At 64.1% G+C, this 115,343-nt stretch carries 104 protein-coding genes, 1 tRNA gene and 1 pseudogene (1 of these 106 cut by a window edge); 32 read left to right on the forward strand and 74 right to left on the reverse strand.

Going from position 1 to position 115,343, the window contains the following annotated elements; all coding sequences use genetic code 11:
• Positions 1-158: 158 nt before the first annotated feature.
• Genes F455_RS0111805 through rlmD form a run of 5 tightly spaced genes read right to left on the reverse strand, consistent with a single transcriptional unit; the run spans position 159 to position 4,279 of the window.
• Complete coding sequence (locus F455_RS0111805) at positions 159-908, reverse strand: S-methyl-5'-thioinosine phosphorylase (protein ID WP_018973499.1); 750 nt, start codon at positions 906-908, stop codon at positions 159-161.
• Positions 905-1,417, reverse strand: coding sequence for a hypoxanthine-guanine phosphoribosyltransferase (locus F455_RS0111810; RefSeq protein WP_033409967.1), 513 nt, complete (start codon positions 1,415-1,417; stop codon positions 905-907). Before F455_RS0111810 ends, F455_RS0111805 begins: the two co-directional genes overlap by 4 nt.
• 34 nt (positions 1,418-1,451) lie before the next feature.
• Positions 1,452-2,462 carry a beta-N-acetylhexosaminidase gene (gene nagZ, locus F455_RS0111815; protein ID WP_018973501.1) on the reverse strand — a complete coding sequence of 337 codons (1,011 nt, stop codon included), beginning with the start codon at positions 2,460-2,462 and terminating at the stop codon, positions 1,452-1,454.
• Between the two features lie 2 nt (positions 2,463-2,464).
• Entirely contained in the window at positions 2,465-2,977 is a 513-nt protein-coding gene (locus tag F455_RS0111820; protein ID WP_018973502.1) for a CYTH domain-containing protein, read from the reverse strand.
• 6 nt (positions 2,978-2,983) lie between these two features.
• Positions 2,984-4,279, reverse strand: a complete 1,296-nt coding sequence (gene rlmD / locus F455_RS0111825) for a 23S rRNA (uracil(1939)-C(5))-methyltransferase RlmD (RefSeq protein WP_018973503.1) — start codon at positions 4,277-4,279, stop codon at positions 2,984-2,986.
• A 78-nt stretch (positions 4,280-4,357) separates the two neighbouring features.
• On the opposite strand from rlmD, the gene F455_RS0111830 reads away from it, so the two are divergent.
• Positions 4,358-5,101, forward strand: a complete 744-nt coding sequence (locus tag F455_RS0111830; protein ID WP_169337332.1) for a response regulator — start codon at positions 4,358-4,360, stop codon at positions 5,099-5,101.
• A 16-nt stretch (positions 5,102-5,117) separates the two neighbouring features.
• Here the strand turns inward: F455_RS0111830 and recO are convergent, their stop codons facing one another.
• From recO to rpoE, 9 genes are all read right to left on the reverse strand, one after another.
• Positions 5,118-5,810: a DNA repair protein RecO gene (gene recO / locus F455_RS0111835; protein WP_018973505.1), complete on the reverse strand. Its 693-nt coding sequence runs from the start codon at positions 5,808-5,810 to the stop codon at positions 5,118-5,120.
• Between the two features lie 61 nt (positions 5,811-5,871).
• Positions 5,872-6,786, reverse strand: a complete 915-nt coding sequence (gene era / locus F455_RS0111840; RefSeq protein ID WP_018973506.1) for a GTPase Era — start codon at positions 6,784-6,786, stop codon at positions 5,872-5,874.
• On the reverse strand, positions 6,783-7,466 hold the full coding sequence (gene rnc / locus F455_RS0111845) for a ribonuclease III (protein WP_018973507.1): 684 nt from the start codon (positions 7,464-7,466) through the stop codon (positions 6,783-6,785). The genes era and rnc overlap by 4 nt, the downstream gene beginning before the upstream one ends.
• Complete coding sequence (locus tag F455_RS0111850) at positions 7,467-7,808, reverse strand: DUF4845 domain-containing protein (RefSeq protein ID WP_245539984.1); 342 nt, start codon at positions 7,806-7,808, stop codon at positions 7,467-7,469.
• Positions 7,809-7,903: 95 nt separating this feature from the next.
• On the reverse strand, positions 7,904-8,815 hold the full coding sequence (gene lepB / locus F455_RS0111855; protein ID WP_018973509.1) for a signal peptidase I: 912 nt from the start codon (positions 8,813-8,815) through the stop codon (positions 7,904-7,906).
• 86 nt (positions 8,816-8,901) lie between these two features.
• A complete protein-coding gene (gene lepA, locus F455_RS0111860; RefSeq protein ID WP_018973510.1) occupies positions 8,902-10,692 on the reverse strand; it encodes a translation elongation factor 4 in 1,791 nt (596 codons plus the stop codon).
• 210 nt (positions 10,693-10,902) lie between these two features.
• Positions 10,903-12,345 (reverse strand): DegQ family serine endoprotease, encoded by a 1,443-nt coding sequence (locus F455_RS0111865; protein WP_018973511.1) that lies wholly within the window; start codon positions 12,343-12,345, stop codon positions 10,903-10,905.
• A 152-nt stretch (positions 12,346-12,497) separates the two neighbouring features.
• On the reverse strand, positions 12,498-13,130 hold the full coding sequence (locus F455_RS0111870) for a sigma-E factor negative regulatory protein (RefSeq protein ID WP_018973512.1): 633 nt from the start codon (positions 13,128-13,130) through the stop codon (positions 12,498-12,500).
• A gap of 37 nt (positions 13,131-13,167) precedes the next feature.
• Positions 13,168-13,767 (reverse strand): RNA polymerase sigma factor RpoE, encoded by a 600-nt coding sequence (gene rpoE / locus F455_RS0111875; protein ID WP_018973513.1) that lies wholly within the window; start codon positions 13,765-13,767, stop codon positions 13,168-13,170.
• Positions 13,768-13,976: 209 nt separating this feature from the next.
• On the opposite strand from rpoE, the gene F455_RS0111880 reads away from it, so the two are divergent.
• On the forward strand, positions 13,977-16,022 hold the full coding sequence (locus F455_RS0111880; protein ID WP_018973514.1) for a 3-hydroxyacyl-CoA dehydrogenase NAD-binding domain-containing protein: 2,046 nt from the start codon (positions 13,977-13,979) through the stop codon (positions 16,020-16,022).
• A 1-nt stretch (position 16,023) separates the two neighbouring features.
• Here F455_RS0111880 and F455_RS23565 read toward each other — a convergent pair whose 3' ends face one another.
• Positions 16,024-20,250, reverse strand: coding sequence for a S8 family serine peptidase (locus F455_RS23565; protein WP_018973515.1), 4,227 nt, complete (start codon positions 20,248-20,250; stop codon positions 16,024-16,026).
• Between the two features lie 124 nt (positions 20,251-20,374).
• On the opposite strand from F455_RS23565, the gene ccmA reads away from it, so the two are divergent.
• From ccmA to ccmE, 5 genes are all read left to right on the forward strand, one after another.
• Positions 20,375-21,052 (forward strand): heme ABC exporter ATP-binding protein CcmA, encoded by a 678-nt coding sequence (gene ccmA / locus F455_RS0111890; protein ID WP_020684081.1) that lies wholly within the window; start codon positions 20,375-20,377, stop codon positions 21,050-21,052.
• Complete coding sequence (gene ccmB, locus F455_RS0111895) at positions 21,049-21,732, forward strand: heme exporter protein CcmB (protein WP_018973517.1); 684 nt, start codon at positions 21,049-21,051, stop codon at positions 21,730-21,732. Before ccmA ends, ccmB begins: the two co-directional genes overlap by 4 nt.
• Before the next feature lie 70 nt (positions 21,733-21,802).
• Entirely contained in the window at positions 21,803-22,567 is a 765-nt protein-coding gene (locus F455_RS0111900; protein WP_026293318.1) for a heme ABC transporter permease, read from the forward strand.
• Positions 22,560-22,733 carry a heme exporter protein CcmD gene (gene ccmD, locus F455_RS0111905; RefSeq protein ID WP_018973519.1) on the forward strand — a complete coding sequence of 58 codons (174 nt, stop codon included), beginning with the start codon at positions 22,560-22,562 and terminating at the stop codon, positions 22,731-22,733. The genes F455_RS0111900 and ccmD overlap by 8 nt, the downstream gene beginning before the upstream one ends.
• Positions 22,730-23,176, forward strand: a complete 447-nt coding sequence (gene ccmE, locus F455_RS0111910) for a cytochrome c maturation protein CcmE (RefSeq protein ID WP_018973520.1) — start codon at positions 22,730-22,732, stop codon at positions 23,174-23,176. The genes ccmD and ccmE overlap by 4 nt, the downstream gene beginning before the upstream one ends.
• 17 nt (positions 23,177-23,193) lie before the next feature.
• Here the strand turns inward: ccmE and pip are convergent, their stop codons facing one another.
• Both pip and F455_RS0111920 read right to left on the reverse strand, forming a co-directional pair.
• On the reverse strand, positions 23,194-24,144 hold the full coding sequence (gene pip, locus F455_RS0111915) for a prolyl aminopeptidase (RefSeq protein WP_018973521.1): 951 nt from the start codon (positions 24,142-24,144) through the stop codon (positions 23,194-23,196).
• A 10-nt stretch (positions 24,145-24,154) separates the two neighbouring features.
• Entirely contained in the window at positions 24,155-25,573 is a 1,419-nt protein-coding gene (locus F455_RS0111920; protein WP_018973522.1) for an FAD-binding oxidoreductase, read from the reverse strand.
• Positions 25,574-25,661: 88 nt separating this feature from the next.
• Here F455_RS0111920 and serA point away from each other — a divergent pair, with 88 nt between their 5' ends.
• The 3 genes from serA to F455_RS0111935 all read left to right on the forward strand — a co-directional run bounded on the left by serA (position 25,662) and on the right by F455_RS0111935 (position 30,399).
• Positions 25,662-26,933, forward strand: coding sequence for a phosphoglycerate dehydrogenase (serA, locus tag F455_RS0111925; RefSeq protein ID WP_425413741.1), 1,272 nt, complete (start codon positions 25,662-25,664; stop codon positions 26,931-26,933).
• A 90-nt stretch (positions 26,934-27,023) separates the two neighbouring features.
• Positions 27,024-28,940, forward strand: a complete 1,917-nt coding sequence (locus tag F455_RS20690; RefSeq protein WP_083918929.1) for a DUF1800 domain-containing protein — start codon at positions 27,024-27,026, stop codon at positions 28,938-28,940.
• A 10-nt stretch (positions 28,941-28,950) separates the two neighbouring features.
• On the forward strand, positions 28,951-30,399 hold the full coding sequence (locus F455_RS0111935; RefSeq protein WP_018973525.1) for a DUF1501 domain-containing protein: 1,449 nt from the start codon (positions 28,951-28,953) through the stop codon (positions 30,397-30,399).
• Positions 30,400-30,490: 91 nt separating this feature from the next.
• Here the strand turns inward: F455_RS0111935 and F455_RS0111940 are convergent, their stop codons facing one another.
• The 13 genes from F455_RS0111940 to F455_RS0112000 form a co-directional block, all read right to left on the reverse strand.
• Positions 30,491-31,894 carry a hypothetical protein gene (locus tag F455_RS0111940; protein ID WP_018973526.1) on the reverse strand — a complete coding sequence of 468 codons (1,404 nt, stop codon included), beginning with the start codon at positions 31,892-31,894 and terminating at the stop codon, positions 30,491-30,493.
• A 68-nt stretch (positions 31,895-31,962) separates the two neighbouring features.
• A tRNA-Pro gene (locus F455_RS0111945) sits at positions 31,963-32,039 on the reverse strand.
• A gap of 95 nt (positions 32,040-32,134) precedes the next feature.
• The gene (locus tag F455_RS0111950) at positions 32,135-32,491 is read right to left on the reverse strand and encodes a MerR family transcriptional regulator (protein ID WP_018973527.1); all 357 of its coding nucleotides are present in this window, start codon (positions 32,489-32,491) and stop codon (positions 32,135-32,137) included.
• Entirely contained in the window at positions 32,472-32,774 is a 303-nt protein-coding gene (locus F455_RS0111955) for an integration host factor subunit alpha (protein WP_018973528.1), read from the reverse strand. The genes F455_RS0111950 and F455_RS0111955 overlap by 20 nt, the downstream gene beginning before the upstream one ends.
• A 1-nt stretch (position 32,775) precedes the next feature.
• A complete protein-coding gene (pheT, locus tag F455_RS0111960) occupies positions 32,776-35,154 on the reverse strand; it encodes a phenylalanine--tRNA ligase subunit beta (protein WP_018973529.1) in 2,379 nt (792 codons plus the stop codon).
• Positions 35,155-35,214: 60 nt separating this feature from the next.
• Positions 35,215-36,297, reverse strand: a complete 1,083-nt coding sequence (gene pheS, locus F455_RS0111965; protein WP_018973530.1) for a phenylalanine--tRNA ligase subunit alpha — start codon at positions 36,295-36,297, stop codon at positions 35,215-35,217.
• A 189-nt stretch (positions 36,298-36,486) separates the two neighbouring features.
• Positions 36,487-36,846, reverse strand: coding sequence for a 50S ribosomal protein L20 (gene rplT / locus F455_RS0111970; protein WP_018973531.1), 360 nt, complete (start codon positions 36,844-36,846; stop codon positions 36,487-36,489).
• A gap of 12 nt (positions 36,847-36,858) precedes the next feature.
• The gene (rpmI, locus tag F455_RS0111975) at positions 36,859-37,056 is read right to left on the reverse strand and encodes a 50S ribosomal protein L35 (protein WP_018973532.1); all 198 of its coding nucleotides are present in this window, start codon (positions 37,054-37,056) and stop codon (positions 36,859-36,861) included.
• A gap of 215 nt (positions 37,057-37,271) precedes the next feature.
• On the reverse strand, positions 37,272-37,793 hold the full coding sequence (gene infC, locus F455_RS0111980; RefSeq protein WP_083918931.1) for a translation initiation factor IF-3: 522 nt from the start codon (positions 37,791-37,793) through the stop codon (positions 37,272-37,274).
• Positions 37,794-37,836: 43 nt separating this feature from the next.
• Positions 37,837-39,741, reverse strand: coding sequence for a threonine--tRNA ligase (gene thrS / locus F455_RS0111985; RefSeq protein WP_018973534.1), 1,905 nt, complete (start codon positions 39,739-39,741; stop codon positions 37,837-37,839).
• Between the two features lie 332 nt (positions 39,742-40,073).
• The gene (locus F455_RS23350; protein ID WP_211212315.1) at positions 40,074-41,609 is read right to left on the reverse strand and encodes a hypothetical protein; all 1,536 of its coding nucleotides are present in this window, start codon (positions 41,607-41,609) and stop codon (positions 40,074-40,076) included.
• Between the two features lie 235 nt (positions 41,610-41,844).
• Positions 41,845-42,846, reverse strand: a complete 1,002-nt coding sequence (gene iolG, locus F455_RS0111995) for an inositol 2-dehydrogenase (RefSeq protein WP_033409980.1) — start codon at positions 42,844-42,846, stop codon at positions 41,845-41,847.
• Positions 42,839-43,705, reverse strand: a complete 867-nt coding sequence (locus F455_RS0112000; RefSeq protein WP_026293322.1) for a MurR/RpiR family transcriptional regulator — start codon at positions 43,703-43,705, stop codon at positions 42,839-42,841. Before F455_RS0112000 ends, iolG begins: the two co-directional genes overlap by 8 nt.
• A gap of 156 nt (positions 43,706-43,861) precedes the next feature.
• Here F455_RS0112000 and F455_RS0112005 point away from each other — a divergent pair, with 156 nt between their 5' ends.
• Genes F455_RS0112005 through iolB form a run of 3 tightly spaced genes read left to right on the forward strand, consistent with a single transcriptional unit; the run spans position 43,862 to position 48,521 of the window.
• Entirely contained in the window at positions 43,862-45,850 is a 1,989-nt protein-coding gene (locus tag F455_RS0112005) for a bifunctional 5-dehydro-2-deoxygluconokinase/5-dehydro-2-deoxyphosphogluconate aldolase (RefSeq protein WP_018973538.1), read from the forward strand.
• Positions 45,847-47,724 carry a 3D-(3,5/4)-trihydroxycyclohexane-1,2-dione acylhydrolase (decyclizing) gene (gene iolD / locus F455_RS0112010; protein WP_018973539.1) on the forward strand — a complete coding sequence of 626 codons (1,878 nt, stop codon included), beginning with the start codon at positions 45,847-45,849 and terminating at the stop codon, positions 47,722-47,724. The genes F455_RS0112005 and iolD overlap by 4 nt, the downstream gene beginning before the upstream one ends.
• 2 nt (positions 47,725-47,726) lie before the next feature.
• Complete coding sequence (iolB, locus tag F455_RS0112015) at positions 47,727-48,521, forward strand: 5-deoxy-glucuronate isomerase (RefSeq protein ID WP_026293323.1); 795 nt, start codon at positions 47,727-47,729, stop codon at positions 48,519-48,521.
• Positions 48,522-48,536: 15 nt separating this feature from the next.
• Here iolB and F455_RS0112020 read toward each other — a convergent pair whose 3' ends face one another.
• The 6 genes from F455_RS0112020 to F455_RS0112045 are packed head-to-tail and all read right to left on the reverse strand — an operon-like array spanning position 48,537 to position 54,853.
• A complete protein-coding gene (locus F455_RS0112020; protein ID WP_018973541.1) occupies positions 48,537-49,613 on the reverse strand; it encodes a Gfo/Idh/MocA family protein in 1,077 nt (358 codons plus the stop codon).
• Positions 49,610-50,476, reverse strand: a complete 867-nt coding sequence (locus F455_RS0112025) for a TIM barrel protein (protein WP_018973542.1) — start codon at positions 50,474-50,476, stop codon at positions 49,610-49,612. Before F455_RS0112025 ends, F455_RS0112020 begins: the two co-directional genes overlap by 4 nt.
• 30 nt (positions 50,477-50,506) lie before the next feature.
• A complete protein-coding gene (locus F455_RS0112030; protein ID WP_018973543.1) occupies positions 50,507-51,625 on the reverse strand; it encodes an ABC transporter ATP-binding protein in 1,119 nt (372 codons plus the stop codon).
• Between the two features lie 8 nt (positions 51,626-51,633).
• Positions 51,634-52,458: a carbohydrate ABC transporter permease gene (locus tag F455_RS0112035; protein ID WP_018973544.1), complete on the reverse strand. Its 825-nt coding sequence runs from the start codon at positions 52,456-52,458 to the stop codon at positions 51,634-51,636.
• On the reverse strand, positions 52,455-53,375 hold the full coding sequence (locus F455_RS0112040; protein ID WP_018973545.1) for a carbohydrate ABC transporter permease: 921 nt from the start codon (positions 53,373-53,375) through the stop codon (positions 52,455-52,457). The genes F455_RS0112035 and F455_RS0112040 overlap by 4 nt, the downstream gene beginning before the upstream one ends.
• Positions 53,372-54,853 (reverse strand): extracellular solute-binding protein, encoded by a 1,482-nt coding sequence (locus F455_RS0112045; protein WP_211212316.1) that lies wholly within the window; start codon positions 54,851-54,853, stop codon positions 53,372-53,374. Before F455_RS0112045 ends, F455_RS0112040 begins: the two co-directional genes overlap by 4 nt.
• 72 nt (positions 54,854-54,925) lie before the next feature.
• On the opposite strand from F455_RS0112045, the gene F455_RS0112050 reads away from it, so the two are divergent.
• The 8 genes from F455_RS0112050 to F455_RS0112085 all read left to right on the forward strand — a co-directional run bounded on the left by F455_RS0112050 (position 54,926) and on the right by F455_RS0112085 (position 68,900).
• Positions 54,926-56,875 (forward strand): DUF5054 domain-containing protein, encoded by a 1,950-nt coding sequence (locus tag F455_RS0112050; RefSeq protein WP_018973547.1) that lies wholly within the window; start codon positions 54,926-54,928, stop codon positions 56,873-56,875.
• A gap of 246 nt (positions 56,876-57,121) precedes the next feature.
• A complete protein-coding gene (locus F455_RS0112055) occupies positions 57,122-59,815 on the forward strand; it encodes a TonB-dependent receptor (RefSeq protein WP_245539985.1) in 2,694 nt (897 codons plus the stop codon).
• 16 nt (positions 59,816-59,831) lie between these two features.
• Positions 59,832-61,115, forward strand: coding sequence for a phosphatidylinositol-specific phospholipase C1-like protein (locus tag F455_RS20705; RefSeq protein WP_211212317.1), 1,284 nt, complete (start codon positions 59,832-59,834; stop codon positions 61,113-61,115).
• Between the two features lie 10 nt (positions 61,116-61,125).
• Complete coding sequence (locus F455_RS0112065) at positions 61,126-62,634, forward strand: CehA/McbA family metallohydrolase (protein ID WP_211212318.1); 1,509 nt, start codon at positions 61,126-61,128, stop codon at positions 62,632-62,634.
• Positions 62,635-62,683: 49 nt separating this feature from the next.
• Positions 62,684-63,775, forward strand: a complete 1,092-nt coding sequence (locus tag F455_RS0112070; protein WP_018973551.1) for an AraC family transcriptional regulator — start codon at positions 62,684-62,686, stop codon at positions 63,773-63,775.
• Positions 63,776-63,912: 137 nt separating this feature from the next.
• Positions 63,913-65,139 carry a parallel beta-helix domain-containing protein gene (locus tag F455_RS0112075; RefSeq protein WP_018973552.1) on the forward strand — a complete coding sequence of 409 codons (1,227 nt, stop codon included), beginning with the start codon at positions 63,913-63,915 and terminating at the stop codon, positions 65,137-65,139.
• Positions 65,139-66,323 (forward strand): SO2930 family diheme c-type cytochrome, encoded by a 1,185-nt coding sequence (locus F455_RS0112080; RefSeq protein WP_018973553.1) that lies wholly within the window; start codon positions 65,139-65,141, stop codon positions 66,321-66,323. The genes F455_RS0112075 and F455_RS0112080 overlap by 1 nt, the downstream gene beginning before the upstream one ends.
• Positions 66,324-66,413: 90 nt before the next feature.
• Entirely contained in the window at positions 66,414-68,900 is a 2,487-nt protein-coding gene (locus tag F455_RS0112085; RefSeq protein WP_033409810.1) for a TonB-dependent receptor, read from the forward strand.
• A gap of 10 nt (positions 68,901-68,910) precedes the next feature.
• On the opposite strand, the gene F455_RS20710 is transcribed toward F455_RS0112085, so the two are convergent.
• The 9 genes from F455_RS20710 to F455_RS0112130 all read right to left on the reverse strand — a co-directional run bounded on the left by F455_RS20710 (position 68,911) and on the right by F455_RS0112130 (position 81,003).
• Positions 68,911-70,641, reverse strand: coding sequence for a hypothetical protein (locus F455_RS20710; RefSeq protein ID WP_018973555.1), 1,731 nt, complete (start codon positions 70,639-70,641; stop codon positions 68,911-68,913).
• Entirely contained in the window at positions 70,638-72,737 is a 2,100-nt protein-coding gene (locus F455_RS0112095) for a DUF4175 family protein (RefSeq protein ID WP_018973556.1), read from the reverse strand. Before F455_RS0112095 ends, F455_RS20710 begins: the two co-directional genes overlap by 4 nt.
• Positions 72,734-73,900, reverse strand: a complete 1,167-nt coding sequence (locus F455_RS0112100) for a BatA domain-containing protein (protein ID WP_018973557.1) — start codon at positions 73,898-73,900, stop codon at positions 72,734-72,736. The genes F455_RS0112095 and F455_RS0112100 overlap by 4 nt, the downstream gene beginning before the upstream one ends.
• On the reverse strand, positions 73,897-74,805 hold the full coding sequence (locus tag F455_RS0112105; protein WP_018973558.1) for a DUF58 domain-containing protein: 909 nt from the start codon (positions 74,803-74,805) through the stop codon (positions 73,897-73,899). Before F455_RS0112105 ends, F455_RS0112100 begins: the two co-directional genes overlap by 4 nt.
• 10 nt (positions 74,806-74,815) lie before the next feature.
• Positions 74,816-75,811 carry an AAA family ATPase gene (locus F455_RS0112110; RefSeq protein ID WP_018973559.1) on the reverse strand — a complete coding sequence of 332 codons (996 nt, stop codon included), beginning with the start codon at positions 75,809-75,811 and terminating at the stop codon, positions 74,816-74,818.
• Positions 75,812-75,829: 18 nt separating this feature from the next.
• Positions 75,830-76,564 carry a DUF4159 domain-containing protein gene (locus tag F455_RS0112115; RefSeq protein WP_026293330.1) on the reverse strand — a complete coding sequence of 245 codons (735 nt, stop codon included), beginning with the start codon at positions 76,562-76,564 and terminating at the stop codon, positions 75,830-75,832.
• Positions 76,565-76,633: 69 nt separating this feature from the next.
• Positions 76,634-77,974: a TldD/PmbA family protein gene (locus F455_RS0112120; RefSeq protein ID WP_026293331.1), complete on the reverse strand. Its 1,341-nt coding sequence runs from the start codon at positions 77,972-77,974 to the stop codon at positions 76,634-76,636.
• Positions 77,975-78,018: 44 nt separating this feature from the next.
• A complete protein-coding gene (locus tag F455_RS0112125; protein ID WP_018973562.1) occupies positions 78,019-79,353 on the reverse strand; it encodes a TldD/PmbA family protein in 1,335 nt (444 codons plus the stop codon).
• Positions 79,354-79,368: 15 nt separating this feature from the next.
• Complete coding sequence (locus F455_RS0112130; protein ID WP_018973563.1) at positions 79,369-81,003, reverse strand: TldD/PmbA family protein; 1,635 nt, start codon at positions 81,001-81,003, stop codon at positions 79,369-79,371.
• Between the two features lie 149 nt (positions 81,004-81,152).
• Here F455_RS0112130 and F455_RS23465 point away from each other — a divergent pair, with 149 nt between their 5' ends.
• Positions 81,153-84,140, forward strand: a complete 2,988-nt coding sequence (locus F455_RS23465) for a M14 family zinc carboxypeptidase (protein WP_018973564.1) — start codon at positions 81,153-81,155, stop codon at positions 84,138-84,140.
• Positions 84,141-84,185: 45 nt separating this feature from the next.
• Here F455_RS23465 and F455_RS0112140 read toward each other — a convergent pair whose 3' ends face one another.
• From F455_RS0112140 to F455_RS22070, 15 genes and pseudogenes are all read right to left on the reverse strand, one after another.
• On the reverse strand, positions 84,186-85,412 hold the full coding sequence (locus F455_RS0112140) for a DegT/DnrJ/EryC1/StrS family aminotransferase (protein WP_018973565.1): 1,227 nt from the start codon (positions 85,410-85,412) through the stop codon (positions 84,186-84,188).
• Positions 85,390-85,776 carry a DMT family transporter gene (locus F455_RS0112145; RefSeq protein ID WP_018973566.1) on the reverse strand — a complete coding sequence of 129 codons (387 nt, stop codon included), beginning with the start codon at positions 85,774-85,776 and terminating at the stop codon, positions 85,390-85,392. The genes F455_RS0112140 and F455_RS0112145 overlap by 23 nt, the downstream gene beginning before the upstream one ends.
• Positions 85,776-86,132: a DMT family transporter gene (locus F455_RS0112150; RefSeq protein ID WP_018973567.1), complete on the reverse strand. Its 357-nt coding sequence runs from the start codon at positions 86,130-86,132 to the stop codon at positions 85,776-85,778. The genes F455_RS0112145 and F455_RS0112150 overlap by 1 nt, the downstream gene beginning before the upstream one ends.
• A 57-nt stretch (positions 86,133-86,189) precedes the next feature.
• The gene (locus F455_RS0112155) at positions 86,190-87,278 is read right to left on the reverse strand and encodes a sterol desaturase family protein (RefSeq protein WP_018973568.1); all 1,089 of its coding nucleotides are present in this window, start codon (positions 87,276-87,278) and stop codon (positions 86,190-86,192) included.
• Between the two features lie 134 nt (positions 87,279-87,412).
• Positions 87,413-87,928 (reverse strand): DUF1993 domain-containing protein, encoded by a 516-nt coding sequence (locus tag F455_RS0112160; protein ID WP_018973569.1) that lies wholly within the window; start codon positions 87,926-87,928, stop codon positions 87,413-87,415.
• 135 nt (positions 87,929-88,063) lie between these two features.
• Entirely contained in the window at positions 88,064-89,491 is a 1,428-nt protein-coding gene (locus F455_RS0112165; protein ID WP_018973570.1) for a M20/M25/M40 family metallo-hydrolase, read from the reverse strand.
• A 78-nt stretch (positions 89,492-89,569) separates the two neighbouring features.
• Positions 89,570-90,031 carry an OsmC family protein gene (locus F455_RS0112170; RefSeq protein ID WP_018973571.1) on the reverse strand — a complete coding sequence of 154 codons (462 nt, stop codon included), beginning with the start codon at positions 90,029-90,031 and terminating at the stop codon, positions 89,570-89,572.
• A complete protein-coding gene (locus tag F455_RS0112175; RefSeq protein ID WP_018973572.1) occupies positions 90,028-90,306 on the reverse strand; it encodes a GNAT family N-acetyltransferase in 279 nt (92 codons plus the stop codon). The genes F455_RS0112170 and F455_RS0112175 overlap by 4 nt, the downstream gene beginning before the upstream one ends.
• A 2-nt stretch (positions 90,307-90,308) precedes the next feature.
• A complete protein-coding gene (locus F455_RS0112180; protein ID WP_018973573.1) occupies positions 90,309-90,791 on the reverse strand; it encodes a hypothetical protein in 483 nt (160 codons plus the stop codon).
• A 43-nt stretch (positions 90,792-90,834) separates the two neighbouring features.
• The gene (locus F455_RS0112185) at positions 90,835-91,299 is read right to left on the reverse strand and encodes a VOC family protein (RefSeq protein WP_018973574.1); all 465 of its coding nucleotides are present in this window, start codon (positions 91,297-91,299) and stop codon (positions 90,835-90,837) included.
• Between the two features lie 43 nt (positions 91,300-91,342).
• Positions 91,343-92,125: an N-formylglutamate amidohydrolase gene (locus tag F455_RS0112190; protein ID WP_018973575.1), complete on the reverse strand. Its 783-nt coding sequence runs from the start codon at positions 92,123-92,125 to the stop codon at positions 91,343-91,345.
• Positions 92,126-92,405: 280 nt separating this feature from the next.
• Entirely contained in the window at positions 92,406-92,981 is a 576-nt protein-coding gene (locus F455_RS0112195; protein ID WP_018973576.1) for a hypothetical protein, read from the reverse strand.
• 115 nt (positions 92,982-93,096) lie between these two features.
• The gene (locus tag F455_RS0112200; RefSeq protein WP_169337334.1) at positions 93,097-94,155 is read right to left on the reverse strand and encodes a diguanylate cyclase; all 1,059 of its coding nucleotides are present in this window, start codon (positions 94,153-94,155) and stop codon (positions 93,097-93,099) included.
• Positions 94,156-94,396: 241 nt separating this feature from the next.
• Entirely contained in the window at positions 94,397-96,097 is a 1,701-nt protein-coding gene (locus F455_RS0112205) for a M28 family metallopeptidase (protein WP_018973578.1), read from the reverse strand.
• A 234-nt stretch (positions 96,098-96,331) separates the two neighbouring features.
• A pseudogene (locus tag F455_RS22070) lies at positions 96,332-97,018 on the reverse strand (glycine zipper 2TM domain-containing protein); the annotation flags it as partial.
• Between the two features lie 230 nt (positions 97,019-97,248).
• Here F455_RS22070 and F455_RS0112215 point away from each other — a divergent pair.
• Positions 97,249-98,556: a metal-dependent hydrolase family protein gene (locus F455_RS0112215; protein WP_018973580.1), complete on the forward strand. Its 1,308-nt coding sequence runs from the start codon at positions 97,249-97,251 to the stop codon at positions 98,554-98,556.
• 112 nt (positions 98,557-98,668) lie between these two features.
• A complete protein-coding gene (locus F455_RS0112220) occupies positions 98,669-99,148 on the forward strand; it encodes a VOC family protein (protein WP_018973581.1) in 480 nt (159 codons plus the stop codon).
• A gap of 138 nt (positions 99,149-99,286) precedes the next feature.
• On the opposite strand, the gene thpR is transcribed toward F455_RS0112220, so the two are convergent.
• Positions 99,287-99,868, reverse strand: coding sequence for an RNA 2',3'-cyclic phosphodiesterase (gene thpR / locus F455_RS0112225; protein ID WP_018973582.1), 582 nt, complete (start codon positions 99,866-99,868; stop codon positions 99,287-99,289).
• Positions 99,869-100,093: 225 nt separating this feature from the next.
• Between thpR and F455_RS20720 the strand changes: the two genes are divergently transcribed.
• Genes F455_RS20720 through F455_RS0112240 form a run of 3 tightly spaced genes read left to right on the forward strand, consistent with a single transcriptional unit; the run spans position 100,094 to position 101,401 of the window.
• Positions 100,094-100,624, forward strand: coding sequence for a bactofilin family protein (locus tag F455_RS20720; protein ID WP_051084186.1), 531 nt, complete (start codon positions 100,094-100,096; stop codon positions 100,622-100,624).
• Positions 100,621-100,980, forward strand: a complete 360-nt coding sequence (locus F455_RS0112235; RefSeq protein WP_018973584.1) for a hypothetical protein — start codon at positions 100,621-100,623, stop codon at positions 100,978-100,980. Before F455_RS20720 ends, F455_RS0112235 begins: the two co-directional genes overlap by 4 nt.
• 31 nt (positions 100,981-101,011) lie before the next feature.
• Positions 101,012-101,401 (forward strand): MmcQ/YjbR family DNA-binding protein, encoded by a 390-nt coding sequence (locus F455_RS0112240; RefSeq protein WP_018973585.1) that lies wholly within the window; start codon positions 101,012-101,014, stop codon positions 101,399-101,401.
• A gap of 27 nt (positions 101,402-101,428) precedes the next feature.
• Here the strand turns inward: F455_RS0112240 and F455_RS21595 are convergent, their stop codons facing one another.
• Both F455_RS21595 and F455_RS23470 read right to left on the reverse strand, forming a co-directional pair.
• Positions 101,429-101,818 (reverse strand): C1 family peptidase, encoded by a 390-nt coding sequence (locus F455_RS21595; RefSeq protein ID WP_245539986.1) that lies wholly within the window; start codon positions 101,816-101,818, stop codon positions 101,429-101,431.
• Positions 101,815-102,123, reverse strand: a complete 309-nt coding sequence (locus F455_RS23470; protein WP_245539987.1) for a hypothetical protein — start codon at positions 102,121-102,123, stop codon at positions 101,815-101,817. Before F455_RS23470 ends, F455_RS21595 begins: the two co-directional genes overlap by 4 nt.
• A 181-nt stretch (positions 102,124-102,304) precedes the next feature.
• On the opposite strand from F455_RS23470, the gene F455_RS23475 reads away from it, so the two are divergent.
• Positions 102,305-103,000 (forward strand): energy transducer TonB, encoded by a 696-nt coding sequence (locus F455_RS23475; protein WP_083918933.1) that lies wholly within the window; start codon positions 102,305-102,307, stop codon positions 102,998-103,000.
• Positions 103,001-103,055: 55 nt separating this feature from the next.
• Here the strand turns inward: F455_RS23475 and F455_RS0112255 are convergent, their stop codons facing one another.
• The 3 genes from F455_RS0112255 to F455_RS0112265 all read right to left on the reverse strand — a co-directional run bounded on the left by F455_RS0112255 (position 103,056) and on the right by F455_RS0112265 (position 106,290).
• Positions 103,056-103,973, reverse strand: a complete 918-nt coding sequence (locus tag F455_RS0112255) for a dienelactone hydrolase family protein (protein WP_018973587.1) — start codon at positions 103,971-103,973, stop codon at positions 103,056-103,058.
• A 57-nt stretch (positions 103,974-104,030) separates the two neighbouring features.
• Positions 104,031-104,954, reverse strand: a complete 924-nt coding sequence (locus F455_RS0112260) for a M14 family metallopeptidase (protein WP_018973588.1) — start codon at positions 104,952-104,954, stop codon at positions 104,031-104,033.
• A gap of 109 nt (positions 104,955-105,063) precedes the next feature.
• Complete coding sequence (locus tag F455_RS0112265) at positions 105,064-106,290, reverse strand: MFS transporter (RefSeq protein ID WP_018973589.1); 1,227 nt, start codon at positions 106,288-106,290, stop codon at positions 105,064-105,066.
• Positions 106,291-106,465: 175 nt separating this feature from the next.
• Here F455_RS0112265 and F455_RS0112270 point away from each other — a divergent pair, with 175 nt between their 5' ends.
• Positions 106,466-107,164, forward strand: a complete 699-nt coding sequence (locus tag F455_RS0112270; RefSeq protein ID WP_018973590.1) for a hypothetical protein — start codon at positions 106,466-106,468, stop codon at positions 107,162-107,164.
• 43 nt (positions 107,165-107,207) lie between these two features.
• On the opposite strand, the gene F455_RS0112275 is transcribed toward F455_RS0112270, so the two are convergent.
• A complete protein-coding gene (locus F455_RS0112275; RefSeq protein ID WP_018973591.1) occupies positions 107,208-108,065 on the reverse strand; it encodes a PA4780 family RIO1-like protein kinase in 858 nt (285 codons plus the stop codon).
• Between the two features lie 142 nt (positions 108,066-108,207).
• On the opposite strand from F455_RS0112275, the gene F455_RS0112280 reads away from it, so the two are divergent.
• On the forward strand, positions 108,208-109,299 hold the full coding sequence (locus F455_RS0112280; RefSeq protein WP_026293334.1) for a calcium:cation antiporter: 1,092 nt from the start codon (positions 108,208-108,210) through the stop codon (positions 109,297-109,299).
• 43 nt (positions 109,300-109,342) lie between these two features.
• On the opposite strand, the gene F455_RS0112285 is transcribed toward F455_RS0112280, so the two are convergent.
• The 4 genes from F455_RS0112285 to F455_RS0112300 all read right to left on the reverse strand — a co-directional run bounded on the left by F455_RS0112285 (position 109,343) and on the right by F455_RS0112300 (position 112,510).
• Positions 109,343-110,959 carry a tryptophan halogenase family protein gene (locus F455_RS0112285; RefSeq protein ID WP_018973593.1) on the reverse strand — a complete coding sequence of 539 codons (1,617 nt, stop codon included), beginning with the start codon at positions 110,957-110,959 and terminating at the stop codon, positions 109,343-109,345.
• 126 nt (positions 110,960-111,085) lie between these two features.
• On the reverse strand, positions 111,086-111,571 hold the full coding sequence (locus F455_RS0112290; protein WP_018973594.1) for an iron chaperone: 486 nt from the start codon (positions 111,569-111,571) through the stop codon (positions 111,086-111,088).
• Positions 111,572-111,603: 32 nt separating this feature from the next.
• Positions 111,604-112,014: a VOC family protein gene (locus tag F455_RS0112295; RefSeq protein ID WP_018973595.1), complete on the reverse strand. Its 411-nt coding sequence runs from the start codon at positions 112,012-112,014 to the stop codon at positions 111,604-111,606.
• Between the two features lie 31 nt (positions 112,015-112,045).
• Positions 112,046-112,510: a helix-turn-helix transcriptional regulator gene (locus F455_RS0112300; RefSeq protein WP_018973596.1), complete on the reverse strand. Its 465-nt coding sequence runs from the start codon at positions 112,508-112,510 to the stop codon at positions 112,046-112,048.
• A 168-nt stretch (positions 112,511-112,678) separates the two neighbouring features.
• Between F455_RS0112300 and F455_RS0112305 the strand changes: the two genes are divergently transcribed.
• Positions 112,679-112,957 (forward strand): hypothetical protein, encoded by a 279-nt coding sequence (locus F455_RS0112305; RefSeq protein ID WP_018973597.1) that lies wholly within the window; start codon positions 112,679-112,681, stop codon positions 112,955-112,957.
• A gap of 6 nt (positions 112,958-112,963) precedes the next feature.
• On the opposite strand, the gene F455_RS0112310 is transcribed toward F455_RS0112305, so the two are convergent.
• A complete protein-coding gene (locus tag F455_RS0112310) occupies positions 112,964-113,614 on the reverse strand; it encodes a hypothetical protein (RefSeq protein ID WP_211212320.1) in 651 nt (216 codons plus the stop codon).
• 140 nt (positions 113,615-113,754) lie between these two features.
• Here F455_RS0112310 and F455_RS0112315 point away from each other — a divergent pair, with 140 nt between their 5' ends.
• Positions 113,755-114,078, forward strand: a complete 324-nt coding sequence (locus F455_RS0112315) for a winged helix-turn-helix transcriptional regulator (protein WP_018973599.1) — start codon at positions 113,755-113,757, stop codon at positions 114,076-114,078.
• Between the two features lie 21 nt (positions 114,079-114,099).
• Here F455_RS0112315 and F455_RS0112320 read toward each other — a convergent pair whose 3' ends face one another.
• Together F455_RS0112320 and F455_RS20735 are read right to left on the reverse strand one after the other, a co-directional pair.
• The gene (locus F455_RS0112320; protein ID WP_018973600.1) at positions 114,100-115,119 is read right to left on the reverse strand and encodes a D-alanine--D-alanine ligase family protein; all 1,020 of its coding nucleotides are present in this window, start codon (positions 115,117-115,119) and stop codon (positions 114,100-114,102) included.
• Positions 115,120-115,343: the final stretch of a zinc-binding metallopeptidase gene (locus F455_RS20735; RefSeq protein WP_018973601.1), read on the reverse strand. Its footprint extends 844 nt past the window's final position; only the last 224 of its 1,068 coding nucleotides appear in the window; the start codon falls outside the window, past its right edge — the gene reads right to left on this strand; the stop codon is at positions 115,120-115,122.

Genomic DNA, 115,343 nt, shown 5'->3' on the forward strand with positions numbered 1-115,343 from the left:
ACGAATGGACGGATGGGCCGGAACCGCTCCCCAATCCCCTTTGCGGCGCCGGCACAACGAAAGTATAACGCCGATTTTACAAAAAATTTCAAGCTTGGCAGTTTTATGGCCGTCGGGGACGCCATCGGGCTCCCCGCCCAGCCCCGGCCCCGGGTAGCTCAGCTCAGCAGCGCGGAAACAATCGGCGGAATCTTGGCGGTGGCGGCTTCGAGATGGGCAAATATCTCAGGCAAGCTGATTTCAGGCGCGGCATTGCCCTGTGGACAGCCTGCGGCCCAGTTCGCGACCACGGCGAGGCAGGCATAGCCGAGCTTCAGTTCCCGTGCCAACGCCGCCTCGGGCATGCCGGTCATGCCGACGAGGTCGCAGCCGTCGCGGCGCATGCGCGCGATTTCGGCGCGCGTTTCCAGTCGCGGCCCCTGGGTCGCGCCGTAGCAGCCGCCGTCGACGACGGCGATGCCTGCACGCTGCGCTGCAGCAAGCACTGCCGAGCGCAAGCCCGCGCTGTAGGGCTCGGTGAAGTCGATATGCTCGACCTTGACACCGTCGGCATCGCAGAAGCTCGTGAGGCGGCCATGGGTATAGTCGATGATCTGGTCCGGCACCGCGATCGCCCGCGGCCCCATGTCGGCGCGGATGCCGCCCACCGCGTTGACCCCGAGCACCCGGGTGGCCCCCAGGCTGTGCAGCGCCCAGACATTGGCGCGGTAGTTGATCCGATGCGGCGGGATCGAGTGCCCGCTGGCATGGCGTGCCAGGAAAGCGACGCGCTTGCCTCCAAGCTCGCCGAGCGTGATCGCATCCGAAGCCGGCCCGTACGGGGTCTCGACCGTACGTTTCTCCATCTTCTCCAGGCCCGGGAAGTTGTACAGACCCGTGCCGCCGATGATGGCGAGGTCCAAACTCATAGCGCGTAGATTCCCGGCAGGTTGCGGCCTTGCTCATGGAAATCCATGCCGTAGCCGAACACGTAGCGGTCGGGCACGCGCACGCCGACGAAATCGGCACGCAGGCCCGGCGTGGCGCGGTCGTGGCGCTTTTCGCACAGCACCGCGATCAGCACGCGCTTGGCACCCTCGTCGATGCAGAAATCGCGGATCGCCTTGAGCGTGTGGCCTTCGTCGAGGATGTCGTCGACGAGCAACACCGTCTTGCCGGTCAGCGTCGCGCGCGGCTGCTTGACCCAGAGCAGGTCGTGGCCGCGCGTGCCGCCGCGGTAGCGCGTCGCATGCACGTAGTCGAATTCGAGGTCAGTCGGTATAGCGAGTGCAAGCACGCCGCCGAAGATCAGGCCGCCGTTCATCACGGTCATGAAGATCGGTACGTCGCCTTCGAGGGCGTCCTCGATCTCCTTGCCCATCGTGCGGATGCGCGCGGCAAGCTCTTCACCGGAGAACAGCAACTCGGCGGTCTTCATCGCTTCGGCGAGTGCGGGTTTGTCGGTCACGGGATCAGCTCCTGGCAGAATTCAAAACGGTGAGGTGCTCGATGAAACGGTGGCGCTGCGGATTGTCGGCCATCTCGGCCCAAGTTTGGGCGACGCCGCCGACCAGCCGCGCGAGCTTTTCAGGATCGAACGGTGCCACGCCGCCGGTTGCGGCCAAGGCTTCGTCGACAATCTCGGGCTGGCAGGCCAGGATCAGATCACAGCCGGCGTCGTAATGCGCCTCGATGCGCGCGGCGATGCCGCCCTCGCCCTCGCCGCCCGCCATGCTGATGTCGTCGCTGAACACTGTGCCGCGGAAACCGAGCTCGCCGCGCAGGATATCGGTGATCCAGACGCGCGAATAGCCCGCGGGCTTGGCGTCGATCTGCGGATAGACGACGTGCGCCATCATCACCGCCTCGGCGCCGGCGACGATGGCGTCGGCGAACGGTACGAGATCTTCGGCACGGATCGTCTCAAGCGCGCGCTCATCGACGGCGCGGTCGACATGCGTGTCTTCGAGCACCGAACCGTGCCCCGGGAAATGCTTCAGCGTCGCCGCCATGCCGCCCAGGCGCATGCCGCGCTGATAAGCCAGCCCGAGTTCGGACACGACCTCCGGCCGTGCATCGAACGCGCGTGTGCCGATCGCGCGGTTGCCGCGGCCGAGATCGAGCACGGGCGCGAAGCTCAAATCGACACCGGTCGCGCGCATCTCGGTTGCCATCAGCCAGGCGTGTTCCTCGGCGCGTGCGAGCGCATGCCGCGGATCGGTGGCGTACAAGGTGCCGATCTGCGCAAGTGCTGGTAGCTCGGTGAAGCCTTCGCGGAAACGCTGCACGCGGCCACCTTCCTGATCGACACAGACGAGGAACTCGTCGCCGCGCACGGTGCGAATGCCGTCGATCAGCGTCATCACCTGCTCGCGCGAAACGAAATTGCGCTTGAACAGGATCACCCCGCTGACCTGCGGCGCGCCGAGCTGCTCGCGCTCGGCTGCGGTGAGTTCGAGTCCGGCCAGGCCGATGATCAGCACGTCTATTCTCCGGCGCGTTCGCGCTCATTCCAGCGCGAATACGGATGCTGCAGCAGATTCAGATTGTAATAACGCAGATGCTGGGTAACTTCGTGCCCGAGCCACGCGGGTCGGTCGATCGTCTGATCGGCAGACTGCAGCTCGACCTCGGCGACGATCAGCCCGGCGTTGTCGCCAAGAAACTCATCGACCTCGAAGATCAGGCCCACGTGCGGCACATAGTGGCGGACTTTTTCGACGACGCCGTTACAGAAGTCGCGCAGCATGCGTTCGGCATCGTCGACCGGAATCGGGTAATCGTATTCCTGCCGCGCCACGCCGAGCGTCGCCGACTTGATATTCAGCCAAGCCTGGTCGCCGCCCACACGCACACGCATCGAACAGCGCGTGCCGGTCTGCGACTGCACCAGGCTCGCGTCGATCAGATAGCCCTGCACCATGCGTTGTGAACGCTCGGCCTGCGCTCGCCAAGCGTCGCTCGTCACCAGAAATTTGCGTTCGATTTCGATGCCCATGATCGTTTATCTTTCGAAGAGCGCGATGGATTCAACGTGCGCGGTGTGCGGAAACATGTCCATCACGCCTGCGCTCGTCAGCTTGAACCCGTGTTTGTCGACGAGAATACCCGCATCGCGCGCAAGCGAGGCGGGATGACAAGACACGTAAACCACACGTCGCGTCGACTTGCGCGGCAGATAATCGAGCACCGCGTCGGCACCCGAGCGCGGCGGATCGAGCAGCACCAGCTCGTAGTCGGCCTTGGCCCAGGCCGTGGCACGCTGATCGGCGGCGAGATCGGCACTGTGGAAAGTCGCATTGGCAATGCCGTTCTTCGTCGCGTTGTCGCGCGCGCGCTGGACGAGGCCGGCCTCGCCTTCCACGCCGACCACCTGCGCCGCGCGCCGCGCCAGCGGCAAGGTGAAATTGCCGAGGCCGCAGAACAGGTCGAGCACGCGGTCGGACGGCTGCGGATCGAGCAGCGCTAACGCGTGGTCGATCATGCGCCGATTCATGCCGCCGTTGACCTGGATAAAGTCGAGCGGGCGGAAATCGAGCGTCACGTCATACGCCGGCAACTCGAAATTCAATTGCGCGCCCGCCGGCCACAGCGGCGCGACGCTGTCGATGCCGCCGGGCTGGAGGAAGATCGCGAGGTCATTGGCTTGCCCAAACCTGGTCAAAGCCTGCGTGTCTGCATCCGACAAGGGCTGCAGATGACGGAATACGAGCGCGACTAGATTGTCGCCCGCAGCGATTTCGATCTGTGGAATCTCGCGCTTGCCTTCGAGCGATTCGAGCATCGCCGTGATCGCGGCGATGCGCTCGCCGACCGCGGGAAGCAGCACCTCACAACGCTCGATATCGGCGACGTAACGGCCGTTGGTTTCGCGAAAACCGACGAGCATGCGCCCCTTCTTCTCGACGAATTTCGCGCTCAGGCGTGCCTTGCGCCGGTAACCCCAGGGGGAATCGGTCAGCGCAGGAAGGATCGCCGACGGCTGGACCTTGCCGATGCGCTCGAAATTCTCCAGCAGCAAACGTTGCTTGGCGGCGATCTGCGCCGCCGGATCGAGATGCTGCAACGCGCAGCCGCCGCAGACGCCGAAGTGCTTGCACCGCGGTGCGACGCGATCGGGCGATACGCGCAGCACTTCCTCGACTGCCGCCTCGTCGTAGTGCCGGTGTTTGCGCACATCGCGCAGACGCACGCGCTCACCGGCGAGTGCGCCGGCGACGAACACCGCCTTGCCGGAGATATGCGCCACGCCGCGCCCGTCGTGGGTGAGATCGGTGATGTCGGCTTCGATCAAAGTCATATGAACACGCGAAAATTGGCCGCCTATGATACCAGCCCGGCCAGGATCGCCGCCCTTGCGCGCTGCTATAGTCATGGCATGACCAAGCACCGTCCGCCGCGCATTCTGGTCGCCGACGACGACCCGGTCAGCATGCAGTTTCTCGTGACCGCGCTGGGCGAACTCGGCTGCGCCGCCACTGGAGTGGCCAGCGGCAAGGCGGCACTCGCGGCCTGCGCGCAAACGACCCTCGATTTGCTGTTGCTCGATCGGCGCATGCCGGACCTCGGCGGCGCGACGCTGCTGCGCGAACTACGCCGCAGCGGCTGCAGCGCACCGGCGATCGCCACGAGCGCCGAACTCGATGCACCCACCCGTGCGCAACTGGCCGCCGCCGGATATGTCGATGCAGCGACCAAGCCGATCGGCGTGGAGCAACTCGCCGCACTGCTGGGCTCGCATCTGCCGCAATGGTTCAAGCCGCAACGCAACTCCACAGCGGACGCGCCGACGGGCACCTTCACTAGCGCAGCCCAATCCGCATTGCTCGAAGACGATGCAGCGCTCGCCAGCGTCGGCGGCGACCGCCAGACTTTGCAGGCATTACGCGGTCTTTTTTCGCAGGAACTCGAAACCATGTCGCCGCGCATCGCTACGTTGCCCGCGGACGAACTCGGCGAATGGCTGCACCGCCTGCGCGCTTCGTGCCGCTACTGCGGCACCACGCGCCTGCTCGAAGCGGCGGAACGACTGGAGTGCGAACTGAAACGATCACGCGGTGCGGCACGCGACGAATTGCTGACAGCGGTATCCGCCACAGTTGCGGCCCTGCAGGACGGCTGATTTTCCGCGAGCAAATCTACGCGAGCATGCTCCAGGAACGGAGCTCGCCATCGATATGCGTCGCGATCACGGCGCGCATCAAGCGTCGCAGCGAGGACAGATGTTCCGCGGCAGGCATTTCGTCGCGCGCGAGTGCAAGCAGCGCCGCGCCGCGCAGGCGCACGCCGTCGCGCGCGTCGCGCCACGGCGCCGGGCCGTGTTCATGGCGATAGGCATAGTCGCGTTCGGGGTCGAGCGGCGCGCCGGCATCGCCATCGACATCGAGCACGAGCGCGTAACCGAGATGGGCGAGCAGGTCGCGCTCGAAACGACGCAGCGTCCATGCCTGCGCTTCGCCGTACGCGAGCCGCGCGAGGGTTTCGGCGTAATCGGCGAATAACTGCGGGTGCGGATCCTGGCGCGGAGTGATGCGCAGCACGAGCTCGTTGAGATAGAGCGCACAAAGCAACGCGTCACCGTCGAGATCGAAGCCGGACGCCGCTGCCTCGACCTGGGTCAACGTGGCCAGTTCGCCACGTCCGTTCCAGCCGACCCGGACTGGAATCAGCGGCTGCAGCAGCGCCCGCGGCGTGCGCGTGCGCTCACGCCGCACGCCGCGCGCGATTAGACCGACGCGGCCATGATCTCGAGTCAGGCATTCGAGCAGCAGCGAGGTCTCGCGGTAGGCGCGCGCATGCAGGACAAATGCTGGTTGTTGTTCTATGCGCATGATGCAGTCAACGTGTTTGCTTCCCCCGGCGCGACAAGGAAATCAAAAGCATGCTGCAGCGTTATTCGCCGTAGCCGAAGCGCTGCAACGCCGCCTCGTCGTCGGACCAGTTTTCGCGCACCTTGACCCAGAGCTTGAGATGCACGCGGCGGCCGAACAATCGGTTCATCGCCAGGCGCGCGGCACTGCCGATCGCCTTGAGTTGCTCGCCGCCCTTGCCGATGACGATCGCCTTTTGGCCCTCGCGTTCGACCCAGATCGCGGCGTGGATTTCGCTCATGCCGCCCTCGTTGTCGGCGAAGCTTTCGATCTCCACCGTCGCCGAATACGGCAATTCCTGACCCAGGCGCAACATCAGCTGCTCGCGGATCAACTCGGCGGCGAGAAAACGCTCGCTGCGATCGGTGAACTCGTCTTCGCCGAACTGCGCCGGCCCCACCGGCAAACGCTCGATGATCGCGCGCTCGAGTGTGTCGACACCATCGCGCCGTCGCGCCGAGATCAAGAACACGCCCGCATAGAAACCGTCGCTGCCGACCTTCTGCAGAAACGGCAGCAGTTGCTTCTTGTCTTTCTGTGCATCGACCTTGTTGAGCACGAGCAGGCGCGGGTGCGGTGAATCCGACAACACGTTGCGCACGAGCTGATCTCCTTCAGTCCAGCGCCCCGCTTCGATCAAATGCATGCAGACATCAGCCTCGGCGGCGGCGTTGCGCGCGGCACGATTGAGCTGGCGGTTGATCGCGCGCGCGCCGCCCGCGTGCAGGCCCGGCGTATCGAGTAGCAGGATCTGGCCCTGCGGCTTGGTGACGATACCGAGAATGCGGTGGCGCGTCGTCTGCGGCTTGGGGCCGACAATGGCCAGGCGCACCCCGACCAACGCGTTGACCAGCGTGGACTTGCCGACATTGGGCCGGCCGACGATCGCGGCAGTACCGCAACGGAATTCTTCCGGATGAGACGAACTGGAAGTCATGGGTTACTCAAAATCTTTGGCTCTCGCGTCCCGGGAGCCTGGAGTTGGGCCAACGCAGTCGCCGCCGCGGCCTGCTCGGCCGCGCGGCGACTGCTGCCACGACCTTCGGCGCGCAGGCTGCGCGAGTCGATGCGGCACTCGACGTCGAACACGCGCGCATGATCGGCACCGCTCGTCGCTATCAGATCGTACGCAGGCAGTGGCTCACCGCGCGATTGCAGCCATTCCTGCAGGCGCGTCTTCGCATCTTTGTCGTCCGTTGTCGCCGCGGCAGCAAGTCGCGGCGCGACGAGGGCGCGCACAAATTCACGGCAGGCAGTCCAGCCGCCGTCGAGATGAACGGCAGCGACGAGCGCTTCGAACGCGTCGGCCAAGATCGAATCGCGACGGAATCCTCCGCTCTTCAGCTCGCCGGGGCCCAGGTGCAACGCATCACCGAGGTCGAGATCGCGCGCGATCGCGGCGAGGGCCGGCTCGCTGACGAGGCGCGCACGCAGGCGCGTCAACTCGCCTTCGTCCGCCTTGGGGAATTCCTCGAAAAGAAGTTCGGCAACGATCACGTTGACCAGTGCGTCGCCGAAGAACTCCAGCCGCTCGTTGTTGCCCGCACCAGCGCTGCGGTGAGTCAGCGCGCGTTCGCGCAAGGCAGTGTCGGAAAAGTTGTAGGCGATATGGAGCAATCAATATCTCGTGTTGATCCCACCCAGGTTTTCCGAATGCTCGAAATGCACGAGTAGAGAGACGTTGTACAAGAACGGGATTTGCTTGTCGTAAACGACTTGAAGGATACGCGCACCGCCCTGCGTATTGAGCTTGATCGCATTGGGCGGCACGGTCTTGTCGCCGACATATTGCATGTGCATGGCAAAGTCGAGCTTGGCGCGGATCTGCTCGATTGGCATGTTCTCAATGCCCGCCTCCTCTGTGATTCCCTTCATCGCCTTGACCACGCCAAAATACTCGCTGTACGTCGGAATCAGCAGCATCGCCGCATAGGCAAAGAAGCCGACGACGGCGAGCAAGATCAGGAATCCGATGATGCTGAGACCTTGTTGTCGATTGCGCACTCGCATGACCCGCCCCCACGTTGAGGAAAACCGAATTCTCGCCGAAGCGGTTACTTTATCAGCGTACCGAGCCGCTTGAAATCAATGCCGCCGTCCCAGTTCATCCAGATCACGAAGGCGCGACCAACCAGATTCTGCTCCGGCACGAAACCCCAGTAGCGGCTGTCCTCACTGTTGTCGCGGTTGTCGCCCATCGCGAAATACTGGCCGTCGGGCACCACCCATTCGCCTTCGCGACCCTGCGAGAAACCGCGGTCGGCGGGCGCGTTCAGGATCTGGTGCTCCACTCCCGGCAGCATCTCCTCGCGCACCGAGGCGCCCGCCATACGCTGGCCTTCGCCGCCGGATCCGACGTACGGGCCCGTGTAGGTGTTCGGAATTTCCTTGCCGTTGACGTAAAGCGTCTTGTTGCGATACGTGATCGTGTCGCCCGGCAGCCCGATCACACGCTTGATGTAGTTCATTTTCGGTACCGGCACGAGCGATTCGCCATGGTCGCAGGGCCGCCCGCTGCGCATTTCCTTGCCGTCGCGCGTACAGCTGTACCCCGGATAGATGAACACGAACACGTCGCCGCGCTTCGGTTCGCCTGTGGCGAGAAACTTCGTGTTGAGCACCGGCACGCGCAGGCCGTAGGTGAACTTGTTGACGAGGATGAAGTCGCCCACCAGCAACGTCGGCATCATCGAGCCCGACGGAATCTTGAACGGCTCGGCGATGAATGAGCGGAATCCGAGCACGATCAGGATCACCGGGAAGAAGGAGCGCGCGTACTCCACGATCGCCGGTTCGCGCATCGCCTCGGCCATGCGTTGTTCACGCTCCTCTTTGCTGCCGCCGACCGCGCCCAGCGCCTGCGCGCGCGCGACGCGTCCCTTCTTCAGGAACAGCACGTCGAACAGCCAGACCACGCCAGTAGCGGCGGTGAGGATGACCAAGAGCAAGGCGAAATCAAAGTCCATCGGAAGTCCTTCAACTTTCAGATTTCGTCATTTCGATGCCTCTCTAACAACCCAAGGGTTGATCAAGCCGGAATGACGAGCAAAAACTACTTGTCCATCTGCAATACGGCCAAAAACGCTTCCTGCGGAATGTCCACGTTGCCGACCTGCTTCATGCGCTTCTTGCCTTCCTTCTGCTTCTCGAGCAGCTTGCGCTTGCGCGTGGCGTCACCGCCGTAGCATTTGGCGAGCACGTTCTTGCGCAGCGCTTTCACGCTCGAGCGCGCGATGATCTGCGCACCAATCGCCGCCTGGATGGCGACGTCGAACTGCTGACGCGGGATCAGTTCCTTCATCTTCTCGACCAGTTCGCGGCCACGGCGATCAGCGTTCGAGCGATGCAGAATCAGGCTCAGCGCATCGACACGGTCGCCATTGACGAGCACGTCGACGCGCACGAGCGGCGCCGCCTGGAAACGCTCGAGATGGTATTCCATCGACGCATAGCCGCGCGAGACCGACTTGAGCTTGTCGAAGAAATCGAGCACGACCTCGGCCAGCGGCAGTTCGTAGCTGATCTGCACCTGGCTGGCCATGTAATTGATCGAGCGCTGCACGCCGCGCTTTTCCTCGCACAGCTTGATGACACTGCCGATGTGTTCCGGCGGCGTAAGGATGTTGGCGACGATGATCGGCTCGCGGATCTCCTCGATGTAGTTCACCGCCGGCATCTTGGCCGGATTGTCGAGCGGCGCAACCGTGCCGTCGGTGCGCAGGATCTCGTAGACCACGGTCGGCGCGGTGGTAATCAGGTTGAGATCGTATTCGCGTTCGAGCCGTTCCTGGATGATCTCCATGTGCAGCAGCCCGAGGAAGCCGCAGCGGAAGCCGAAGCCCATCGCCTCGGACGACTCCGGCTCGAACACGAGCGCGGCATCGTTGAGCTTCAATTTCTCCAACGCCTCGCGCAGCGCCGGGTAGTCGTCGGCGGAGACCGGGAACAGGCCGGCGAACACGCGCGGCTGCATCTGCTGGAATCCCGGCAGCGGCTTTTCCGCGGGCTTGTTCGCGAGGGTGAGCGTGTCGCCGACCGGCGCGCCATGCACATCCTTGATCGACGCAGTGACCCAACCGACCTCGCCCGCTCGCAGCGCATCCTTCGCCAAGCGCTTCGGCGTGAACACGCCGACCGAATCGACCTCATGGGCACGTCCGGTCGACATCACGAGCAGTTTGTCGCGCGGCTTGATCTCGCCCTGCATTACGCGCACGAGCGAGACGACGCCGAGGTAGTTATCGAACCAGGAATCGATGATCAGCGCCTGCAGGCGATCGGTGTCGCGCGGCTTCGGCGGCGGAATGCGCGCTACGATGGCCTCGAGCACCTCGACGACGTTGAGGCCTGTCTTGGCGCTGATCGCGACCGCGTCGGTAGCGTCGATGCCGATTACGGCTTCGATCTCTTCTTTGACCTTGTCGATATCGGCGGTCGGCAGATCGATCTTGTTGAGCACCGGTACGACTTCGAGACCGAGCTCGACCGCGGTGTAGCAGTTCGCGACCGACTGCGCCTCGACGCCCTGCGCCGCATCGACGACGAGCAGAGCGCCCTCGCAAGCCGAAAGCGAGCGGCTGACTTCGTAGCTGAAATCGACGTGGCCCGGCGTGTCGATGAAGTTGAACTGATAGGTCTTACCGTCGCGCGCGGTGTACGGCAACGAGACGGACTGCGCCTTGATCGTGATGCCGCGTTCGCGCTCGATCGGGTTCGAATCGAGCACCTGCGCTTCCATCTCGCGAGCTTCGAGGCCGCCGCAAAGCTGGATGATGCGGTCGGCAAGCGTCGACTTGCCGTGGTCAACGTGGGCGATGATGGAGAAGTTGCGGATTAGTTCCATGCGATATCAATAAACGAACCGGCGCGAAGGCGCGCCGGTTAATTCATCATTATCGCACGAAGGTCGGCCAATTGCCCGGCTGCCAAACAGAAAAAGGGCCGCGAGCGGCCCTTTTTCGCGTGCCTCGCGCCGAAGTATTGCTATCGTCGCGCCGATATTGAGCTGCCACAGGCAGCTCGAACGGCGCGGCAGTTAATCCGGCGCGCCGGATTAACCTTTCTTCGGCACGGTCAACGTCACAAACTGCGCCGCCTCACCACGCTTGACCAGCAGCATGACGGAATCGCCCGGCTTGACGTCCTTGACCGCGCCCTGGAATTCTGCGGCGCTCTTGACGTAGGCACGCCCGACCTTGAGCACGACGTCGCCGCGCTGCAGGCCGCCGCGCTGGGCGACCGGGCCGGCCTGCGCGATCACCACGCCGTTCTGGTCCTTGAGACCGAGCGTCTTGCGGTCGTCCGTGGAAATGTCCTCGACCGCGATGCCGAGCGCATTGCTGTGCGGCTTGGCGCTGCTGTCGAGCGTCGCCAGCTTGGCACCCTTCTCGCCGGGCAGTTCGCCGACGACCACCGGCACATCGATCGTTTTGCCGTCGCGGAACACCTTCAGGCTGGCCGTCGCGCCGGGCTTGGTGTTGCCGACCAGCAGTGGCAGGTCGGATGACGAGCCGATGTCATGTCCGTTGTAGGCGACGATCACGTCACCGGGCTGGACGCCAGCCTTGTCCGCGCCGCTGCCCGGCGTCACCTGACCCACCAGGGCACCGCCCACCTGCGTCAGGCCCAGGCTCTTCACGTTGTCGCTCGTGACGTCTTGGATGCCCACGCCGAGCATGCCGCGCGACACCTTACCCGTGGTCTTGAGCTGCTCGACCGTGTTCATCGCCATGTTGATCGGCACGGCGAACGACACGCCCATGTAGCCGCCCGAGTTCGAGTAGATCTGCGAATTGATGCCGACGACTTGCCCATCGAGGTTGAACAGCGGTCCGCCCGAATTGCCCGGATTGATCGGCACGTCGGTCTGGATGAACGGCACGTACTGCTCGCCCGGGGCGCGGCCGCCGCGGCCGACGTAGCTGACCACGCCGTGCGTCACCGTGTGATCGAAATTGAACGGTGAGCCGATCGCGACCACCCACTGCCCGGCCTTGAGCTTGGACGAGTCGCCGATGTTGACTACCGGCAGGCCGGTGGCGTTGACCTTGAGCAGGGCGACATCGGAGGTCTTGTCCTTGCCGATCACCTTGGCCTCGAGTTCGCGGCGATCGGACAGACGCACCGTCACCTTCTCGGCGCCGTCGACCACATGGTTGTTGGTCAGGATGTAGCCGTCGGCCGAGATGATGAAACCCGAACCCGCCGACCTTGCAAAACCGTGCGGCTGGCCGCCGTTCGGACCGTTCGGGCCGAAGAAACGACGCAGGAAATCCTGCATGCCCGGCGGCATGTTCTGCTGCGGGCCGCCGTCGTCGTCCTGGTCGTCGGCATCGTCGCCCTTCTGCGCGGCGCCGTCGCCCTGGGTCGCGGTGATATTGACGACCGAAGGGCCGTTCTTTTCGACGAGTTGGGTGAAGTCCGGCAAATCGGCGTGCGCCGATGAAGTGAGGACAAACAGCGCGGCGAAAGCGCCGATTCCATATACTTTGCTCATATTTATACCTTTATACAAATTCGGACGAATGAAAACCGCAATCATTTCCACGAGCGAGGGCTTGGAACGGCAAACGCCCGTCCGGGTTCCAGCCGAACGGGCGTTGCGCGGGTGCTGGTCAGCCGATGTTAAGACGAGCCATTCCTTTGCGCTTACTGCTGTGTGCGGGCGGCTGCCTGTGCGGGGTCCTGCGGCGGCAGACGCTGGGCACGCAACAAGTAGGACATCTTGCCGATCTCTATGCGCTGCTCAGGAACCAATTCGCTGCCACTCGGCAGATAGTAGTTTGGCAACACCTTCTCGAAACTCGCCGGCTGCACCGCAGCGTAGTTGAACAGCGGCGAGCTTGAGTTCGGCAGCGTCTGCGCCAGCGGCAGATAAGGCTGCAGCGATGAACGCGACGACATCTGCTCGGCGACCGCAACCGCGGGTGTGCCGGCCTGTTCGACCGGTCGCGACACGGTGAGCGCGACTACGGCAACAACGGCAGCGATCGTGCCGCCCCCGACCCAGCGTAGCGCGCCCAGACCGATGCGCCGCGACGGGCCGACAGCCGTCAACGCGACATCCGCGTCGAGCCGTCCGATCACGCTATCGGCGAAATCCGCCGGCAGCGCGACTGCCACGTATTCGCGCTTCAGGCTCGCGCTGACGATGTGATAGTTCGACCAACGCCTGGCTAGATCGGACTGCGCCTCGACGCCGCGCAGCAGAAAGCGCACCTGATCACGCGCCAACTCGCCGTCCATCAGTGCGGACAATTGTTCGCCGAGCGAATCGGCCATGGCTTGATTGGGTTTCATTGGATGGGAAAGAAGATGTTCACTCATGTTCGGTACCTGTGCCCTGCCCCAGCAACGGTCGCAACTTTGCATCGATCGCATCGCGGGCGCGGAAGATGCGCGAACGGACTGTGCCGATCGGGCAATTCATCCTTTCCGCGATTTCCTCATAGCTCAAACCATCCACCTCGCGCAGCGTAATTGCAGTTTTCAGTTCTTCCGGTAGCTGTTCGACCGTATCGAAGACCGTTTGTTCAATTTCCTGGCGCAAAAGTTCGTGTTCGGGCGTGGCACGGTCCTTGAGCCAGGCACCGCCGTCGAGCAGCATGGCATCGTCGACCGCGATATCGTCTTTCGGCGGGCGCCGTCCCTGCGAAACCAGATGGTTCTTCGCCGTGTTGATCGCGATCTTGTAGATCCACGTGTAGAACTGGGCGTCGCCGCGAAAGTTTCCGATCGCGCGATAGGCGCGGATGAAGGCTTCCTGGGCCACGTCCTGGCATTCGCTCCAGTCAGAGACGTAACGCGAGATCACGCTGACGATCTTGTGCTGATACTTGCGGATCAGCAGATCGAAAGCGCGCTTGTCTCCTTTCTGTACACGTTCGACCAACTCGCGGTCGGTGTCCGCCTCACCCATCCGGGCCATACTCCGTTTGAATTCGACCCGGTTGAGCATGACGAAGCTAGACCGGGACAGGCAATTAAAGTTCCATCGTTCGCGGACAGGATCGACGAACCCGCCGTTCCTTCCGCCGGGTAACGGCAGCGGCAACCCTCCGCTCCGTTGACCCGGGCCATCCCCAGCGCCGATTATAGCCGCCCCACCCCGCTGCAACCGGAATCGCCATGTTCGAAGGTCTGCGCTTTGCCCACTGGAAACCCGACCTCGGCGCCGACGGCATCCTCGTACTCACCTTCGACCGCGCCGACGCGCCAGTGAACGCCTTCAACCGCGCGGCGATGGACGAACTGGCGCAGATCGCCGAACGCCTGGCCATCGAGCCGCCGAAGGGTCTGGTAATCCGCTCGGGCAAGCCCGACACCTTCATCGCGGGCGCCGACATCACCGAGTTCGAAAAGTACGAGAAGGAAGGCCGTGTCCTCGCCAGCATCGAGAATGGCCAGCGCGTATTCCAGAGCATTGCGCGGCTGCGCTGCCCGACCGTGGCGGCGATCCACGGCGCCTGCATGGGCGGTGGCTTCGAACTGTCGCTGGCCTGCCGCTACCGCGTAGCCACGCGCGATCCGAAAACCCGGCTGGCGTTTCCCGAAGTCATGCTCGGCATCATTCCCGGCTGGGGCGGGACGGCGCGCCTGCCGCGGCTGATCGGCGCGCCCGAAGCGCTGCCGTTGATGCTGACCGGCAAGTCGTTGTCGGCCGAAGCGGCGCGCGCGCTCGGCGTGGTCGACAAGCTGACCTCGCCGGAACTGCTCGTCGCCGAAGCCAAGGAATTGATCGCGCATCCGCATCCGCGGCCATTCGTGCAACGTGTGACCGCGTGGGCGACGAACCTGTGGCCGGTGCGTCAGGTGCTCGCACCGATCGTCGCCAAACAGACCGCGGCCAAGGCGAATCCTTCGCACTATCCCGCGCCGTTCGCGCTGATCGAGGTATGGCGGCGTGGCGGATCGAGCATCTCCCAGCGCCTCAAGCTCGAAGCGCGCGCGGTCGCCAAGCTCGCGGTGACGCCGACCTGCCGCAACCTCGTCCGCGTCTATTTCCTGCAGGAGCGGCTGAAGAAGCTCGGCAGCGGCGATTCGGGCATCAGCAAGGTTCATGTCGTCGGCGCCGGCGTGATGGGCGGCGACATCGCCGCGTGGTGCGCGCTGCGCGGCTTCGATGTGACGCTGCAGGATCGCGAGATGAAATACATCCAGCCCGCGCTCGATCGCGCACAGGACCTGTTCGCCAAACGCCTGAAAACACCCGAGGCGATCGCGCCGGCCGCGGCGCGACTCAAGGCCGACGTCGACGGCAACGGAATCGCGGGCGCCGATCTGGTCATCGAGGCGATTTTCGAGAATCTGCAGGTCAAAGAAGACCTGTATCGCAAGACCGAACCGGCGATGAAGGCCGATGCCCTGCTCGCGACCAATACTTCGAGCATCCCGCTCGACGAGTTGCGCCGGGCAGTCAATGCGCAAGGCCGCTTCCTCGGCCTGCACTATTTCAACCCGGTCGCGCAGATGCCGCTGGTCGAGATCGTACGCCAGGACCAGCTCGACGCGGCTAACGAAGCGCGCGCCTTCGCGTTCTGCAAGAAGATCGACAAGCTGCCCGTGCCGGTCAAGGGCACGCCAGGCTTCCTCGTCAACCGGATTCTGTTTCCGTACCTGCTCGAAGCGCTGCGTATGTTCAAGGAAGGCATTCCCGGCCCGGTGCTCGACAAGGCGGCGAAGAAGTTCGGCATGCCGATGGGGCCGATCGAACTGGCCGACACGGTCGGGCTCGATGTCTGTGTCTCGGTCGGCAAGGAAGTCGGCGACTTCCTCCACCTCGACATTCCCGACGGTCTCGGCAGCTACCTCGATGACGGCAAGAAGGGCAAGAAAACCGGCGAAGGCCTGTATAAGTGGGAGAACGGCAAACCGGTCAAGCCCGAGGTCGACCCGAACTACAAGGCGCCGGACGACATCACCGAGCGCATGATCCTGCCGCTGCTCAACGAATCGGTCGCCTGCTTGCACGACGGCGTCACCGACGACGCCGATCTGCTCGACGCCGGCGTGATCTTCGGCACCGGCTTCGCCCCGTTCCGCGGCGGCCCGATCCAGCACATCAAGAGCGAAGGCGCGGACAAGATCAAGGCGCAACTCGACGCGCTGGCCGAGAAGTACGGAGCACGCTTCGTGCCGAAGCCAGGCTGGGACAGCCCGGCTCTGCGCGGTTGAGCTAAGGCGTGCAGGCCGACGGCGAACCCGTCAGCCGAACCAGAGTTTGCTGATCCGCCGTCCACGTGCCACTGAGAGGCGATTGCAGTATGAGGTTCGTGGACAGTTTGCCGCTGCTTGCGTCGGTGTAATTGATCGACATCGTGCCCAATGGCTGCGCCGTGACCTTGAGGTAGTCGCAGACGGGACAGAACCCGTTGCTCTGGGTCAACGTCATTGCATTCGACGGCGCGAACGGCTGCGCGGTGCCGACTCCCCAACGTGCAATGCCTAGCGCGTCGTAGAAATAGAACGCGGTGAACAACTGATCCGGGAGTGCCAGCGCATCGAGGCCGTAGCCCGACTGTGTCGGCACATACCAAGCGCCGTTGAAATTCGTCGGGACGCCATTGAAGTTCGGGCAGGCGCCAGTGCCGAGCCGGGTAAAACGTTCGCTCCCGGCCTGGCCGTCGAGGCGCCAGGAAAACATCATGTCGCTATCGCTGATCCGGGTCAGGCTCACGCCGCCAACCGGCGTCGCGGAATTGACTTTGGCCCCGCTCCAGGTGACGCGCATCAATGGCGCGTTCCAGATCGCTCCCGCCGGACTCGGCAGCAGCGCCTGCGCGGAGTACCAGGTCGGCGTGCCGTCCTCGAGGTAGGTGTACCAATTCAGCAACTGCTGATCGCCGCCCTGGCTCAGAAACAGACCGTGTCCTGAGCGCTTCGGGTTGTAGTAGGCGCCGGGTGCAATCCCCACAGTCGCCGCTCCGGAATACGTCAGTTGCGGATTCAGATGGAACCCCGCCGCCGACGCGGTCTGCGCGGTGACGTACCAGCGTCCAGGCGTCACCGGAATCGTCACGGTACTCGATGCCGCCGGCGGCGCCAGGCTCCACGACGCCGCCGGGCTGCCGCTCGGAGCAGCAGCGATCTGCGCCGACGACGAAAAGTCCGGGAAGTCGGCGCGGACGAGCCCGAACGCGATCGCCCCTGTCGGATCCGGAGGCGAACTGCTGCCGTCGATCTCCAGCGTCTCCGCACCCGGCGGCACGTCGATGTACAGCGCGTGGAAGGTCTGCGCATTGGTCGCAGCGATCAGCGCATTCTGCAGCGGCAATGGCGTCGGCTGGTCGTCGTTGCCGCCGGCGTAGGTCAGCGCGAACGGAAGCACGGCAGTCGCTGCATTGACCGTGCTTGGCACGGCGCCGATAACCACGGTGCCGAAGTAGCGTTGTCCGGGCAGCATCGTCCAGTTGCTCCCCTCCTGGACCGGTGCCCACGCAATCCGCAGCGGGAAACTTGCGAGCGCCGGCACCTGACCCGGACCCGTGGCGGTAATGCTGCGTGTCGCGCTCGGTGACGGTATGACGTAGCTTCTCGACGGAAAGCCGCTGGCGAGTGAAATGGAATAGGTCGTTGCCGCGCTACCTTGCGGCACGTCGACCAAGACCCAGACATTGTTCCTGGCAACGCTGCTGCCCACGCTCGCCTGGTTCGCCGCGCGCAGATCGACGACGCAACGCGCCACGACGTTCGAGCCAGCGGTCATGCTGGCATGGCAAACCTGTTCGCTCTGTTGCGGCTGGCCATCGGCATTGCTGTCGATGCCCGCATACAACGACACCGATGGCGCGTCTGAAGCTGCGACTTCGACGATGAACACCGGCGCGTTTACACCGGCGTCGATGCCGCTGAAATTCGGGTTGTTGAAAAGTGCGAACTGTCTTCCGGTAGCATCAGGCGTCGTGTAAATCCCAGATGGATCGGGATCGACGCCGAGTTGCATCGTCATCGTGTCCGGGACGATCAACCCCATCGGCTGGTACGTAGCTTGCGGCAGCGGAACCATGCCCGACAGGTTCAGCGTCGTCGAACCGGAAGAAGCTGGCGCGTGGATGTCGGCGAACGCCGGTGCAGCACCAGGATCGGCATATACGGCCGCGGTCAACGCGAAGTCGCTGGCGTTTCGGCCGCCGGCAGTCTTGTGCAGCACGACGCGTCCACTGCCCCACGTTCCCGGCAAAGTGGGATCGCTGACGTTCACCGCGATGCCGAGAGCCTGCGACGCACCTGCTGCCAAGCTGAACTCACTCGGCGTAACGGTGATCCTCACACCCGTTGTCGCCGTCGTCGTGACCTTCCACGTGCCTCCACCCGACATGTCGGTGACGGTGCGCGTGAAACTGCATTGCTGAAAACAGTGTTCGTCCTCGATCCCCGGGCGATTGAGTTTGCGCAGATCGCCATCCGGCACCGCAAAGTCTGCGGTATTCAATGGCAGATACAAGCCGGCATTTGCCGCCAGCGCCGGTTGCACGCGGCCGCTGCCGGCGTCGGACGGCGAAGCCAGTGTCGCGCCATCCTCTTTGCGCACGCTGCCTGCGAGTGCCGAGCCGATCAACGCGGACTCGACTTGCGCCGGCGTCCAGTCGTGGTGCGCGGCAAGCACGAGTGCCGCACTGCCGGCCACGTGCGGGCTGGCCATCGAGGTGCCGGTCATCAGCGCGAGACCGTTGCCGGTGTTCGACGCCGAGAGGATGTTCGTGCCGGGCGCGGTGAGATCGGGCTTGAGCACGCCGCCGCTGAATCCGTAAGGACCGCGCGAACTTGAGGCCTCGAGTACATCGCCGAACGCCGCGTCCAGTTGCGCGGAAACGCCGGAGATCGAGCTGCGCAGCGGTGCGTACGAGTGCGCCCAGTCCTTGATGACCTGACCCTCCTGGTAGCCCAAGTGCACTGCCGGCAAGTAGTGGTCGTCCGAAACCGTGCTTTCGCCGTCGCTGGCGGCATTCGCGAGAATCATGCCGCCCGCGCCTGCGGCCATGAGGTTGAAGCCTTTCTCGACGCGTCCGTAAGTGCCGCGATCGCAGATCACGATTTCGCCGTGAAAGGTGCCCGCCGGCCAGGGGTTGCTCGATCCGTCCGGCGGTGACGGCACCGACGTTCCTTTCCCGCACAGCGCATTGCCGTGGTCGCCGGCGTAGACGACTGCGGCCGGGCCGTAGCCGGCGGTGAAGCCCTGGCCGACCAGATCGTTGAATGACGAACCGGCCCCTGTTCCCGTCGTCCCTGTAAGCGTGTTGGTCAGGCGGCGATTGTGCGAAGCGTTGGCCACGCCGATCACCCACGGCGCATTCGAAGGCTCGCTCAGCGTGTTCGCGCCGGGCCCTTCGTTGCCTGCAGCGACGGCGATCACGATGCCGGCCGCACGCGCCTGGAAAAATGCATACGCATCGCTGCTGCGATCGGCCAGCAGCGTGTACGGATCGATGGTATCGCCGCCGATCGAGTAGTTGATCACGTCGACCTTGTCCACGATCGCCTGGTCGATCGCCTTCACCAGCCACGATTCGGCGCAGGTGCCGTCGCCCTGCGAAGCATCGATCGGCTTGGCGTTGCAGGCCTTATACATGATCAGGTTCGCGTGCGGGGCGACGCCGGAGACGTTACGCGTCAAGTTCGCAGTCATGCCGTGCAGGCTGGCCGAGATCGCATTGCCCGCCGCGATCGCGGAGACATGGCTGCCATGACCCGCGACATCGATGCCATTGCTGCCTTCGTTGCTGTAGTCGTAGATGCCGATCAGCTTGCCGTTGCACGCGACCTGTCCGCTCGCGCAGAGGCCGAGATAGCCTGCACGCGGATTGGTGTGGGTGAAGCCGTCAGCGCCGGTTGCCGCGAACGAGGGATGGGTCGGGTTGATGCCCGTATCGATCACGCCGATCACCACGCCCTCGCCCTTGGTCGTCGGCCCCGCCTGTCCCGACCACAGCCCATCGGCACCGATCCATTGTGGGCCCGCGTCGGTGTGCACGTGCAGGATGCGTTCGCGGCGCACCGAGGCGACGCCAGCCAATGCTGCGATCTTGTCCGCCTCGGCGTGGGTCAACTCGAGCGCCATGCCGTTCGCTGCGTGCGTGTAGACCTGGGTCGGCACGAGCGGACGCGCAATCGCGCGACTCGCCAGATCGATTACGCGATTGCGCCCCGCATCGAGTTGCGCGAGATAAGCGGCGCTCTGCGGCGCCGTAAGCGCATCGCGCATCGCCTGTCTGCCGCCCGCCGGCACTTTGGTACCGACCGACACACGCTTCGTCGCGTTCTCGACCAACGGCGCATCGCGCAGGGCGATCAAATAGACCGCGCGGCCCTGACCCGGATCGGAAGCGGCAACGACTTGCGTGAACAGCAGCGTCACAAGGATCGCCGTGGCGAATCTCCGTTCGCGCCAAATGCGGTCAAGCATGCGTGCCTCTCCAAGCTGCGTTCTGCGCGGAGTCTAATGCGCGCCATCTGCTCGGGGAATGCCCTGCGCTGGCATCGTGCGCGCCGGGCCGCTAGCATGGCCGGCCTTGCCGTCCGCCCAGACCATGTCCGCCATCGATCCCGCCGATCCGTCTCCCCTGCTTGCCGCACGCGGGCTCGCGTATGCGCGCAACGAGGAGCCGATTTTCGGGCCGCTGGATTTTTCCCTCGGCGCGGGCGAGGTCGTGCTGATCGAGGGCGACAACGGCAGCGGCAAGACGACGCTGCTCAAGGTGCTGTCCGGCCTGCTCGAACCGACCGCGGGCGAAGTACTGCTCAACGGCGTACACCTGACCCTGGCGAAGCTCTCACATCAAGTGGCGTTGCTCGGCCATCTGCCCGGCATGAAATTCGAGTTGACCACGCTGCAGAACCTGCGTTTCGCTGTCGGCCTCGGCGGTATCCGCCCCGGAATCACTCCGACGATCGCGCTCGCGAGCGTCGGCCTCGCCGGTTACGAGGATCAGCCGCTGCGCCTGCTTTCCGCCGGACAGAAGAAACGCGTCGCGCTCGCGCGCCTGCTGCTCGTGCCAGCGGCACTATGGCTGCTCGACGAGCCCTATGCGAACCTCGATCGCGAAGGCATCGAGCTGGTCAATCGCCTGCTCCTGATGCACGCGCAGCGCGGCGGCGCGGCGTTGATAACTTCGCACGGCGCGTATGCCTACACTTCGGGCACACCACGCAGGATTGCGCTGCGACCGCAGGCGACGGCACAAATCACCGCCGAGGCGCGCGCATGAAGCCCGGAACGACTTCTGCCGCCTGTACCGCGCTGCTCAAGCGCGACCTCGCGTTGACCTGGCGCCGGCGCGGCGACGCACTCAACCCGTTGTTGTTCGCGATCATCGTCGTCGCGTTGTTTCCGTTCGCGCTCGGTCCCGAAGCGCAGATACTCGAGCGCATCGCTGCGGGCACGATCTTCGTCGCCGTGCTGCTCGCTTCGCTGCTCTCGCTCGACAGCCTGTTCCGCAGCGATCTCGATGACGGCTCGCTGGAACAACTCGTGCTCTCGCCGCACCCGCTCTCGCTGCTGCTCGCCTGCAAGATCGCGATCCACTGGCTGACCACCGCCGTGCCGCTGATCGCGGCCGCGCCGCTGCTCGCGATGCTGCTGCACCTGCCCGACAGCGTGTTGCCAGTACTGCTGGCGGCGCTCGCGCTGGCGACGCCGCTGCTTAGCCTGATCGGTGCGATCTGCGTCGCGCTGACCGTGGCCTTGCGCCGCTCTGGTATGCTTTTGACCCTGCTCGTGCTGCCGCTGATCGTGCCCGTGCTGATCTTCGGCGCCGGTGCGTGCAATGCGGCACAGGCGGGACTGCCCTACGCCGCACCGTTGCTGTGGCTGGCTGCATGGCTTGTGCTTGCGCTCGTGCTGGCGCCGCTGGCGACGGCGGCGGCGCTGAGAATATCGTTGACGTAGAATTTTCTCCTGCGCCAAGAAAGAAACAAGACAAACAAATGGAATGCCGGCTTGCACCGGCACGATGAAAATGTCCCCGCTCGTACTCTGGTTCCACAAGCTCGGCTCGCCACCCTATTTCTACCGCCTTGCCGGGCGCTTCCTGCCGTGGCTGTATGCGATCGCACTGGTCACGGGCGCGGTCGGGCTTTATGGCGGTCTCGTCGTAGCGCCGGCGGACTACCAGCAGGGCGATTCGTTCCGCATGATCTACGTACACGTGCCCTGCGCGTGGATGAGCCTGTTCGTCTATGCCTTCATGGCGGCGAACTCGTTCGTCGCGCTGGTGTGGCGGATCAAGCTGTCGGAAACGTTGGCGATGGCGAGCGCGCCGGTCGGCGCGGCCTTCACCTTCATCACGCTCGTCAGCGGCTCGCTGTGGGGCAAGCCGATGTGGGGCACGTGGTGGACCTGGGATGCGCGCCTGACCAGCGAGCTCGTGCTGCTGTTCCTCTACCTCGGCGTTATCGGCCTTTACCATGCGATCGAAGATGCGCGCCAGGCCGCGCGCGCCGCTGCGTTCCTCGCCTTGATCGGCGTGGTCAACCTGCCGATCGTGCATTACTCGGTGGTGTGGTGGAACACACTGCATCAGGGCCAGACCGTCAGCCTTATGGGCCAGTCGAAGATGTCCTCGAGCATGCTCTGGCCGCTGTTGACGATGGCCTTCGCCACCCACGTATACTTTTTCGCCAGCCTGCTCGCGCGCTCGCGCGCCGCGCTACTCGCGCTTGAATCAGGCAAGGAGTGGGTGCGCGGCATCGCGCAGACACAGGAGGCGCATGCCCATGGCTGAGTTCCTCCACATGGGCGGCTACGGCGCCTACGTCTGGGCTGCGTACACGGTGTTCGTCGTCGTGCTGTTCGCCGATGCGCTGATGCCGCTCTGGCAGCGCCGCAATACGCTGCGCGAAATCGACGCGCGCCTGCGTCGCGAATCGAACCGAAAATCGACGCCATGACCCCGACTCGCAAACGCCGCCTGATCGCGGTCGCCCTGATTCTGCTCGCTGTCGGCGTCGCCGCCGCGCTGACCGTCACCGCGCTGAGCCAGAACATGACCTATCTGTTCTCACCGACCGAAACCCTGGCCGGCAAGGCACCGCCGGGGGCGAGTTTCAAGCTCGGCGGTGTCGTGCTCGAAAGCTCGATCAAGCGCGATCCGAATTCGTTGAAAGTCGACTTCGTCGTCACCGACCGCTTCAAGCAGATTCCAGTCGAATACACCGGCATCCTGCCGGATCTGTTCCGCGAGGGCCAGAGCGTGATCGCTACCGGCAAGATGCAGGGCGATCGTTTCATCGCACGCGAGGTGCTGGCCAAGCACGACGAAAGCTACATGCCGAAGGAAGTCGCCGACGCGATCGCAAAAGCGAAAGCGGCGCACGCCGCGGAGACGAAGTAGTCTTCAGCCTTTAGCCGTCAGCGGAAACGGTCCGTCGCGCTTATCAGTTCGTGGGTGATGCCCGGCTCGAAGGCCGAATGGCCGGCGTCGCCGACGATGCGCAGATCCGCTTCCGGCCAGGCGCGATGCAGGTCCCACGCGCTGCGCATCGGGCAGACCACGTCATAACGGCCCTGCACGATCACCGCCGGTATCTTTTTCAACTTGTGCGCATTGTATAAAAGCTGGTCGTCGCGCTCGAAAAAGCCGCCGTGAACGAAGTAGTGGCATTCGATGCGCGCGAAGGCGAGCGCGAACTGGTCGGCACCGGTTGAATTGACGTAGTCGGCGCTCTGGGCGAGAAAGCTCGTCGAGCCTTCCCAGATCGACCAGGCCTTGGCCGCTTCGAGGCGGATCGTCTCGTCGCCTGAAGTCAGGCGGCGATAGTAGGCGCTCATCAAATCGTGGCGCTCGACCGGCGGAATCGGTTTGAGATAACCCTCCCACGCATCCGGATAGATCGCATCGCAGCCGTGCTGGTAGAACCATTCCAGCTCCCAGCGCCGCAGCATGAAAATGCCGCGCAACACCAACTCACTGACGCGCTGCGGATGCGTCTGCGCATAGGCGAGCGCGAGCGTCGAGCCCCAAGAACCGCCGAATACCTGCCAACGCTCGATGCCGAGATGCGCACGCAGCGCCTCGATGTCCTGCACGAGATGCCAGGTCGTGTTGTCGGTCAATTCCGCATGCGGCGTCGAGCGCCCGCAGCCGCGCTGGTCGAACAGCACGATGCGATAGTGTTGCGGGTCGAAGAAACGCCGCGACTTCGCGTTGCAACCTGCACCCGGCCCGCCGTGCAGGAACACCACCGGCTTGCCTTGCGGATTGCCGCATTGCTCGTAGTAGATCGTGTGCAGCGGTGACACCGCCAGCATGCCGCTTTCGTAGGGCTCGATTTCGCAAAATAGAGTACGCCGATCCTGCATCGGTATTCCTTCAGTCAAACAGTTTCCCAGGATTCATCAGGCCGTGCGGATCGAACACGCGGCGCACGCCGCGCATCAGTTCGATTTCCGCGGGGCTGCGTGTGCCGGCCAGATACGGCTTCTTGACCAAGCCGATGCCGTGCTCGGCGGAGATGCTGCCGCCATGGCGCGCGAGCACCTCGCTCAACAGCTTGGTCACGCGCTCGCACTGGGCGACGAAATCGGCGTCGGCAAGTTCGGCCGGCTTGAGCACGTTGATGTGCAGGTTGCCGTCGCCGATGTGGCCGAACCAGACCACATCGAATTGCGGGTACTCGCGCGTCAGCAGTGACGACATTTCGTCGAGGAAGTCCGGCACTGCGGAAATGCGCACCGAGATGTCGTTCTTGTACGGCTTGTACGGCGCGAGGCTCTCGGTGATGCCTTCGCGCAGCCGCCACAGCGCTGCGGCCTGGGCATCGCTCTGGCTGAGCACACCGTCGTTGACGAAACCGTCGTTGAGGCACTGCTCGAACACTTCGAGTGCCGCCTGCTGCTGCGCCTCGTCCGCGGCGTCGAATTCGGTGACGACGTAGTAAGGCGAGATCTCGTCGAAAGGCTTCTGTGCGCCGTGCGCGAGCACGTGGTGCAGGGCGCGGTCGGTGAAAAACTCGAACGCCGACAGGTTCAGGCGTTTGCGGCACGCCGCGAACACGCGCATCAGCGCGCTCATTTCGGGCACGGCGAACAGCATCACCTGCGATGCAGGCGGCGGATCGGTCAAGCGCAAGGTCGCCTCGACGACGAGGCCAAGCGTACCCTCGGCGCCGATGACGAGCTGGCGCAAGTCGTAGCCCGACGAGTTCTTGATCAAGCCACGATTCAATTCGAGCAGGTCGCCGTTCGCGGTGACGAGCTTCAGGCCGGCGATCCACTCGCGTGTGTTGCCGTAGCGGATCACGCGGATACCGCCCGCATTGGTGGAAATGTTGCCGCCGATCGAACACGAGCCGCGCGCGGCGAAGTCGACCGGATAGATCAGGCCGTACTCCGCCGCGGCCTTGTGCACGGCTTCGAGCGCAATGCCGGGCTGCACGGTCAGGGTGCGGTCGACGGGATTGAAGTCGAGCACGCGGTTCATGCGCTCGAAACTGACGACAAGTTCGCCGCTCGCCGCAACCGCGCCACCCGATAGGCCCGTGCGCCCGCCCGACGGCACGATTGCGATGCCTTGCACATTCGCCCAGCGCGCGATCGCTTGGACTTCGGCGATGGTCGCCGGCAACGCGATCGCGAGCGGAGCCGGCGTCCAGCGCCGGGTCCAGTCGCGGCCATAGTGTTCGAGATCGGCAGCGGCGGTGAGCAGCCGCAGATTCGGCTGCGCTCGGCGCAGTTCGTCCAATGCCCCCACCGTTGCCGACGCCTCGGCGCTGCTCGCGTTGCCCGTCATGACGTTTCCTGTGACTTTGCCGCATTCTAGCAAGGCCGGGACGTTGTGTCGCAGCGCAACACAGTGGGGAAATTTCTGGCATAGTTGGATGCTCCGCTCTCCCTTTCTCCCGTTGCCGCGATCCATGACCAAGACCTCGTTCCCCAAGCAAGACATCAAGGTGCTCCTGCTCGAAGGCGTCAGCCAGACCGCGCTCGACGCGTTCAAGGCAGCAGGTTATACGAACATCGAATTCCACAAGAAATCGCTATCGACGGACGAGTTGAAGAAATCGATCGCCGACGCGCACATCGTCGGCATCCGCTCGCGCACCAATCTCACCGCCGACGTGTTCGCCGAGGCGAAGAAGCTCATCACGGTGGGCTGCTTCTGCATCGGCACCAACCAGGTGGATACCGACATGGCCGAAACGCTCGGCATCCCGGTGTTCAACGCGCCGTACTCGAATACGCGCAGCGTGGCCGAACTGGTCATCGCCGAGGCGATCATGCTCGCACGCGGGATCCCGCAGAAAAACGCCGAATGCCATCGCGGCGGTTGGTCGAAATCGGCGCTCGGCAGCGTCGAGGTGCGCGGCAAGACGCTGGGCGTGATCGGCTACGGCCACATCGGTACGCAGATCGGCGTGCTTGCCGAGTCGCTCGGCATGCACGTGATCTATCACGACATCGAGGCCAAGCTCGCGCTCGGCAACGCGCGCGCGGCGCAGGGCCTCGACGACCTGTTCGCACGCGCCGACATCGTCACCCTGCACGTGCCGGAGACGCCGGCGACCAAATGGATGATCGGCGCGAAAGAGCTCGCGAAAATGAAGCCAGGCGCGCTGCTGATCAACGCCGCGCGCGGCACCGTCGTCGACATCGATGCGCTCGCTGCGGCACTCGATTCCGGCCACATCGCCGGCGCGGCGATCGATGTTTTCCCGGTCGAGCCCAAGGGCAACGATGACGAGTTCACATCTCCGTTGCGTGGCAGGGATAATGTCATCCTGACCCCGCACGTCGGCGGTTCGACGCTCGAGGCGCAGGACAACATCGGCATCGAGGTCGCAGCCAAACTCGTGCGCTACAGCGACAACGGCTCCACCCTCTCCGCGGTGAATTTCCCCGAGGTTTCGCTGCCCGGGCATCCGAACAGCCAGCGCCTGCTGCACATCCATCGCAACACGCCGGGCATCCTCTCGCGCATCAACGAGGTGTTCTCGCGCGAGAACATCAATATCGATGCACAGTACCTACAGACCGATCCCAAGGTCGGCTACGTCGTCATCGACGTGTCGACCACGGCCGAAAGCGCGAACAAGCTGCGCGACGCACTCGCGGCCATCCCCGGAACGCTGCGTACGCGCGTGCTGTACTGATTCTGTCCATCGGGATTGGAAAACTGCGCTGTTCGTCTCGGTGGCGGCGCGGGATTTGGGATAAATTCGGCTATAGATCGAGGATGGATCATGCGTCGAGCGCGAAGGGTCTTGTGCAAGGTTGTCTGCTGCGCGCTACTGCCGGGATTGGCCTTCGGCGGCGCGACAGTCGCCGGAAACGCATCGCCTCCTCGTCTGCCTATTTCGCCGCGTCCGCGGCCATCATCGCCGCCGCTCCCGGTTGCGCCGAGCGCGCCCGAAGCGTCTCGTTTTCTTGCACAGGCAACGTTCGGACCGACCGATGCCGACATAAGCCATCTGCAAGCTGTTGGCTATCAGGTCTGGCTCGGCGAGCAGTTCAACGCCGCGCCCACGCGCCGAATGGACTACCGCAACTGGGTCGAAAACACGTTGCACGAAGAGTTCACTACCGACGACATGCTCGAAGCGTGGTGGCTCGGTGCGCTTGGCGGACCGGACCCAGCCGACCCGAGCGTGATCCGCCGCGACCAGTTGCGCCAGCGCGTCGCCTTCGCGCTGTCGGAAATCTTCGTCGTCTCGACCCGGACCACCCTGATCGACCAGTTCCCGAACGGCCAGGCGTACTACTACGACGTGCTCGTCAACGACGCGTTCGCCAATTATCGCCAACTGCTCGAAGACGTGACCCTGAGCCCGGCGATGGGTGTTTACCTCAACATGCTGAGCAACCAGCGCGCCGACTCGACCAAGAACATCCATCCGGACGAGAACTACGCGCGCGAGGTCAACCAGTTGTTCAGCGTCGGCCTCGTCCTGCTCAATCAAGATGGCACGGCGCAGCTCGTCAACGGCCAACCGGTGCCAACCTACACGCAGGATACGGTCAAGGCTTTCGCCCACGTCTTCACGGGCTGGAACTGGTCCGACTGCGTGCCGGCCAACCACAACGACTTCAGCGACTGCGCCGTCGATTGGAGCACCGGCGCGAACATGCAGCAGCCGATGGCCGCATTCGCCGCGTACCACGACAACGGCACGCGCGCACCGGACGATCTGTCGAACAAGCAGTTGCTCAGCTATGCCGGCGCGGCCAACGGTGGCCTCCTCGTCGACGGCGGCACGCCACAGAACGACCTCAAGTTCGCCCTCGACAACATCTTCAACCATCCGAATGTCGGACCGTTCATCGGTCGACAGCTGATCCAGCGCCTGGTCACGAGCAATCCTTCGCCTGCCTACGTGCGGCGCATCGCCGCGGTGTTCAACAACAACGGCTTGGGCGTGCGCGGCGACCTCAAGTCAGTGGTCGCCGCGATCCTGCTCGACGACGAGGCGCGCAACGGTGCGGGGAAATACCCGGACACCTTCGGCAAGCTGCGCGAGCCGCTGCTGCGCCTCTCTCACATCTGGCGCGCGATGGGCGCGCAGCATCGTTGCGGCAACGACACGGTCAGGCAGTCCGGCAGCAGTTCGTACACCCAGCACTACGCCAACCGTCCGTATCGCTACGCGGGCTGGTATTCGGTCTGGGGAACCAACTATCTGTTCAACCAGCAGCCGCTCTACGCCAGCTCGGTGTTCAACTTTTTCCGGCCGGGATTCATCCCGCCCGGCGAAATGACGACGAAGCAGTTGTATGGGCCGGAATTCCAGATCACGACCGATTCGCAGATCGCCGAAGTTACCAACGATGTGCTGCCGCGCGCGATGTGGCTCGACATCCACGACACCTGCGACAGCACCGACGACTACGGCGACGTCGCGATCGACCACCAGCGTGACCTCGCGCTGGCCGGCAGCGGCCAGGGCGGCCCCGCCGATCCCGCTGACCGCCTCGTCGACGCCTACAACATCCGCTTCATGGGCGGGCAGATGTCCGCGTACATGCGCACGACGCTGATCAACTATCTCAACCGCATCGATCACTACTGGGACAACAACGGCACCCAGGACTGGCGCATCGCGCGCATCCAGCGCGCGCTGTACCTGATCTTCACCTCACCCGAATATGCGATTCAAAAGTGAGAGTGCGCGCATGAATTTCGACCGCCGCAAATTCCTCGGCCATACCGCGCGTGCGGCGCTCGGTGCCAGCATCTACTCCGCGTTCGGCAGCCTGCAACTCGTGCGCGCCGCGGCGCAGGCAAACTACAGTTTCAGCGACTACAAGGCGCTGGTCTGCGTCTTCCTTTACGGCGGCAACGACGCCTTCAACATGATCGTGCCGACCGACGCCACGCGCTACGCACAATACAAGGCGGTGCGGCCGACGATCGCGCTGGCTCAGAACGCTCTACTCGCGCTCAACGCGCCTGGTTCGGGCGCAGGCTCGCCGGGCGACGGCGGCAATTACGGATTCCATTCCGCCATGCCCGAACTGCAGGCGCTGTTCAACCAAGCGAACAGCCCGGTCGGGGTTGTCGCCAACGTCGGCACACTGGTGCGACCGGTGACCAAGGCCCAATACCAGGGAGGCAGCGTCGCCCTGCCGCCGCAATTGTTCTCGCACGCCGATCAGCAGGCCTACTGGCAATCCTCGCCGCCTTCGAACGCGCCGAGCACGGGCTGGGGTGGGCGCATCTGCGACCTGCTTGCGAGCGCCAATACCTCATCGCTGCCGATGCTCAATTCACTCGCGGGGGAAGATGCATTCATTCGCGGCAATACCGGCAATAACTACATCATGAATCCCGACAGCGCGGCGACGATCGACGCGCCCGACTCGTGGGACGATAACGCAAACAACCTGCAGGCCGCATTCGACGCACTGCGCGCGTCTGGCACACAGGCCAATACGCTCGAGCGCACCTACGCCGCGCAGATGAACCACTCGATCAACACGGCCGCACAGATCAACTCGGCAATCAACGCCACCGGCATGCCGGCATTCGAATCCTTCTTCCCGAACATCAGCGGCGGCGATCTCGACCGCCAGTTGTGCACCGTGGCCAAGCTGATCTGGGCCGCGAACAACAACATCGCCGGCTATACCGGGCAGAAACGGCAGGTGTTCTTCGTTTCGACCGGTGGCTTCGACACGCACGACAACGAGTTGTCGGTGCAATCGGGATTGTTCGCGTTGCTGTCGAAGTCGCTCGCGGGTTTCTACAAGGCGCTTAACAGTGCAGGGCTTGCATCGACCGCGACCGCGTTTACCGCCTCGGATTTCGGGCGCACGCTGTCGTGCAATGAAGACGGCACCGACCACGGCTGGGCCTCGCACCATCTCGTCGTCGGCGGCGCTGTCAAGGGCGGCAAGTTCTACGGCGACAACCTCGCTGGCAGCGGCACCGCGGCAATGCCAAGCCTGGCACTGTCCGCCGGCAATCCCAACGACGCCGGCTACGGTCAGATCATCCCGACGACATCGGTCGATCAATATTCCGCAACGCTCGCCAGCTGGTTTGGCCTGGGTGCGAGCGATCTTGCCCTGCTATTTCCCAACCTCGCTAATTTCAATGTCGGCAACCTCGGCTTTGTCTGAGGGTTAAGGAAACAGGCCGCCAGGCGCTGAAATCCTTCTGCTCGACATCGCCGGAGGAAGCGGGACTCAAGATTTCCTCGCCTTGTTGCGATCAGGAAACTTGCCTGCTCCTTTTCAACGAGGGCCACAGATACCGGCGCCAAAGCGTGCAGGCAACGACGATATAGAGCGCGCATATCGGCAACACGCGCGTCGAACGCATCCATGCGAACTCGCCGATCGTGATCTTTTCGCCGAAGAGAAAATACAACGATGGAAGCGAGATGACGGCACCGCAGACGACGAGCCAGCGCGCGTTCCCCTCGTCCATTCCATGATCGAGCAAAACGATGCCGAGCAGTAGCACGGGAATGACCGCCGTGTATTGGTATTCCCACACCGTGTTGTAGCTGAGGAAGAACGTCAGAAGCAGCAGCACGGTGGCCCACATGGCCGCTCTCATCCGAGCCGTCTCGTCGCGTACCAACGGCACGCAGAACGAGGCCAGCAATGCGGCGAGCAACGGAAGCTTGTACAGCATTGCGGGCAGCTGGACGCCGGCGAGACCGTTGAGGAAAGCCGAGAGCGAGAAAATCTGGATGTGGTCCCAGTAGAAATCCGATTGGGCAACGAGATTGAGCCAATGAATCGCGTTGTCTTTCATCTCCGCGGTCAGCACGAAATGATTGTTGTACACGTTCATGTGTCCGCGCACGTAAGCGGGATCGAAGAACAGCGCGATCTCACGCTGCAGCCCGACCGATGCGGGATTCAACCACGGCACCAGCACGCATAAGAGCGAAACGAGAACGTAGACGGCGATGACGAGCGCGGTTGTCTTGCGTGTTTGCCTGACCAGCAAAAGCATCGGCAGTGCAAACAGCAGAATCGGCTTGGAAAACAGGCTGATCAACAAGCCGGCTGCGAGCTCGCGCCGCCCGCCCCGCACTCCCCTCGACAAGTCGAACAGACCGACCACCGTGAGCGCCAGCGCCAGCACCAGCCAGCCATGCATGTTGCCGCTCGAAAGAAGATCGAGTGCGGGAAATCCGAACACCGAGAAGAAAATGCAGGCGGACTTGCCCAGTTCAGAGCTCGCACGGCGCGAAAACATCCAACCAACGCAGCCCAGGATCACAACCGTGGCAACAGACCAGAGCCAAAGGCTCAACTCCAGCCGGAAAAACGCGAACCACGGTGCGACGAGCAGCACGAAAACCGGGTGACCGAGGTACCAGGTCACGGGCGGTCCACCGAACTGGACACCGGCAAAGGTGTCGAACATGCTCTGCCCGGCGAGCAAATTCAGGAACCCGCGCGGAATGCACCAGTAGTCGATGCCGTGTGCCGAACTGCCGCCCCAGAAGAACGTTCCGAGCAGCCATTGCGGTTGCAGGAGAAGAACGGCGACCCAGAAACCGGTCAGGTAGCCAAGGAGTTTGCAAAGCGAATTCCGAGATACCGCGAAGCTGCGGCTCGTCTGCCGCGCTACGGCAACCGTCGCTTGTTCCGACATGGAGGCGCCCCCGCGCTGCATGCGTGAACGCAATGCGTTCACGTCGGCAATTGTCGTTCAATCCATATTGGTCGGGGCGGCGGGATTCGAACCCACGACCCCCTGCCCCCCAGGCAGATGCGCTACCAGGCTGCGCTACGCCCCGACCGTGATGAAAGCGAATTGTAGCAAAGGAAACTGAAAAGTGCGGCCGCGGATGGCCGCTTCTTGATCTTCGCGAGCACGCAGGATCGCGAGAATTCAGTGCTTGAGGATATACAGCACTTCTTCCAGTTCCATGCGCACCTGGCGCACGATCTGGTTGGAAATGCTGGTTTCCACTCGCGCCTGCTGGCCTTCGAGGCGCTGCCGCGCGCCGGTGATGGTGAAGCCCTGGTCGTAGAGCAGCGCGCGGATCTGACGGATCATCAGCACATCGTGGCGCTGGTAGTAGCGGCGATTGCCGCGGCGCTTGACCGGCTTGAGGTTCGAGAATTCCTGTTCCCAATAACGCAGCACATGCGGCTTGACCGCGCACAGCTCGCTCACTTCACCAATCGTGAAGTAGCGCTTGGCCGGGATGACCGGCAGCTCGTTGTTACTGCCTTGATCCAGCATAAGACTCTACCTTGAGCTTGAGCTTCTGTCCGGGCCTGAACGTTACCACGCGCCGCGCGGAAATCGGAATCTCCTCGCCGGTCTTCGGGTTGCGTCCGGGCCGCTGGTTCTTCTTGCGCAAGTCGAAGTTGCCGAAACCGGAGAGCTTGACCTGCTCCCCACGTTCGAGCGCTTCGCGCACGACATCGAAGAACGCGTCGACGAATTCCTTCGCCTCGCGCTTGTTCAGACCGACATCCGTGAACAGACGTTCGGCCATTTCCGCTTTGGTGAGTGCCGTCATCCTACCCCCTCAATCTCGCTTGGCAGTCGCGTTGCAATACGGCCACTGCCAAATCGACGCTTTCATCCGCATCGGCATCAGTAAGAGTGCGTGAATCATCCTGCAAAATCAAGCCGATGGCGACACTTTTTAGTCCTTGTGCGAGATTCGGCCCGGCGTAGCGATCAAACACGAAAATCTCATGCAAAACCGCTCCGACAGCGTGACGCACGGCCATTTCGACTGCGGCATAGCTCACATTTTCTGGCAATTCGAACGAAAGGTCGCGCCGCACCGAAGGGAATCGTGCCACCGCCGCGCCTCGCGGCACCGTGCGTGCGACGATAGGTTCGAGATCGAATTCGAAGGCATACACGTCGGCGTCGAAATCCAGCGCCTTCAGCAAACGTGGGTGCAGCGCGCCGAGGCTGCCAACGACGGCATCGCCGCGCAGGAAATCCGCGGAACGACCCGGATGCAGCCAGTTCGCCGCCGAAGCCGCGGTACGGAAGGCACGCACATCGCCGGTCAGCGCGAACAGCGACTCCGCATCGCCCTTCACGTCGTAGAAATCGACCGCACGCTTGTCCGCCGCCCATTGCAATTCGTTGGCCTGACCGCAAGCGACGCCGGCAACGCGCACGGTCTCGAGCGGACCGTCCGCACCTTGCTTGAACACGCGCCCGATCTCGAACAATCGCACGCGCTCCTGCTGGCGACGGCGATTGGCGATCAAGGCTGAGACCAGGCCCGGCAGAAGTGAGGTGCGCATCGTGCCGAGATCGGCAGCGAGCGGATTGGCCAGCGCGATCGCGCCGGCGTCAAGCTGCCAGCGTTTGAGCAGATCGGCGTCAAGGAATGCATAGGTGACAGCCTCGCGATAATCGCGTGCGGCAAGCTGGCGGCGCAGCGCGGCTTCGTCGACGCGCATCTCCGACGGCTCGGCCACGCGAATCTCGCCGGCCGGCATCGTCGTCGGAATTTTTTCGTAGCCGTGGATGCGCGCAACCTCTTCGATCAGGTCCTCTTCGATCGCGATGTCGAAGCGCCGTGTCGGCGGTATCGCACGCCAGCCATCTGCCGTCGTCTCGACCTGCATGTCGAGCGCAGTGAGGATGCGTGCGACGTCGGCATCGGCAACGTCGATGCCGAGCACGCGTTTGAGGCGCGCGCGGCGCAGCGACACGGCCGCCGGTTGCGCGAGGAATTCCGGCAACATCGCCTCCGTAATCGGGCCGGCTTTGCCACCGCCGAACTCGACGATCAGCTGTGTCGCACGTTCGAGTGCGAGCCGCGGCAGTTCGGGATCGACGCCGCGCTCGAAACGATGCGAAGCATCCGTGTGCATGCCGAGCTTGCGCGCGCGGCCGCTGATCGCGGTCGGCGCGAAATGCGCTGCCTCGAGGAACACATCGCGCGTCGCGTCGGTCACGCGCGTCTCGTAACCGCCCATGATGCCGGCGAGCGCCACCGGTTTGTCGACATCGGTGATGACCAGGAACTCGGAATCGAGTTTGACCTCCGATTCGTCGAGCAGCTTGAGGCTCTCGCCTGCGCGCGCGCGGCGTACGCCGATCGTGCCGGTCAGTGTCGTATTGTCGAACGCGTGCAGCGGTTGGCCCATTTCGAGCAGCACGTAATTGGTCACGTCGACGAGCAGGCTGATCGGGCGCAGCCCCGAACGGCGCAGGCGTTCGGCCATCCAGAATGGTGTCTGTGCGCTTGCATCGATGCCTTCGATCAGGCGGCCGCAGTAGCGCGGACAATCGGCGCCGGCATGCAATTCGACCTTGCGCTCGTGCATCGTCGTCGCGGCGATAGTCGCGATCGCGGGAACTGCCGCGGGCACGCCGAAGATCGCGGCCACGTCGCGCGCGACGCCCTGTACGGACAGGCAGTCGGGGCGGTTCGGGGTGAGTTTGATTTCGATCGCCGCATCGGGCAAATGCAAATAGTTTGCGAGCGGAGTGCCGACCGGCGCATCGCCCGGCAGTTCAAGCAGGCCGGACGCGTCCGCATCGATGCCAAGTTCCTTGGCCGAACAGAGCATGCCGAACGAATCGACGCCACGCAGCGCGGCTTTCTTGATCTGCATGCCGTTCGGCATCGTCGCACCGACCGTCGCCAGCGGCGCCTTCAGGCCCGCACGCGCGTTCGGCGCACCGCAGACGATCTGCACGGTCTCGCCCGTACCCGTCGCTACCTGACACACGCGCAGCTTGTCCGCGTTCGGATGCGCAGAGCATTCGACGATTTCCGCGACGACGATGCCGTCGAGCGGACCTCCGATCGCCTCGACGCCCTCGACCTCGAGGCCGGCCATCGTCAACTTGTGGCACAGCTCATCGCGAGTCGCGTTGAGCGGAACGAGTTCGCGCAGCCAGTTTTCTGAAAATTTCATTGCAGGGTCGCCGTGTTCTCTTGGCCGTCATTCCGACGGAAGCCGGGTGACGGCAGTGTGTTATGCAAACTGCTTGAGGAAACGCACATCGTTCTCGAAGAATGCGCGCAGGTCGCCGACGCCGTAACGCAGCATCGCGAAGCGTTCGACGCCCATGCCGAAAGCGAAGCCCGTGTAGCGCTCGGGATCGATGTTGCAGGCACGCAGCACGTTCGGATGAACCATGCCGCAGCCAAGCACCTCGAGCCAAGCGGTCGATCCATCCTCGCGGTCCCAGCGGATGTCGACTTCCGCGCCCGGTTCGACGAACGGGAAGTAGCTCGGGCGGAAACGCATCTCGAAATCGCGCTCGAAGAACGCGCGCACGAATTCGGCAAGCGTGCCCTTGAGGTCGGCGAAGGTCGAGGTCTCGTCGACGAGCAGACCCTCGAGCTGGTGGAACATGGGGCTGTGCGTCTGGTCGGAGTCGGAGCGGTAAACCTTGCCCGGCGCAATTACGCGCAGCGGCGGCGTGCGTCCGCTCATTGCACGGATCTGCACCGGCGAAGTATGCGTGCGCAGCAGACGGCCGTCGGGGAAATAGAACGTGTCGTGCATCGCGCGCGCCGGATGGTGCGGCGGGAAGTTCAGCGCCTCGAAGTTGTGCCAGTCGTCCTCGATCTCGGGGCCGTCGGCGACCTCGTAGCCGAGCCGCGCGAAGACGTCGATCATGCGCTCGAGCGCACGCGTGATCGGATGCAGGCTGCCGCGCGCGCCGTTGCGCCCAGGCAAGGTGACGTCGATCGTCTCCGAGGACAGGCGCTGCTCGAGCAGCGCGGCCTCGACCTCGGCACGACTTTCGGCGATCGTCGCCTCGACTTCTTCCTTTGCGCGGTTGACGCGATCACCGAAACTCTTGCGCTGCTCGGGTGGAAGCTTGCCGAGCGTCTTCAGCTCGCCCGTGATCAGACCGGCCTTGCCGATCAACTCGACACGCAAGTCTTCGAGCTTCGCCTGCAGCCTCTTCGGATCGAGCTTGCCCTTGATCTCGGCGACTTTCGCGACGATGCCGTCGAGCTTCTGCTGGAAGCCATCGTTGTCGCGAAAGCGCTCGCGCAGCGAGTCCATCAGGGCATCGATTTTCTTTTCCAGGCGATCGCTCATATCAGTCCATAGTTTCTCATGCCGTCACTCCGCCATGGCTTGTAGAAATGACGAGCAAAAAAAGAGGGAGCTAGGCCAAGGCCCGGCTCCCTCGCGTCTATTTCAGCCATCATCCATGATGGCGAGAATCAAAAAGCGCTCTGCCATGACCGCACGTTTCAATGCGGGCATGGACGCGATGTGATTCTCTTACGCTGCGAGCGCGCCCTTGGCCTTTTCGGCGAGGGCGCCAAACGCGGCGATGTCGTGCACGGCGATGTCGGCGAGCACCTTGCGGTCGACCGTGATGTTGGCCTTCTTCAGGCCGTTCATCAGGCGGCTGTAAGACAGGCCGAACTGGCGCGAGGCCGCGTTGATGCGCACGATCCACAGCCCGCGGAACTGGCGCTTCTTCTGCTTGCGGCCGATATAAGCGTACTGGCCGGCCTTGATGACCGCCTGCTTGGCAGCGCGGAAAACCTTGCGGCGGGCGTTGTAATAGCCCTTCGCACGGGAAATGATCTTCTTGTGTCGACGGCGGGCGACGACACCACGTTTTACTCGTGCCATGGTTTCGTCTCCTTACACGTAGGGAAGCATGCGCGCGATGCGACCGGAGTCTTCTTTGCGCACGATGTTGGGACCACGCAGGCCGCGCTTACGCTTGGTCGACTTCTTGGTCAGGATGTGGCTCTTGAAGGCATGACCGGCTTTGTATTTGCCGGATGCCGTCTTGCGGAACCGCTTCGCGGCGGCCCGATTGGTTTTGATCTTGGGCATGGCCCAACTCCTTATGTTGATTTGTATACTCGCCCGAGCGGCAGCTTCACTGCGCTTTCCGTCCTGCTCTGGCTTAGCTTGTTTAAGTCCGCACGAAGCGGACGGGTTCCTGGTTCCACCTCTCTTCCGCACAAACGGAGGAGAAGCAAACCGTCAGCGGCGAAAAGACTGTTGTCCTTTCCGCCGCCCGCATGATCCAAGCGAAATCGCCTCGATCACTGCTTCTTTTTCGGAGCCACCATCATCACCATCTGCCGACCTTCGAAGCGCGGGAAGCTTTCGACTACTGCTTCCTCGGCAACGTCCGCCTGGATGCGCCTGACCATCTGCTCGCCCAACTCCGTGTGCGCCATTTCGCGGCCCTTGAAGCGGACGACGATCTTGACCTTGTCGCCTTCTTCGAGGAAGCGCTTCATGTTGCGCAGCTTCACGTTGTAGTCGCCGTCTTCGGTCGAGGGGCGGAACTTGAGCTCCTTGATCTCGACCTGCTTGGTCTTGCGCTTGGCCGCGTGCGCCTTCTTCTGCTGCTCGAACTTGAACTTGCCGTAGTCCATGATGCGGCAAACGGGCGGATCGGCGGTCGGTTGAATTTCGACCAGATCCAGGCCCAGATCGGAGGCCATCGTCAGCGCTTCGTCGCGCGACAGTATGCCCACCTGTTCTCCTTCGGCGCCGATGACGCGCACCCGCGGAACACGAATCTCCGTGTTCTTGCGGTTAGCTTTTTCAGTGGCTATAAGTAACTCTCCAGTAATTTATTCCAGTAAATTCAAGAGATTGCTATGCATTCTTGAATTCGTTTCGCAGCTTGTCGGCGAACTCGGAAGCCTTCATCGAGCCCAGGTCTTCACCCGACCGCGCACGCACGGCGACGAGCCCGAGTTCCTTTTCGCGATCGCCGACCACGAGAAGGTACGGAATCTTCTGCAACGTGTGTTCGCGTATTTTATAGCCGATTTTCTCATTGCGCAAATCGGCCTCGACACGGAAACCTTGCCGGACAAGGGTTTGCGTCATTTCCGAGGCAAATTCGGCCTGTGCGTCGGTAATATTCATGATCATGGCCTGCACCGGTGCCAGCCACGCCGGGAATTGGCCGGCATGGTGCTCGATCAGGATGCCGATGAAGCGCTCCATCGAACCGACGATGGCCCGATGCAGCATCACCGGCTGGCGGCGCTGGCTGTGTTCGTCCACATATTCCGCACCGAGACGTCCCGGCATCATGAAGTCGACCTGCATCGTGCCGAGCTGCCAGGTACGGCCGATCGCGTCGCGCAGGTGATATTCGATCTTCGGTCCGTAGAATGCGCCCTCGCCCGGCAACTCCTGCCATTCGACGCCGCAGGCGCGCAGCGCCGAGCGCAGCGCATTCTCGGCCTTGTCCCAGGTCGCGTCGTCGCCGAGGCGCGGCTCGGGACGCAGCGCGATTTTGATCTGGATGTCGGTGAAACCGAAATCCGCGTACACCTTCAGTGCCTGGCGGTGAAACGCCGTCACCTCAGTTTCGATCTGATCTTCCGTACAGAAGATATGGCCGTCGTCCTGAGTGAAGCCGCGCACGCGCAGGATGCCGTGCAAGGCCCCGGACGGCTCGTTGCGATGACAGGCGCCGAACTCGCCGTAGCGGATCGGCAGGTCGCGGTAGCTGTGCAGGCCGTGGTTGAAGATCTGCACGTGGCCCGGACAATTCATCGGCTTCAAGGCATACGTGCGCTTCTCCGATTCGGTGAAGAACATGTTCTCCTTGTAGTTGTCCCAGTGACCGGACTTCTGCCACAGCGAAACGTCGAGCACCTGCGGGCAGCGCACTTCCTGGTAACCCGATTCGCGGTAGACGCGGCGCATGTACTGCTCGACCACCTGCCAAATCGACCAGCCCTTTGGATGCCAGAAGACCAGGCCAGGCCCCTCCTCCTGCACGTGGAACAGATCGAGTTGCTTGCCGAGCTTGCGATGGTCGCGCTTCTCGGCTTCTTCGAGCTGGGTCAGATAGCCCTTCAGGTCCTTGTCGTTGAGCCAGGCCGTGCCGTAGACGCGCTGGAGCATCTCGTTGTTCGAATCGCCGCGCCAGTACGCGCCGGCCACCTTCATCAGCTTGAACGCGCGCAGCTTGTTTGTGTTCGGCACGTGCGGACCGCGGCAGAGATCGATGAACTCGCCCTGCGAGTACAGCGACAGTTCCTCGTTGGCCGGAATCGATTCGATGATCTGCGCCTTGTATTCCTCGTTCTTGCCGCGGAAGAACTTCACCGCCTCATCGCGCGACATGACCGAGCGCGACACCTCGAGGTTTTCGCCGACGATCTTCTTCATCTCGGCCTCGATCTTGTCGAGGTCTTCCGGCGTGAACGGCGTCTTGCGCGCGAAGTCGTAGTAGAACCCGTTGTCGATCACCGGACCGATCGTGACCTGGGTGTCCGGGAACAGCCGTTGCGTCGCCTGCGCAAGCAGGTGCGCAGTCGAATGGCGCAGGATATCGAGCGCCTCGGGACTCTTCTCGGTGACGATCGCTAGATTCGCGTCATATTCGATCTTGTAGCTCGTATCGACGAGACGGCCGTCGATCTTGCCGGCCAGCGCGGCCTTGGCCAGACCGGCGCCGATCGATGCGGCGACTTCGGCCACTGACACGGGATGTTCGAACTGGCGCTGGCTACCGTCGGGGAGAGTGATGTTGATCATAATTGTTCTTCGTGAAATGCGGCCGCAGGTGGCCGTCTTTTGATTCTCACCGTCACTTACGACGGCAAAAATTACCCAACAAAAAAGGCGCCAAGCGCCTAGTTTGTAAGGTAGCTTGACGGTTGCGATTTCAGCTGCGGAAAGTACTAGTGCTCATGTCGCACACTCGGCTGCAGTTGCCCGCGCGCCACCGTTCGAGGTTCTGGAATCAAAGCGTACCGTAGAGCCCGACAGCGGACAAGAGCGCGCCGCGACAAAAAAATCCCCCGGAGATCCGGGGGATGAGTGAGGTGATGAAACTTGGGCTTAACGGTTCGAACTTGCCCTCATTACTACTGCGCACAGATGGCATATGTGGTGTAGTTGAATCCGCTGCCATTGTTATTTTGATTGGAGATGACAAAGGCCCACGTGGTGCTAGAAGCCTGATAGCTCGAAACGATGAAAGGTGCCTTTGATACGTTGTAACCTGACAAGTGAAGCGAGCCGCTGATAGCAGTGCCGCTGCTGCATGCCAGAGTGGTAATTGTGCAGCCGTTGCCGCAAGCGCCGGTGGCACCCGTGCTGCCGCTCAGGGTGACGCCTGATGAACCCGTGGCGCCGGTCGGACCGGTGACGCCAGTCGCACCTGTAGCACCGGCACCTGTCGCACCCGTAGCGCCGGTCACGCCAGTCACACCCGTGGCGCCGGTCGCACCTGTTGCGCCGGTCGGGCCGGTCGCGCCCACGCCCGGACCCGTCGCACCAGTAGCGCCTACCGGGCCCGTGGAACCCGTTGCGCCCGTACCCGTCGCGCCCGTGGCACCTGTCGCTCCGACGTCACCCGTTGCACCTGTCGCCCCCGTGGCACCCGTAGCTCCGGTAGCACCCGTCGGACCAGCCGAAGGAGCAGTCGGCGCACGGAAATAGCCGTACGCATCCACGATCAGATTGGTCGTGCGCTGCGCTTCGACGGTGAACTGACCGTTGGACTGATTGATCGTGGCAATGCCTTCGTTCGCGATGACCTCACCGCTGACGTAGTTGATCCAGCTGCTCAACGGCGAGCTTCCCTCCGGGAATACGGAAAGAAAGGCCGAGGGATAGTCCGGCATGTTGCGCGAATCAATCGTGATGTTGAACGTCATCGCGGCAGGCGTCGCGCCGGTGAAGCCCGAGCAGCTGGCATCACCGCCTTGCGACGCACCGCCTGCAGCCAGGAACGTCGTCAGCGAGTAAACGTCGGCCAGCGGGGTCCCCGGAGGAGCGCCGATCGCTCGTGTATCAACGATGCGGCAGGGCACGATCGGCGTATAAACCAAATCCTCGGTCGTGCTGACGTCTGCAGAAACTACGCTGGATGCGGTTGCGTTCGTGCTGCGCACCATCGCATTGTTGGCAGCCACCAACGCCTCTTTGAGCGAGGGGGCATTGCCCGCCTCGGCGAAACCCTGTGCATCTCCGCGCATCAGATTGTTGATCAGTTCGACGCGGCTGGCACTCGTCGCGCTGGTCGGCGACTGCGCGGTGAAGTGATTCGCGATCGATTGCGCCTGAGCGAAACGTTGCTGCGCTCTGGCCAGAGCGGCCGGATTCAGTGCAGTGGGAGCCGCACGGTTGTTCAGCACGCTGTGCACGTCGCTGAAGCTGGCGGCGGATGCGGTCAGTGCCTGCGTGATGGCAAAAGCTAAAGCACTGATCGCTACGGTCTTACGATTTACGAGTTGCATGGATGCCCCCTGTTGGCTGTGTGATATGCCGGCTTTCCCGGACCTGTTCGGCGCGCCCGCTTCGTGCGCAGAGGCGCGGCGACGCCTTATTGCACGTAAGCAAAGTTTGTCGAGCGGGAATGAAAGTTGCCGGCGGTTGGTTTCTACCCGGAGCGCCATAGACGCTCCGTGCGACGACGGCGCTTGTACGCCGTCATTGCACTTCTTGCACATTGCAAGAGATGCGAACTACCGTTTCGAATTTTCCTTTCGCATCCGATGGATGCGCCCCTGTAGCTAGTCGATATTACATTGAAAAAGAAGTTTCCAGTGTGTGAAAACTATCACATTTTCCAGTATTTGCTTCAAAAAAACGCGAACTGAATCGTACAAGCAAATTCCTGGCCACTCAGCGTCATACCGAACAATTCAACGTTCGCCGCTCGCGCCAGGAAGAAGTCGCGAGTTCGGCCAATTGCAAGGCCTTGATTCCGTCAACAAGGCCCGGAACGGGCTGGGCATTGCCGGCCAGCACCTCGGCAAAATGTGCCATCTCGATCGCATAGGCGCGACGATAGCGCTCGAGAAAGAACGGCTCGGGCACGTCGCTGCTGACTGCGCTCGCGAGCGAGGCGACGACCTCGGTGGGCCGATGGTTACCTGCCTGCAGCATGCCGCCTGCGCCGAGCACTTCGATACGCTGGTCGTAACCGTAGGCCGCATGACGCGAAGTATTGATCGTGCATAGGCGCCCACTGCGCGAACGCAACGTCACCGCCGCCGTATCGAGATCGTTGGCCTGCCCCGCATTGGCGCTCAGGCAGGCACCGGTCGCATAGATTTCGACGATCTCGTCGGCGAGCAGCCAGCGGCAGACGTCGAAATCGTGAATCAACATGTCCTTGAACACGCCGCCGGATTGCTTGAGGTATTCCAGCGGCGGCGGTGCCGGATCGCGGCTGGTCAGCACGACGACTTCGGGCGCACCGATCTCGCCCGCGTCGAGGCGGCGCTTGAGCGCGGCGAAAGTGGGATCGAAACGGCGCTGGAAACCGATCATGCACGGCACGCCGGCTTCGGCCACCACCGCAGCGCATGCGCGCGCACCGTCGAGATCGGTCGCGACAGGCTTCTCGCAGAAGATAGCCTTGCCCGCGCGCGCTGCGCGCGCGATCAGTTCCGCGTGCATCGTGGTGCTCGCAGCGATGACGACGGCCGCGACGGTCGGATCCGCGAGAGCATGCTCTGCATCGACCACGGTTGCGCCGAACGTGGCGGCCAGTTTATCCGCCGCCTCCGCGTTCACGTCGACGACATAGCGCAGGCGCAAACCCGGTTGCGCGGCGATATTGCCCGCATGGATGCGGCCGATGCGCCCTGCGCCGAACAGCGCTATCGCGAACCTGCTCTCAGGCATCATAGTCCCCGGTGTGCGCACCTTCGTTCGGTTTCACTTCAAGCCGGTAGGCAAGTGCGACGAACAGCGCCTGGCACAGGCAGATCGTGCTGGTCAACGCGCGGAACGCGAACGCGCTCGCCTCGTCGACCTTGAGCAGCACGTTCGCATGCGCGGCAAGCGGACCGAGGTCGGATTCGCTGATCGCGATCACCTTGGCCTTGCGCTGGCGCGCAAGCCGCGTGCAGAACAGCGTCTCCTTGCCGTAAGGCGGAAAGCTGATCGCGATCAGGGCATCGCCCTTGCCGATGCTGTGGATCTGCTCGCGATGCATGCCGCCGAGGCCGTCGACCAGATGCACGCGCTTGGTCGTATGGCCGAGCGCGTAGGCGATGTAGCTCGCGATCGCGAACGAACGCCGCACGGCGACGATGTAGATGTGCTCGGCCGGTTCGAGCAGATCTACCGCGGCGCGAAAACGCGCCGAGTCGAAACGTTCCACGAGCTCATCGAGCCCGACCCGGCAGGCATCGATGAAGCTGCGCGCGATCTGCGTCTCGTCGAGCTTTTCCGGACGCTCTGCGATGACGCGGCGAATGCGATGCTGGTAGCTGCCTGAAGGTTCGGCACGCTCGCGATAGGCGTCGCGGAACATGGCCTGCATCTCGCTGAACCCGGTATAGCCGAAGCGCTGCGCGAAGCGCACGACGGCCGAGGGATGCACGTTCGATCCGCTCGCCACGTCGTTGACCTTCTGCAGCATGATGCTTGAGCGATGCTGCTCGAGATAGCGCGCGATGCCCTGGAGCTGGCGCGGCAACGACTCGAATTCGTCGGCGACGCGCTGCATGAGCTGGTCCACTGCATTGCTGACTGCCAAGGGCTTGCTCCTGCGCTAATGCGGCTATCGGTGAGTTTGCGATAAATGGAATAAAAATTCCATATTTCCAATTGATGCAATGCGAATTGCAAAGATTGAAGGCAGGTCCTATTCTCTCGCATACGCCGCGCATTCTCGCAAGCCCACGCACCGCGCATGACAGAACCTGTTCACCCCGCCACCGCGCGCCCGCTCGATGCCATCTTCCTCGGCCGCGTCGCCGTCGATCTCTACGCGCAGCAGATTGGCGCGCGCCTCGAAGACGCGACCAGCTTCGCCAAATACCTCGGCGGATCCTCCGGCAACGCAGCATTCGGCTGCGCGCGCCTCGGCCTCAAGTCGTCGATGCTCAGCCGCGTCGGCGACGACCAGATGGGTCGCTTCCTCAGCGAAACCCTCGCCCGCGAAGGCTGCGATGTCTCGCACCTGCGCGTCGACCCGGATCGCCTGACCGCGTTCGTGCTGCTCGGCATCAAGGATCGCGACACCTTCCCGCTGTTGTTCCACCGTGAGAACTGCGCGGACATGGCTATAGCTGCGGACGATATCGACGAGGCTTATGTCGCCTCGGCGCGTGCGCTCGCAATCACCGGCACGCACCTGTCCACCCCGGCCACGCTCGCTGCCTGCCATAAGGCACTCGATCTCGCGCGCAGGCACGGCCTGCGCCGCGTGCTCGACATCGATTACCGCCCGGTGCTCTGGGGCCTCGCGCCGCGCAGCGACGGCGCCACGCGTTTCATCGCGAATGCGCAGGTGACCGCGCATCTGCGCGAAGTGTTGTCGTCATTCGATCTGATCGTCGGCACCGAGGAGGAATTTCGCGTCGCCGGCGGCGACGACGACTTGATCTCCGCATTACGCAATGTGCGTGCGGCGAGCCCGGCCCTGCTCGTGATCAAGCGCGGCGCGCTCGGCTGCAACGTGATCGATGGCGACATTCCCGCGCGCATCGACGATGCGCCGCTGTACCGCGCGCCGCGCGTCGAGGTGCTCAACGTGCTCGGCGCCGGCGATGCATTCATGGCCGGATTCCTTTCCGGCTGGCTGCGCGATGAAACTATCGAACGCTGCTGCGCCTCAGCGAACGCCTGCGGCGCGATCGTCGTGTCGCGCCACGGCTGCGCGCCGGCGATGCCGAGCCGCGCCGAGCTCGACCATTTCTTGGCCCAAGTCGATCGCGATCCGGCACGCGCGCAGCGCCCCGACCTCGACGCCGATCTGGCCCACCTGCATCGCGTCAGCGTAGCGCGGCCGCACTGGGATGACCTGCACGTATTCGCCTTCGACCATCGCAGCGCACTCGAGGAATTAGCCCGCCACCACGGCGCGAGTGCAGCGGCGCGTCTTTCGCTGTTCAAGAGCCTGCTGTTGCGCGCGACCGACCAGACCGAACGGGCATCCGCTCTGTCCGACCGCATCGGCGTGCTCATCGATGACCGCTACGGCCAGGATGCACTCAACGCCGCGAGCGGGCGCGGCTGGTGGATCGGCCGTCCGGTCGAACTCCCCGACACGACGCCGCTCGCGTTCGAACACGGCCGCTCGATCGGCACGCATCTGGCCACCTGGCCCCACGAACACACGATCAAATGCCTCGTCGTCTTCGACCCCGACGACGCCATACAGCGCGCCGAACAGGGGCGGCAGTTGCGCACGCTATACGACGCCGCCTGCGCGAGCGGCCACGAATTGCTGATCGAGGTCATCGCGCCGCCGCGCGCGGCACCGACGCAGCGCGGAGATCTCGTGCGCCGCGCGATCGAGCGCATCTATGCCTACGGCATCAGACCAGAGTGGTGGAAGCTCGCGCCGCTGGATGCGGCCGACTGGCCTGCCCTCGATGCGCTGATCATGCGCAACGATCCCTGGTGCCGCGGAGTGCTCCTACTCGGCGCCGACGCACCCTTTGCCGATCTCGCCGCCGGTTTTGCCGCCGCCGCGGCCAGCGCGACCTGCCGCGGCTTCGCCGTCGGCCGCAGCGTATTCGCCGAACCGGCGCGCGCCTGGTTCACCGGCGAGATCGACGATGATGCGCTGGTCGCACGCGTGCATGCCAACCAGCGCGAACTCGCTGCACTCTGGCGCGCGGCGCGCGACAATATCGCCCAAGACGATACGAAAAGACTTTCCGCAAACGCATGAGCAACCCGACCGTACGACTCACGATGGCGCAGGCACTGGTGCGCTATCTGGCGGCACAACAGGTGCGCATCGACGGTGAAACCGTGCCGCTGTTCGCCGGCATGTTCGCGATCTTCGGTCACGGCAACGTCGCCGCACTGGGTGAAGCGCTGTACGAACACCGCGACGCCCTGCCGACCTGGCGCGCACACAACGAACAAGCGATGGCACATACCGCGATCGCCTACGCCAAGGCGCAGGCGCGCCGGCGCATGATGGCCGTGACCACGTCGATCGGCCCCGGCGCAACCAACCTCGTCACCGCCGCCGCACTCGCCCACGTCAACCGCCTGCCCGTGCTGCTGCTGCCCGGCGACGTCTTCGTCTCGCGTGCGCCCGACCCGGTATTGCAACAGATGGAGGATTTCGCCGACGGCACGGTCAGCGTCAACGACTGCTTCAAGCCGGTCTCGCGCTACTTCGACCGCATCGTCGCGCCGTCGCAATTGCTGAGCGCGCTGCCGCGCGCGATTCGCGTGCTGACCGATCCGGCGTTGTGCGGCCCAGTCACGCTGGCGCTGCCGCAGGACGTGCAGGCGCAGGCCTTCGACTATCCCGCCGCGTTCTTCGAACCGCGCATCGTGTCCGCGCCCGCAACGATACCGTCCCCCGTACAAATCGCCGCCGCCGCCGCCACGCTGCGCGCCGCGCGGCGCCCGGTCATCATTGCCGGCGGCGGCGTGCTCTACGGCGACGCCACGAAAACGCTGCGCGCCTTCGCCGAGCGCCACGCGATTCCGGTCGCCGAGACGCAGGCCGGCAAGGGCAGCCTGCCCTGGGACCATCCGTTACAACTCGGCCCGGTCGGCGTCTGCGGCAGCAGCGCCGCGAATGCAGTCGCTGCGCAAGCCGACCTTGTCCTCGCGGTCGGCACGCGTCTCGCCGACTTCACCACGGGCTCGAATGCGTTGTATCCCAAAGCTCGGCTTGTGACGCTCAACGTCAATGCCTATGACGCAGAAAAGAATTCGGCGCTCGCCATCGCTGCGGATGCGAACGAAAGCCTCGATGCGCTCACTCAGACGTTGCTCGACTGGTGCGCGCCGAGGGAATGGCGAGATCGCGCCGAACAGCTTGGAAATGAGTGGCGCGCCGTTGTCGAGCGCCTCACCGCAACACGCAATTTTCGTGCGGGCGAGCTGCCCTACGAAGCCGACGTGATCGGCGCCGTGCAGCGCTCGGCTGTCGATTCGGCCGACAACGACATCGTCGTCTGCGCCGCCGGCGGCCTGCCGGGCGAGCTGATCAAGCTGTGGCGCACGCGCATGCCGGGCGGATACCACGTCGAATACGGTTACTCGTGCATGGGCTACGAGATCGCCGGCGGCCTGGGCGTGAAAATGGCCAAACCAGAGCGCGAAGTGATCGTCATGGTCGGCGACGGCAGCTACCTCATGCTCAATTCCGAAATCGCCACTTCGGTGATGCTCGGCCACAAGCTTATCGTCGTCGTGCTCGACAACCGCGGCTTCGGCTGCATCGGCCGCCTGCAGCGCGCCTGCGGTGACGCGCCTTTCAACAACCTGCTCGATGAGGACTGCGCGACCGCTACCGGCGCACCCGCGGTCGACTTCGCCGCGCACGCGCGCGCGCTCGGCGCGGCTGCCGAACATGTCGACAGCATCGGCGAGCTGGAACAAGCGATGAAACGCGCACGCGCCGCAAAGAGCAGCTACGTCATTTCGATCCGCACCGACCCGCATCGCTGCACGCGCGAAGGCGGCAGCTGGTGGGAGGTGGCCGTGCCCGCGGTCTCCACGCGCGAATCCGTGCGCGAGGCGCGTACGGACTACGAAGCGGCGCTGCGCAAACGCGACCAAGAATCCGGAGCATGAGCATGAGCCTGCTCGTCAAGGCGCGCCGCGACGCGCAGCATATGATCCGCATCACGCCGGAATCTGCCGGTTGGCGCCATGTCGGCTTCGACGCCTGGCGCCTCGACGCAGGCGACGAGCTGCGCATCGACATTCCCGACGATCGCGAAGCCTGCCTGGTCGTGCTGCGCGGATCCATCGATTTCGAAGCCGGCCCATTGCACCGGGAAAACTTCGGCGGACGCGACAGCGTGTTCACCGCGCAACCGCCGCACGCCTTGTATGCGCCCCCGCGGACAAGCGTGCGTGTACGCGCGTGCGACAGCGTCGAACTCGCTCTCGCCAGTGCGCCGGCAACGGGTCGCTATCCGGCGCGCGTGATCGAACCCGCGTCGATGCAGCAGTCGACGCGCGGCACCGGCACGAACGAACGCTATATCTGCGACGTGCTGCCGCAGACCGAGGCCGCCGAATCGCTGCTCGTCGTCGAGGTGCGTACCCCCGCCGCGCATTCGTCGAGCTATCCGCCACACAAGCACGACGTCGACGATCCGCCGCACGAAACCCAGCTCGAAGAGGTTTACTATCACCGCATCGACCCATCGCAAGGCTTCGCCCTGCAGCGCGTCTATACCGACGCACGCGACCTCGACGAAACGATGGCGGCGCACGACCACGACGTCGTCCTCGTCCCGCGCGGCTACCACCCCGTGGTGATGCCGCACGGCTACAACGGCTACTACCTCAACGTCATGGCCGGCCCACGCCGCGAGTGGCGCATGCGCAACGATCCGACGCACGAGTGGATGTTGAAGTAGGCGTCCAACCGCACGCTAGCGAGAGCGTGCTTCGTCGGCGAACAATCTGCCGATCTGCGCGAACAGCTTGAGGTCATCGAGCGAGTCCTCGAGTGTGGTCTTGACTGGAGCGCCGTTGACCACGGCCTCGTAGAAAGCATCGAGCTCGCCACGGAACGGGTCCTCGTGGAACGGTCCGACAATCTCGGTCACCGTTTCGCGCTCGCTCGAGCGCGTGATCTCCAATCGTGTCGGCAGATGGCGGACATACGGCGTATCGTAGTTGATGCGGAACATCGCGCGATCGCAGAGCACGTCGATGCCGGAATCGAAGCGCGCAATGTTATTGGTCACCGCCTCATACACCGCGGTGAAATGGCCGTAGTCGAACAGCACGGCGATCGCCTCGCCGCCGTTGCACTGGCGCGCGGCGAAGATCTTGGGCGTACCGAGCAGCTCGCGCATCGCCGAGAAGCTGTGCGAGGATAGGCCGGTCAGCACCTGGTAGCCGCGCACGACCGCGGCCGGTGCATCGGCACCGACTACGGCGCGCAGCATCGCCTGCGTGCGCGCCCTGCCCTCGTCGATCACGGCCGGCGGCACGTCGGTCGGTTTGAATACGGGCCGCGTCTGCGCAACGAAGAACGGCGCCTCGCAGATCAGATCGCGCACGCGCACGTGCTGTACTTCGCTCAGCGCCGGCAGGCGCTTCTTCAGTTCTAGGAACGGCCGCGCGAAGCGGCGCATATAACCGACGAAGATCGTCTTCGCGTAGCCGCGCCCACGCTCGATCAGCGGCAGCAACTGCTCGACGTTGAGGCAGACTGGCTTCTCGATGAAGACGTGCTTGCCTGCATCCATGGCGCGCGCTAGCAGATCGGCGTGCAAATGATCGGGCGTGAGGATGAACACCGCGTCGACGTTTTTGTCGTCGATCAGCGTTTCGGCATTGGCATGCGTGCGTGCGCCGTAACGCTGCGCGATATGCGCGGTCAGACTGGGCGATACGTCGCTGACTGCGGCGATCTTATAGCGCGCGTCGTCCGCGAGTAGCGGTAGGTGCATGAGCTGGGCAACTTCTCCCAAGCCGATCAGTCCAACGCGGATCGTCATTGCACGCTCCCGCTCAGCGACTGGAGGAACTGCAGGTTCTTGCGCGCGAGAAAAACCGGCTCCTCGATCTGCGTCGAGCTCCAGTCCTGCTCGATGATGCACGGTCCTGCGTAGTTCTTTTCGGCCAGCAACTTCATCACCGCGCGAACATCCACTGCACCGTCCGTGAGCGGCGCGAAGATGCCTGCTTCGGACGCCTGCGCCGTGTCGATCTCGCCGCGCACGAGGCGCTCGCGCACGTTCGCATCGACGCTCTTGAAATGTACATAGCCGATGCGCGACCAGACCTTGCGCATGTACGCCGCCGGGTCTTGTCCCCAGGCCGCATGGTGACCGGTGTCGAAGCAGAGATTGACCTCGGTATCCTGCAGCAGACGATCGATCTGCGCCTCACGCTCGACGCAGGTGCCGAGGTGCGGATGGAATGTCATGGCAATACCGTAGTCCTCAGCCAGACGTTGCTGCGCGTCGCGCACCATGCCGACCACGGTCTTCCAACCGGCCTCATCGACGACGCCGCGCCTGCCCGGCGGATACCAGTTGCCCTCGTCCATGATGACGACATGCTTCGAGCCCGCATCGCTGACGAGCTTGCCGAGCTGGTCGATCGTCGCAAGCAGCGCATCGCGCGTCGACGGATCGGCGAGTGTGTGCACGTGCGTCGCCCCCGTGAGCTGGAGCCCGCGCGAGTCCAACGCATGCTTGAGCTGCGCGGCGTCGGTCGGCAGAAAGCCGAGCGGACCGAGCTCGGTTGTCGCATAGCCTGCTTCGCGCACCTGGTCGAGATATTGGTCGGGCGTGTAGCGGTTGTCTTTCGGATAGTAGATGCCCCAGGAACAAGGGGCGTTGCCGATCGATAGCATGGTCGTACCTCTGCTGATGAAAATGAGGTTCTAGTTCGACGGGTCTTCCGCAGCACCCGGGATGCGTACGCCTTGTGCGTCGAATAACGTGAACCGGTCTGCATCGAACGCGAACGCGGCATCACTCTCGATGCGCAACGAGGCATCGCCGAATATGCGCGCGGTGACACGAACGCCGCCGTCGAGATCGAGCGTGACGAGACTTTCCGGCCCCATCGCTTCGTTGGCGAACAGCTTGCCATGCAGGCGGTTCGTGGCGACATCGCCTGCGGTGATGCGCAGGTGCTCGGGACGTACGCCGACGGTGACGCGATCGCTGCGTTCGAGTGCTAGGTCGAGTGCCGGCCAACTCACGATCGGCGCCATTTGCAGTCCTGCACCGCGCAGCGCGACATCATGTCCGTTGCGCGTCGCCTGCGCCGCCACCAGGTTCATCGGCGGATCGCCGACGAAACCGGCAACGAACGTCGTCGCCGGCCGCCGGTAGATTTCGAGCGGCGGCGCGTACTGCACGATGTCACCCGCGCACATCACTGCGATGCGCGTCGACAGCGCCATGGCCTCGGCCTGGTCATGAGTCACGTAGACCGCGGTCATGCCGCGGCTGCGTTGCAGGTGATGCAGGAACGCCCTCGCCTCCACGCGCATGCGCGCGTCGAGATTCGACAGTGGCTCGTCGAACAGGAACGCGGCGGCCGGATGCACGAGAGCGCGCGCGAGCGACGTGCGCTGCTGCTGGCCACCCGAGATTTGTGCGGGCAGACGGTCGAGCAGTTGGCCGATATGCAACACTTCGGCGATCTCGCGCGCCTTCTCGTGTCGCGTCGCCTCGGCGACACCGCGCACCTTGAGCGGATAGGCGATGTTGTCGGCGATCGTCATGTGCGGGTAGAGCGCGTAGTCCTGGAACACCATGCCGATGTTGCGGTCTTTCGGCTGCGCACAAGTGACATCGCGGCCACCGATGCGAATGCTGCCGCGGCTCGGCTGCTCGAGGCCGGCGATCATGCGCAGCGTCGTCGTCTTGCCACAGCCGGAAGGCCCGAGCAGGCAGACGAATTCGCCGTCGTCGATCGCGAGGTCGATCTCGCGGATCGTGTCGACCGCGCCGAAGCTCTTGCCGATCTTGTCGAGTTGGATCGATGCCATGAAAAGCCTCAGGATTTGATTCCGCCGAAGAAGCGGAACCCGTATTTGCGGTTGACGTACCAGTACAGCGCGATCACCGGCAGCGAGTACAGCACCGAGTACGCGGCGAGCAGCGGCACGATCGGCGTACCGGCCTGCGAATAGAACGAATAGATCTCGACCGACGCGGGCATGCGCTGCTCACTGCGCAGGAGCACGAACGGAATCAGAAACCCGCCCCAGACCTGAACGAAAGCCCAGACTGCGGCGATCGTCACGCCGGGCCGCAACACGGGCACGACGACGTCGACGAACGCACGCCATTGCGAAGCACCGGCGACGAGCGCCGACTCCTCGTAGCCGCGTGGAATGCTCGCGATGAAGTCGCGCAGGATAAACATGGCCGTGGGCAACAAGCCGCCGGCGAAGACGAGGATCACAGCGAGCTGGGTATCGATCAGGCCGAGCGCGTTGACGATCAGGAAGATCGGCACCATCGCCGCCGAACCCGACACGACCGAGGAGAACAACAGCAATACATATTCGATGACGCGCTTGCCGCGCAGCGTCGTGCGCGCGAGCGCATAAGCGGCCAGCGTCGCGGTCGTCGCCACGAGCAACACCGTGCCGAAGGCCTGCAGCAGCGAGTTGAGCAACGCACCGACAGCAGCGCCATTGGCGAATACGCGTGCGAAGTTCGCCAGGGTCGGCGGCTTCGGCAAGGCCAGATCGAGATCGGCCTGCGCATTGAACGGCGCGAACACGAACCAGATCAGCGGCAGCGCGAAGGCAACACCGAGCAGCGCCGCGCAGACGCTGAAGACGATGCGCGAAACCAACTTACGACGGTTCATGCGGCCTTCCCCTTCTTGCGCAGGCCGCGTTGCGCCAGGCGCAGATACGCAAGCGAAAACGCCAGGTTGATCAGCATCACGATCACACCGATCGCCGCGCCCTTGCCGAACTCGAAGCTCTTGAACGCGATGCGGTAGGTGTAGATCGGCAGGATATCGCTCTCGAACGATGGCCCACCCGCGGTCAGGAGGAACGGCGTGAACACGTTGAACGTCCACATCGTGATCAGGATCAGGTCAGTGACGATGTGCCCGCGGATCAACGGCAGAACGATGTCGCGCAGCTTCTGCCAGCTCGAGGCACCGACCACATCGGCAGTTTCAAGATAGCTCGGCGGAATCGACTGCAGCGCCGCGTCGAACAGCATCATCGAGAACGCCGCGCCGCGCCAGGCGTTGAACATGCAGATGGTCAGGAACGGATGTTCGATCAGGAAATCGGCTGCAGGAAAGTTCAATCCGCGCAGCAGCTGGTTGAGCGTGCCCGCGTCGCGATCGAGATAAGCGAACCAGGCGAAGCCGACGACGACATCCGGCAGGATCCAGGCGAGCATGACGATGCCATGCAGCAGCGACTTGGCGCGCGGCGACAGCTCGCGCGAGATCCAGGCGAGCACGAGTCCGAGCAGGACCTGCCCGCATAGAGCTGAAAACACGACGAACTGGATCGTCAGCCATAGCGACGGGCCGAAACCGCCTTGGCCCCAGAAAGTGGCCGGATCGAACAGATCGAGATAGTTTTTCAGGCCGACGAACTGCGGATGCAGCGCGTTCGCACCGAGCAGGCTGCGGTTGCTGAAGCTGACCGCGATGATCCAAAAGAACGGAAACACGACGAACAGACCGATCAGCAGTGCGGCGGGCGTCATGAACGCCACGCCGGTGCGTGAAGACACCTTGGCGCCGCGCGAACTCACGAGCCGCTCCCCTGTGGCAGATCGAGCGCGACGACGCGGTCCGCGCCGACGATCTGCTTCATCGCGGCCGCATATTCGGCCATCGCCGCGCGCGGCGAGAGCTTTCCGGCGATGACGCTCTCGGTCATGCGCTGAATCTCGGCCGAGACTTTCTCGTAGTCGGCGTCGATCGGCCGGATCGTCGTCAGCGGCAAAAGCTCGCGCCCGCTCTCGCGCAGGAACTGCGAATGCGGCGGCAGCACGTCGTCGCGCACGCAGAGATGTTCATTGAACTCCTGATAGCGACGCAGCGTCGGCGCCGAATTCATGAACGCGAGCAGCGACCAGGCCTCGCGCGGCTGCCTTGAATGCGGGTTGAGCACAAAGCTGTTGCCACCCGAGACGCTGACGAAATCCTGCCCGCGCACCGCGCTGCCCGGCGTGCGCGCCGGCATCTTCGTCCAACCGACGAGCGCGTCGCGATCGGCGATCGGGAAATCGCCCTGCGGATCGATCGCGGCGTAGTAGAACCAGTTGCTCTCGACCAGGATCGCACTTTTGCCGTGCTGGAAATCGGTGAAACTGCGGTTGCGCCCGCTGACCAGGCGTTGCGTGCGCGCCTCGCCGAGCTTCTCACCGATGTACACGACCTTGTAGAAATCGAGCGCGGCGAGCATGCCCGGACTCTGCACGATCCAGCGGCCCTGCGCATCGCGCAGTTCCTCGCCGGTACCGGCGAGCAGCATCAGCCAGCCCTGCATCGTCGTCGCCTCGCCCATCGCGACGCCGGCATTGATCTGCAACGGAAAACTTGCCGGTTCTTTCTGCTTCAGCTTGCGCGCAGCTTCCAGGATGTCGTTCCACGAACGCGGCCGCCACTGATCCGCATCGAGTCCTGCGGCGCGAAACAAATCGCGACGATAGAAAATCATGCGTACATCGGTCTGCTCTGGCACGCCGTAACGCTTGTCGCGAAAACGCACGAGCGCCTGCGCGCTGTCGGGGATATGCGTCCAGCCATCCCATGCATCCGCCTCGGGACCGGCGACTTCGTCTAGAGGCTTGAGCAGGCCCGCGTCGACGAACCCGGGAATCTGGAATCCGTCGAACTCGGCGAGATCGGCGCCTTGGCCAGTAGCGAAGTCCAGCGCGAGCTGCTGCGACATCTGCTCGGCGCTGCCGGCGAATTCGCGCAACTTGACCGCCACATCGCGACCCTGTGCCTTCGCCACGGCGACATAGCCGGGGATCACGACCTGCTTGAGCCAGCGCGCCTCGGATCCGTTCACGCCGCCCTCGACGCAGCGACAGGCGATAGACACTTCTGTCGGCGCCGCCCGCACCATCGCCCACGCGGCCACGCCAAACAGCAACGCCATGGCACGCGCGCAACCACGCACGAACGAGGCGCGACGCGTCAAGCGGATGTGCAGCATCGCCGGCATTGCTATTCTGTACTCCTGCGCAAGGCAGAATTCAGGGACGTCGAGCTTAAGCATGCCGCAACGCTATTGCAATTTGCATTGCAAAATTTAAATATTTGGAATGCAAATTCCAAATATTGGACTGCCATGACTGCGTCGACCATCCACCTCGTTTTCAAGACGCACCTCGATATCGGCTTTACCCAGCTCGCGGAGCGTGTGCGCCGGCAATACCACGACGTCTTCATTCCCGGCGCGATAGACACCGGCGAGCACTTCCTGCGCGAAGACCCGAACCAGCGCCTGTTCGTCTGGACCACCGGCGCCTGGCTGATCTGGGATCATCTGGAAACGCAGCCGCCCGAACGCGTGCGCCGGCTCGAACGTGCGATCGACCACGGTCTGATCCGCTGGCATGCGCTGCCGTTCACCACGCACACCGAACTGATGTCACCAGCACTGTTTCGCGCGGGATTGACGTATGCGCAGGAGCTCGACCGCCGCTTCGGCGTGAAGACGATCGCGGCGAAGATGACCGACGTGCCGGGCCACACGCTCGGCATCGTGCCGCTGCTCGCGCGCGCAGGGGTGAAATTCCTGCATATCGGCGTGAACACCGCATCGACCCCACCCGACGTGCCCGACCTGTTCCGCTGGCGCGCGCCCGGCGGAGAGGAAATCCTCGTCGCCTACCAGAAGAGCTACGGCTCGACCCATTTCGTCGATGGCACCGATCTCGCCCTGAGTTTTGCGCATACCAACGACAACATCGGCCCGCAAAGCGTCGGCCAGGCGGTGGACTGCCACCGCGACCTGCACGACGAATATCCCGACGCCGAGATCCGCGCCTCGACGCTTGATGCCTTTGCCGAGGCTATCTGGCCGCTGCGCGAACGCTTCCCGTTGATCGACCGCGAGATCGGCGATTCCTGGATCCACGGCATCGGCACCGACCCGGTGAAAGTCTCGCGCTTCCTCGACCTGCAGCGGCTCTATGACCGCTTCGATGAAGAAGGTCTCACACCGCAACGCGCCGCATTCGGTCGCCGCCTCTGCCTCGTGCCGGAACATACCTGGGGCGTCGACATCAAGACCTATCTGCGCGACGAGACCCATTGGGATCGCGACGACTTCGAGCGTGCGCGCCGCGACGATCCACGCTTCGCGTTCTGCGAATCGTCGTGGGACGAACAGCGCGCGTATCTCGACACGGCTGTCGACGCGCTCGACGACGAGGATCGCGCGCTGGCGAATGTCGTCACCGACGCAACCAGTCCGACCATCGGTGCAGCGGTTGCCGGCGGGTCTGCGACAACGGTGTCTGAGATCGATATCGGCGGCTGGGGCCTCGTCATCGACCCAATCTCGGGCGCGTTGCAGAGTCTGTCGTCACCGGGCGGCGCAAGCATGGCGGGCGACAACCTGATCGCCTACGTCTACGAAAGCTACGACGCCAACGATGTCGCCACGCATATGCGCACCTATCTGACCGATCGCGTGCGCTGGGCGCTGCTCGACCATGGCAAGCCCGGGCTCGAGCAGGCACGCACGGCACGGTCGGCGCGCTACACCACCGAGTTGGCCGGCGTCGAACGCGGGCCCGATCGCGTCGTGCTGCATTGGCGCACATCCGCTATCGCGCATGAGCTACTCGGCGCGCCCGAGCAGCTGTCGCTCGACATCCGGCCGCTGAGCGCGACGCAGCTCCGGCTTGAACTCGTGATGCGCGACAAGCCGGCAAACCGCATGCCGGAGGCGAGTTTTCTCGCATTCGCGCCAGCCAGTGCGCAAGAATGGCAACTGCACAAGCTCGGCATCTGGCTGCCGGCCGCCGAAGTCGTGCGCAACGGCGGCGGTGCGCTGCAGGCCGTGTCCGCACTGCGGGCGAAACTGTCTTCCGGCGCGACGCTGCAGATCACGCCGTTCGATTCGCCGCTGATCGCTCCCCTCGATGCTCCATTCATGGCGTTCACGAGCGCGCCGCCGGATTTCTCCGCGGGCGTCCGTTTCAACCTGCACAACAACAAGTGGGGCACGAACTTTCCGATGTGGTGCGCGGGCACGCTGCGCTTCCGTTTCGATCTGGAAATCTCGTAGCCGAGCGACTCGAGGACGCCGCGCGCGAGTTGCCGCGCTGACATCTTGGCAACATAAAACATCGCTAGATTCGTATCTCGTCTGCGCCTGCCGAAACGCTCCACCAAGGCAGACGCTTGTACGTAAATAGAATTTTTTTTCCAACTGACACAATGTTGCAATGCAAATTGCAATAGAGTTTGCCGGTACCTATGCTCGCTCGGCCTGACCGGCGCGCACCACACGCTGTCTCCCTCCCCGTTGCCAATGTCTTTCACTCCGGAGATTCCGTTCATGTGCCACTACCGCATTCTGACCTTGTGCAGCACACTCGCCCTGTCCTGCGTTCTCGCAACAGCCGCACGCGCAACCGACGCCACGCCCACGCCGGCGGACGCGGCTGCCGCCGCGCCGGATCCGCAGACCGCACCATCCGATGCGTCGGCGAAAACGACTCAGAACATGGAGTCGGTCGTCGTCACCGGTCGCGCCGGCGTCGATGCGCGGACCAAGGAGCAGACCAGCTATTCGATCACCCAGATCGGCGAGGAAGCGCTGCGTCTGCAGGCGCCGACGAGCGTTACCGAATCGCTGAAGTCCGTGCCCGGCTTCTGGGTCGAGGCATCGGGAGGCGAAGCGAGTGGCAATGTGCGCGCGCGAGGCATTCCGGTCGACGGCTTCGGCTCGATCACTTTGCTCGAGGACGGCGTACCGATCCAGCACGATCCGGGCCTGACTTGGTACAACGTCGACCAGGTGTTCCGCCTCGACGAAACGATCGACGGAATCGAAGTCGTGCGCGGCGGTCCGTCGTTCCTGTTCTATCCGAACGCACCCGCGGCGGCAGTCAACTACATCCCGCGCAAGGTCGGCGACGAGGCTTCGGGATTGTTCAAGTACACGTGGGGCGACTACGGCTACAACCGCGCCGACTTCTGGTACGGCGCACCGATCGGCAACACCGGCTGGAAGTATTCATTCGGCGGCTTTTATCGCCAGGCCGATGGGGTCCGCGATCCGGGCTATACCGGCGACAAAGGCGGCCAGTTGCGCGGTACGATCTCCAAGGAATGGGAGGACGGCAAGTTCAGCTTCGACTTGAAGCATATGAACGACCGCGTCGATTTCTACCTGCCGATTCCGCTGCATCGCAATTCTTCGGGCGACATCGTCGCGGTGCCCGGCTTCGACGGCAACTACGATACCGTTGCCGGCCCCGAAACCGCGCATATGACGTTCCACACCAGCGAGGGTCCGTACAACTTCAACGGCGCCAATGGCACCTACGTCAATCGCACCCAGGCGACCGCAAAATTCGAGCAGAAGTTTGGCGACGACTGGAAGTTCTCCGACAGCTTCCGTTACAGCACGACCAATACCAAGCGCAACGGCACGTTTCCGAACTCGGTGCTTTCCGGCATTTCCGAACTTGCCTCGCTAAACACGGCGGCAAACCGCGCCCTGTTCCCCGGAGCGGCGGGTTTCCAGCTGCGTTACACGGACAATCCGAACCAGGTTTTCGATCTCGGTTCGCTCGCCTCATCCGGATCGGGAGCGCTCAACGGCCAGAACGGCAACGGTCTCGTCCTCATCAACCAACTGCGCCCGCTGTGGATGCCGGAGCGCGAGTACAGCAATGACGCGCACGTGTCGACCAAGTTCGATTTCCTCGGCGCGCACGACTTCACGGCTGGCTTCTACTACTCGCATCAGAACATGGACTTCAACCGCGTATCGTCGATCGTACTGACCGATGTGCGCGGCAACGCGCGCCTGCTCGACGTGGTCGCGGTCGATGCGAATGGCAAACCGCTCGGCAGCCTTACTGCTGGTGGCATTCTGCGTAACGGTTCGGAATACGAACGCGATACCGGCAAGCAGGACAGCTACGCGTTCTATCTCGGCGACGAATGGCAGATCACCCACGACTTCCGCCTGGACTTCGGCTGGCGCTGGGACAAGAACGAGATGCACAACACCAACACGACGCGCCTGCCGGCAACGAGCAGCTTCGTCTATAACGGGGTGACCTACTATAACCAGGGCGGCAACTATCTCTGCAATCTGAACGACGGGCTGTTCGCCGACACCCAGGTCGCCTGCGCGAACCCGAACAATCCGTTCACCACGACCGACCACTCCTTCAGCAAGTCCGGCTGGACGATCGGCGCGAACTACCAGTTGACCGATCGCGCAGGCCTGTTCGCGCGCTATACCTCGACTTATCGCCTGCCGAACTTCAGTACGTTCGTCGCCAACTCGCTCGCGCTGCCGATCACGCAGACCATGGACCTCGGTGAGGTCGGCGCGAAGTGGGGCAGCGAATGGGCGACGTTGTACGCTACCTGGTTCTATACCAAATACGACAACGTCACCTTCAGCACGCAGGTTCTGGCCCCGGACAACGTGACACTGCTCGCGCAGACCGCGGTCGCCCAGACCAAGACCACTGGCTTCGAGCTCGAAGGCGATATCACCCCGACCGCCTGGTTCGACCTGCATTTTTCCGCAACGATCGAAGATCCGAAGTACCAGAATCTGCGCGCGACGATCTACAGCAGGGACTCCAGCGGCAATCTCGTGCCGACGATTTCCGACTTCAGCGGCAATCAGCTGATCCGCGTGCCGAAAGTGAGCTATCGCCTGGCGCCGCGCCTCATGCTGCTCGACAACAAGTTGCAGTTGCAATTGTCGTACGAGTACGAAGGCAAGCGCTATTCGGACACGGCCAATTTGTCGGTACTACCCGAGTACCACGTCATCAACGCGAGTGCGGAATACGACATCAACGAGCGCGTGAGCGTTTTCGGCTACGTCGACAACCTCACCAACTCCGTCGGCCTGACCGAAGGCAATCCGCGCTCCGGCGACGTGATCTCGACCGACGCGGGCAAGACCGTGTTCCTCGCGCGTCCGCTGCTCGGCCGTGCCTATCGCCTGTCGCTCATGTACAAGTTCTGATCGCACCCTGCGGTGAATGCCTCATACCAATAACATGCGCGCGCAAACACTCTCTCCCCCAGCCGACATCGGGGGAGAGATTTTCGCGACATTCTTCCGCAGCGCGCGCCATTCACGTCGCTCCGTTGCCGGATTTTCCGGCGCCTTGCTTGCCATCGGTACGCTGTCTTCTCCTTGCTTGGCTGCGGCGAAAACCGACTGCAATCTCTCCGCCACCAGCGCTGCCCAGGCCGGCGACAGCGCCTGCTCGCGCGCCTGGATCGATGCCAACCTGCGCCTCGACGACATCCAGGTGATCGGCACGCACAACAGCTACAAGCAGCGCATGCCGCCCGAGGAATTCACCGCTCACCACGCGCTGGACGCGCACGGCGCTGACACCCTCGACTACGGCCACCGCCCGCTCGACGAACAGCTCGACGCGGGCATGCGCGAGCTCGAACTCGATGTCTGGGACGATCCGCAGGGTGGCCGCTGGCTGCATCCGCCGGGCGCGCTGCGCCAAGGCTTTTCCTCGCCGCCTTGGCCGCCCGCACAGGCCGAGCAGATGACCAAGCCGGGTTTCAAGGTCATGCATCTGGCCGATATCGACTTCCGCTCGACTTGCATGACCTTCGCCGCCTGCCTTTCGATCATCCGCGACTGGTCCACCGCGCACCCGCGCCACGCACCGATCACGATTCTGATCAACGCCAAGGACGGGAAACTCGGTCCCGGCTCGGTTGCCGCGCTCAAGTTCGACGAGGCCGCGTTCGACCGGCTCGATGCCGAGATCCGCAGCGTGTTCCAGCCCGCGCAATTGATCACGCCGGGCGACATCCAGGGCAAATTCCCGACGCTGCGCGACGCCGCGCGCGCCGGCCATTGGCCCACGCTTGGCCAAGCGCGAGGGCGCATCCTGTTCGCGCTCGACGAGAGCGACGACAAGATCGCACTCTATCGCGGTGCGCGCAAATCACTCGAAGGTCGGGCGATGTTCGCCACGGTCAAGGAAGACTCGCCCGCCGCAGGCTACATTACCCTGAACGACCCGATTGCGGACCAGGGACGCATCCGCACCGCGGTAAGTGCCGGGCTGCTCGTGCGCACGCGGGCAGACGCTGATACGTTCGAGGCGCGGCGCAACGACACCGCGCGCCGCGAGGCCGCGTTCGCGAGCGGCGCGCAATTCGTCTCGACCGACTACTTCGAACCCGACCCACGCTTCGGTCCCTATCGCGTACGCTTCGACGGCGGCGCGATCGCACGCTGCAATCCGGTGCGCGCGGCGGCGAAGTGCGCCGGAGTCCCCATCGAGTGATTCTGTGAAAGTGCAAATACTTCTGTTGTCGTTGCTGTTTTCCGTCGCGGCGTTTGCGCAGACCAGCGACAAGCCCGATCTGACCCTGACCGGCAAACTCGACGGCAAGGATAATCAGACCTACAGGCTCGTGCCGTTCGACGTGCCGGCTGGCGTCGATCGCATCACCGTCGACTTCGCCTACACCGGCCGCGACGAAAAGACCACGATCGACCTCGGCCTGCTCGGCCCGGGCGGCTTCAAGAACAATGCGTTCCGCGGCTGGAGCGGCGGCAACAAGAGCCGCTTTACCGTGTCCGCGACCGACGCGACGCCGTCCTACCTGCCCGGGCCGATCGCGCCGGGCCGCTGGAACCTGCTGCTTGGCATCCCGAACATCCGCGAGAAGGCGCACGCCGACTACACGGCAAAAGTGTACTTCTCCAGAAATGGAAAAATTCCCGACCTGCTCGACGAGCCGCTGCGCGCGGAAGCGGGCTGGTACCGCGGTGACCTGCACATGCACGGCGCGCACAGCGACGGCGCGTGCACGCCGCAGAGCGGCAAGGGCAAGAAGGTGCCCTGCCCGCTGTTCCTCACCGCGCAGACCGCGGCCGAGCGTGGACTCGACTTCATCGCGCTTTCCGACCACAACACGGTCTCGCAGGCGAACGCGGTGCGCGAACTGCAGCCGTATTTCGACCGCCTGCTGCTGCTGCCCGGGCGCGAACTGACCACGTTCACCGGCCACGCCAACCTGCTCGGCAATTGGGTGCCACTCGACTTCCGTGTGGGTAGCGCGGACGTGCCGGACTGGAACACGTTGCTGCGCAACGCGGAAAAATTCGGCGGCTTCGTCTCGATCAACCACCCGATCCGGCTTTCCGGCGAGATCTGCATGGGCTGCGGCTGGACCGCGAAACCCGAAGTCGACCTTCGCCTCGTCCAGGCCATCGAAGTCGTCAACACCAACGACGCGGACACGGCGATCTCTGGCATTCCGTTCTGGCAGGCGCAACTCGACAAGGGCTATCGCCTTACTGCGATCGGTGGCAGCGACGACCATAACGCGAAGCAGTGGCACGAAAGCCAAGGCGTGGTCGGCATCGGCACGCCGACCACGGTCGTGCATGCGAAGAACCTTTCCCAGCGCGGCGTGCTCGACGCGCTGCGCGCGGGTCACGTCTACGTCGACGTCTTCGGCAGCAAGGACCGCCACCTCGAACTCACCGCGAAGGGCCAAGGTTTCGACGCGGAAATGGGCGACGAGGTGAAGATCGCGAAAGACGGCAAGGCGGATTTCTTGCTCAAGGTCACCAATGTCGCCGACGGCAGCGTGGAAATCATCGTCGACGGCAAGGTCGCTCCGATGATCGATCAGCCGAAGATTGCCGGCACGTCGCAAGTCTTCGCGTTCGCCTGGGCCAGTGACGGCGGCCGCCACACGCTGCGTGCGAACGTGCGCAATGCCGACGGCAAGCTCGTCCTGATCGGCAATCCGATCTACGTCAATCGTACCGGTACTGCGGCGAAACCTTGATGGCGCAGCGCGTCGCGACTTGCCTCGAGCGAGCCGCTACCATCGCGCGATGACGCCTGTCCGATCGACCACCAGCAAACGCAAACCCGGTGCGATGAAAACCGCCTCGCGCCAGGTTCCCGCAGACCCGCGCTACACCGCCGCAGTGATCCCGACGACGATTCTCGCCGTGCTCGCGCAGATCGCCGATGCGGAGCGCGTCGCGGTCGAGCCGTGGCTGGCCGGGCTTGGCATCACGCGTGCGCAGATCGACGACGCCGCGGTGCGCGTGTCCTATCGCCAGGCCAGCCTCATCATCAAGCGCGCTCTGCGCGCGATCCCGCGCAGCAGCTTCGGCCTCGAGGTCGGCGCGCACCAGTCCAGCGGCACGTTCGGCATTATGGGGCTGGCGATGATGACTGCGCGTACGTTCGGCGAAGCGGTGAACATCGGCATCGAGCACGCCGACATCACTGGCGCATTGATGGACGTGGAGCTCGAGGTACTCAATGTGCGCGAGGTCGCGCTCGTCGCGCGGCCGCGCTTTGCCGACGAGGAGATCCTCGTCTTCCTCTGCGAGGAACTGTTCGCCAGCACCTTCAACCTCGCACGCAGCATCGTCGGCGCCGCCTTCAAGCCCGAGCGGCTCGAACTCACCTACCCGCCGCCGCCGCACGCGGCCGACTACCGCAGGCTGTTCGACTGCGAGGTGCGTTTCGGCGCCAGCCGCAACCGCGTCGTCATCGGCTCGCGCTGGCTCGACATGCGCCTGCCGACGCATCATCCGGTCAGCGCACAACAGGCGCTCGCGATCTGCCGCGAGCAGGCGGCGCAGATCAAACGCCAGAGCGAGATCGTCGCCTCGGTCGAACGCATCCTGCGCCGCCGTCTCGCCGAGCATCCGACGTTGGGCGAAGTGGCCTCGAATCTCAACCTGTCCGAACGCACGCTGCGCCGCCAGCTCGCCGCCGCCGGTCGTGTCTATCGTGACATCCATGACCAGCTGCGTACCGAGCGCGCGCTCGAACTGCTCAGCGCGGGCGCCTTGAGCATCGCCGACATCGGCAGCGAGGTCGGCTATTCCGACGCACGCGAATTCCGACGCGCGTTCAAACGCTGGACCGGAGCCGCGCCGACCGCGATGCGTCCGGGCGCCGGCTGAAAGGCGCAAGCGGCGTGGCAAAATCGGCCATCAAGTAATGGCCGATTTGCCCCCCAGATGTAGCCCGCGCCCCCCTACCCTCAAACGTTCGTTTGAGAGCACATTGACGCATTGAGTCCGAAGAAGGGAGAAACGCCGTGCGCAAACTCGCCATTGTCGCCCTCTGTGCCATTGCCGCCGGTTGTGGGAAAGGCCCGCCGCCCGCGCCGAGCGATGCGGAGGCGGCGTTCGAAAAGAAACTGCAGGAGCAGTTCCTCGACGCCAAGCCGGGCACGGTCATCGAGATTCCGCCGGGCAAGCATTCGCTGCAGCGTGTGCTGACCCTGCGCGCGAACGGGGTCACCGTACGGGGCGCGGGTGCGGACAAGAGCATTCTCTCGTTCCAGAACCAGATCTCCGGCCCCGAAGGCATGTTGGTCTACGCGAACGATTTCACAATCGAACACCTAGCGATCGAGGACTCGAAGGGCGACGGACTCAAGATCAACGACGGCGAGAACATCACGATCCGCGACGTACGCGTCGAGTGGACCGCCGGCCCGTCCAAGGACAACGGCGCCTATGCGATCTATCCGGTCAAGTGCAAGAACGTGCTGATCGAGGATTCGGTCGCGATCGGTTCGCGTGACGCCGGCATCTACGTCGGCCAGTCGCAGGACATCGTCGTGCGCCGCAACCGCGCCGAGAAGAATGTCGCCGGCATCGAGATCGAGAACTCGATCCGCGCCGATGTCTATGAGAACACCGCGACCGGCAACACCGGCGGCATCCTCGTCTTCAACATGCCCGACCTGACCCAGCACGGCGAGCACGCGCGTGTGTACAAGAACAAGGTCGTTGCCAACAACCTCGGCAACTTCGGCGCCAAGGGCACCGCGGTCGCGAGCGTGCCGGCGGGCTCGGGCGTGATCGTCACCTCCAATCCGAAAGTCGAAATCTTCGACAACGACATCGCCGACAACCGCACCGCGAACCTCATCATCGCCAGCTACTACATCACCAACTTTGCCGACAAGAAACCGACCGAGGGCTACGATCCGTATCCGAAGTCGATCTACGTCCACGACAACCGCTTCTCGGGCGGCGGCGATTCACCGGACGGCCTCGACTGGAAGGCGCTCAAGGTGTCGATGTTCGGCATCAACGGCCATTTCCCCGACGTGCTCTGGGACGGTTTCGTCGACGCCAAGGCGCAGGTCAATGGCCAGTACCCGGCCGAGCAGCGCATCTGCGTGAAGAACGGCGAGGTCGAGGTGCTCAACGTCGACGGGCCAAACAAGTTCTCCAATCCGAAAGTGTTCAAGGACGAGTTCCATTGCGAGCTGCCGCCGCTTGCCGCGGTCGAAATGAAGGGCAAGGCTTGATGTCGTCGTTCGCCCGAATTTCTTCCGCAATACTTGCGCTCGCAGCCCTCGCCGGCTGCGCGCGCACACCGCAGCCGGTGCACTCGTTCGCCGAAGGCAAGCCCGACAAGCTCAGCGACTGGCACCTCGTCGAGGCGCGCGACGGCAGGCTTGTGCCCAATACCGACGTCGTGCCCTACGACCTCAACACACCGTTGTTCAGCGATTACGCGCACAAGTTCCGCACGCTGTGGATGCCGAAGGGCACAACGGCGAAGTACGACGCCGAAGGCCCGTTCGATTTCCCGGTCGGCACGGTGCTGACGAAAACCTTCTTCTATCCGAAAACCGGCGGCGATGCGAAAGCCGTCGCACGCACCTACGACACCTCGCGCGATTTCGCCGCCGGCAGCGCAAACGAGGCGCTCGACCTGGCTACGGTGCGCCTCATCGAGACGCGCATCCTCGTGCGTCGCGAAAAAGGCTGGGAAGCGATTCCCTATGTCTGGAACGCTGCGCAGACCGATGCCGAACTCGCGCGCACGGGCGACGCGATCGCGCTCGAACTCGTCGACACGGAAGCTTCAAAAGCCGGGCGCGATGAATCGCGGCCCGCGAATGCCCGCGAAGCGTTTACCTACGTCGTGCCCAACGAGAACCAATGCGCCGGCTGCCACGTCACCAACGTCAAGGCCAAGGCGATCGAGCCGCTCGGTCCGCGCGCGCGCCACATCAATCGCGACTACGCCTATGCCGCCGGCGCGGAAAACCAGCTCGCGCACTGGACCAAGCTCGGCATGCTCGCGGGCGCTCCCGATGCCGCGCAGGCGCCGCGCGACGCCAATTGGCACGATGCGAAGGCGCCCGTCGCCGAGCGCGCGCGCGCCTATCTCGACGTCAACTGCAGCATGTGCCACAGCCCGACCGGCCCGGCCAACACGACCGCCCTCGACCTGCGTAGCGCCAACACCGACCTGCGTCGCCTCGGCCTGTGCAAGCCACCCGTGGCTGCCGGTCGCGGTACTGGCGATCGCCTGTTCGACATCGTGCCGGGCAAACCCGACGATTCGATCCTGCTCTACCGCGTCACGTCGAATGAAGCCGGCGTGATGATGCCCGAGATGGGCCGCAACACCACGCACAAAGAGGGTGTCGAACTGATCCGCGACTGGATCGCCGCGACGTCCGGAAACTGCGACGCCTGAGAAAAATAATTGAAAAGTGCGGCCAAGGATGGCCGCTTTTTGATTCTCGCGATCACCGGACGATCGCACAAATCAACGAGGGAGGCTGCGATGAAATCAATTCAAACGACCCGATTGACCCGACAGGTGCGGTTGGCGCTGTTCGCCGGCGCGACGACACTGATGGCAAGCGGCGCGGCGTTGGCCGCCGAAGTGACCGACGCGAGCGGCGATGCCCAAGCGCAAACGTCCACGACGGATCAGAGCCAGACATCCGCGAAAACCGACAGCGCTGCAATGCAGCTCGGCAACGTCACCGTGACCGCGCAGAGCCGCAGCCAGCAGGTACAGGAAGTGCCGATCGCGATGCAGGTGATCACCGCACAGACGATCGACAAACTCGCAGCGACCGATCTGTCGAAGATGGACATGTACGTGCCCGGCCTCTCGGTCGACGGCGACCAGCCGACGCAGCCGAACTTCAGCCTGCGCGGCATCGGCACGGGCGACTTCGGCATCGGCACCGACGCGCCGGTCGGCGTCTACGAAAACGGCGTCTACCAGGGCAAGACCGGTGGCGCGCTGCTGATGTTCAACGACATCGACCGCGTCGAAGTGCTCAAGGGGCCGCAAGGCACGCTGTTCGGGCGCAACAGCGCGGCAGGCGCGATCTCGGTGACCACGGCGGCGCCGAGCGACCAGTTCGAAGCCAATGCGCGCCTGCGTCTCGGCAACTATGGCATGCGCTACGGCGATGGCGTGCTCAATGCGCCGCTCGGCGAGAACGTTGCTTTCCGCCTGAGCTTCGTCGACAACCAAAGCGACGGCTGGTTGCGTGATGCCGCCACCGGCCAGCATTTCTACAAGAACGATGACTGGGGCACGCGCATGCAGTTCCACTGGAATGCGCCCGGCGACACGGCAGTCAACCTGGCCTGGGAACACGAGCGGCTCAAACAGCCGCCGCGCGCGACGATCGGGGTCTCGCCGGTGCCGCCGTACCCCGAGCTGCCGTCGACCACTCCCGACTATTCGACCTTCATCGACCCGCGCAATGCGCCGCTCTACAACGAAGCGGTCGGCGCACGCGAATCGCGCAGCTACGACTCATTCGTGTTGCGCGTCGAACACCCGCTGCCGTTCGGCGACTTCACCTCGCTGACCTCGTTCCAGCGCTATCACACCTACAACCGCGAGGCGCAGGAGGGCACCGATCGCATCGACCTCTACTTCGACGACGTCAACATCGAGCGGCACAAGACCTGGTCGCAGGAATTCAAGCTTGCCGGCAAGACCGACCTCGCCGACTGGGTCGCCGGCGCAAGCTGGTACCGAGACGACGGCCGCCAGACCAGCCAGATCAACTTCTTCACCGACAGCATCGACACCCTGCTCAACAACCTCGGCATCGCGCCGGGCGGGCTCTACGGCCCGCTCACGCAGGGGCTGCAAGCCGCGGGATTCCAGTACTCGCTGCTCGGCGATCCCTGGCAGGAGAACATGAACAACCGCAACGTCGCCAAGGCCACCGCGGTCTATGGCGACGTGATCTGGCATCTCAACGACCGCCTCAACCTGACGACCGGCGTGCGTTTCACCCGCGACGAGCGCGACTTCAGCTGGTACACGCCACTGCGCGTCGCCAACGAGCTCGACGCGACGCTGGCGAGCCTGCAATCGCTCGGCCTGCTCGACGCGCTCGGCGTGCCGATCCAGACGTTCCAGCAGAACATCTACTTCACCACGCCGCAGACGCTCGAGCATGCGGTCGGTCTCAACCGCAGCTGGAACGACACGAGTCCACGCGTCGTGCTCGACTACAAGCTGACGCCCGACGTGATGCTCTATGCCTCGGCGGCCAAGGGCTACCAGGCCGGCGGGTTCAACGCGCTCGAAGTCGGCACGGTCTACCGCCCGCAAACAGTGCGCAGCTACGAGGCCGGCATCAAGAGCTGGTTCGCCGACTACAAGCTGCTGTTCAACGCTTCGGTATACTATTATAAATATTCAAACTTGCCGAACCTGACCCTGGTGTCGAACGGCGGCGGCAACGGCGACCTGCCGCAATACCAGATCCTACCGAGTGACCAGGAAGCCAAGGGCCTCGAGTTCGAAGCGCGCTGGCAGGCGACCGACAGCCTGCGCCTCAATGCCGCCGCGGCCTACATCGACCAGACCTACAGCAGCTACAAGACGGCGGAAGGCGTCGACCTCTCCGGCCAGCCCACCGGCCTGCCGCAATGGTCGGCCACCGTCGGTGCCGACTATGTCGTGCACAACATCGCCGGCGGCAGCCTCGACTTCACCCTGCAGGGCGCCTACACCGGCAAGACGCGCTGCAATTCGGCTTCCGCACTGCAGGGCTCGTGCCTCTCGACGCTGCCATTCAATCTCGGCGGCAGCCACGCGCGCACCGACTTCCACGTCGGCTGGTCTTCGCCCAACGTGCCGTGGAGCGTCGGCCTGTTCGTCAACAACGTGTTCGACACGCAATATGTCACCGGCTTGAACAACATCGTGACCAACGTGCTCGGCGTGACCAGCGCCGGCATCACCGCGCCGCGCATGTGGGGGGTGGAGGCGAACTACCGGTTCTGATGCCGACCTACTAGGCGTCGATAGCGACGCCAGTTGCAGCGCTGCTGCGCTCGAGCCACCACAAGGCCGTCAGCGCGGCGAGCAGGGCCAGGAAGAACGGCCAGCGCGCGAGCGGCTGGCTGCGCGTCGCGGTCACAGACGTCGACAGCGGCACGCCGAGCAGCGCGCGCGTCGCGCGCTGGCTCTCGCCCGCAGCGAGACCGGTCGCTTCGTCGTGTGCGCGCACATAAAACGGCCAGCGTCGATTGCCGTCGAGCAGCGCATGCCAGCCCGCCAGCTCGGGCCAATGCGCGGCGCAGCCTCGTTCGTCGATGCCCAACGGCGAGCGCGTATTCCTTTCATCGACAACCGCGGCATCGGCGCCGATGCCGCAGAACACCACGCGCTCGTCGACACGCGCCGAACCTGAGCGCGAGGGATCCTCCTCGCCGCGCGCGCGCGCTACCGTTGCCAGCGTGCCGCCCCACAATGTCCCGTAGGCGGGAACCGAACCGGCGAGCGCAAGACGATAGCTGTCGGCGAGCAACCAAAGCGCAACGCGACCTCGATCGAGATTACGCGACCAGGCCAGCGCCGAACCGTCGTCGGCGCGCAGCAGCGGCGCGGCGTCGCCGGCTTCGACAGCGAACTCATGCCGCGCGAAAGCGAGGCCAGAGTCGCCGAGGCCCAGCGTCTTGTCGAGCGCGACCGATGTCGGCGCATCGGCCGCGCGTACGCGAAAGCCGAGATCCGCCCAGTCCGACGCGACCGCTGCCGGCAGCGGCCCGGTCACGCGCAACAGCAAGCCGAGGCCATCGTGCACGGCGGCAATCAGCACCTGTTTGCGCGGGGCCGCAAGCGCAGCCCACGTACGCTCGTCGACGATCGCGATATCGGCCTCACGCCACGCTGCCTCATCGGTTGCCGGCGTGCCCTCGCTCAACGCGACGCCGTCGCTCAGCGCAATCTGGCTGGTCAGCTCAAGGCCCGCATCGGCAGCCCAGCGACGCAGGTATTTCAGCTCCGCATCGGGTGCACCGGCCAGCAATACGATCTTCAACGGCGAACCGTTGCGCACCGCCAGCGGCACCGTCACGCTGTCGACCACTGCGCCGTCGCGGTCGAACGCCTTGAGCGTGAACAGCGCGGTGCCCTCGCCCTTCGCATTCGCATGCAGGGCAAACCGGCCCTGCGTATCGAGCGCCTGCGCGGCGACGACCGCACCGGATGGATCGTGCAACTCGACGCGACCGTCGGTGACCGCCTCAACGCGACCGTCGACGCGCCAGATGTTGCCGGCGCGCACCGAGGCGGGCGCGTCGAGCTCGACCAGACCACGCGGCAGCGGCGCGGCAGCGAACGTCGCGACGTGACCGCGCGCCACGTCGCGATCGCGCATCGGCAGACCGCTGCCGACAACGCGCAGGCGGCGCGCACCGGCGTGCACGCGCAGTGCAGTGCCGAGATCGGGTACGCGTTCGATCACCTTGTCCGCATCGACACCGGGCAACGCAACGATGGTCGCGGCCGCCGGCAGCGTGGCGAGCTGTGCGCGCGCCGCGCCAGGCGTGACGACGACGAGTTCATCGGCGCTGAAATCTTCATTGGTCGCAGGCGGAAACAGGCAGCAGTACGACAGCAGCGCCGCAGCGATCTGCAGGCCGATGCGCGCCAGGCGATAACGAGTTGCCTGCAGTGTGCGCAGTACACCGAGCACCACGGCGCCGGCGAGCAGCAGCGCGACGACCAGTGCGGCATTCATCGCCTCGTCCCCGCCTCGACGGTTCGCAATGCGTCGAGATAGATGCGACCCGCCGCATTCGGCGTCGCTCGCGTTGCCGCCGCCGCAGCTGGCGTCTGCAGCATCGGCCAGAGCAGATCGCGTAGCGAGGCACGACACTGCGCACAAGCCGGATCACGGCGCGCGCGGTCGATCGCGGCAAAGACGGCGAGCGCATCCGGCGTGGCCGCGGCATGCGCACGCAGCCACGCTTCGGCTGCGTCCCAATCCGGCGCGTTGTTCGTGGCCAGCGCCGCCCACAGCTGCGATATCGCTGTCGCATCGGCATCCACCGTAACCAGAGTGCCCCTGCGATCGTCGACGCCCTTGCGTTCGCCGCTGAGGCGCCGCGCCTCGTCCGGCACCGGCAATTCGAGACCGACGCGCGCGAGGTAAATGCGCGTCGACTGCTGCACGCGCTTGATGAAATCGAGGGCGCGCCGTTCGTACGGCAGCGCCTGCGCCGGATCGCCCTGGCGCAGATGCAGTTCGGCCTGCCACATTTCGGCCAGAGCGGATTTCAGCGTCGCCTTGGTCTTGGGGTCGAGCAGGGTCGCCGCCTCGGCGATGTCGTGCACGTGGCCGTATTCGGCGACGAGATCGCCTTCGCTGCCGAATCCCGCCTGCCCTGCAGCCCGCGCCGGTGCGTCGTGATCGTCATGCGCAGCGCCTGCTTCTTTCTGCGCATGCGTTTCCGATTCTTCGCCAAGGAACTGCCCGTAGCGCAAGCGCAGGATTTTCTGGTCGGCGCCGATCGCGTCCGAACGGGCGAGGAACTTGTCGCCATCGAGTTTAGGCTTCTCGGCCAGCAGCGCCTCGCTGTCGATGATGATCTGGCGCTGGCTACGGAAGTAGGCGGGCAGCGTCTTCTGCACGAGGCCGTCGAGGCCGCTGGAATCGTTCGACGCTTCGGCCGGCCAGCGCAGAATAAAGCTCGCGCTGCGCGTCGTGTTCGCCACCGGCTCGCGGTTGTCGCTGACGGCGAGGCGCACGATCACGTCGTCGCCCTGGGCGATGCCGAGCGCAGCGAGGTCGAGCGTATGGCGAAAGCGCTGCTGCTTCGCACCGGCCGGCTCGCCTTGCAGCGCCAGCATCTGCTCCTTGAACTTGACGTTCTCGCCATTGCCTTGCGCGAGCGTGATCTGCAATTCGGCGTTCGCGATGCCGTAGTCGTCATTGGCCTCGAAGGCAAGGCTCCAGGTTTTCTGTTGTGCGTCGAGCAAACTCAGCGTTTTCGCGGGTTCGAGCACGCGTATCTCGGGCGCGTGATCGGCGATCGCGTCGAGCCGATGCAGGCGATCGTCCGCCAGCGGTGGCGCACCTTCGACGGCAATGCGATACAGCGTCGATGCGACAAGCGCGCGTTCACCGACCCAATCCTCGCCGTCACGGCTCAAGGCAACGCGGCTGCCGTCGTGGAACAGCAGTGCCGCAGCGGCGGGCTGCGGATCGAAGCGCAGACTCCAGCGCAGATGCGAGCCTTCCGGCGCCTTCGCATCGAGCGCCGCCTCCGTGTGCGGCGCCATCTGCGTGTAAGCGGGCGCGGCGACGCCGACCTGTGTGCGCGTCAGCGCTGTCGAGGCCGACATGTTTTTTGCATTTGCTTGCGCAGCCTCGTCGATGCCGCGCGTACCCTGGCGCCAAAGCGCGGCGACGACCAGCATCGCCGCGGCAATAGCGAACGCGACGAAGAAGTGCAACCGTGGCCAAGCCGGGCGCAAATCGGCATCGATGCCGGCAAGCCGCGCCTGCACGCGCGTCCGCTGCAGGTTCTGCAACGACGACAACGCGGCCGTGTCTTGGAACAACAGCGCGGCACTGTCGTCCATCTGCAGCGCCGTCGCATCGAGCCGACGCGCAAGCCAGACCGCGTCGATGCCGCGCCACGCGCGCCACGCGACGACGCCGGTGCCAACCAGCGCCAGCGACACGGCAACGATCGCCGCGTGCGGACCGCCGATGCGCGCAGCCAGCACACCCGTCGCAATGACCATCGGTGCCGCCGCGATCGAGACGATGGCTAGGCCACGCCGTGCCGATGCGACACGCAGCCGGTGCAGCTGCGGGTCGAGGCTCATATCTGCGCCTCCACGCTTCGTCGCGTCGCGACGAAGCGCTCGCACAGGAACAGCGCAGCGATCAGCAGCGCGAGCCACGCATCGAGCGAATGCGCCGATGCCGACGAGCGCATGGACGTTGCGCTCACTTCGGCCTCGATGCGCGGATGCATCGCGCTGGCCGGCGCATTCGTCGGCGCAGGCGATCCGCCGCCGAATGCGACACGCAGGCGATCCGGAAATTCCGCATCGAGCAGCAACGGCAGCTCCGCCGGCGTCAGCGCGCCCGGCAACGCGATCGTGCGGCCGTTGCCGCTGACCGCGACTTTCGCCAGCACGCGCCCGGCCGCATCGCGCCAAAGCGGTTCGCCATTCGCATCTGCGGCATTGCTCACAAGCGCGACGCCGCCATGATCGAGCCAGCGCGTCAACGCCGGCGCCGACGGGGCGAGCCAGGCCAGCCAGTTGGTCGCCGCGGCGATCGGCGCATCGACAGGCTGCACGTCGAGCTCGTAACGCCCCGGTTCACCCTGGTTCCAGGCAGCGACCGCGGCACGCAGATAGCGCAGCGACGCTTCGGCGTCGCTTGCATAGCGCACCGCGATGCGAATGCGATCGACCGACGCCAGCGCCGCCTCGGCCGTGCGCCCCGGCGCGATGCGCCAGTCGACGGCACGCGACAGCCGCGGGCGTTCGCCGTCGAGGCCACCGAGTTGCTCCGGCGCAACCACGGTTAGTTGCACACTTGCCGGCAATTGCGCATCGAGTTCGCGCAGCAGGCTCGCAACCGGAATGTCCGCCGCCGCGACGGCCTCATCCAGATGCGGAAATCGCGGAGCGAGCCAATGCCATTCCGCGTCGACCGCACCGGCGGCTGCACGCGCGTCGGCCAGCGCGATGCCGGGCGTGACGACGATCCACGGTCGCACCAAAGGCGCATCGCCTTGCCAAACCGGACGCGCCAGCAACAGTGCGAGAACGGCGAGCAAGGCGAGGCGCAACAGCAGCAGCCATGGCCGCTCGAAGCGCAGCCGACGCTGCGGCCGCATGCGCTCGCCGATCCAGCGCAGCGCGGCAAAATCGGTCGTCGTCAGTTCGAGCCGACGCACGAGATGGATCAACAGCGGCAGGGCGAGCGCAGCCAGCGCAGCGAGGCCGAACGGAGCGAGCAAAGCGATACTCATGCAACGCTGCTCGCATCGCGGACATGTGTCGGGCCCGACGCGAACAGCGCGCGCAGCGGTTCGTCGAGCGGACGGTCGAGCACGTATTCAACGTAATCGACTCCGGCCGCGCCAAAGCGTCGCGCCAGTTCGGCACGCGCCGCGCCGAAGCGTTCCAGATAGTCGCGGCGTACTGCGGCCGCCTCGACGCGGCGTTCGGCGCCGGTTTCAGGATCGCGGAAACGATGTCCACCGGCGAACGGAAAGTCACGCTCTTCCGCGCTGAGCAATTGCACGGCCAGCACTTCGCGACGCGCGGCGGCGAGGCGCAGCGCGAGCTCGACAGCCGCGTCGTCGAAGAAATCTGAGAGCATGAGGACCACCGCCGGTGGCCGGACGCGCTCCCACAACGGCGCCAACGTCGCCGCATCGGGCCAATCGCCGGCGGCTTCGAGGCGCGCGAGTTCGAGCGTGCAGCGGTCGCGCTGGCGCGGGCCCAAGCCGGCGTGAACGAACGCGGGCGCGGCGCCGGCGAGCGCGAGCAGGCCGAAACGATCGCCCTGGCGCAAAGCGAGCTCGAACAGGCACGCGGCCAGCGTCTTCGCCGCGTCGAGCTTGCGCCAATCCGGCCGCGCGGCGTCGGCCTGGCGCATCGATGCGCTCGCGTCGACGATCGCCCACGCGGTCAGCGGGCTGTCGCGCTCGGCTTCGCGCACGAAGTAGCGGTCGGAGCGCGCATAGAGTTTCCAATCGATGCGGCGCAGCTCGTCGCCGGGCTCGTAGGCGCGGTACTGGGCGAATTCGAGGCCGGCGCCGCGACTGCGGCTGGCGTGCTGCCCAAGCCCGTCGCCGCCGGCGCCGCGACGCGCGAGCAGGCGCAACTCGCGCAGGCGCGCGCGCAATTCGGGAGAAATCAGTTGCGCCATCGGCGTCGGCCTAGGCCGCGAACGACACCGACTTCAGCAGCGCAGCGACGACATCGTCACTGCTGCGCTGCTCGGCCTCGGCCGCGAACGAGAGCAACAGGCGATGGCGCAGCACCGGCGCGGCGAGTGCGGCAACGTCTTCACGCGTGGCGGCGAGGCGGCCGTGGATCAGCGCACGCGCCTTCGCCGCCAGCACCAGCGACTGGCCCGCGCGCGGACCCGCGCCCCAGCGCACCCAGTCGCGCACGGCCTGCACCGCAGTTCCCTGTGGACGCGAGGCGCGCACGAGGCGCGTGATCCAGCTCAGCACGTCGTCACCGATGTGCACCTCGCGCGTGAGCTTCTGCAGCGCGATCACTTCCTCGCCACCCATGACCGCAGTGATGTCGGCAGCGGCGCCGCCCGTGGTCTGCGCGAGGATCGCGCGTTCCTCGACCTCGTCCGGGTAGTCGACACGGATATGCAGCAGGAAGCGGTCGAGCTGGGCCTCGGGCAGCGGATAGGTGCCGGCCTGTTCGAGCGGATTCTGTGTGGCGAGAACGAAGAACGGCTTCGGCAGCACGTGCGTGGTGCCGGCGTAGCTGATCGTGCGCTCCTGCATCGCCTCGAGCAGCGCGGACTGCGTTTTCGGCGGGGTGCGGTTGAGTTCGTCGGCAAGCAGCAGGTTGGTGAACACCGGGCCCTGCTGGAACTTGAAGTAGCGCTTGCCGGTGCCGTGGTCTTCCTCGAGGATTTCGGTGCCGACGATGTCGCTCGGCATCAAATCGGGCGTGAACTGGATGCGGCGGAAATCGAGTGCGAGCGCCTGGCCGAGCGAGCGCACGAGTAGGGTCTTGCCGAGGCCCGGTACGCCCTCGAGCAGGCAGTGGCCTCCCGCAAGCAGGCCGATCAGAAGCTGCTCGACGACGTCGCGCTGGCCGACGATGACCTGCGCGATTGCCTCGCGTAACGCGGTGAGTTTGGCGAGTTGATTCTGGATGGATTGCTCGGTGATCGCGTCGTTCATGAGGTTTCTTTTATTAAGCTAGGCGGTCAGCGCGTAGATCACCACGTTAACCGCGAATTTCGTATTGTCTTCGGCGAGGAAACGCTTGTTGCGCCAGTCGTAGTCCCACTCGCAACCATAGTCCTTGTTGCTGTAGAGCACGCCGAGGCGGCCGCCGACTTCGATGCCCTTCAGATAGTCGTGGACGATGTCGTCACCCCAGCCGTTGAGTTCGAATGCGGTGTTCGGCGGCCCGTCGAACTTGAAGAACGCATCGAAAACGGGATGCTTCTTCGGCAGTTTCGCCAGTGCGCCCTCGCCGAAGATCGAAGCCATCTCGCGCTCGAACGACTTGGCGAACAGGCCGTCGATGTCGTGGTTGCAGTCGTCGACGAGAACGAAGCCACCGTTGCGCACATAACGTTCGAAGTTACGCCTCTCGTCCGCATTGAACTCGACCAGCTTGTGCCCGGCCAGGTAGCAGAACGGTTGCGTCAGCATGCGCGAATCGGCCAGCGGCAGCACGCGCTCCTTGGTGTCCACGCGCAAGGTCGTGTATTGGATCAGCGCGTCGATCAGGTTCGACGGCATGCGCGCATCGACGTCCCAATCGCCCGATTCGTACATCAGGCGCGTGAACCAGAAGTCGTAGGCAGGCCGAGAGCCGAGCGTCGGCTGCCGCTCGGCGACACCCGACTGCGCGCGCGCCTGCGACCCGAGCAAGGCTCCGGCGCCGCCAACAAGCATCAGGTGAAGGAATTCGGCTCGGGTCATGTGTGGCGAAGGTGAAAGCGAGCACTCGGCAAACCGATTTGTTTTTCGACCTTCAACCCTGCTCCTCGCTTAGATCGCATCCGACAGTGAGGTGAAGGTGAAGTCGCGCAGCTTGATCGCAGGCAGCATCATCGGAAATGCCAGATCGAAGAAGAATACCGTGCGTTCGGGCCGGCCGATGTCCTCGACGTTGTTGAGCGCGATGACCACGGACTCGTTGAAACGAAAATTCCTGACCGGGTATTTGATTTCGCCGTTCTCGACGTAGAAAGTGCCGTCGCGGGTGAGCCCGGTCAACTGCATGGTCTGCGGATCAACCATGTTCACGTAATGGGTGCGCGTGATCAGAAGGCCTTTCGCCGTCGACTTGACCAGATCGGCCGTGGATTTTTCGCCGCCAGCCATAATGACGTTGCCGGTTCCTCCGCTCGCCGCTTTGCCCTTCGCCGCGGCCCAATAGCGCGAATAGTGGAGAGCGTCGATGCGGCCGCGCGTCACCAGTGGCATGCGCCGGCGCGGCGTGTCTTCCTCGTTCCACGGCAGCACGGGCGCCTGCGCATCCCACGGATCGGTGTAGATGGTCACGCGTTCGTCGAACAATTTCTCGCCGAGCCGAGTGCCACCGCCCTTTTTGCTCAGGAAGCTGCGTCCTTCGTCGGCTTCGCGCGCGTCGAAGCCACCGCTCATCAGCCAGTACATCATCGGCATCAGCGCCTGCGGTTCGAGGATCACCGTGTACTTGCCCGGTTCGAGCGCCTTCGCCGCGACCGATTCCTTGGCCTTGCGCGCGGCGATCGCCACAGCTTCCTTCGCGTCGAAGGTCGAGACGTCGGCGGTGTTGCGCGCGACATAGCCCGAACCGCGGCCGTCTGCGGTGCGCACGGTGCAGGTGAAATCGATCGTCGTGTTTTCCTGGTAACCGAAGTTGCCTTTGCTGTTCGCGATCGCCGAGAACGAGTGGGTATCGGTAAAGAAACCCGCCGCGACCAGCCCTTGTTTGCGGCAGGGCTCGATGCAATCGGCGGCAACCTGGGCGCGGTATTCCGGCGTGACCGTCGCGCTCTTGGCGACAAAGGTCTTGCTTGGCGCGTAGGTCTGCCTCTCGATCGCCGGGACGAACTCCGGATTTTCCGGCGCGAGGTGCGCGAGCTCCTCGGCGCGGCGCACCGCCGCCGCGAGCGAGGCCTCGTCGAACCGGTTGGTCGTGACCGTGCCGACGCGCTTGCCGAAGGCGACCTCGACCGCGAGCTCGGCGTCGCGCACCGAACCGCTGGTCGAGGCGGTGTTGGCCGCGTAGCGGAGATTGCCGGTCTCCGCCCCGCTCAGCCTGGCCACGCACTGATCGGCCTTGGACAGGCCGATCGCCTTGTCGAGAATCTCCTTCGCTCCGCTTTCGCCGAACATGCCCATGCGCCGGAACGCCTCGCTTTGCCAGGCCAGCGGCCCGCCCTTGGTCAAACCGCGTCCGACAACGACGTGAACGTGAAATCGCGGATCTTCATCGGCGGAATCATCATCACGAACGGCGATTCGTTGTCGCCGACACGCACCGGCTTGCCGATCTCCTCGATATTGTTGAGCATGATCGCCGGCGATTCGTTGAAACGGAAGTTTTTGATCGGATACTTGATCTCGCCGTTCTCGATGTAGAACGTGCCGTCGCGCGTGAGGCCGGTCAGCAACACGGTCTGCGGATCGACCATGCGGATGTACCAGGTGCGCGTGACGAGCACGCCCTTCTTGGTCGACTTGACCAGGTCCATCGTCGACTTGTCGCCGCCGACCATGATCAGGTTGCCGGGCTGGCCGACCGCCTTCTTGCCCTGCTTCTGCGCCCAATAACGCGAATACTGCAGGTAGTCGACCTTGCCCTTGGTGATGATCGGCGTCTTCTCGCGAACGAGGCCATCGTTGTCCCACGGCAGCACGGCGGAGTTCGCATCCCACGGATCGGCGTAGATCGTCACGCGCTCGTCGAACAGCTTCTCGCCAAGCTTGTTGCCGCCGCCTTTCTTCGACAAAAAGCTGCGGCCCTCGTCGGCCTGACGCGCGTCGAAGCCGAACATCATGAAACTGATCAGGCCCGCGGTCGCGGCCGGCTCCATGATCACGGTGTACTTGCCCGGCTCGAGCGCCTTTGCGTCGACCGAACCCTTGGCCTTCTGCATCGCCGTCTTGATCTCGGCCTTCGCATCGAATCTGGCCACGTCCTCGAGGTTGCGCGCGACCCAGCCCGAGCCGTGGCCGTCCGCCGTGCGCACGGTGCAGGTGAAGTCCATGCCGCTCGATTTCTGGTAGCCGAAGTTGCCCTTGCTGTTGGCGATCGCGGCAAAATCCTCCTCGTCGCTGAAGAAGCCCGCGGCGACGAGATTGTCCTTGCGGCACGGCTCGATGCAGTCCGCCGCGACCTGGGCGCGGTATTCGGGCGTGATCGCGGCGGTCTTCTGGGCAAACGTCGCCGTTGGTTTGTAGGCCTGTTTGTCGATCGCCGGCATGAACTCCGGATTCTCCGGCGCGAGCTTGGCCAGTTCCTCGGCGCGGCGCACGACTGCTTCGATCGACTTGTCGTCGAACGCGTTGATCGTCGCCGTGCCGGTGCGCTTGCCGAACGCGACCTGGACGACGAGGTCGGCATCGCTGACGTAACCGCTGGTCGAAACATTGTTGAGCGCGTAGCGCACATTGCCGCCGTTCGAGCCGGTCAGCTGCGCCGTGCATTCATCGGCCTTGGAGAATTTGATCGCCTTGTCGAGGATCGCCTTGGCCTGTTCTTCGCTGTAAATGGTCATGGGTTGCTCCTGTTCTCAGCCGAGGCTGCGCGCGGTGTTGATGACGTTGACGCCGTTGAAACGCGCCGTGCTCGAGCCGTGCGAGACGGCCGAGACCTGGCCAGGCTGGCCCTTGCCGTCGAAGAACGAGCCGCCGAGGCGGTAATCACTCTCGTCGCAGACGGCGACGCAGGAGTTCCAGAACTCCGGTGTGCGGATCTGATAGGCGACATCCTCGAGTGGCTGGGTCACCTTGCCGTTCTTGATCTCGTAGAACAGCTGGCCGCCGAACTGCGCGTTGTAGCGCTGCTGGTCGATAGAGAACGAACCCTCACCGACGATGTAGATGCCGTTCTCGATGCCCTTGATCATTTCCGCGGGCGCGAGCTTGTCCTTGCCCGGCTGCAGCGAGACGTTGGCCATGCGCTGGAACTGCACGCTCGACCACGAATCGGCGTAGCAGCAGCCCTGCGATTCCTTGAGACCGAGAATATGTGCCTGGTCGCGGATGACCTGGTAGTTGACGAGCACGCCGTCCCTGATCAGATCCCATTTCTGCGTCTTCACGCCCTCGTCGTCGTAGGCGACCGCGCCGAGCGAGCCGGGCTGAGTCTTGTCGGCGACGATTGTGACCTTGTCGCTGCCGTACTTGAACTTGTCCTTGAGCTTGTCGATCGTGGCGAAACTGGTACCGGCATAGTTCGCCTCGTAGCCGAGCACGCGATCGAGTTCGGTCGGGTGGCCGACCGATTCGTGGATCGTCAGCCAAGTGTGCGACGGATCGAGCATGAGATCGTATTTGCCCGGTTTGACCGAAGTCGCGGTGAGTTTTTCCTTGGCCTGCTTCGCCGCGGCGATCGCGTCGGCCTTCATGTCGTAGGAGTTGCGGTAGACCACGGCGCCGCCGGGCAGTTCGACTCGATCGGCGGCCTTGGCGTCGAGATATTCGAAGCCCATACCTCGCGGGGCGGACAAACCCTGCCGTGAGCGAAACTTCCCAGTCGTCTTGTCTACCGCGGTCACGTTCATCGGCGCCCAGATGCGGTGCACGTCCTGGTCGATGTAGGAGCCGTCGGTCGAAGCGAAGTACTTCTGCTCGTTGACCAGGAACAGGGTCGAGTTGATGTAGCTCGCGCCAGCCTTGATCGCCTCGGCGTTGACGCCGAGCAGCAGGTCGACCTTGTCCTTGATCGGCACTTCCATCGAATTCCTGACGATCGGCGTCTTCCACGACACCTCGCCGACGCCTTTGGTCGGAGCGAGCTGCACCGGCTCGCTGCGCAGGCGCGCGTTCGCCTTCGCGATCGCAACAGCCTGCGCGGTGGCCTTGGCCACGGCGTCATTGGACAGATCGCTGGTCGCGGCGAAGCCCCACGAGCCCTTGGCGATGACGCGGATGCCGATGCCGGTGGACTCGGTATTGACCACGTTCTGCACCTTGTCCTCGCGCGTGACGACGAACTGGCGCAGGTAGCGGCCGATGCGCACGTCGCAGTACGTCGCGCCGCTGGACTTGGCCGCATTGAGTGCGACGTCGGCGAGCTTCTTCTTCGTTGCCACGTCGATCGTGCTGAGCAATTCCTCGGCCGCGATCGCGCGTCCGTAGAACGCGGGCAATGCCAGGCCGCCGAGACCGGCGCCGGTGATCTTCAGGAAATCTCGTCTGTCCATGGTTCCTCCCAGGTGAATGCGCGGCGCGAGGCCGAAAGCGAACCGTGGGAAGGTGTCAAAGCCAGCGCCCCGCGTCGTGTGCCAAACGTCATGCGGTTGGAGTGGGCGAACCCGGTTATCCTCCCAACTCGTTCGTCGGGGAGTCCAGCATGTCCATCCGTTCCACTTTTATTGTCGCCGTCGTTGCCGGAATTGCCGCGACGACGTGCGTCCACGCCGGCATCTACGATCGCGATCCGCAGCAGGCCGTCGACAAGGCCTACACCGACAAGATCGCACAGTACACGACCAGCGCGCAGTTCAACTCGCCGCTGACGAATTATCTCCCCGCATCGAGCACGGTGCCGACGCCGGCCAAGGTGCTCGGCGATGTGTCCGGCGCGCCGAACATGCTGCCGTACACCAAGGACGTGGTGCGCTACTTCGACCTGCTCGCAGCCTCGACGCCACGCGTCAAAGTATTCCGTATCGGCAAGAGCGAGGAAGGCCGCGAGATGATCGCGGTGGCGGTCGCCGACGAAGCGCTGCTCGCCAATCTCAAGGACAACGACGCGCGCCTGGCGCAACTCTCCGATCCGCGCACGATCGGTCTCGACGATGCAAGGGCCGACGCGCTGATCGCGCAGACGGCGCCGGTCTACTACATCACCGGCACGATCCATTCGCCGGAAACCGGCTCGCCGACCGCGCTGATGGAACTTGCCTATCGCCTCGCCGTCGACGACGCGCCCTACATCAAGAAAATCCGTTCCAAGGTCATCACGCTGATCACGCCGGTCGTCGAAACCGACGGCCGCGATCGCATGGTCGACCTGTACAACTGGCATCGTGCCAATCCGGGCAAGACGCCGCCGCCGCTGCTCTACTGGGGCCACTACGTCGCCCACGACAACAACCGCGATGCGATGGGCCTCACCCTCGCCCTGTCGCGCAATGTGCTCGACACCTATCTCGGCTGGCACGCGCAGGTGCTGCACGATCTGCACGAGTCGGTGCCGTTCCTCTACGACAACACGGTCGGCGACGGCCCGTACAACGCCTGGGTCGATCCGATTCTCGTCGGCGAGTGGCAGCAGCTCGGCTGGAGCAACGTGCAGGAACTGACCAAGTTCGGCATGCCGGGCGCGTTCACCCACGGCGACTTCGACACCTGGAGCCCCGGCTATCTGATGTTCATGGCGGCGATGCACAACGGCATCAGCCGGCTCTACGAAACCTTCGGCAATTCCGGCGCAGACACGGTCGAGCGCGTTCTCGATCCGTCCGACTACGCGCGGACCTGGTACCGGCCGAATCCGCCGCTGCCGAAGGTGCTCTGGTCGCAGCGCAACAACAACAACTACCAGCAGAGCGCGCTGCTCTCCACGCTCAATTATTTCGCCGACAACGAAAAGACGTTCCTGCGCAATTTCTATCTCAAGGGCAAGCGTTCGATCGAGAAGCCCGCCGCTGCCGGTCCCGTCGCCTATGTGCTGGATGCCGGCGATGTGCATCGTGACGCGCAACGACAGCTACTGCGCGTGCTGCAATTGCAACACGTTGAAATTAGCGTCCTCAAGAACAGGACTACGGTGATGATTCCCGTGCCGGCGAAGGACGTAAAAAAAGACGAGGCGAAGAAAACAGATGCCTCTCCGCAGGCCGAAAAGCCAAAGCATGCGGAACAAACGTTCAGCGCCGGCAGCTACATCGTGCGCATGGACCAGCCCTACTCGCGCATTGCCGACACCTTGCTCGATCGCCAGTACTGGTCGCCCGACGATCCGCAGAAACATCCGTACGATGACACCGCCTGGGCGCTCGGCGACATGTTCGGTACCGAAGTCGTGCGCGTCACCGACTCATCGATCCTCAAGGCGCCGATGGAAACGCTGCGCGAGGCGATACCCGCGCGCGGTGGCGTGCAGGGCAATGGCAACGTCTATCTGATCGAGAATCACGCCGACACATCGCTGATGACATTGCGCTACGCATTCAAGGGCGCCGACATCTCGATCGCGGAAAAGCCGTTCGAAGCGGCTGGTCGCAAATTTGCCGCCGGCACCTGGATCGTACGCAAGGCCGACGGCGCCGCGCTGTCGAAGAAACTCGGCGAACTCGATCTCGACGCCTGGGCAGTCGCATCCGAGCCGAACGTGGCCGCGCACAAGCTCGGCGCGCCGCGTATCGCACTCATGCACACATGGCTGTCGACCCAGACCGAAGGCTGGTGGCGCCAGGCACTCGACAAGCTCGGCATTCCCTACGACTACATCTCGACCCAGACAGTCGCGCGCAACGACAACCTGCGCGGCAAGTACGACGTGATCCTGTTCGCGCCGATCGGTGCCGACAACTCGCAGCTCGTGCTCAACGGACTGCCGCTCTGGGGCAACGCGCAGCCGTGGAAGAAGACCGCGCTGACGCCGAACATGGGCATCGACGAAACCGACGACATCCGCCCCGGTCTCGGCGCCTCCGGCCTCGCGCACCTGCAGCGCTTCGTCGAACAAGGTGGACTGCTGCTCGCCGCGGGCGACGCGGCGAAGTTCGCGATCGACGTCGGGCTTGCACCGGGCGTGTCGGTCACGCCGGCGAAGGATCTCAAGGTCGTCGGCAGCATCCTGCAAGGCGTGACCGTCGACGAGACGCATCCGGTCACCTACGGCTACGCGAAGGAGTTCGCGATGTACAGCCCCGATGGCCTCTCGTTCAAGCTCAGCAACTTGCTCACCGGCGACGACGGGCTGCCGACTGCGAAGGACTTCAAGCGCCCGACCGGCCGCGGCGGCCCGCACGACACTGACGCGCCCGAAGGCCGCGTCATCACCGAGGCCGCCGAACTGCCCGCACCGAAGCCGTGGGAAGCGACGCCGCTCAACATCGATCAGGCACGGCCGGGGCCGTTCTTCCCTTCAACCGTCATCCCCGAAGATCAACGGGCGCGCGCCGTCGTGCGCTTCGGCGATGCCGACGACCTGCTGGTCGCGGGCCTGCTACAAGGCGGCGGCGCGCTCGCCGAACGCGCCGCTGTGGTCGATGCGCGTTACGGCCGCGGCCACGTCGTGCTGTTCGCGACAAACCCGATCTGGCGTGGGCAGACGATCGGCACCTACGGCCTCGTGTTCAACGCGATCCTGAATTACGACAAGTTGTAAGCCGCACAAGCGCTCGCTGCCGCCGCGAATGCGTCGGCGGCGGGTTCAGGCGATGCTGTTTTCGAGCACGCCGCAGATGCGCTCGAACCCGGCCTCATCGAGCCATGGGCTGTTGGAAATCGTCAACATGCGCGCGGCGAAATCGCGTGCATTCGGCACCTCGGCCTGCGCCACGATCGCGCCGAGATAGGCGTAGTCCGGCAGCGCGTGGATGAACAGGCGGCTGACGCCGAGATTCGTCGTCCACAGCTCGGCAAGTGCCGCATCGCGCGCCTCGCGCGAGGGCATGAGCAGCAGCAGGAATGGCCAGGTGCCCGACGCACCGGCGCCGTCGCGCAACACGTCGATGCCTGCGATCTGCGCGAGCCGTACGCAACGGCGTTGCGCAGTCTCGGCGAGCCCGCGCTGAAATTCGCCCAGTCGCGCAAACGCGCGCGCACCGACCGATTGTCGCCACGCCCCGAGACGATGCAGCGGAATCGACAGCGGAAAATCGTCGCCAACCGCCGCGGTCGCATCGCCCGCGCGCAGCGCGCGCCGGCGTGGCCAGCCATAGACGAACGGCAAAGCCGAAGGGCGATAGAACGCGTAGTAGCCGAGCAGTTGCAGCGTGCGCTTGAATTCCCAGGACGCATCGGCGGGAACGATTTCGTCGCTGCAGGCGCGCAGCTCCGCGCGCAGCGATGCGGCGCGCGCAATCAGCAGGCCGCCTTCGAACGTGGTCAGGCCCTTGCCGACCGCAAGCGAGAAGAAACCGATGTCCCCGCGCGTGCCTACGGCGGTACCGTCCGCGAATTGTGCGCCGAGCGCCTGCGCGGCGTCTTCGATCACCCACGCGCCGACGCGGCGCGCGCAGGCGACTGCGGCATCGACGTCGGCGACGCGTCCGCCGAGATGCGTCGGCACGATCGCGAGCGTGTCCTCGTCGCACAGCGCGGCCAGCATCGAGGCGTCCATGTCGATGCTGTCGGGCGCGAGGTCGCAGAGGCGCAATTTGAGTCCGCAATGCGCGACCGCGATCGCGACGAGCGGACAGGTATAGGCCGGCACGATCACACTCGTGCGTTTGCTTTGCCGCTGCAACGCGGTCAACGCGACGACGAGCGCCGCCGTGCCCGAGCATTCGACCTGCACGTCTTCGACGCCGAGGAACCGCATGGCCTGGTCGGCCAAACTCGGCGTACTGAACGGCAACAGATCGCCAAACCGCGGCGGCAAGCCTGCGGTCGGGGGCACTTCGTAGAAGAAGCTACGCGGCATCGTGCCCTTCATCGGGCGGATCGAAGGCGAGACAAACGATGCCAGCCAGAATGATGCCGCAGCCGACCAGTTGCATCGTCGACAGGCGTTCGCCGAACAGGAAATACGATGCGGCGAGGACGAAGACGACCTCGAGATGCGAGGCGGCAAATGCAGGGCCAACCGGCGCATGCTTGAGCAGGGTCATCCAGGTGAAGAACGACCCGAGGTAGCCGCAGATCGCGACATACATCCACGGCGCGCTGACCATGCGCAGGAACCAGGCGAACTCCGGTACGAACGGACCGGCGTGATTGGCGTTGAGCTTGAAGCAGATCTGGGTCATCGTGTCGAACGCCATCAGCACGAGGAAGCCGATCAGATAGAAGCGGCGCATCAGCCGACTCCGACGATGGCGACGCCGACAGCGATCAGCGCGCAGCCGATGACGCGCGGCGGGGTGAACTTCTCGGCGAACAGCACGCGTCCGGCGATTAGCATCGCAACGATGTTGATCGAACCGAGCAGTACACCCTGCGACAGGGGGACCAGCGATAGAAAACCTTGCCAGACGACGAACTCGGCGACGAAACAGACCACGCCAATCCAGATCCACGGCCGGCTCGCCATCGCCTTCCAGCGCGCGAGCTCGCCATCGGTATCGGGCTGCGTCGCTGCGGCCTTGAATGCGAGATGGCCGCTCGTGTCGAGCGAGATGTTGAGCATCCAGAAGATGAAGACGAGCAGGGTCATGCGCGACCAGGAGCGAGGAGTAGTGTCGCGGATTATCGCAGAGCGCGCATGGCCAAGTCAGGCCGCGGACGTACGCTCGGTCGCGGCTTCCAGCGGATGCGGGTCGAACGCATGCAGGTCGACATGACTGACCGGAATCGGCTTGAACGTCTTGTCCTCGAACGCGACTTCCTGCAGCTTCCAGCCCTCGACGCTGCGCACGGCACCCCAGAAACGCCTGAGCGCACCCCATTGCATCGCGATCACGCCGCGGCCGTTGTCGGCATCGACGGTCGGATCGCCGACGCCGGTCGGGCGCGGGGGTTCGCCGTAGAGCGCCGTGCCGAACAGATTATCCCAGACCGACAGCACCTGGCCGAAGTTGCAGTTGTGCAGATTCGGTCGCGAGGGATCCACGCGCATGTGGTGCAAGCGATGAAAGATCGGGCCGACGAAGACGCGCTCGAAGATGCGACCGAACCCGATGCGCGTGTTCGTGTGCGAGAAATTCTGCACGAGCTCGCTGACCAGCTCGAGCAAGGCGAACTGGGCGGCATCGACCCCCATGAGCAGGCCCGCCGAGGCGAGCACGAGGGACTGCATCACGCCGTCCAGATAGCTGCCGCGGTCGTTGGTCCAGCAATTCATCTGGCGCTGGCTGTGGTGCATGCTGTGCAGCGCCCACCACCACGGAATCGCGTGCTGGGCGCGGTGCATCCAGTAGTAGGTCAGATCGTAGACGATGTAGTAGAGGAAGAACGCAAGGTACGGATGCGCATCGATGCCGGGCACGAAGCTCAGCAGACCGCCGCTCGGCTCCGCGCTGGCACCGACATCCGCGCCGCCACCGAAGAAATTGGCGAACGGCGTCAGCACGAGAAAGGCGAACAGCGGGTTGAGGCCGAGCACCATCAGCAGGGTGAAGCTGCGATCGATCCGCGTCAGCTTGCGGTCCGTCCACGCTTCGGCCGGCGCGAACGTCTCCAGTGGGCGGAAGATGCACGAGATGATCGCGAGCTGGAGGAAGGCGATCAGCACCGCCGCAGCGATATCGTTCGGATCGCCCATGAGACGGTCGACGTGCAGGAACGACAGCACCGGCACGACGACGTAGGCGCTGGTCCACGCGACCAGACCCGACCAGAATTGTGCGATGGCTTCGAACATGTTGCGCGTGGCGCTTGCGGCGTTGAGACAGGGCCGATTGTGCCACGGCGGCCATCAAGCCAGGCTGAAGCAGGTGCGTCCGCTACAGGCCGACCTGAACTCAGGCCACCGCCTCGATCCCGGCTCGCCCCGCCTCAGGCGTTGTCGAACTTGCCAAGGAAGTCGTTCTTGCCGATCTCGACGCCGTTGTGGCGCAGGATCGCGTACAGCGCGGTCACGTGGAAGTAGAAGTTCGGCAGCACGAAGTGCAGCAGGTACGGCAGGCCCTTGGTATGCAGGTCGCCGGAACGGCGCGGCACGACGATGTCGCGCGACTCGGCACCGGCGTATTTCGCCGCGGGGATGCTGTTGATGAATTCGAGCGTCTTGTTGATGCGCGCCTCGAGCTCGGGCAACGTCGCCTCGGTGTCGGCGAACGAGGGAGTCTCGGTACCGCTGAGGCGTCCCGCCGCGGCCTTGACCGTATCCGAGGCGATCTGCACCTGCTTGATCAGCGGAAACATGTCCGCAGCGAGGCGCGAATTGAGCAACACGCCCACGTCGATTTTCTTCGCCGCGGCAAAGGCCTCCGCCTTCTTCAGCAGCACGAGCGTGTTGGCGAACACGCGGTTCACGGTGGGAACGAGAATATCGTGGACGGAAATGGACATGGGCATCCTTGGGTCGCGAAAAACAAGACAGCGCGCATTCTCGCACGCGGCATAGAAAAAGTTCTGCTGCAACAACGAAGCCGGCCCGTTACGCGGCCGGCCTCGGATCAAACGCGGCGCCTGCCGACGGCGGCTTCAATTCGCGCTGTTTGCGTAGATCTTCACGACCTCGTAGAGGAACTTGCGCCCGTCCATCAGCGATTTGACCCGGATGCGCTCGTTGAGGCCGTGCGCGCGGCTGCCCTCGGCGTCATGGAACATGCCGGACAGACCATAGGTCGGCACGCCGGCCGCGTTGAGGAAACGACCATCAGTAGCGCCGGTCGACATCGTCGGCACGATCGCGGTGCCCGGCCACATCGATTCGGAAATCTTGCGCACCGGCTCCATAATCTTCTCGGAAAGCGGCGGCGGCGGGCTCTGCAATCCCGGATCGCCGACCATCTTGACCGAGATCTTGTCGTCGCCCATGACGCTCGCGATCTGCTTGCGCACGTCCTCGACCGGCACGCCGGGCAGGATGCGGCAGTTCACATTGGCGCTGACGTGCTGCGGCAACGCATTCGGCGCATGACCGCCGTTGATTTCGGTGACCACGCAGGTCGTGCGCAGCATGCTGTTCCAGCCCGGATTGATCGCCCAGAGCTTTTCGATCGCCGCATCGTCGTTCGGATTGGCCAGCACCGCGCGCATCTGCGTGCCGATGTCCGGCGACAACAGTTTCGACTCCGCCTCGTAGTAGCCTTTGGTCGCCTGGTTGAACGCGACCGGAAAGTTGTACGTCGACAATTTCTCCAGCCCCTTCGCCAGCCGCGCGATTGGGTTGTTGTGCGTCGGCCGCGAGCTGTGGCCGCCGACGTCGGTCGCGTCGAGCTGGAAGTCCTGATACACCTTCTCGCCGGCCTGAATCTGCAGCGCCACGTGCTTGCCGTCCTTGTCCAGCTCGCCGCCCGCGCCCTCGTTGAGCGCGAACGCGGCATCGAGCGCTTCGGGATGCGCTTGGATCAGCCACTTGACGCCATTGAACGTGTCCGGCGTTTCCTCGCCGCAGGTCAGGGCTAGCTTGATGCTGCGCTTCGGCACGAATCCCGACTTCTTGTAGCGGATCAGGTTGTCGGTGAACGACGCCGCCATCGCCTTGTCGTCGCTCGAGCCGCGCGCGTAGAACCAGCCGTTCTCCTCGACCAGCTTGAACGGGTCGCGCTCCCAGTCCTCGCGCTTGGCTTCGACGACGTCGATATGCGCAAGCAGAAGAATCGGCTTGGCAAGCTTGTCGCTGCCATGCAGAATCGCGGTCAGATTGCCGTCTTTCGGCCGATCGGGTGGCACGAGAACCTGCGTATCGCCCTTGGCGAAGCCGCCTGCGACGAGCCGCGCCTGCATCGCTTCCGCCGCCTGCGTGCAACTGCCGACCGAACGCGTCGTGTTGATCTCGACGAGTTGCTTGTAAAGATCGCGGAACGCGGCTTCATCCGCGGCAGGCGCCTGCGCGCGGCCCTGCCCTGCGAACAATGCGCTGGCAACAGCGACGGAAAGAGACAGCGATCGGACGATGGCGCGCATGCAGATTCCTCGACTTGGGCGTGAACTCCCAAGGTTGCAACGAGGATTCGCCAAGATCAACCCTTGGGCGCGTTACTTTTATTTAATCCGTGTGTCGATGACGATCTTCGAGGTCAACGTGCGATGCACCGGGCACTTGTCGGCCATCTCGAGCAGGCGCGCGCGCTGTTCTTCGCTCAAGCCGCCGACGAGTTCGATCTCGCGCTCGATGTGGTCGAGCATGACCGGCTTGTCACCGCAGTCCTTGCAGTCGTCGAAGTAACGCTTGGCATGGGTGAGCCGCACGATCACGCGATCGAGCGGCATCTGCTTGCGCGCCGCATACAAGCGCAGCGTCATCGAGGTGCAGGCGCCGAGCGACATGAGCAGCAGCTCGTACGGCCCCGGCCCGGTGTCGTTACCACCGACATCGACCGGCTCGTCCGCGGCGAGCGCATGCCGGCCGTCGAGCAGGATCTGGGTGAACTTGCCCTCCCCCGTCTCGGCGACGACGACCGTGCCCGAAACGACGTCGGGCGGATCGAAATGCACGCTGCTCATGCCAACACCAGGTCCTGATATTCCTTGTGCCGCTTGAGGTAGGCCGCGATGAACGGACACTGTGGAATGATTTTTTCGCCGTTGCGGCGCGCGTCCTCGAGCACGTATTGCGCAAGCTTCGAGCCGATGCCCCGGCCTGCAAGCTGCTCGGGCACGATCGTGTGGATGAAGGTGATCACGCCGGGCTTGCGCGCGTAGTCGACATGCGCGATGACGCCGTCGACGCTGAGTTCGTAGCGATTGCGTGCGCGGTTGTCGATGATGTCTTCTGCCATAGCTAGCCTCTCCTCTCTTTCAGTGCAATGGTGCCGAACAGGATCAGCAATATCACACTCGTCAAGCCTCCCAGCAGCCCTAGCAGCGGGGCACCGAGCAGCGGCCCGTTTACCGTGAGTGATGCCGTCGCCAAAATTGGAATGGTATCGACCAGGTTCTCCGCCCAGGTGACCTGATACGTCGCCGGCGGGAGCGGGTCGAGCCTGATGATTGGCTGCGTGTAAGCCGGACCCGGGGGAGGGATCGCCAGGCAGTTGCCGAAGGTCACGATCGCGATGCTGGACCCGGATCGCTGAAAATTCGTCGTCGCATCCGCCGGACAGTAATAGGAAAGTTGCGCCTTGAACACGTTGTTCGTATCAGGAACCGGCGAGAACGCGATGCTGGCCGCTGGCTGCGCCATCGCGAATGCCACAGGCAGCAAAACGAGCACAAGCGCGCGCAAGAGAAACCGAACTGTGGAATCGCTTATGCCATTGTCCATAGCGCACTCCGCTTCAAAGTACAGACAAATTTCTTGCTGATCGCTAAGCGCTTTTCATCATCTCGTCGAGGCGACGCTGCATTTCCTCACTGGACACGTCCTCGACGTGCGTCGCCAGTGTCCACACATGGCCGAACGGATCGGTGACCGTGCCGGAACGATCGCCGTAGAACTGCGTCTGCAGCGGTCGTGTCTCGGTCGCGCCTGAGGCGAGCGCCTGCTTCACCGCCGCGCCGGCATCGGCCAGATACATCACCAGATGCACGCTGGACCCGCCGAGCGTGCGCGGGCTCTTCACATTGCGCTGCGGCGCTTCGTCCGCGAGCATCACGCGCGTGTCGCCGATTTCGATTTCGGCGTGGCCGATGCCGCCGTCCGGCATGGTCAGGCGATAGAGTTCGCGCGCGCCGAAAGCGCGAGCGTAGAAATCGATCGCCTTCGCGGCATCGTCGACGATGAGGTAGGCGCTGACGCTGTGATAGCCGTCGGGAATGGGTTTCACCGGCATGCGATGTCCTCTTCGAGACGCTTTTCAATCATACCCTGTTCGCTCAAAGCAATCCGGCAGCGGAACCTGCCTTCGGCAGCCACGCGGCGACGCGCTCGGCCCATGCAGCCTGGCCGTCGGCTTCCGCGATCAGGTCCTGGCGGATTTCTAGTTCGACGTTGGCGAGGCCGCGTTGCGTGCCATAAACCGGGATCGCGTAGTCGCTCGTGTCGCTGACCGAGTACGGCTCGTTGTCGCCGACCACCCACTCGCCTTCGGCGCGGATCAGACGCAGCAGCGCATGCGCGAGGCGCGCGTCGCGGTGATAGAGGATGCCGACCTGCCACGGCCGCGCCACATCGAGGTAGACCGGGGTGAAGCTGTGCACCGTGACGAGAATCGTCGGCCGGCCGGCGCTGCGGCGCGCGTCGAGTTCGGCCTCGATACGCGCATGGTACGGGCGGAACACGGCATCGATGCGCTGCTGCCGCTGCGCTGCAGACAGGCTTTCGTTGCCGGGGACATCGGTGCGTTCGCTGTGCGGCGTGATCAGGGTCGGCGACTCGAGCGGGCGGTTGCAGTCGACGACGAGGCGCGAATACGTCTGCGCGATCGCGAACGCATCGAGGCGCGCGGCGAGCCGCGACATCACTCCGGCCGCGCCAATGTCCCAGGCGATATGTCGTTGCAACTCGCGCTCGCCGAGCCCAAGGTCGCCGAGCGCGGACGGAATGCGCCGCCCGGCATGGTCGCAGGTGAAGAAGAACGGCGACGCGCCATGAGCGTTTTCGATCGAATACGATGGCGGCTCGTCGGCTGCCAGCAGCGGTGGCAGGGTCTCGGTCATGCGCAGCCGCTAGGACCTGTTAACGCTATCGAGACAGGTCACGTTGTCGTGTCCGGCTGTCAGGTGGTTGTGCGCGGCGCAGCGACAGGCTGGCCGCCTGTTCAAGCCGCGCGCAGCCGCATGGCGGCCGGACATGGCAACCCGAAGGGCCGCGCTTGAGCGCGCGCGCTGCGGCGTCATCACTCGGTCATTTATCGACATAAACTCCCTCGTTCTTCCTTGCCCCGCACGCGCTCAAGCGCGGCGTGGCCTATCTCGATAGCGTTAACAGGCCCTAATCCTACGGCGCGCGCACGCTAGGTCGGCGCGACCAGTCGAGATCGAGGATCACGCGCTCGCCGCTGCGTGCATCGGTTGCCTCGAGGCGCGCGAGACGGCCGCTGCCGTCGCATATCCACGCACGCAGGTCACCGTCGGCGCTGGCGCCGGGCAGCTTGCCGCTGGCACGGAAACGGTAGACCTGCGCCGCACACTGGTTCGTCTTCGACGCTGACGCGACGCGCGCGTCACGGATCGAAGCGATCGCCCGGCGCATCGCCGCCATGTCGAACGCCGTCACCGGCACGAGTGAGCGGTCGACCGCGGTCCATACGCCGAGCGTGTTCAGCCAGGCGCGCTCACCGATCGTGACGAATTCCATCTGATCGGTGCTCGCATGGATGCGGTCCGGGAACACGACTTCGATCTCGCCCGCCATCGCCGGCAGCGCTGGGCCGAACACGTGGCCTTGCGCATAGCCGCGAAAGCCACCGCTATCGACGACCTGCTCGAAAGCGCGCTGCACTTCGCTGCGCGCGTCGGCGTGCGCCTGCATTGCAACGGCGAGGCCGAGCCATCCCGCAAGGAAAAATTTCATCTGCGCTCCGCGAAAAATCCCGCGCAGAGTATCTGCATATGTCGATGAATGCAGCCTATCGGCGGCGCCGATCAGAATCTGTGTGCAACTACCGCGCTACGCTTTGCACAGGTTCTCAGTGCGCGATGGCGACGCGGTCGCGGCCGGCAGCCTTGGCCTCGAGCAGCGCGACATCGGCGCGCTTGACCCAGGCGCGAGCATCGTTCATGCCCGCCTCGTTCGTGGCGACGCCGATGCTGACGGTGGACATCGACACCGGAATGCCGTCGGGCTCGCCGGCGAGCACGTTGAGGCGGATGCGCTCGGCGACCAGTCTCGCCATTTCGGCATTGGTCTGGACAAGGACGATCGCGAACTCGTCGCCACCGTAGCGACCGGGAATGTCGACGTCGCGGGTGCAACGGCGGATGATGCCGGCGACGGCGCGGATCACCTCGTCGCCGGTCAGGTGCCCGTGCTCGTCGTTGATCCGCTTGAAATGATCGATATCGATCATCAGCAGCGCCGCTGGCAAGCCGAGACGCTGGTGCCGGCGCAGGATTTCCACCGCCCGGTCCTCCCAGCTGCCGCGATTGAGCAGGCCGGTCAGACCGTCGACGCGATTCAACTGCGCCAGGCGCCGGTTCTGCCGGCTGACCGTGCGCACGAGCCGGTAGTTCACGCAGCCGATGACGAGCGGATAGACGATCAACAACGGCAAGGTCATCGCGATCTCGAACATGGTCGTCGTCGGCTTGAGGCTGAAGCCGAACACGAGCACTGCGGCGAGGCAGCCCAGCACCTGTCCGGCGAACGCGCGCGCGAGCAGTCTTGGCCCGCCGAGGCTGAGCCGATCGAACGCAAGCATCACCGACGACAACGCGCTCGGCAGCAGGTTGAACTGCATCAGCGCGATCCAGATGCCGCCCAGCACCGAATCGATCACGAGATTGCGCAACTCGGCCTTGCGCGGCGAGCGCGCGTGCATCGCGATCCAGCGCGCGAGGTGCGGCCAGAGAAAACCGTTTGCGATCAACAAGGCCCAAGTGACCCGGCTCGCACCATTGACGTAGAGGACGCCGGCGACGCAGAGAAATCCCGCCGCCAGCCCGAGGATGCGCAGCGGATACATTCGCCTGACCAACTGCCGCTCGTGGCTGATGAACCTGGCAGCTTCGGGTAGGGGTGCAGTCATCGAAGGATCATGTGTCGAAAAGCGAACGGCCGGGGTGACGGGAATGGGCATCTGTACCAGCTCAAGCAAGTCCCGTGCCGTGGCAAAAGATGCGGCATTGGCACAAGCCGCTGCCCGCTGCGGTGCGCAGCGCTTGGGCCCGATCCGGCAAGTCGGCGCTTTGCGCGAAGAGGGCAAAAAAAACGGCGCGCACCGACATCCGGTGCGCGCCGTTGGTGGTGACCGAAACTGACCTGCCGCGTTACTTTCTGTCGCCTGCCGTCGCATCGCGCGTGGCGCGGAATTCCGAATCGGAAGCCCAGTTCGGCCACAGGCGCGAGTTCGCGAGTTTGCTGCCGAGCTGATAAAGCACGCCGAGATCGTGGCTCATGCCGACAAAGGTCCAGGTCGGCTCCCACTGGTCGGCCGGCTGATGGTAGCGATTCGCAGTGTATTCCTTGCGATACTTCTCGCCCGCTTCGAGGCCGCCGTCGACGAGATCGTTGCCCGACTCCCACGAAAATGCCGGCACGCCACGCTTGGCGAAGCCGAAATGGTCGGAGCGGAAGAAATGTCCGGCCTCGGGATGCGGATCTGCCGTGAAGGAGAGACCTGCCGCCTTCGCCTGCGCCTTGGCTTCGTCGAGCAGTTCCGAGCTTGCATTGCCCGATTGCGACCAGTTCTTCGCCGGACCCATCGGATCGAGCGCATCCATGTTGATGTCGGCTACCGTCGTCGCCAGCGGATACAGCGGCTTGGACGCGTAGTACTCCGAACCGAGCAGGCCCTTCTCCTCCGCGGTGACATTGAGAAACAGCACCGAGCGCTCGGGCTTGGGGCCTTGCGCAAACGCGCGGCCGAGTTCGATCAGCGCCGCGGTGCCGGTCGCATTGTCGACCGCACCGTTGTAGATCTTGTCGCCCTTCGCATCGGGTGCGCCTACGCCGAGATGATCCCAGTGCGCGCTGTAGATGATCGTCTCGTCTGGATGCTTCGCGCCTTCGATGCGACCGACCACATTCTGCGAAGTGATCACGCTCGAGTCGACCTGGTAGCTCGCCGAGAACGTCGTGTTCTTGAGCGTCACCGGCTTGAACTCGCGCGTCTGCGCCTGCTTCTTCAGCTTGTCGAAGTCGAAGCCCGAGCCCTTCAGCAGCGACACGGCGAGATCGCGCTGGATCCAGCCTTCGAGCTTTGGATGCGTCTCCGACGGATCCTGCCGGACGACGTCGAACTGCACGTTGGTGTTCGAGTTCTTCACGGTCGCCCAGCCGTACGAGGCGGGATCGGTCTCGTGCACGATCAAGAGGCCCGTCGCGCCGCGGCGTGCGGCCTCCTCGTACTTGTAGGTCCAGCGGCCGTAGTAGGTCATCGCCTTGCCGCCAAAATCGCCGACGCCGGTTTCGAAATCCGGATCGTTGATCAGCACCACGGCAATCTTGCCCTTGAGGTCGATACCCTTGAAGTCGTCCCAGTTGCGCTCAGGCGCGCTCACGCCATAACCGCAGAACACGACGGGCGCCTTCGCGATCACCACCGATTTGGCGCCGTCGAGCGGCGCACGCACCGAGATCTCGCTGCCTTGGGTCAGCTTCTTTGCTTTGCCGCCGACGTTGAACGTCAGCTTCGGCGCGCCCTTGATCTCGGCGCGCAGCAGCGGCACCGGCTGCGTCCATTCGCGCTTGCCGTCCTTGAGCTCGCCGCCGGGTGCAAGCCCGGCGCCTTTCATCTGCTCGATCACGTAGGCGACCGTCTTCGTCTCGCCCGGCGTCGCCGGACCACGGCCTTCGAACTCGTCGGAGGCAAGCGTCTTCACTTCGGCCGAAAGCAACTTCGGATCGAATTTGGGTACGTAGGCCGATTTCGCCTCCGATACGGCGGCCGGTTTGGTCGCGGAATTCGTGGTGCAACCGGCCACGGAGAAAATGGCCACGGCGATGGCCGATGCAAGCAGGGTTTTCATGACGCTCCGATTAGTCAAGCGGACGGCGATGATAGTCCGCACGTCGCGGGAGCGTCCACATGACATGCCCCAGAGCCTGTTCTCACAGCACAGCGAGCGAAGACCCGATCCTACCCAAGCCGGGCGAGCGCAGCAGCAGCTTGAAGGGCAGGCTCATTGCAGGCTGCGCACCGGCAACGCGATGCGGCTGCCCGGATCGTAGTCGAGCTTCGCGTGCAGATTCTGCCCCTGGTAGGCGTAAACCACATCGAACAGCTGCGGCGAGTCCTTGCCTGGCGTGACGGTGCGGCAGCGCTTGACCACGCGCGTGACGGTATCGCCTTCCTGATGCGCTTCCTGGATCTTCTTGCCGGCGATGCCGCCGCCGACCGCGCCGGCCACCGTGGTCAGCTTGCGTCCGTTGCCACGGCCGAACTGGTTGCCGATGACGCCACCGGCGATCGCACCGATGACGGTGCCGGCAACCTGATGATCGTCTGATGGACGGCGCCGCTCGGTCACGGTCTGGTCGCTGCATACCTGCTGCGGCCCGTTCAACGGCGTCACGCTGATCACCTGCGCGTATTCGGCACCTTCCTGCACTGGAGGCGGCGGCGCGCCGCCGTTGCCCGGATGCGGTGCATAACCTGCGGAAGGCAACGCGCCCTGTGGCGGCATCGACTGCTGCGCGGGCGGCGATGGATTGGTGCCGGCATTGGCGGGTGGCGGCGCTGCGTTCGGCGCGGTCAAGTCTGCCACCGACATTGACTGCTGTGGCGCCGGCGGCGGCTGCTGCGCGGGCGGCGGATTTTGCGCAGGCGCGGGCGCGCTCTGCGCCGCATTGTTCGGCGACGAGCCGCTGCATGCCGTCAGCATCGTGGCCAGCGCACAGGACAACACACCGGCGAACTGCTTCGACGGAACGAATGGGGACACGATCATGGCACTCTCCTAACCCCTGCATGGTCGATGGTAGTGCGCAGACGTGTACGGTCGCTGAAAAACCCGGCGCACCGACGATTGATTTCCGTGCAAAAAACAGGCACGCGAAATGCTCGCACACACCGCACGGACACGACCCGGTCCCGTCGCCTCCATGGCGAATGGCACCCCCGCCACGCGCTGCGATACACCTATACTTGCCCGCCACTATCAATGGGGAGACAAAAGAAATGAAGCACCGTATCGCGTCGCTTGCCGCAGGCTTGCTGCTCGCCCTGTCCGCGCACGCGCAGGCACCCGCTGCCGCGCCTGCACCGAAGCCGCTCGTGCTCAAGGCCGCACACCTGTTCGACGGACGCAGCGGCACACTGGTCTCGCCGGGCACCGTCGTCATCCAGGGTGAGCGCATCACCGCGATCGGCGCCAATGCGGCGATCCCGGCCGATGCCAAGGTGATCGATCTCGGTGATGCGACCTTGCTGCCCGGTTTCATCGACGCGCACACGCACATCGCTTCCGACCACAACGACAATTGGGCGCAGGGTTTCTACGAGGACATGCTGCGTTTTCCGGTCGAGCAGTCGTTCCACGCCGAGCGCAACGCGCGCGCGACACTGCGCGCGGGCGTGACCACGGTGCGCGAGGTCGGCGCCGCCGATTTCGTCGACGTCGCGCTGCGCAACGCGATCAACCAGCATCTGGCCGAAGGCCCGACCATGCTCGTCGCCGCGCATGCGATCGGCTCCACGGGTGGCCACTGCGACGGCTCGCCGATCCCGCCCGATCGTATGAAAGAACCCGGTCCGCTCGAAGGCGTGTGCAACGGCCCCGAATCGTGCCGCCAGGCGGTGCGCGAACAGATGAAGTTCGGCGCCGACGTGATCAAGATCTGTGCCTCGGGTGGCGTACTTTCTGAGGCCGATCCGGTCGACGTGCCACAGCTCACGCCCGACGAACTGAAGGCGATCATGTCCGAAGCGCATGCCTGGCGGCGCAAGGTCGCCGCACACTGCCATGGCGATCTCGCCGCCAAGCTCGCGATCGAAGCGGGCGTCGATTCGATCGAACACGGCAGCTTTCTCAAGCCCGACACGCTGCAACTGATGAAGCAGAAAGGTGTTTACCTCACGCCGACGCGCATGACCCAGGAATGGGTGCTGGCCAAGGCCGACACGTATCCGCCGAAGATCGCCGCCAAGGCGCGCGCCGCGGCGACCGCGCATTCGGAAATGATGAAGAACGCACTCAAGATCGGCGTGCTGATGGCATTCGGCACCGATGCCGCGGTCTATCCACACGGCAAGAATGCCGAGGAATTCGGCGACCTCGTCGCCCTCGGCATGGCGCCCGCCGCGGCGCTGATGACGAGCAGCATAGGTTCGGCCAAATTGCTCGGCATCGACGCCGACACCGGCACGCTCGAAGCAGGCAAGTACGCTGACGTCGTCGCCGTGCCCGGCGACGTTCTGAAGAACATCCGCGCCACGGAAAAACCGCTGCTCGTGGTCAAGCACGGCCAGACGGTGCGTATGGACTGATTCGCTGGGCGATGTCGATTTCGCACTTGCTCGCTCGTCGCTTGGTCAAAGGGAGCGTCGTCGCACCAGCGCGGCGCTCTTCGCTGCCACCGCAACGCAAGGAGAGAACGACATGAGCACCCGTTTCCAGCGCATCACTCCGTTTCTATGGTTCGCAAGCCAGGCCGAGGAAGCGGCGAACTACTACGTCGCCATCTTTCCGAATTCCGCGATCGGCAAGACCGCGCGCTACGACAAGGCCTCGGCCCAGGCCTGCGGGCAAAGCGAAGGCGCGGTCATGACGATCGCGTTCAATCTCGACGGTCACGATTTCGTCGCCCTCAACGGCGGCCCCATATTCAGTTTCACGCCCGCGGTGTCGTTCGTCATCAGTTGCGAAACGCAGGCCGAAATCGACCGCTACTGGGACGCTCTCAGTGCCGGCGGCGACGCCTCCGCGCAGCAATGCGGCTGGCTCAAGGACAAGTTCGGATTGTCCTGGCAAGTCGTGCCGGCAAACATGGCCGAGTTGATCGCGCACCCTAAGGCGATGCAGGCGATGATGCAGATGAAGAAGATCGACATCGAGACGCTGCGCCGCGCAGCTCAGTAGATAAAACGCGGGGGCAAGATGATCCCCGCGCATACTTGCGCCGTCTGCGATGGCAGACCAGGCCAGCGAAGCGTCGCTACCGCGCCCGCCTCGCAGCTGCGGCGCCGAGAAACCGGCGCGTGAGTTGCGCCGGCGATCTCAAGCGGACAGCGCCCAGTGCTGCAGGATGCGATGCTCGGTCTTGCCGAGCAGACTGTGCACGAGCGCGAATTCGCGAACCGTCCACGCGATCGGCGCGACCGATTGTTCCGGCACGAGAATGCGTTCGTAACGCAGCGTCACGTGCGGTGTGAACTCGCGCGTCACCTGCTTGCCCAGACCGGCCTGGATCAGACGTTCGCCGAGCTGCCCGCGCAAGCGCTGCAAAGGTGTATCGCCTTCCGCGCCGAGCAGCACGCAGGGTTTCTTTTCTGCACGGCCGGCGAAACTCTTCACGCGATCGAACGCGACCTCGAACGCCGTCGCAACGACCTGCGCGGCCGCGCGCTGCGCCTGCTCGATCACGGCCGCGGGCAGGCCGACATAGTCGCCGAGATGATGCAACGTAATGTGCAGGCGCTCGCGCTTCAGCGGTGTACCGCGCAAGCCATGCTGTCGGCCTATGTCTTGCGCCAGACGCGCAATCGCCTCGCCTGCAGCCGCGTCGGGAAAGACGGCAAAGAACAAGCGGTCGGTCGGCACCGCAGCGGCGAAACCACCCAACGACAGCTGATCCGACATGCACCGAATTCCCGAAATTGAAGGCAAGCATTATGCCGAATCGAATCTCGCCAATTGATGAGCCAAGGGTTCGGAACAATGCGCAAGTACCCGATCAAAAAGGGGATTTTTAACGAAAAGTTCCGTTTTTCTTGGTTGCGATCGCGTACTCTTGCCGTTCCGGCAGCGCAGGGGATCGTTGCGTACCGCTGCGGGACGACATCGCACATCGACCAGGAGCGCCCCATGGCACTGTGGAAAGAACCGACCAAGCAATCCCCCACCCCCGGATTTCCGCCGGACCCCGTCACCCCGGCGCGTTTCGAAGTCCCGCCAGGACCCGAGACTAAGCCCGAGGCCGCAACGCCCGTAGCCGCAGCGGCACCTGTGCGTACGCAGACGCGCGCGGCGGAGAAATCCGAGTCGCTCATCGCACCTGACATCGCGATCGAGGGCAAGATCGAAGGCGCCGGCCACGTGCGCGTCGCCGGCCGCTTCAAGGGCGACATCAACGTGCACGGCGACTTGACCATCGACCCGCGCGCCAACGTCACCGGCAGCGTGCGCGCGGAAAAAGTCATCATCGCGGGTGAACTCGTCGGCAACATCGACGCGGCCGCGCACGTCGAGTTGACTCAGAGCGGTGCATTGACTGGCGATCTCAAGGCCGGCACGCTCACCGTGGCCGCTGGCTCGCGCATGCGCGGTCACGCCGAGTTTGGTTGGGGCGACGAAAAATCCTCCACGCATAAGCCGACGAACGGTTCGGCCTCGTGAGCAGCGCGCGCGCGGGCCTGCCCGGCGCGACGCGCAGTTGTCCGCACTGCCGGGAGACCATCCTCGAAAGCGCGACGGTCTGCCCATCGTGCAAGCATCACCTGCGCTTCGGCGTGGGTCCGGCCGCGGGCGAGGCGCAAGCCGCCACGCTCACGCCGCTGCGCGTCGAGGGCAGTTTCCGCAACAGCGAGGGCAGTGCCTGGGAATACTCGATGGTGCTGACGATTCGCAACGAGCGCGGCGAGGAAATCGCGCGGCGTCTCGTCGGCGTCGGCGCGATCCAGCCCGACGAATTGCGCGCGTTCACGCTGAGCGTCGAGATGACGCCCACCGCGGGCAAGCGCACGCGACATTGAGCGAGTTGCGCGTGCGTGCGAGCATGCACGCATGGCCACGCAAGCCGACGTCCGCAGGATCGCGCTCTCGTTTCCCGAAACGACCGAGAAGCAAGGCCATTTCGCCTTCGAAGTGCGCCACGGCGCGAAATACAAGGGCTTCTGCTGGGTCTGGCTGGAGCGCATCGAGCCGAAGAAGCCACGCGTGCCGAATCCGAGCGTGCTTGCCGTGCGCGTCGCCGGCCTCGACGCCAAGGAAATCCTGCTGATGGCCGACACGGACAAATTCTTCACCGAGCCGCACTATGACGGTTTCCCCGCCGTGCTCGTGCGACTCGAAAAAATCGGCAAGACGGAACTGCGCGAACTGCTGCAGCAGGCTTGGCTGACCCAGGCGCCCAAAGCGCTGGCCGCGCGACTCCGCGCCGACGCCCGAACTTGATCGAACCGCGCCGCAGTATTCCTTGCGCTACTTTCTCACCGTCCAGAAATCGTCGGAGAGATTGCGGTCGGCGAGATACGCATACGGCATCGTGAAGTAGCCTTTCATGCCCCAATCCGTGCCCCACGAATTGCGCGCGATGAAGCGCTGCTTCGCATCGTCATAACCGACCGCGCAGACCGCGTGGCCGCCGACGACGCGTTCGCTCCTCTTCGGCAGGTTGACGACACCGGTATTTGCAACCGTCTGCGATTCGAAGCTTTCGTAGACGGTAAAACCGAACACGAACGGATAACCATCGGCGAGGCAGGAGCGCATTTCGTCGGTCGTCGACAGGCGCTGATAGCTCGTAATCGTGTGCTTGAGCGCCAGCGTGTAGCACGTCGGTGTCGGCTTTTTCTTGAACTGCCTGATCACGTACGGCCATGTCGCTTCGGGGCATACGCCTTGTTTGGCCAGCGTCTTGATGCCGTCGCGGCGAAGGGCTGCTGTTCCTTGAGTTCGAGGAATTCGAGCGCGCCCACGAGCGCATTGGCAGTGCAACTTCCGAGTTGGCCCTGATCTTCTACCGGCGGACATTGCACGCGCAGATCGATTTTGGCCGGCAGCTTCTTCGCCACCTTGTACACAGCGCCGTAAAACTGATCGCGCTGGTCGGGCAGATCGGGAATCCAGCCGTAGCGCGCCTGCTTGCGCTGCGTGGTGGGCGTGGACTTCTTCACGACGCGGCTCCTTGTCGAGAAAACCGATGCGAGTGATTTACTCTGCGCTTCTCACGCTGTCAAACGCGCTTTGCGAACTGCAGCTGAACATATCTGCAACGATAACGAAATCCAAACGCCGGGTCGCCACGAACGTGCCAAGCTCGCTCGCAGGGGGCCCGCGACGAGAGGAGTTGCAATCATGGCTCAATCCGAACAATCCGCAGTGCGAGTGAACGCCACGCGCGAAGGCAACGCCCCGCGCACAGGTTTGTCTCCCTTGACCATCGTGGCACTGGTCGCCGTGGCGTTCGCCGCGAACGCCTGGTTTTTCTACCATCAAGGCCAGAAGGAAGCATTGAGCGACGGATCCGAAGCGTTGCCCAGCGCCACCATCGCCTGGACTCGGCCGGAGGAACCATCGTCGGCAACTGCCGCCCAGGGGGAAAGCGATACCGCGCAGCAACCCGCCAGCGCCGCAAACGACGCGGCCAAGCCGGCTTCAAACGATGCTGCGACCGCCGACAAGGCTGCCGTGAAACGCACGACGCGAGCCAAGCCCACGAATCGCACGATGCTGGCCAAAGTGACTCCGCAGGCCACGCGTTCCGCGATGACGCCGTCCGAGCGCAGCGTCGCGCTGCTTACTCATCCCAAGCCAGCCTACCCGGCGCCGGCGTTGCGCGAGCGTCAGCAGGGCACGGTCGTCGTGCTGGCCAAGGTCGATGTCGCGGGCCACGTCAGCGACGCGCAGGTCGTGCGCCGCAGCGGGTCGTTCACGCTCGACCGCGCAGCGATGAACGAAGTACGCCACTGGAAATTCGAACCTGCGCTGCACAACGGCCAGCCCGTGGTCGCGAGCGTCGAGGTGCCGGTGAGCTACCGCCTCGGCGATTGAGTACGCACAACCGCATTGACGCCGGGGTTCGCATCCGCGGGCCCCGGTGCTTGCGCTAGCTCGCCTTGACCGCGGTCTTGCGCAAGTTGCGTTCAAACAGCGCCAAGGTGCGCTTCCAGGCTTCGTGCGCCGCGTTCTCGTCGTAACGCGGTGTGGTGTCGTTGTTGAATCCGTGCTGCGTTCCCGCGGGTTGGTACAATGCGTAGCGAACGCCGGCCTGTTTCAGTGCGCCCTCGTAAGCCGGCCAGCCCGCATTGACGCGTTCGTCGTTGGCAGCCAGCACGATCAGCATTTCAGCCTTGATCCTGGCCACGTCTTCCGTCGGCGGAGCGGTGCCGTAGAACGGTGCGGCCGCGGCAAGATCCGGCAACTGCGTCGCGAGGAAATTGACGATGCCGCCCCCGTAGCAGAATCCGACCGCGCCCATGCGTCCGTTGCTGCCGTCGCCGCCGCGCAGCATCTGCGCCGCGGCGAGAAAATCCTGGCGCGTCTTCGTCTGGTCGAGCTTGGCGAACTCGGCGCGCGCCTTGTCCTCGTCGCCCGGATAGCCGCCGAGCGGAAACAGTGCGTCCGGCGCGAAGGCGATGAAATTCTCCAGTGCAAGCCGACGCACCACGTCCTCGATGTGCGGATTGAGGCCGCGGTTCTCGTGCACGACCAAAACCACGGGCAGTGGTCCGCGCGCCTTGGCCGGCTTCGCCAGATAGCCGCGCGCGTGGCCGTAGCCTTTGGGCGAGGGAAACTCGATGTACTTCGCCGACAGCCGCGAGTCGTCCGGCTTGACCTGCTGCGCGGCGGCGAATTGCGGGCTCAGCGCTTCGAGCAGCCCGACGGCCGTCGTCGCGCCGACGGCAAAGCGCGCCGCGGAGCCGAGAAAAGCGCGTCGATCGATCACGCCGTGCACATACTGGTCGAACAGGCGCAACACTTCGGGATCGAAATCGTCGACCGTCTTGCGTGGAAGAGTTGTCATAGAGAGCCTGCCTTCGTGTCGGCTTGGCGAATCGAATGAACCTGATTCTTTTCTATTTTACCCGCCGTGTGCGAGCGCGTAGTCGAGCGCCGCGCGCACGGCCGCCACCTGCGCGGCGTTGCATTGCTCGGGCGTTGCGCGTGGGCTGTCGGGATAGACCTCGGTGGTGGTCTTGTACGCCGCATTGGTGACGCCCGCACAAAGGCCGAGTTTCTTCAACGCGTATTCGATCACGCCCGGCGAGGTCACGCGCGAGCCGATGATCTCGCCCTTCGCATCCGCCGGTGCGATATGCGTGACCTTCGCTACCGCTTCGATGATCGCCTTCTGAAATGCGGGCTGCGGGCGCTCGCTGTCGTCGACCAGATAGAACCCGTCCGGAATGCCCTCGGGCTCGAATGGCTTGCCGTCGCGCGCGGCCAGTGCCGGGCGGAATTCGGATTCGTCACTGTCGGTGGTCTCGTGCAGATCGACATGCACGAGGAAGCGATCGCGCAGCGGCGCGATGAGCTTCAGCAGCGCTGCGGATTCGGGCGCCGGGCTGTTTTCGCGGAACGAACGGTTCGGATCGATCGCGAGCGGATTCCAGCGATGGATACGCTCATATGCCCAAGGGCTGATGCACGGCGCAATAAGCAGGTTGACGCGGCCGGCATAGTCCGCCGCATGCATGTCGACGAATTGCAACGCGCCATGCACACCGCTGGTCTCGTAACCGTGCACGCCACCGGTGACCAGCGCGTAGGGAAGGTCCTCGCGCCAGCCGCGGCTGCGGATCGCAAACAGCGGGAACGATTCGGGCGCATAGTCGAGGCGACCGTACTCGACCACGTCGAAGCGATCGCGCAGGTGGTCGACGACGCTGAGCACATCGGTTTCGTAACTGCGCTTGCGCGCCTGGCGCGACAGCCAGAGGGTTTTTTCGGCCTGGCCCCAGGGCTGACCGGGCGTGCCTATGGAATGGATTGTCGAAGGATTCACAACGTTCGCTCGCGGATGCAATGAACCGCGAACTTTAGCACCAAGCGCTCGCGCTCGTCGTCGCGCGCCGGATGTCGACGACGTTGCGTAAACAGCACCGAGTGCGGACTCAGCAGGCCTCGCAGATTTCCAGCTTCGGTCGGCGCAGCGTGGTGGCGGCCCAGGCGTAGATCAGCATGCCGAGCAGCGCCGTGATCGCGCCGACATAGCCGGTCGAAGTCCAGCCCCAGCCCGCGCTGATCGCCATGCCGCCGAGCCAAGGTCCGAGCGCGTTCGCCGCATTGAATGCGGCATGATGCGAGGCGGCGGCGAGCGTCTGCGCTTCTCCGGCCACGTCCATCAGGTGCGTTTGCAGTACCGGACCGAGCGCCCCCATCATGCCGACCGCAATGGTGATCGGCAGCAGCGTCCACAGCGAACCTGCGGCGAGCGGGAACAACAGCAGCATCGCCGCCGCGCCGAGCAGGATCGCCGGCACCGCGCGGAAACGCAGGCGGTCGAACAGCCAGCCGCCGAGGAAATTGCCGATCACGCCGCCGAGGCCGAAACCGGCCAGGCCGAGCGGGATCCATTTCGCCGACACCTGGGTCACTTGCATCATTGTCGGCGCGAGATAACTGAACACGCAGAACAAGCCGGAAAAGCCCACCGCGCCGATCGCCAGCGCCTGCCACACCGGCAGGCGATTGAACGCGCGCAATTCCTCAAGCGGATGTTTCGGCGCCTCGACCTTGTCGCGTGGCATGAACGCCGCGATCAACGCTACCGTCGCCACGGCCACGCTCGATACCATGACGAACGCCCAGCGCCAGCCTATCGTCTGTCCCATCCACGTTGCGATCGGATTGCCGATCAGGGTCGCGATGGTCAAGCCGAACATGACCAGGCTCACCGCCTTGCCGCGCTCCTCCGGCTTGCTGATCGCCACCGCCGCGAGCGCGGCAACGCCGAAATACGCGCCGTGCGGCAGGCCAGCGACGAAACGCGCCAGCATCATGCTCAGGTAGTCCGGCGCCGACGCGCTGGCCAGATTGCCGAGCGCATAGAAGCCCATCAGCAACAGCAGCAGCGCGCGACGCGGCAAACGGCCGCCGAGGATCGCCAGCAACGGCGCGCCGACCACGACGCCGAGCGCGTACATGCTGATGATGTGGCCGACCTGCGGTTCGCTCACGCCGAAGCTCTTCACCATCTCGGGCATCAAGCCCATCGCCGAGAACTCGCTCGTGCCGATGGCGAAGCCGCCGAGGGTCAATGCGGTAAGGATCAGCGCGCGGTGGCGCGGCGCTACGGTCGCCGCCAGTACCGTGGTTTCGAGAGCCGAAATCGTTTCCATGGCCGCATTATGCTGCATCGCAGCACACTTTGAGTGAACGTGAAAGAAACTTAAGGAAATCCGCGTTTCCCAAGGCGCACAGCAGATTTTCTTTTTTGCGGATTTGTCGATTCCGCCTACCTGCAAACGTCATCGAGGAGCAAACCGTAGCCCTTCAAAACCACCGGAGAACCTCATGACAAAATTGTTCCTCGTCGCCCTCTTGCTGGCCAGCGCCGGCTCCGTCCACGCACAGGACAGTAAATCCGCGCCCTACCCTACGATGGCGCCGATCGAGCAATACCGCATCGCCAACCGCGACGACGAAATCGCGCTCGCGCGCAGCGCTGCTCCGCCGTCGATTTCGGCCGACGCCGAGGTGCTCGTTCTCGGCAGCCGCGGCTTCGAAACCGCGGTCGAGGGCAAGAACGGCTTTGTCTGCATCGTGGAACGCTCCTGGGGCGCGGGTTTCGACGATGCGGAGTTTTGGAATCCCAAACTGCGCTCGCCGATTTGTTTCAACGCGGCCGCCGCGCATTCCGTCGTGCCCCCATTTCTCAAGCGTACTGAGTGGGCACTGGCCGGCGTCTCCAGGCAGGAAATGATCGAGCGCAGCAAAGCCGCGTACGCGAACAAATCCTTCGTCGCTCCCGATCCGGGCTCGATGTGCTACATGCAGTCGCCGCACGCCTATCTTTCCGACAAGGACAGCCACTGGATGCCGCATTTGATGTTTTTCCTGCCGCGCGTTGCGGCTTCGTCCTGGGGCGCCAATCTGCCCGGTTCACCGATCATTGCGTTCGAAGGCAGCGATGTCGACCCGGTCACCGTGTTTCTCGTTCCGGTGCGCAAGTGGTCGGACGGTACATCCGCTCCTGATCATCACGCGAAGTGAGCAGGACGGGCGCGCCAGGCCGCGGAATCAGTTAGCTCTTGACTCAATCCCGCAGCGCTGCTTCCACGCGCCCTTGTTGCCGGATGAGCGCCTCCTTGCGCGCTTCCTCGATGGACGCCATCACGGCGTCCACATCGGCGTTGCTGTCGTCGAAAACGAACCTGCCGGTCAGCGGCGAATTCGGCAGCAACTCGCCTTTCTCGAACAGCGCCCACATTTCTTCGCCGTAGTGCGTAGTCGCAAGCGCGGGCGCGAAGCGCCCCAGCGTGTCGCGCAGGTTGTGCACGTCGCGCAGCAGCATCGAGCGCGCCGCGTTGTTGCCGGCGGCGCTGACCACTTGCGGGAAATCGATGATCACCGGCCCTGTGTGCGTGACCAGGACGTTGTATTCGGACAGGTCACCATGTACGAGACCGAGGCAAAGCATGCGCACCACATCACGCATCAACACGGTGTGAAACGCGAGCGCCTGTTCCGTACTGAGTTCCACTTCGCTCAGGCGCGGCGCATTGTGTCCGTCCGCGTCGACGAGCAGGTCCATCAGCAACACACCATGGAAGAACCCGCGCGGGCGGGGCACGTTCACGCCGGCCTCGGCCAGCAGGTAGAGCGCGTCCACCTCGGCACTCTTCCACTCGGCTTCCTGCTCGCGGCGGCCGAACTTGCTCGCCTTGGCGATCGCGCGCGCCTGTCGGCTGCCGCGAAACTTGCGTCCTTCCTGATACTGCACGCGTGCCTGGAAGCTGCGCTGCGCCATGTCCTTATAGACCTTCGCGCACAGTTCGTCGGCGCCGGAACGGACCACGTACACCGACGCTTCCTTGCCGCTTTTGAGCGAACGCAGCACCGCGTCGATCACGCCATCGTCGATCAGCGGTTGCAACCCTTTGGGAATCTTCATCGAATCGAAACTGTCACGGCAGGGTCGCCATTATCGGTGATTGGCGATTTCGCTGCCGCATGTAAGACTGATCTAGTATTCGCGCATCCTCGGGCACGGCCTTTCAACCCCGACACCATTGCCGAATGGAGCAACCACGCACATGAGCCAACCGATTCGACACAATCCGCTATGGACTCTGGTGGTGCCCCCCCTGAGCATCGTCATTCTCCTGCTGTCCTGGGCGCTGCCGGGCATGCCCGGCCTGCTCGCGCTGCTCGTGCTTGGACTCGTCGGCAGCGTGATCGCCTCGGTGCACCATGCGGAAGTGATCGCTCATCGCGTCGGCGAACCGTTCGGCACGCTGGTGCTCGCGCTCGCGGTCACGGTGATCGAGGTCGCGCTGATCGTATCGATGATGCTGTCCGGCGGCGAAGCGACCTCCGGCCTCGCGCGCGACACCGTATTCGCCGCGGTCATGATCATCCTCAACGGCCTGATTGGCGCCAGCCTGCTCGTCGGCGGTGGCCGCCATCACGTGCAGGGCTTCCAGCTCGAGGGCATCAATGCCGCGCTCGGCACGCTGACCGTGATCGTGGTGTTCACGCTGATCCTGCCGAACTACTCCACGAGCGCACCCGGCCCCGCATACACCAGCAGTCAGCTGTTGTTCGTCGCCGCGGCGACCCTGGTTCTGTTCGCCGCGTTCACGGTATTCCAGACCATCCGCCATCGCGACTACTTTCTGCCGAAGGAAGGTGAAGGCGACGATGCGGATGTGCACGCAAGCCAACCGACGAACTCGGAGACTCTGACCAGCCTCGGCCTGCTGCTCGTCGCCCTCGTCGCTGTCGTGCTGAGCGCGAAAGGCATCTCGCCGTCGATCGAAGCCGCGCTGCACGCGGCCGGTGCGCCTGCGGCCACGGTCGGCATCCTCATCGCCGCGATCGTGCTGTTGCCGGAGAGCGTCGCCGCGATCCGCGCCGCGCATGCCAATCGCCTGCAAACCAGCCTCAACCTCGCGATCGGCTCGGCGATCGCGAGCATCGGCCTGACCGTACCGACCGTCGCCGTGCTGTCGCTGATGATGGGCTGGCCGCTCGCGCTCGGCCTCGACGCGAAATCGACGGTATTGCTCGTGCTGTCGCTGTTCGTCGTCTCGATCTCGCTGCGCACGGGACGCACGACGATGCTGCCGGGCGTGGTGCATCTGGTCCTGTTCGCCGCCTACCTGTTCCTCAGCTTCGTGCCGTAGGACGCAGGCAACCTCATCATCCTTACCGGCTTAGTCGAAACGCCTACCCCCAGAAATAAAGTTGCAACCCCTCTTCCTTCGCCTTCGGCGGTATGTCGCCGAGCACTTCGCGGTGCTTGCGAAAATTCAGTGCCGCGCGTTCCAGCAGATTGTCGATCTGCTCCATCTTGTACGGCGCCTCGCGCGTCGTGGGTTCGCGCAAGGTCTCGGCGTCCGGGAATATCCCCATCCCGCTGAGCAGGCATAGCCAGGAGAACACCGGATAGCCCTTGCCGAATCTCCCCTGAGATACGTCCTCGACGATGCTCTTGCGGGACATCCATGTCGCCAGCAAATGCTGGAGTGGATCGGAAAGATGTGGGTTATTCGCATTGGCGCGCCAATACTCGGTATCGCTGCGCGAGTTGGTCTTGTAGTGCGTGACAATGTAGTCGCGCGTGCCCTCGAACATCCCGTTCACCCATTCGTTGAATGCATTCTGCGCACGTTCGCCGATGTCGCCCGCTTCGAAATAGGCGACGAACGTCGAAATCGTGCGTTGCACGAACATCAGCGCCGTCGCTTCGAGCGGCTCGATGAATCCCTGTGACAGCCCCACGGCCAGGCAATTGCGGTTCCAGTGTCGGGTTACGCGGCCGCAGCGCATCTTCAGGTGACGCGCCTCCACGTCGGCGTCGAGCAAGCCCAGGCGCTCGCGCAACTCGCGCTCCGCCTCATCCGCCGAACAATAATCGGAACTGTAGACGTAACCGTTGCCATAGCGCCCAACGAGCGGGATCTTCCACGCCCAGCCATGCCGCATCGCAATCGACCGGGTCTGCGGCGGAATCTCCGCGCCGATCGGCGACGGCATCGCGACGGCTGCGTCGTTGAACAGGTTTTCCTTGTAGCAGACGTAAGGCGTCTTCAATGCTTTCTCGATCAGCAGCGCAGCGAAACCGCTGCAATCAACGAAGAAATCTGCCGCGAGAGTCTCGCCGCCGTCGATCAGCAGCGAGGCGATGTCGCCGCGCTCGTCGAGTTGCACGTCTTTGACATGGCAGGATCGATGCTTCACCCCGCGTTCGATCGCCTTCTTCTGCAGAAACTGGCCGAGCAGCACGGCGTCGAAGTGATAGCCGTACCAGACGTCAAACGGGAAACTTCTCTGCTGTTTCGGCGCAAAGCCAAGATCGGTCAACCTTGAGGCGATGAAGAACCGGTTCGGATGCGCGTGCACATCGAGGCCGTTCAAACGCGCCTTCACATTGTGCACGAACTGCGTCATTGTCATGTTGTCGAGCATCGACGCGAACGGATGGAAATAACTTTCGAAGCCCGGCTTGGTCGACCAGTTGTCGAAGGAGATGCCGCATTTGTAGGTGGCATGACAGGCCGGCATCCATTCGGCTTCCTCGATGCCGAGATTGTCGAAGAAGCCGCGCAGCCACGGCGTGGAGCCTTCGCCGACACCGATGATGCCAACGGCCGGCGATTCGAGCACCTCGATCTCGACGTCGCGCCCAACCGAGGCCGCCAGCGTCATCGCGCACATCCAGCCAGCCGAGCCGCCGCCGACGATGGCGATCCTGCGAATCGTCGCCGGCAGATGGGCGTCCGGATTCGGCCGCGCCGGCGCGATCGAATAGTTGAAAACCGTTGCGGTGGGTGCGCTGGGCATGCGGGCTCGTACCGGGTGGCGAGTCGGAGAACGGATTCAGGCCGGTAAAGCTAGCGTTTTTTGCAGCGAGTAGCCACCGATTCCCTGCAATGCCGGCGCGCAGCCGCATCGTTGACGACGCCGCCTTCAGCCGGCGGCTTTCTTCACCAGCGCACTGATCTTCGCCTCTCCGGCAGCGGTCAACTCCTTCAATGCGTAGGAGGTCGGCCACATCGCACCGTCGTCGAGAGCCGCCTTGTCGTTGAAGCCGAACGTGGCATATCGATCGCCGAACTTGCCCGCGTCCTTGAAGAAGCAGACGACCTTTTCATCCTTGGTGTAGGCGGGCATGCCGTACCAGGTCTTCGGCATAAGCTCCGGTGCGGAGGCGCTGACGAGGGCGTGCAGGCGCTTCGCCATCGCGCGATCGGGCTCCTTCATCTTGGCGATCGCCGCAAGGATGGCGCGCTCGCCTTCCTCGCGACTCTTGTTCATGCGCGCTTCGGCCTTCAACTCCTGCGCGCGTTCCTTCATCGCCGCGCGTTCCTCGGCAGTGAATCCTTCGGATTTCTTGCTCGTCGCAGCGGTGCTTTTGACCGACTTGCCCGCGCTTTTCTTTGCAGTCTGGCTCATGAAAATTCCTCGTGTCGATTCGGATGGGAAGCTCAGCTGCGTTCCTGTACGCGCAGCAGGTTGCCGGCGGGATCGCGCACGGCGCAATCGCGCACGCCATACGGCTGCATCGTCGGTTCCTCGACGATTTCTGCACCGCTGGCCTGGATGCGCTCGAAGGTGGCATCGAGGTTCGGCGTTGCCAGCAGCATGATCGCGTAGGTGCCCTTGGCCATCATCTCGGCAATCGTGCGCTTTTCTTCGTCGGTCACGCCGGGACTCGCGGCCGGCGGAAACAGGACGATCGAGGTCCCGGGCTGATCGGCAGGACCGACCGTGATCCAGCGCATGCCGTTGTAGCCGACGTCGTTGCGCACCTCGAAACCGAGCGTGTCGCGATAGAACGCCAGCGAGGCGTCCGGATCGCTGTGCGGGAGGAAGCTCGAATAGATGCTGATACTCATGGTGGTTTTGCTCGCGGTTGGAAACGAGCCGTCATGCTATGTCGGGCTCGGTTGTCGGCGCTTCTTCATTCCTGATCGATTGCGTCCGGACCGGCCGGGTGACCTGTCTTGCGACGCAGGACGGCATCCCCGCGGTCGCCTGCGCTGCCTCCTGCCGGTAAACGCTGGGCGACACGCCAACCAGTTCGGTGAAGCGCGTGCTGAACGTGCCGAGCGACGCGCAGCCGACTGTGAAACAGACTTCGGTGACGCTGAGATCGCCGCGCCGCAGCAGCGCCATCGCGCGCTCGACGCGCCGCGTCATCAGATAGCTGTACGGCGATTCGCCGAACGCGAGTTTGAACTGGCGGCTGAGATGCCCACCCGACATGTGCACCCCACACGCGAGCTCCTCGACGTTCAGCGGTTGCGCGTACTCGCGGTCGATACGGTCGCGCACACGGCGCAGGCGCGCAAGATCGCGCAGATGCACCAATTCGGCAGGTATGTTGGCCATGCGGCGATCGTCCCATTTCAGGCGGGAGCGCTCAAGCGCAGCGGACCAGCGGAAAACAACCATTGCAGCGTTTTTGAGAGATGAATCGCATCCCGGCTTCCCGCCGTTTCGCTGCCAGCCAGCTTCGCGCGCCTATGCTAAACCGCGAGCGAACATAAGGAGGTTGCCATGTCTGCGGATACGAAGACTCCGTTCGAGCACGTCAACGACGTCCTGGCGCAGCTCAAGGAGATGCGCCACTACGCCAAGAACAATGTCGAGACCCTGACGGCGCAGTGGTTGCTGTTCGACGGCGAATTGAAGAAGCTCAAGCAAGCCGCGCCGATCGAGACGCTGATGACGCGCCAGAGCGAGTTGCACGACGCGCTGGAAAACGAAATCGACGCGCTCGAAAAACTCGCGGTGACGTTGCAGCCGCCGCCGGAAGAGGCGGCTGCAACGGCGTAGACGCGGTCATGCCTTCGCCCGCTTCGACTGCATCAGCGCGACGACGTGCAGCATCACGAACAGCGGAACCATGAACGCCGGAATCAACACGAGCGGCAACTGCCCCATCGGCGCGATCGTCGGCGGCGTGTCGTTCGCGATCGTCATCGCGCATATCGTCGCCGTCGTGAAGGCAACGACGAAGTCGAGGATGCCGAGCGCGTTCCAGAGCTTGAACCTCGAACTCGTCGCCGCGTCGGGGTCCTTGCTCAACGCGACGATCCACCATGGCGCAACGAAGCCGATCGCCATGTCGCCGAGACCCGCCGGCCAGGCGAACAGCCCGGGCAGCACGTGATTTGCATACAGCGCGACGAAGCCGAAGCCGGCCCAGCGCCAGGCCTGTATTCCGACAATAAGACGCAGGTCCAATGCGAGCAGGAACTCGCGGAATCCCGGCAGCAAGCGCTGCGCGGCGGCGAACACGAGCAGCGGAGCGACGGCACTGGCAAACACCGGCAGCGGCGGCTGACCGGGCGAGCCCTGGTAGACCCCGCTCGCGCCAAGGATCAGCACGGCAGCGAACCATACGGCCAATGCGGCCTTTATTGCGTTTCCGACCATCGGCCCCGGGCTGGTTCCGGGCAATGTTGTGGTTTGTGAAACGGGTACAGACATGACGCCTCTCCTAGTTACTTGCGTTTTGCAAGTGTCTCGTCGACACGCTATCATCTGTAACTTGCACTTTGCAAGTGTCGATCATGAAAAAAGCAAATCGCGCAACAAAACCGGAACTGCCCCGCCGATCCCCCTGCGCGGTGGCAAACACGCTCGACCGCATCGGTGACAAATGGTCGCTGCTGCTGGTACGCGACATGCTTGCCGGCAAGACGACCTACGGACAATTCCTGGAATCACCGGAGGGGATCCCGACCAACATCCTCGCCGATCGCCTCAAGCGCCTGGAACAATTCGGCATCATCGCGCGCTCGGCTTATCAGGAGCGCCCTGTCCGCTACGCCTATGCGTTGACCGAATCGGGACGCCAACTTGGCCGCGTACTGCGCGCGCTGGCCGATTGGGGCCTGGAAAACATTGCCGGCACGAAGAAGGAACTGGTACCCGGCTCGTTCGTGCGCTGACCCTGGTCGACGGGTGGCAGCCTACTGCTTGCCCGCGCGACGCAGCGCCTGATTGACCACTTTGCGGATCAGGCTTGGGTAGGCAATGCCGGCTTTCAGCGCCGACTGCGCGAGCTCGTCGTCCTTTGCGATGCAGGGATTGGCGTTCGGTTCGATCACGTAGACGTTGCCGCCGGCGGTCACGCGCAGGTCGAAGCGCGCATAGCTGCGCAGATTGAGCGCGCGATAGGCAAGCTTGCACACCTCATCGATGCGCTTCTGCAGGTCCACTTCGATCGGCTTTGCATCGTGATTGCTGATGCCCCAGCGCTTGCGGTACTTGTCGTCCCATTTGGCCTTGTAGGTCGCGATGCGCGGCTCGTCCTCGGCCATGTCGCCGAAGGTCATCTCGCGCGCGGGCAGCGTGCGCAAGGCGCGATCGCCGATGACGCTGACGTAGAGTTCGCGCCCGTCGATATATTCCTCCGCGATCGCGTCGAGCTCCATGCGCCCCTGGATCATCTTGATGCGCGCGAGAAAGCCGGCCTCGTCGTCGACGATCGACGCCTGCGAAATGCCGCGTGAGGCCTCCTCGGTCAGCGGCTTGATGATGCACGGCAGCTTCAGCCGTTTCGGCAGCCACACCTTGTGGCCGCGGTAAAAAGTGTGGAACCGCGGCGTGCGTACGCGATGGAAACGCAGGATCTTCTTGCACAGTCCCTTGTCGTTGCACAGGAACACGGCGCTCGAACTCGCGCCGGTAACCGGCACGTCGAGCAGTTCCATCGTGGCGATGACGTTCTTGTCCCAGTGCGTGGCGTGGTTGTACGTCTCGCAGAGATTGAAAATCACGTCGGGCTTGAAGTCGCGCACCGCGTCGAGCAGGGGACGTATGTCGTCGAACAGGCTGAGACGGCGGACTTCATAGCCGGACTCGAGCAGCGCCTGATACACGTCGTTCTCGGTGTAACTGCCGTCGGGATCGGCGAATTCCGCGGCAAAGTCGTAGTCCGGCGGCACCGAATACGGCAGATCGAAGACCATCAAAACACGCGTCGCCATCTAGAGCTTCCCCCGCAACCGCGTCGTGTAGCGATAATTCATCATCAGCGTCGTCAGATAGGTGGCGAGCTTCAGTACCGCCACCGTATCCGCCTCGTCAGTGACCAGGCGCAACGCGCGGCTGCGCTGCAGCACCGCCTTGTAAACCTTGTTGACCATGTGACGCCGCTCGCCGGTCCAGTTCGACACCTCGACCAACAGCGGCTTGCGTTGCGCCTGCAGCA

The organism is Rudaea cellulosilytica DSM 22992, from assembly GCF_000378125.1.
Lineage (GTDB): Bacteria > Pseudomonadota > Gammaproteobacteria > Xanthomonadales > Rhodanobacteraceae > Rudaea > Rudaea cellulosilytica.

Coding starts and splice junctions, on each gene's coding strand:
- F455_RS0111805 (WP_018973499.1), bottom strand. CDS start 908: ATGAGTTTGGACCTCGCCATCATCGGCGGCACGGGTCTGTACAACTTC.
- F455_RS0111810 (WP_033409967.1), bottom strand. CDS start 1,417: ATGAAGACCGCCGAGTTGCTGTTCTCCGGTGAAGAGCTTGCCGCGCGC.
- F455_RS0111820 (WP_018973502.1), bottom strand. CDS start 2,977: ATGGGCATCGAAATCGAACGCAAATTTCTGGTGACGAGCGACGCTTGG.
- rlmD (WP_018973503.1), bottom strand. CDS start 4,279: ATGACTTTGATCGAAGCCGACATCACCGATCTCACCCACGACGGGCGC.
- F455_RS0111830 (WP_169337332.1), top strand. CDS start 4,358: ATGACCAAGCACCGTCCGCCGCGCATTCTGGTCGCCGACGACGACCCG.
- recO (WP_018973505.1), bottom strand. CDS start 5,810: ATGCGCATAGAACAACAACCAGCATTTGTCCTGCATGCGCGCGCCTAC.
- era (WP_018973506.1), bottom strand. CDS start 6,786: ATGACTTCCAGTTCGTCTCATCCGGAAGAATTCCGTTGCGGTACTGCC.
- lepB (WP_018973509.1), bottom strand. CDS start 8,815: ATGGACTTTGATTTCGCCTTGCTCTTGGTCATCCTCACCGCCGCTACT.
- lepA (WP_018973510.1), bottom strand. CDS start 10,692: ATGGAACTAATCCGCAACTTCTCCATCATCGCCCACGTTGACCACGGC.
- F455_RS0111865 (WP_018973511.1), bottom strand. CDS start 12,345: ATGAGCAAAGTATATGGAATCGGCGCTTTCGCCGCGCTGTTTGTCCTC.
- F455_RS0111870 (WP_018973512.1), bottom strand. CDS start 13,130: ATGGCCGATTCGCTCGGCGAACAATTGTCCGCACTGATGGACGGCGAG.
- rpoE (WP_018973513.1), bottom strand. CDS start 13,767: ATGGGTGAGGCGGACACCGACCGCGAGTTGGTCGAACGTGTACAGAAA.
- F455_RS0111880 (WP_018973514.1), top strand. CDS start 13,977: ATGTTCGAAGGTCTGCGCTTTGCCCACTGGAAACCCGACCTCGGCGCC.
- F455_RS23565 (WP_018973515.1), bottom strand. CDS start 20,250: ATGCTTGACCGCATTTGGCGCGAACGGAGATTCGCCACGGCGATCCTT.
- ccmA (WP_020684081.1), top strand. CDS start 20,375: ATGTCCGCCATCGATCCCGCCGATCCGTCTCCCCTGCTTGCCGCACGC.
- ccmB (WP_018973517.1), top strand. CDS start 21,049: ATGAAGCCCGGAACGACTTCTGCCGCCTGTACCGCGCTGCTCAAGCGC.
- F455_RS0111900 (WP_026293318.1), top strand. CDS start 21,803: ATGTCCCCGCTCGTACTCTGGTTCCACAAGCTCGGCTCGCCACCCTAT.
- ccmD (WP_018973519.1), top strand. CDS start 22,560: ATGGCTGAGTTCCTCCACATGGGCGGCTACGGCGCCTACGTCTGGGCT.
- ccmE (WP_018973520.1), top strand. CDS start 22,730: ATGACCCCGACTCGCAAACGCCGCCTGATCGCGGTCGCCCTGATTCTG.
- pip (WP_018973521.1), bottom strand. CDS start 24,144: ATGCAGGATCGGCGTACTCTATTTTGCGAAATCGAGCCCTACGAAAGC.
- F455_RS0111920 (WP_018973522.1), bottom strand. CDS start 25,573: ATGACGGGCAACGCGAGCAGCGCCGAGGCGTCGGCAACGGTGGGGGCA.
- serA (WP_425413741.1), top strand. CDS start 25,662: ATGCTCCGCTCTCCCTTTCTCCCGTTGCCGCGATCCATGACCAAGACC.
- F455_RS20690 (WP_083918929.1), top strand. CDS start 27,024: ATGCGTCGAGCGCGAAGGGTCTTGTGCAAGGTTGTCTGCTGCGCGCTA.
- F455_RS0111935 (WP_018973525.1), top strand. CDS start 28,951: ATGAATTTCGACCGCCGCAAATTCCTCGGCCATACCGCGCGTGCGGCG.
- F455_RS0111940 (WP_018973526.1), bottom strand. CDS start 31,894: ATGTCGGAACAAGCGACGGTTGCCGTAGCGCGGCAGACGAGCCGCAGC.
- F455_RS0111950 (WP_018973527.1), bottom strand. CDS start 32,491: ATGCTGGATCAAGGCAGTAACAACGAGCTGCCGGTCATCCCGGCCAAG.
- F455_RS0111955 (WP_018973528.1), bottom strand. CDS start 32,774: ATGACGGCACTCACCAAAGCGGAAATGGCCGAACGTCTGTTCACGGAT.
- pheT (WP_018973529.1), bottom strand. CDS start 35,154: ATGAAATTTTCAGAAAACTGGCTGCGCGAACTCGTTCCGCTCAACGCG.
- pheS (WP_018973530.1), bottom strand. CDS start 36,297: ATGAGCGATCGCCTGGAAAAGAAAATCGATGCCCTGATGGACTCGCTG.
- rplT (WP_018973531.1), bottom strand. CDS start 36,846: ATGGCACGAGTAAAACGTGGTGTCGTCGCCCGCCGTCGACACAAGAAG.
- rpmI (WP_018973532.1), bottom strand. CDS start 37,056: ATGCCCAAGATCAAAACCAATCGGGCCGCCGCGAAGCGGTTCCGCAAG.
- thrS (WP_018973534.1), bottom strand. CDS start 39,741: ATGATCAACATCACTCTCCCCGACGGTAGCCAGCGCCAGTTCGAACAT.
- F455_RS23350 (WP_211212315.1), bottom strand. CDS start 41,609: ATGGCGCTCCGGGTAGAAACCAACCGCCGGCAACTTTCATTCCCGCTC.
- iolG (WP_033409980.1), bottom strand. CDS start 42,846: ATGCCTGAGAGCAGGTTCGCGATAGCGCTGTTCGGCGCAGGGCGCATC.
- F455_RS0112005 (WP_018973538.1), top strand. CDS start 43,862: ATGACAGAACCTGTTCACCCCGCCACCGCGCGCCCGCTCGATGCCATC.
- iolD (WP_018973539.1), top strand. CDS start 45,847: ATGAGCAACCCGACCGTACGACTCACGATGGCGCAGGCACTGGTGCGC.
- iolB (WP_026293323.1), top strand. CDS start 47,727: ATGAGCCTGCTCGTCAAGGCGCGCCGCGACGCGCAGCATATGATCCGC.
- F455_RS0112020 (WP_018973541.1), bottom strand. CDS start 49,613: ATGACGATCCGCGTTGGACTGATCGGCTTGGGAGAAGTTGCCCAGCTC.
- F455_RS0112025 (WP_018973542.1), bottom strand. CDS start 50,476: ATGCTATCGATCGGCAACGCCCCTTGTTCCTGGGGCATCTACTATCCG.
- F455_RS0112030 (WP_018973543.1), bottom strand. CDS start 51,625: ATGGCATCGATCCAACTCGACAAGATCGGCAAGAGCTTCGGCGCGGTC.
- F455_RS0112035 (WP_018973544.1), bottom strand. CDS start 52,458: ATGAACCGTCGTAAGTTGGTTTCGCGCATCGTCTTCAGCGTCTGCGCG.
- F455_RS0112045 (WP_211212316.1), bottom strand. CDS start 54,853: ATGCTTAAGCTCGACGTCCCTGAATTCTGCCTTGCGCAGGAGTACAGA.
- F455_RS0112050 (WP_018973547.1), top strand. CDS start 54,926: ATGACTGCGTCGACCATCCACCTCGTTTTCAAGACGCACCTCGATATC.
- F455_RS0112055 (WP_245539985.1), top strand. CDS start 57,122: ATGTCTTTCACTCCGGAGATTCCGTTCATGTGCCACTACCGCATTCTG.
- F455_RS20705 (WP_211212317.1), top strand. CDS start 59,832: ATGCCTCATACCAATAACATGCGCGCGCAAACACTCTCTCCCCCAGCC.
- F455_RS0112070 (WP_018973551.1), top strand. CDS start 62,684: ATGACGCCTGTCCGATCGACCACCAGCAAACGCAAACCCGGTGCGATG.
- F455_RS0112080 (WP_018973553.1), top strand. CDS start 65,139: ATGTCGTCGTTCGCCCGAATTTCTTCCGCAATACTTGCGCTCGCAGCC.
- F455_RS0112085 (WP_033409810.1), top strand. CDS start 66,414: ATGAAATCAATTCAAACGACCCGATTGACCCGACAGGTGCGGTTGGCG.
- F455_RS20710 (WP_018973555.1), bottom strand. CDS start 70,641: ATGAATGCCGCACTGGTCGTCGCGCTGCTGCTCGCCGGCGCCGTGGTG.
- F455_RS0112095 (WP_018973556.1), bottom strand. CDS start 72,737: ATGAGCCTCGACCCGCAGCTGCACCGGCTGCGTGTCGCATCGGCACGG.
- F455_RS0112100 (WP_018973557.1), bottom strand. CDS start 73,900: ATGAGTATCGCTTTGCTCGCTCCGTTCGGCCTCGCTGCGCTGGCTGCG.
- F455_RS0112105 (WP_018973558.1), bottom strand. CDS start 74,805: ATGGCGCAACTGATTTCTCCCGAATTGCGCGCGCGCCTGCGCGAGTTG.
- F455_RS0112110 (WP_018973559.1), bottom strand. CDS start 75,811: ATGAACGACGCGATCACCGAGCAATCCATCCAGAATCAACTCGCCAAA.
- F455_RS0112115 (WP_026293330.1), bottom strand. CDS start 76,564: ATGACCCGAGCCGAATTCCTTCACCTGATGCTTGTTGGCGGCGCCGGA.
- F455_RS0112120 (WP_026293331.1), bottom strand. CDS start 77,974: ATGGGCATGTTCGGCGAAAGCGGAGCGAAGGAGATTCTCGACAAGGCG.
- F455_RS0112125 (WP_018973562.1), bottom strand. CDS start 79,353: ATGACCATTTACAGCGAAGAACAGGCCAAGGCGATCCTCGACAAGGCG.
- F455_RS0112130 (WP_018973563.1), bottom strand. CDS start 81,003: ATGGACAGACGAGATTTCCTGAAGATCACCGGCGCCGGTCTCGGCGGC.
- F455_RS23465 (WP_018973564.1), top strand. CDS start 81,153: ATGTCCATCCGTTCCACTTTTATTGTCGCCGTCGTTGCCGGAATTGCC.
- F455_RS0112140 (WP_018973565.1), bottom strand. CDS start 85,412: ATGAAGGGCACGATGCCGCGTAGCTTCTTCTACGAAGTGCCCCCGACC.
- F455_RS0112145 (WP_018973566.1), bottom strand. CDS start 85,776: ATGCGCCGCTTCTATCTGATCGGCTTCCTCGTGCTGATGGCGTTCGAC.
- F455_RS0112150 (WP_018973567.1), bottom strand. CDS start 86,132: ATGACCCTGCTCGTCTTCATCTTCTGGATGCTCAACATCTCGCTCGAC.
- F455_RS0112155 (WP_018973568.1), bottom strand. CDS start 87,278: ATGTTCGAAGCCATCGCACAATTCTGGTCGGGTCTGGTCGCGTGGACC.
- F455_RS0112160 (WP_018973569.1), bottom strand. CDS start 87,928: ATGTCCATTTCCGTCCACGATATTCTCGTTCCCACCGTGAACCGCGTG.
- F455_RS0112165 (WP_018973570.1), bottom strand. CDS start 89,491: ATGCGCGCCATCGTCCGATCGCTGTCTCTTTCCGTCGCTGTTGCCAGC.
- F455_RS0112170 (WP_018973571.1), bottom strand. CDS start 90,031: ATGAGCAGCGTGCATTTCGATCCGCCCGACGTCGTTTCGGGCACGGTC.
- F455_RS0112175 (WP_018973572.1), bottom strand. CDS start 90,306: ATGGCAGAAGACATCATCGACAACCGCGCACGCAATCGCTACGAACTC.
- F455_RS0112180 (WP_018973573.1), bottom strand. CDS start 90,791: ATGGACAATGGCATAAGCGATTCCACAGTTCGGTTTCTCTTGCGCGCG.
- F455_RS0112185 (WP_018973574.1), bottom strand. CDS start 91,299: ATGCCGGTGAAACCCATTCCCGACGGCTATCACAGCGTCAGCGCCTAC.
- F455_RS0112190 (WP_018973575.1), bottom strand. CDS start 92,125: ATGACCGAGACCCTGCCACCGCTGCTGGCAGCCGACGAGCCGCCATCG.
- F455_RS0112195 (WP_018973576.1), bottom strand. CDS start 92,981: ATGAAATTTTTCCTTGCGGGATGGCTCGGCCTCGCCGTTGCAATGCAG.
- F455_RS0112200 (WP_169337334.1), bottom strand. CDS start 94,155: ATGACTGCACCCCTACCCGAAGCTGCCAGGTTCATCAGCCACGAGCGG.
- F455_RS0112205 (WP_018973578.1), bottom strand. CDS start 96,097: ATGAAAACCCTGCTTGCATCGGCCATCGCCGTGGCCATTTTCTCCGTG.
- F455_RS0112215 (WP_018973580.1), top strand. CDS start 97,249: ATGAAGCACCGTATCGCGTCGCTTGCCGCAGGCTTGCTGCTCGCCCTG.
- F455_RS0112220 (WP_018973581.1), top strand. CDS start 98,669: ATGAGCACCCGTTTCCAGCGCATCACTCCGTTTCTATGGTTCGCAAGC.
- thpR (WP_018973582.1), bottom strand. CDS start 99,868: ATGTCGGATCAGCTGTCGTTGGGTGGTTTCGCCGCTGCGGTGCCGACC.
- F455_RS20720 (WP_051084186.1), top strand. CDS start 100,094: ATGGCACTGTGGAAAGAACCGACCAAGCAATCCCCCACCCCCGGATTT.
- F455_RS0112240 (WP_018973585.1), top strand. CDS start 101,012: ATGGCCACGCAAGCCGACGTCCGCAGGATCGCGCTCTCGTTTCCCGAA.
- F455_RS23475 (WP_083918933.1), top strand. CDS start 102,305: ATGGCTCAATCCGAACAATCCGCAGTGCGAGTGAACGCCACGCGCGAA.
- F455_RS0112255 (WP_018973587.1), bottom strand. CDS start 103,973: ATGACAACTCTTCCACGCAAGACGGTCGACGATTTCGATCCCGAAGTG.
- F455_RS0112265 (WP_018973589.1), bottom strand. CDS start 106,290: ATGGAAACGATTTCGGCTCTCGAAACCACGGTACTGGCGGCGACCGTA.
- F455_RS0112270 (WP_018973590.1), top strand. CDS start 106,466: ATGACAAAATTGTTCCTCGTCGCCCTCTTGCTGGCCAGCGCCGGCTCC.
- F455_RS0112275 (WP_018973591.1), bottom strand. CDS start 108,065: ATGAAGATTCCCAAAGGGTTGCAACCGCTGATCGACGATGGCGTGATC.
- F455_RS0112280 (WP_026293334.1), top strand. CDS start 108,208: ATGAGCCAACCGATTCGACACAATCCGCTATGGACTCTGGTGGTGCCC.
- F455_RS0112285 (WP_018973593.1), bottom strand. CDS start 110,959: ATGCCCAGCGCACCCACCGCAACGGTTTTCAACTATTCGATCGCGCCG.
- F455_RS0112290 (WP_018973594.1), bottom strand. CDS start 111,571: ATGAGCCAGACTGCAAAGAAAAGCGCGGGCAAGTCGGTCAAAAGCACC.
- F455_RS0112295 (WP_018973595.1), bottom strand. CDS start 112,014: ATGAGTATCAGCATCTATTCGAGCTTCCTCCCGCACAGCGATCCGGAC.
- F455_RS0112300 (WP_018973596.1), bottom strand. CDS start 112,510: ATGGCCAACATACCTGCCGAATTGGTGCATCTGCGCGATCTTGCGCGC.
- F455_RS0112305 (WP_018973597.1), top strand. CDS start 112,679: ATGTCTGCGGATACGAAGACTCCGTTCGAGCACGTCAACGACGTCCTG.
- F455_RS0112310 (WP_211212320.1), bottom strand. CDS start 113,614: ATGTCTGTACCCGTTTCACAAACCACAACATTGCCCGGAACCAGCCCG.
- F455_RS0112320 (WP_018973600.1), bottom strand. CDS start 115,119: ATGGCGACGCGTGTTTTGATGGTCTTCGATCTGCCGTATTCGGTGCCG.